General features: G+C 66.0%; 98 protein-coding genes (2 of these 98 cut by a window edge). 65 read left to right on the top strand and 33 right to left on the bottom strand.

All coding sequences use genetic code 11. The annotated features are described in order from the left end of the window. From IB274_RS15260 to IB274_RS15240, 5 genes are all read left to right on the top strand, one after another. A protein-coding gene (locus IB274_RS15260; protein ID WP_081516844.1) for a 3-keto-5-aminohexanoate cleavage protein crosses the window boundary here: on the top strand, positions 1 to 160 show its final stretch. 893 nt of this gene lie to the left of the window's left edge; the window shows 160 of its 1053 coding nt (coding positions 894-1053); the start codon falls outside the window, past its left edge; the stop codon is at positions 158 to 160. A gap of 90 nt (positions 161 to 250) precedes the next feature. Beyond that, positions 251 to 1540: an MFS transporter gene (locus IB274_RS15255; RefSeq protein WP_081516845.1), complete on the top strand. Its 1290-nt coding sequence runs from the start codon at positions 251 to 253 to the stop codon at positions 1538 to 1540. After that, complete coding sequence (locus tag IB274_RS15250) at positions 1540 to 2205, top strand: DsbA family protein (RefSeq protein ID WP_192432769.1); 666 nt, start codon at positions 1540 to 1542, stop codon at positions 2203 to 2205. Before IB274_RS15255 ends, IB274_RS15250 begins: the two co-directional genes overlap by 1 nt. Continuing rightward, positions 2202 to 2528: a Rieske (2Fe-2S) protein gene (locus IB274_RS15245; RefSeq protein ID WP_192432768.1), complete on the top strand. Its 327-nt coding sequence runs from the start codon at positions 2202 to 2204 to the stop codon at positions 2526 to 2528. The genes IB274_RS15250 and IB274_RS15245 overlap by 4 nt, the downstream gene beginning before the upstream one ends. Beyond that, positions 2525 to 3535 (top strand): YeiH family protein, encoded by a 1011-nt coding sequence (locus IB274_RS15240; protein ID WP_192432767.1) that lies wholly within the window; start codon positions 2525 to 2527, stop codon positions 3533 to 3535. Before IB274_RS15245 ends, IB274_RS15240 begins: the two co-directional genes overlap by 4 nt. 1009 nt (positions 3536 to 4544) lie before the next feature. On the opposite strand, the gene IB274_RS15235 is transcribed toward IB274_RS15240, so the two are convergent. Beyond that, entirely contained in the window at positions 4545 to 5549 is a 1005-nt protein-coding gene (locus tag IB274_RS15235) for an AraC family transcriptional regulator (RefSeq protein ID WP_192432800.1), read from the bottom strand. 344 nt (positions 5550 to 5893) lie between these two features. On the opposite strand from IB274_RS15235, the gene IB274_RS15230 reads away from it, so the two are divergent. From IB274_RS15230 to IB274_RS15210, 5 genes are all read left to right on the top strand, one after another. Beyond that, positions 5894 to 6460, top strand: a complete 567-nt coding sequence (locus tag IB274_RS15230) for an RBBP9/YdeN family alpha/beta hydrolase (protein ID WP_192432766.1) — start codon at positions 5894 to 5896, stop codon at positions 6458 to 6460. A gap of 128 nt (positions 6461 to 6588) precedes the next feature. Then, entirely contained in the window at positions 6589 to 8436 is a 1848-nt protein-coding gene (locus IB274_RS15225; RefSeq protein WP_192432765.1) for a DUF1302 domain-containing protein, read from the top strand. Between the two features lie 41 nt (positions 8437 to 8477). Beyond that, on the top strand, positions 8478 to 9836 hold the full coding sequence (locus IB274_RS15220; protein WP_192432764.1) for a DUF1329 domain-containing protein: 1359 nt from the start codon (positions 8478 to 8480) through the stop codon (positions 9834 to 9836). Between the two features lie 89 nt (positions 9837 to 9925). Then, complete coding sequence (locus tag IB274_RS15215; protein ID WP_192432763.1) at positions 9926 to 11002, top strand: WD40/YVTN/BNR-like repeat-containing protein; 1077 nt, start codon at positions 9926 to 9928, stop codon at positions 11000 to 11002. A 59-nt stretch (positions 11003 to 11061) separates the two neighbouring features. After that, positions 11062 to 13497 (top strand): efflux RND transporter permease subunit, encoded by a 2436-nt coding sequence (locus IB274_RS15210; protein WP_192432762.1) that lies wholly within the window; start codon positions 11062 to 11064, stop codon positions 13495 to 13497. A 598-nt stretch (positions 13498 to 14095) separates the two neighbouring features. Here IB274_RS15210 and IB274_RS15205 read toward each other — a convergent pair. After that, positions 14096 to 14989: a LysR substrate-binding domain-containing protein gene (locus tag IB274_RS15205; RefSeq protein ID WP_192432761.1), complete on the bottom strand. Its 894-nt coding sequence runs from the start codon at positions 14987 to 14989 to the stop codon at positions 14096 to 14098. A 131-nt stretch (positions 14990 to 15120) separates the two neighbouring features. Here IB274_RS15205 and IB274_RS15200 point away from each other — a divergent pair, with 131 nt between their 5' ends. The 6 genes from IB274_RS15200 to IB274_RS15175 all read left to right on the top strand — a co-directional run bounded on the left by IB274_RS15200 (position 15121) and on the right by IB274_RS15175 (position 21572). Continuing rightward, the gene (locus IB274_RS15200) at positions 15121 to 16200 is read left to right on the top strand and encodes an ABC transporter ATP-binding protein (protein WP_192432760.1); all 1080 of its coding nucleotides are present in this window, start codon (positions 15121 to 15123) and stop codon (positions 16198 to 16200) included. A gap of 39 nt (positions 16201 to 16239) precedes the next feature. After that, on the top strand, positions 16240 to 17373 hold the full coding sequence (locus tag IB274_RS15195) for an ABC transporter substrate-binding protein (protein WP_192432759.1): 1134 nt from the start codon (positions 16240 to 16242) through the stop codon (positions 17371 to 17373). Position 17374: 1 nt separating this feature from the next. Further along, on the top strand, positions 17375 to 18226 hold the full coding sequence (locus IB274_RS15190; protein ID WP_192432758.1) for an ABC transporter permease: 852 nt from the start codon (positions 17375 to 17377) through the stop codon (positions 18224 to 18226). Then, entirely contained in the window at positions 18223 to 19065 is an 843-nt protein-coding gene (locus IB274_RS15185; protein WP_318652878.1) for an ABC transporter permease, read from the top strand. Before IB274_RS15190 ends, IB274_RS15185 begins: the two co-directional genes overlap by 4 nt. Positions 19066 to 19150: 85 nt before the next feature. Then, positions 19151 to 20302 carry a M24 family metallopeptidase gene (locus IB274_RS15180; RefSeq protein ID WP_192432757.1) on the top strand — a complete coding sequence of 384 codons (1152 nt, stop codon included), beginning with the start codon at positions 19151 to 19153 and terminating at the stop codon, positions 20300 to 20302. Positions 20303 to 20477: 175 nt separating this feature from the next. Next, complete coding sequence (locus IB274_RS15175) at positions 20478 to 21572, top strand: hypothetical protein (protein ID WP_192432756.1); 1095 nt, start codon at positions 20478 to 20480, stop codon at positions 21570 to 21572. 150 nt (positions 21573 to 21722) lie between these two features. Here IB274_RS15175 and IB274_RS15170 read toward each other — a convergent pair whose 3' ends face one another. The 3 genes from IB274_RS15170 to IB274_RS15160 all read right to left on the bottom strand — a co-directional run bounded on the left by IB274_RS15170 (position 21723) and on the right by IB274_RS15160 (position 24593). Beyond that, complete coding sequence (locus IB274_RS15170; protein ID WP_192432755.1) at positions 21723 to 22547, bottom strand: lytic transglycosylase domain-containing protein; 825 nt, start codon at positions 22545 to 22547, stop codon at positions 21723 to 21725. A gap of 289 nt (positions 22548 to 22836) precedes the next feature. Beyond that, positions 22837 to 23196, bottom strand: coding sequence for a cupin domain-containing protein (locus IB274_RS15165; RefSeq protein ID WP_192432754.1), 360 nt, complete (start codon positions 23194 to 23196; stop codon positions 22837 to 22839). Between the two features lie 11 nt (positions 23197 to 23207). Then, a complete protein-coding gene (locus IB274_RS15160) occupies positions 23208 to 24593 on the bottom strand; it encodes an NAD(P)/FAD-dependent oxidoreductase (protein ID WP_192432753.1) in 1386 nt (461 codons plus the stop codon). A gap of 240 nt (positions 24594 to 24833) precedes the next feature. Between IB274_RS15160 and IB274_RS15155 the strand changes: the two genes are divergently transcribed. Beyond that, positions 24834 to 25571 carry a nuclear transport factor 2 family protein gene (locus IB274_RS15155; RefSeq protein ID WP_225614875.1) on the top strand — a complete coding sequence of 246 codons (738 nt, stop codon included), beginning with the start codon at positions 24834 to 24836 and terminating at the stop codon, positions 25569 to 25571. 398 nt (positions 25572 to 25969) lie between these two features. Further along, positions 25970 to 27442 carry an aldehyde dehydrogenase family protein gene (locus IB274_RS15150; RefSeq protein WP_192432751.1) on the top strand — a complete coding sequence of 491 codons (1473 nt, stop codon included), beginning with the start codon at positions 25970 to 25972 and terminating at the stop codon, positions 27440 to 27442. A 124-nt stretch (positions 27443 to 27566) separates the two neighbouring features. Here IB274_RS15150 and IB274_RS15145 read toward each other — a convergent pair whose 3' ends face one another. After that, positions 27567 to 28481, bottom strand: coding sequence for a LysR family transcriptional regulator (locus tag IB274_RS15145; RefSeq protein WP_192432750.1), 915 nt, complete (start codon positions 28479 to 28481; stop codon positions 27567 to 27569). Positions 28482 to 28587: 106 nt separating this feature from the next. Between IB274_RS15145 and IB274_RS15140 the strand changes: the two genes are divergently transcribed. The 3 genes from IB274_RS15140 (at position 28588) to IB274_RS15130 (ending at position 32983) form a co-directional block, all read left to right on the top strand. Continuing rightward, positions 28588 to 30324, top strand: coding sequence for an amidohydrolase (locus tag IB274_RS15140; RefSeq protein WP_192432749.1), 1737 nt, complete (start codon positions 28588 to 28590; stop codon positions 30322 to 30324). 60 nt (positions 30325 to 30384) lie between these two features. Beyond that, a complete protein-coding gene (locus IB274_RS15135; protein ID WP_192432748.1) occupies positions 30385 to 31464 on the top strand; it encodes a C45 family autoproteolytic acyltransferase/hydolase in 1080 nt (359 codons plus the stop codon). Between the two features lie 181 nt (positions 31465 to 31645). Continuing rightward, a complete protein-coding gene (locus IB274_RS15130; protein WP_192432747.1) occupies positions 31646 to 32983 on the top strand; it encodes an MFS transporter in 1338 nt (445 codons plus the stop codon). Here the strand turns inward: IB274_RS15130 and IB274_RS15125 are convergent. Next, positions 32976 to 33860, bottom strand: coding sequence for a DMT family transporter (locus tag IB274_RS15125; protein ID WP_192432746.1), 885 nt, complete (start codon positions 33858 to 33860; stop codon positions 32976 to 32978). The two genes, IB274_RS15130 and IB274_RS15125, sit on opposite strands and share 8 nt — an antisense overlap. Before the next feature lie 182 nt (positions 33861 to 34042). Then, positions 34043 to 35032 carry a D-2-hydroxyacid dehydrogenase family protein gene (locus tag IB274_RS15120; protein WP_192432745.1) on the bottom strand — a complete coding sequence of 330 codons (990 nt, stop codon included), beginning with the start codon at positions 35030 to 35032 and terminating at the stop codon, positions 34043 to 34045. A 635-nt stretch (positions 35033 to 35667) separates the two neighbouring features. On the opposite strand from IB274_RS15120, the gene IB274_RS15115 reads away from it, so the two are divergent. Genes IB274_RS15115 through IB274_RS29665 form a run of 4 tightly spaced genes read left to right on the top strand, consistent with a single transcriptional unit; the run spans position 35668 to position 39691 of the window. Continuing rightward, a complete protein-coding gene (locus IB274_RS15115) occupies positions 35668 to 35835 on the top strand; it encodes a hypothetical protein (protein ID WP_192432744.1) in 168 nt (55 codons plus the stop codon). A 20-nt stretch (positions 35836 to 35855) separates the two neighbouring features. Continuing rightward, complete coding sequence (locus IB274_RS29675) at positions 35856 to 37571, top strand: beta strand repeat-containing protein (protein WP_225614868.1); 1716 nt, start codon at positions 35856 to 35858, stop codon at positions 37569 to 37571. Between the two features lie 57 nt (positions 37572 to 37628). Beyond that, a complete protein-coding gene (locus IB274_RS29965) occupies positions 37629 to 38942 on the top strand; it encodes a hypothetical protein (RefSeq protein WP_318652877.1) in 1314 nt (437 codons plus the stop codon). After that, complete coding sequence (locus IB274_RS29665) at positions 38837 to 39691, top strand: autotransporter outer membrane beta-barrel domain-containing protein (protein ID WP_318652881.1); 855 nt, start codon at positions 38837 to 38839, stop codon at positions 39689 to 39691. The genes IB274_RS29965 and IB274_RS29665 overlap by 106 nt, the downstream gene beginning before the upstream one ends. Before the next feature lie 95 nt (positions 39692 to 39786). On the opposite strand, the gene IB274_RS15105 is transcribed toward IB274_RS29665, so the two are convergent. The 4 genes from IB274_RS15105 to IB274_RS15090 are packed head-to-tail and all read right to left on the bottom strand — an operon-like array spanning position 39787 to position 42154. After that, the gene (locus IB274_RS15105; protein ID WP_192432743.1) at positions 39787 to 40254 is read right to left on the bottom strand and encodes a DoxX family protein; all 468 of its coding nucleotides are present in this window, start codon (positions 40252 to 40254) and stop codon (positions 39787 to 39789) included. A 10-nt stretch (positions 40255 to 40264) separates the two neighbouring features. After that, positions 40265 to 41020, bottom strand: coding sequence for a DNA-binding domain-containing protein (locus tag IB274_RS15100; protein WP_192432742.1), 756 nt, complete (start codon positions 41018 to 41020; stop codon positions 40265 to 40267). Further along, the gene (locus IB274_RS15095) at positions 41017 to 41850 is read right to left on the bottom strand and encodes a DUF692 domain-containing protein (RefSeq protein ID WP_192432741.1); all 834 of its coding nucleotides are present in this window, start codon (positions 41848 to 41850) and stop codon (positions 41017 to 41019) included. Before IB274_RS15095 ends, IB274_RS15100 begins: the two co-directional genes overlap by 4 nt. Positions 41851 to 41866: 16 nt before the next feature. Next, positions 41867 to 42154, bottom strand: coding sequence for a DUF2282 domain-containing protein (locus IB274_RS15090; protein ID WP_192432740.1), 288 nt, complete (start codon positions 42152 to 42154; stop codon positions 41867 to 41869). Positions 42155 to 42384: 230 nt separating this feature from the next. On the opposite strand from IB274_RS15090, the gene IB274_RS15085 reads away from it, so the two are divergent. From IB274_RS15085 to IB274_RS15075, 3 genes are all read left to right on the top strand, one after another. Continuing rightward, the gene (locus IB274_RS15085; RefSeq protein WP_192432739.1) at positions 42385 to 42975 is read left to right on the top strand and encodes a sigma-70 family RNA polymerase sigma factor; all 591 of its coding nucleotides are present in this window, start codon (positions 42385 to 42387) and stop codon (positions 42973 to 42975) included. After that, complete coding sequence (locus IB274_RS15080) at positions 42962 to 43603, top strand: DUF1109 domain-containing protein (RefSeq protein WP_192432738.1); 642 nt, start codon at positions 42962 to 42964, stop codon at positions 43601 to 43603. Before IB274_RS15085 ends, IB274_RS15080 begins: the two co-directional genes overlap by 14 nt. A 213-nt stretch (positions 43604 to 43816) precedes the next feature. Then, on the top strand, positions 43817 to 45451 hold the full coding sequence (locus tag IB274_RS15075; RefSeq protein WP_225614867.1) for a mechanosensitive ion channel family protein: 1635 nt from the start codon (positions 43817 to 43819) through the stop codon (positions 45449 to 45451). Positions 45452 to 45677: 226 nt separating this feature from the next. Here the strand turns inward: IB274_RS15075 and IB274_RS15070 are convergent, their stop codons facing one another. After that, on the bottom strand, positions 45678 to 46199 hold the full coding sequence (locus tag IB274_RS15070; RefSeq protein ID WP_192432737.1) for a ProQ/FinO family protein: 522 nt from the start codon (positions 46197 to 46199) through the stop codon (positions 45678 to 45680). A gap of 277 nt (positions 46200 to 46476) precedes the next feature. On the opposite strand from IB274_RS15070, the gene IB274_RS15065 reads away from it, so the two are divergent. Both IB274_RS15065 and IB274_RS15060 read left to right on the top strand, forming a co-directional pair. Further along, positions 46477 to 47142 carry a TetR/AcrR family transcriptional regulator gene (locus tag IB274_RS15065; protein WP_192432736.1) on the top strand — a complete coding sequence of 222 codons (666 nt, stop codon included), beginning with the start codon at positions 46477 to 46479 and terminating at the stop codon, positions 47140 to 47142. 56 nt (positions 47143 to 47198) lie between these two features. Then, a complete protein-coding gene (locus IB274_RS15060) occupies positions 47199 to 48725 on the top strand; it encodes an MDR family MFS transporter (protein ID WP_192432735.1) in 1527 nt (508 codons plus the stop codon). 28 nt (positions 48726 to 48753) lie between these two features. Here IB274_RS15060 and IB274_RS15055 read toward each other — a convergent pair whose 3' ends face one another. Next, the gene (locus IB274_RS15055) at positions 48754 to 49185 is read right to left on the bottom strand and encodes a hypothetical protein (protein WP_192432734.1); all 432 of its coding nucleotides are present in this window, start codon (positions 49183 to 49185) and stop codon (positions 48754 to 48756) included. A 378-nt stretch (positions 49186 to 49563) separates the two neighbouring features. Here IB274_RS15055 and IB274_RS15050 point away from each other — a divergent pair, with 378 nt between their 5' ends. Beyond that, positions 49564 to 50490, top strand: coding sequence for a cation diffusion facilitator family transporter (locus tag IB274_RS15050; RefSeq protein WP_192432733.1), 927 nt, complete (start codon positions 49564 to 49566; stop codon positions 50488 to 50490). 31 nt (positions 50491 to 50521) lie between these two features. On the opposite strand, the gene IB274_RS15045 is transcribed toward IB274_RS15050, so the two are convergent. Both IB274_RS15045 and IB274_RS15040 read right to left on the bottom strand, forming a co-directional pair. Then, the gene (locus IB274_RS15045) at positions 50522 to 51562 is read right to left on the bottom strand and encodes an AraC family transcriptional regulator (RefSeq protein ID WP_192432732.1); all 1041 of its coding nucleotides are present in this window, start codon (positions 51560 to 51562) and stop codon (positions 50522 to 50524) included. A gap of 44 nt (positions 51563 to 51606) precedes the next feature. After that, positions 51607 to 52545 carry a LysR family transcriptional regulator gene (locus IB274_RS15040; protein WP_192432731.1) on the bottom strand — a complete coding sequence of 313 codons (939 nt, stop codon included), beginning with the start codon at positions 52543 to 52545 and terminating at the stop codon, positions 51607 to 51609. A 96-nt stretch (positions 52546 to 52641) separates the two neighbouring features. On the opposite strand from IB274_RS15040, the gene IB274_RS15035 reads away from it, so the two are divergent. The 5 genes from IB274_RS15035 to IB274_RS15015 all read left to right on the top strand — a co-directional run bounded on the left by IB274_RS15035 (position 52642) and on the right by IB274_RS15015 (position 59728). After that, positions 52642 to 53487: an AraC family transcriptional regulator ligand-binding domain-containing protein gene (locus IB274_RS15035; protein ID WP_192432730.1), complete on the top strand. Its 846-nt coding sequence runs from the start codon at positions 52642 to 52644 to the stop codon at positions 53485 to 53487. An 84-nt stretch (positions 53488 to 53571) separates the two neighbouring features. Then, the gene (locus IB274_RS15030) at positions 53572 to 55401 is read left to right on the top strand and encodes a DUF1302 domain-containing protein (protein WP_225614866.1); all 1830 of its coding nucleotides are present in this window, start codon (positions 53572 to 53574) and stop codon (positions 55399 to 55401) included. Positions 55402 to 55412: 11 nt separating this feature from the next. Continuing rightward, positions 55413 to 56750 (top strand): DUF1329 domain-containing protein, encoded by a 1338-nt coding sequence (locus IB274_RS15025; protein ID WP_192432729.1) that lies wholly within the window; start codon positions 55413 to 55415, stop codon positions 56748 to 56750. 224 nt (positions 56751 to 56974) lie between these two features. Then, positions 56975 to 58318, top strand: a complete 1344-nt coding sequence (locus IB274_RS15020) for a DUF1254 domain-containing protein (RefSeq protein WP_192432728.1) — start codon at positions 56975 to 56977, stop codon at positions 58316 to 58318. Positions 58319 to 58321: 3 nt separating this feature from the next. Next, the gene (locus IB274_RS15015) at positions 58322 to 59728 is read left to right on the top strand and encodes a DUF1254 domain-containing protein (RefSeq protein WP_192432727.1); all 1407 of its coding nucleotides are present in this window, start codon (positions 58322 to 58324) and stop codon (positions 59726 to 59728) included. A gap of 72 nt (positions 59729 to 59800) precedes the next feature. Here the strand turns inward: IB274_RS15015 and IB274_RS15010 are convergent, their stop codons facing one another. Further along, on the bottom strand, positions 59801 to 61087 hold the full coding sequence (locus IB274_RS15010; RefSeq protein WP_192432726.1) for a glycosyltransferase: 1287 nt from the start codon (positions 61085 to 61087) through the stop codon (positions 59801 to 59803). An 86-nt stretch (positions 61088 to 61173) separates the two neighbouring features. Then, complete coding sequence (locus IB274_RS15005; protein WP_192432725.1) at positions 61174 to 62106, bottom strand: GntR family transcriptional regulator; 933 nt, start codon at positions 62104 to 62106, stop codon at positions 61174 to 61176. Between the two features lie 199 nt (positions 62107 to 62305). On the opposite strand from IB274_RS15005, the gene IB274_RS15000 reads away from it, so the two are divergent. From IB274_RS15000 to IB274_RS14960, 9 genes are all read left to right on the top strand, one after another. After that, complete coding sequence (locus IB274_RS15000) at positions 62306 to 63355, top strand: spermidine/putrescine ABC transporter substrate-binding protein (RefSeq protein WP_138216993.1); 1050 nt, start codon at positions 62306 to 62308, stop codon at positions 63353 to 63355. A 91-nt stretch (positions 63356 to 63446) separates the two neighbouring features. Further along, the gene (locus tag IB274_RS14995) at positions 63447 to 64319 is read left to right on the top strand and encodes an ABC transporter permease (RefSeq protein ID WP_192432724.1); all 873 of its coding nucleotides are present in this window, start codon (positions 63447 to 63449) and stop codon (positions 64317 to 64319) included. Beyond that, positions 64312 to 65127 carry an ABC transporter permease gene (locus IB274_RS14990; RefSeq protein WP_192432723.1) on the top strand — a complete coding sequence of 272 codons (816 nt, stop codon included), beginning with the start codon at positions 64312 to 64314 and terminating at the stop codon, positions 65125 to 65127. Before IB274_RS14995 ends, IB274_RS14990 begins: the two co-directional genes overlap by 8 nt. Beyond that, positions 65120 to 66199 (top strand): ABC transporter ATP-binding protein, encoded by a 1080-nt coding sequence (locus IB274_RS14985; protein WP_192432722.1) that lies wholly within the window; start codon positions 65120 to 65122, stop codon positions 66197 to 66199. Before IB274_RS14990 ends, IB274_RS14985 begins: the two co-directional genes overlap by 8 nt. A gap of 45 nt (positions 66200 to 66244) precedes the next feature. Then, complete coding sequence (locus IB274_RS14980; RefSeq protein WP_192432721.1) at positions 66245 to 67549, top strand: nucleotide disphospho-sugar-binding domain-containing protein; 1305 nt, start codon at positions 66245 to 66247, stop codon at positions 67547 to 67549. Further along, a complete protein-coding gene (locus IB274_RS14975; protein ID WP_192432720.1) occupies positions 67542 to 67922 on the top strand; it encodes a cupin domain-containing protein in 381 nt (126 codons plus the stop codon). Before IB274_RS14980 ends, IB274_RS14975 begins: the two co-directional genes overlap by 8 nt. Before the next feature lie 65 nt (positions 67923 to 67987). After that, positions 67988 to 68332: a cupin domain-containing protein gene (locus tag IB274_RS14970; protein ID WP_081518261.1), complete on the top strand. Its 345-nt coding sequence runs from the start codon at positions 67988 to 67990 to the stop codon at positions 68330 to 68332. A gap of 4 nt (positions 68333 to 68336) precedes the next feature. Next, a complete protein-coding gene (locus IB274_RS14965; RefSeq protein ID WP_192432719.1) occupies positions 68337 to 69389 on the top strand; it encodes an aminoglycoside phosphotransferase family protein in 1053 nt (350 codons plus the stop codon). After that, a complete protein-coding gene (locus tag IB274_RS14960; protein ID WP_192432718.1) occupies positions 69386 to 70888 on the top strand; it encodes an aldehyde dehydrogenase family protein in 1503 nt (500 codons plus the stop codon). The genes IB274_RS14965 and IB274_RS14960 overlap by 4 nt, the downstream gene beginning before the upstream one ends. Positions 70889 to 70895: 7 nt before the next feature. On the opposite strand, the gene IB274_RS14955 is transcribed toward IB274_RS14960, so the two are convergent. From IB274_RS14955 to IB274_RS14940, 4 genes are all read right to left on the bottom strand, one after another. Further along, the gene (locus IB274_RS14955) at positions 70896 to 71492 is read right to left on the bottom strand and encodes a GNAT family N-acetyltransferase (RefSeq protein WP_192432717.1); all 597 of its coding nucleotides are present in this window, start codon (positions 71490 to 71492) and stop codon (positions 70896 to 70898) included. 101 nt (positions 71493 to 71593) lie between these two features. Continuing rightward, on the bottom strand, positions 71594 to 72268 hold the full coding sequence (locus tag IB274_RS14950; protein WP_192432716.1) for a polysaccharide lyase family 7 protein: 675 nt from the start codon (positions 72266 to 72268) through the stop codon (positions 71594 to 71596). 187 nt (positions 72269 to 72455) lie between these two features. Continuing rightward, the gene (locus IB274_RS14945) at positions 72456 to 73136 is read right to left on the bottom strand and encodes a response regulator (RefSeq protein ID WP_192432715.1); all 681 of its coding nucleotides are present in this window, start codon (positions 73134 to 73136) and stop codon (positions 72456 to 72458) included. 54 nt (positions 73137 to 73190) lie between these two features. Then, positions 73191 to 74513: a CapA family protein gene (locus IB274_RS14940; protein ID WP_192432714.1), complete on the bottom strand. Its 1323-nt coding sequence runs from the start codon at positions 74511 to 74513 to the stop codon at positions 73191 to 73193. Positions 74514 to 74795: 282 nt separating this feature from the next. Between IB274_RS14940 and IB274_RS14935 the strand changes: the two genes are divergently transcribed. The 4 genes from IB274_RS14935 to IB274_RS14920 all read left to right on the top strand — a co-directional run bounded on the left by IB274_RS14935 (position 74796) and on the right by IB274_RS14920 (position 80469). After that, a complete protein-coding gene (locus IB274_RS14935; protein WP_192432713.1) occupies positions 74796 to 76649 on the top strand; it encodes a DUF1302 domain-containing protein in 1854 nt (617 codons plus the stop codon). 27 nt (positions 76650 to 76676) lie between these two features. Then, positions 76677 to 78035, top strand: coding sequence for a DUF1329 domain-containing protein (locus tag IB274_RS14930; RefSeq protein WP_192432712.1), 1359 nt, complete (start codon positions 76677 to 76679; stop codon positions 78033 to 78035). A 271-nt stretch (positions 78036 to 78306) separates the two neighbouring features. Further along, positions 78307 to 80262, top strand: coding sequence for a PAS domain-containing sensor histidine kinase (locus tag IB274_RS14925; protein WP_192432711.1), 1956 nt, complete (start codon positions 78307 to 78309; stop codon positions 80260 to 80262). Positions 80263 to 80328: 66 nt separating this feature from the next. Next, on the top strand, positions 80329 to 80469 hold the full coding sequence (locus IB274_RS14920; RefSeq protein ID WP_192432710.1) for a hypothetical protein: 141 nt from the start codon (positions 80329 to 80331) through the stop codon (positions 80467 to 80469). A 42-nt stretch (positions 80470 to 80511) separates the two neighbouring features. Here the strand turns inward: IB274_RS14920 and IB274_RS14915 are convergent, their stop codons facing one another. Together IB274_RS14915 and IB274_RS14910 are read right to left on the bottom strand one after the other, a co-directional pair. Further along, positions 80512 to 81123, bottom strand: a complete 612-nt coding sequence (locus tag IB274_RS14915) for a Yip1 family protein (RefSeq protein ID WP_192432709.1) — start codon at positions 81121 to 81123, stop codon at positions 80512 to 80514. Positions 81124 to 81169: 46 nt separating this feature from the next. Continuing rightward, on the bottom strand, positions 81170 to 81514 hold the full coding sequence (locus IB274_RS14910) for a hypothetical protein (RefSeq protein WP_192432708.1): 345 nt from the start codon (positions 81512 to 81514) through the stop codon (positions 81170 to 81172). 265 nt (positions 81515 to 81779) lie between these two features. Between IB274_RS14910 and IB274_RS14905 the strand changes: the two genes are divergently transcribed. The 4 genes from IB274_RS14905 to IB274_RS14890 all read left to right on the top strand — a co-directional run bounded on the left by IB274_RS14905 (position 81780) and on the right by IB274_RS14890 (position 86208). After that, positions 81780 to 81992, top strand: coding sequence for a PLDc N-terminal domain-containing protein (locus IB274_RS14905; RefSeq protein ID WP_192432707.1), 213 nt, complete (start codon positions 81780 to 81782; stop codon positions 81990 to 81992). 125 nt (positions 81993 to 82117) lie between these two features. Continuing rightward, positions 82118 to 83665 (top strand): AMP-binding protein, encoded by a 1548-nt coding sequence (locus IB274_RS14900; RefSeq protein ID WP_192432706.1) that lies wholly within the window; start codon positions 82118 to 82120, stop codon positions 83663 to 83665. Between the two features lie 4 nt (positions 83666 to 83669). Further along, a complete protein-coding gene (locus tag IB274_RS14895; protein ID WP_192432705.1) occupies positions 83670 to 84872 on the top strand; it encodes an acyl-CoA dehydrogenase family protein in 1203 nt (400 codons plus the stop codon). Positions 84873 to 84921: 49 nt separating this feature from the next. Further along, positions 84922 to 86208 (top strand): MFS transporter, encoded by a 1287-nt coding sequence (locus tag IB274_RS14890; RefSeq protein ID WP_192432704.1) that lies wholly within the window; start codon positions 84922 to 84924, stop codon positions 86206 to 86208. Between the two features lie 21 nt (positions 86209 to 86229). Here IB274_RS14890 and IB274_RS14885 read toward each other — a convergent pair whose 3' ends face one another. After that, on the bottom strand, positions 86230 to 87177 hold the full coding sequence (locus IB274_RS14885; protein ID WP_192432703.1) for a LysR family transcriptional regulator: 948 nt from the start codon (positions 87175 to 87177) through the stop codon (positions 86230 to 86232). Between the two features lie 294 nt (positions 87178 to 87471). Between IB274_RS14885 and IB274_RS14880 the strand changes: the two genes are divergently transcribed. From IB274_RS14880 to IB274_RS29840, 5 genes are read left to right on the top strand one after another with little or no spacing between them, the layout of a single operon-like run. Continuing rightward, complete coding sequence (locus IB274_RS14880; RefSeq protein WP_192432702.1) at positions 87472 to 89322, top strand: DUF1302 domain-containing protein; 1851 nt, start codon at positions 87472 to 87474, stop codon at positions 89320 to 89322. 13 nt (positions 89323 to 89335) lie between these two features. Next, positions 89336 to 90688 carry a DUF1329 domain-containing protein gene (locus IB274_RS14875; protein ID WP_192432701.1) on the top strand — a complete coding sequence of 451 codons (1353 nt, stop codon included), beginning with the start codon at positions 89336 to 89338 and terminating at the stop codon, positions 90686 to 90688. 13 nt (positions 90689 to 90701) lie between these two features. Continuing rightward, on the top strand, positions 90702 to 91067 hold the full coding sequence (locus IB274_RS14870) for a YidH family protein (RefSeq protein WP_192432700.1): 366 nt from the start codon (positions 90702 to 90704) through the stop codon (positions 91065 to 91067). Then, positions 91064 to 91384: a DUF202 domain-containing protein gene (locus IB274_RS14865; protein WP_192432699.1), complete on the top strand. Its 321-nt coding sequence runs from the start codon at positions 91064 to 91066 to the stop codon at positions 91382 to 91384. Before IB274_RS14870 ends, IB274_RS14865 begins: the two co-directional genes overlap by 4 nt. A 2-nt stretch (positions 91385 to 91386) precedes the next feature. Beyond that, positions 91387 to 92283, top strand: a complete 897-nt coding sequence (locus tag IB274_RS29840) for a LysR family transcriptional regulator (RefSeq protein ID WP_192432698.1) — start codon at positions 91387 to 91389, stop codon at positions 92281 to 92283. On the opposite strand, the gene IB274_RS14855 is transcribed toward IB274_RS29840, so the two are convergent. The 4 genes from IB274_RS14855 to IB274_RS14840 form a co-directional block, all read right to left on the bottom strand. After that, on the bottom strand, positions 92280 to 93851 hold the full coding sequence (locus tag IB274_RS14855; protein ID WP_192432697.1) for a diguanylate cyclase: 1572 nt from the start codon (positions 93849 to 93851) through the stop codon (positions 92280 to 92282). The two genes, IB274_RS29840 and IB274_RS14855, sit on opposite strands and share 4 nt — an antisense overlap. 359 nt (positions 93852 to 94210) lie before the next feature. Further along, the gene (locus IB274_RS14850; RefSeq protein WP_192432696.1) at positions 94211 to 94543 is read right to left on the bottom strand and encodes a hypothetical protein; all 333 of its coding nucleotides are present in this window, start codon (positions 94541 to 94543) and stop codon (positions 94211 to 94213) included. A 148-nt stretch (positions 94544 to 94691) separates the two neighbouring features. Continuing rightward, positions 94692 to 95957 carry a carbohydrate porin gene (locus tag IB274_RS14845; RefSeq protein WP_192432695.1) on the bottom strand — a complete coding sequence of 422 codons (1266 nt, stop codon included), beginning with the start codon at positions 95955 to 95957 and terminating at the stop codon, positions 94692 to 94694. A 107-nt stretch (positions 95958 to 96064) separates the two neighbouring features. Then, the gene (locus IB274_RS14840) at positions 96065 to 98491 is read right to left on the bottom strand and encodes a glucose/quinate/shikimate family membrane-bound PQQ-dependent dehydrogenase (protein WP_192432694.1); all 2427 of its coding nucleotides are present in this window, start codon (positions 98489 to 98491) and stop codon (positions 96065 to 96067) included. Between the two features lie 352 nt (positions 98492 to 98843). On the opposite strand from IB274_RS14840, the gene IB274_RS14835 reads away from it, so the two are divergent. From IB274_RS14835 to IB274_RS14820, 4 genes are all read left to right on the top strand, one after another. Further along, positions 98844 to 100841, top strand: a complete 1998-nt coding sequence (locus IB274_RS14835) for a TonB-dependent receptor family protein (protein ID WP_192432796.1) — start codon at positions 98844 to 98846, stop codon at positions 100839 to 100841. A gap of 198 nt (positions 100842 to 101039) precedes the next feature. Continuing rightward, the gene (locus IB274_RS14830; protein ID WP_192432693.1) at positions 101040 to 101663 is read left to right on the top strand and encodes a hypothetical protein; all 624 of its coding nucleotides are present in this window, start codon (positions 101040 to 101042) and stop codon (positions 101661 to 101663) included. A gap of 134 nt (positions 101664 to 101797) precedes the next feature. Further along, complete coding sequence (locus tag IB274_RS14825; protein WP_192432692.1) at positions 101798 to 103183, top strand: NAD(P)/FAD-dependent oxidoreductase; 1386 nt, start codon at positions 101798 to 101800, stop codon at positions 103181 to 103183. A 10-nt stretch (positions 103184 to 103193) separates the two neighbouring features. Next, positions 103194 to 103538, top strand: coding sequence for a cupin domain-containing protein (locus tag IB274_RS14820; protein WP_192432691.1), 345 nt, complete (start codon positions 103194 to 103196; stop codon positions 103536 to 103538). Here IB274_RS14820 and IB274_RS14815 read toward each other — a convergent pair. After that, positions 103528 to 105003, bottom strand: a complete 1476-nt coding sequence (locus tag IB274_RS14815; protein WP_192432690.1) for a PucR family transcriptional regulator — start codon at positions 105001 to 105003, stop codon at positions 103528 to 103530. The genes IB274_RS14820 and IB274_RS14815 overlap by 11 nt on opposite strands. Before the next feature lie 262 nt (positions 105004 to 105265). Here IB274_RS14815 and IB274_RS14810 point away from each other — a divergent pair, with 262 nt between their 5' ends. Then, entirely contained in the window at positions 105266 to 106306 is a 1041-nt protein-coding gene (locus IB274_RS14810; protein WP_192432689.1) for an ABC transporter substrate-binding protein, read from the top strand. A gap of 171 nt (positions 106307 to 106477) precedes the next feature. Here IB274_RS14810 and IB274_RS14805 read toward each other — a convergent pair whose 3' ends face one another. From IB274_RS14805 to IB274_RS14795, 3 genes are all read right to left on the bottom strand, one after another. Then, complete coding sequence (locus IB274_RS14805) at positions 106478 to 109051, bottom strand: PAS domain-containing protein (RefSeq protein WP_192432688.1); 2574 nt, start codon at positions 109049 to 109051, stop codon at positions 106478 to 106480. Positions 109052 to 109195: 144 nt separating this feature from the next. Then, a complete protein-coding gene (locus tag IB274_RS14800) occupies positions 109196 to 109459 on the bottom strand; it encodes a DUF2892 domain-containing protein (protein WP_192432687.1) in 264 nt (87 codons plus the stop codon). Positions 109460 to 109550: 91 nt separating this feature from the next. Beyond that, entirely contained in the window at positions 109551 to 111290 is a 1740-nt protein-coding gene (locus IB274_RS14795; RefSeq protein ID WP_192432686.1) for a response regulator, read from the bottom strand. Between the two features lie 149 nt (positions 111291 to 111439). Between IB274_RS14795 and IB274_RS14790 the strand changes: the two genes are divergently transcribed. Then, positions 111440 to 114298, top strand: a complete 2859-nt coding sequence (locus IB274_RS14790) for an autotransporter outer membrane beta-barrel domain-containing protein (protein ID WP_192432685.1) — start codon at positions 111440 to 111442, stop codon at positions 114296 to 114298. Positions 114299 to 114347: 49 nt separating this feature from the next. Further along, positions 114348 to 115343 carry the 5' portion of an EAL domain-containing protein gene (locus tag IB274_RS14785; RefSeq protein WP_192432684.1) on the top strand. Its footprint extends 561 nt past the window's final position, so the window shows 996 of its 1557 coding nt (coding positions 1-996); it begins with the start codon at positions 114348 to 114350; the stop codon falls past the right edge of the window.

The raw sequence follows: 115343 nt of genomic DNA, 5'->3' as shown, positions 1-115343 counted from the left end.
CGTCGCCCATGAACTGGGCCGCGAGGTCGCCAGTGGCAAGGAAGCACGCGCCATCTACAAGATCGGCGTGCAGTACGACAGCGTGGAAGAAACCCTGCGCATGAACGGCATGGCGCCCAATCGCCAGCCGGGCCAGAAGTCCGTCCCGCTTCGCGCGTGACAGGCTCCGGCGCGGGTTCTGCCAGTAACCCGCGTCGGCTTTTATCCCAGAACAACAAGAATCCATTGACCCACCTGGAGAGCTAGCACCATGGCCATCCACTCCGTCGCCCTGGGCGACATCCCTGCCACCGTGCCCAGCGTGCCGCGCCGCTATGCCTGGGTGGTGTTCGCTCTGACCTTCGGCCTGCTGATCTCCGATTACATGTCGCGTCAGGTGCTCAATGCCGTCTTCCCGCTGCTCAAGGTCGAATGGGCCCTGAGCGATGCGCAGCTGGGCCTGCTCAGCGGTATCGTCGCGGTGATGGTCGGCCTGCTGACTTTCCCGCTCTCGCTGCTCGCCGACCGCTGGGGGCGCGTACGCAGCCTGGCGCTGATGGCCATGCTGTGGAGCCTCGCAACGCTTGGCTGCGCCGTGGCTGAGACCTTCCCGCAGATGTTCGCCGCGCGCTTCTTCGTCGGCGTCGGCGAGGCCGCCTACGGCAGCGTCGGTATCGCCGTGGTCATCTCGGTATTCCCGGCGCACCTGCGCGCCACCCTGACCGGCGCCTTCATGGCCGGCGGCATGTTCGGCTCGGTGCTCGGCATGGGCTTGGGCGGCGTGCTCGCCGCACACCTGGGCTGGCGCTGGGCATTCGCCGGCATGGCGCTGTTCGGCCTGCTGCTGGCGCTGCTCTACCCGCTGGTGGTGAGCGAGAAGCGCATTGCCCCGGTGGCCGCTGCCGAAGCGCCGCGCCAGGCCGGCGGGCGCTCGCTGCGCAGCCTGTTCGGCAGCCGATCAGTGATCGCCGCCTACCTGGGCAGCGGCCTGCAGCTGTTCGTTGCCGCCGCCGTGATGGTGTGGATTCCCAGCTACCTGAACCGCTATTACCACCTGGACACCGGCAAGGCCGGGATGATCTCGGCGGTGATCGTGCTGGTCGGCGGCAGCGGCATGGTGCTCTGCGGCATCCTCTGCGACCGCCTGGGCCGCAGCAACCCGCCGCGCAAGATCATCCTCGCCATCGGCTTCTGCCTGGCCAGCTGCCTGCTGCTGTTGGTGGCCTTCCACCTGCCGCCGGGCACTGCGCAACTGAGCCTGATCGCCCTTGGCATGCTGGTCGCCGCCGGTACTTCCGGGCCGTCCGGCGCCATGGTCGCCAACCTCACCGCGCCGGCCGTGCATGGCACCGCCTTCGCCACCCTGACCCTGGCCAACAACCTGCTGGGCCTGGCGCCCGGCCCGCTGCTCACCGGTGTGCTGGCCGACCGCATCGGCCTGGACCGTGCCTTCCAGCTCATACCCTTGCTGAGCATTCTCGCCGCGCTGGTCTTCCTCTACGCCCGGCGCCACTACCACAGTGATATCCGCCGCCTGCGCGGCGAAGAGGAGGGCGCCTGATGCCGACTCTCAATCTGGACATGACCTTCGACTTCATCTGCCCCTGGTGCCTGATCGGCAAGCGCAACCTCGATGTCGCGCTTCGCCTGCTGGCGCGCCAACGTCCGGAACTGGACGTGCGGGTGAACTGGCTCGGCCTGCAACTGCTGCCGCAGATTTCCATGGAAGGCGAACCCTTCGCCGAGTTCTACCAGCGCCGCCTGGGCGGCAAGCGCGCCGTGCGTGCGCGGATGGGTGAAGTGCGTCGCGCGGCAGAGGGCGCCAGGGTCGACCTGGACCTCGAGCGCATCCTCACTATGCCCAACACCACCTATGCGCACCGAGTATTCCAGCGCGCCGTGCATGTGGGCAGCGAGAACCAGAAGGAGCAGTTGCTGGAGATGATCTTCCGCGCGCACTTCCAGCTGGGCCAGGACATCGGCAACCGCGAAACCCTCTGCCGCCTGCTGCGTGCCTGTGATTTCAACGTGGCCGACTTCGACGACGCGCTGGCCGACGGCGCGCGCCAGTTCATCGGCCGCCGCGTGGCCCTGGCCGATTCCAGCGTGCCGATGTTCCTCCTCGAAGGCCGTGCCTTCGCACTTGGGGGGCAGAGTCCGGAGCAACTGCTGGCGGCGCTTTACCGCGCGCTGGAACGGCAGTTCCCGGAGGCGATCCCGGCATGAGCTGCTCGATCCGTATCCCCGCCGATCGCCTGCCGCCGCGCGGCGGCCGCAGTCTGCTGCACCATGAGAAGGGCATCATCCTGCTCTTCGACGTCGATGGCGAACTGCATGCCATTGACGACCGCTGCCCCCATGCCGGCGCCTCGCTGTTCAGCGGTCGCCTGGACGGCCGCTGGCTGCAGTGCCCGGCCCACGGCCTGCGCTTCGACCTGGCCACGGGCTGCCCGGCGGGTATCAAGGGCTTCGGCCTGCAGCGCTACGAGGTCGAATGGCGCGCCGACGAATGCTACGTGGTGCTGGCCCGGCAGGAGGTGCCGGCATGACCACGCTGACCCTCACGGCCCTCGGCTCGCGCAGCCGAACCCTGCTGCCCGGCCTGCTGGTCAGCGCCATGGTGGCGGCGGCCGCGACCTTCCTCTCCGAGCACTACGGCGCCCCGGTGATGCTCTTCGCGCTGCTGCTGGGCCTGGCGATGAACTTCCTCTCCGCCGACAGCGTGTGCAAGGCCGGCATCGAGTTCACTGCCCGCGAAATCCTCCGCCTGGGCGTGGCGCTGCTGGGCATCCGCATCACCTTCGGGCAGATCGCCGAGCTGGGCTGGCAGCCGGTGATCATGGTGGTGGTGCTGGTGACGGTGACCATCCTGGTCTCTATCGCGGCGGCCCGCGCCATGGGCTTCAATTTCCTCTTCGGCCTGCTCACCGGCGGCGCCACGGCCATCTGCGGCGCCTCGGCGGCGCTGGCCCTGGCGGCGGCATTGCCGGCGCACACGCAGAAGGAAAAGGCCACGCTGTTCACCGTGCTCGGCGTCTCGGCGCTGTCGACCCTGGCAATGATCCTCTACCCGATGATCGTCAAGTCGCTGGGCCTGCCGCCGTTGCAGGCGGGCATCTTCCTCGGTGGCACCATCCACGACGTGGCCCAGGTGGTCGGCGCCGGCTACAGCATCTCCAAGGAAGTCGGTGACAGCGCCACGGTGGTCAAGCTGATGCGCGTGGCGATGCTGCTGCCGGTGATCCTCTGCGCGGCGATGATCACCCGCGCCCGTGGCGTGGAACCGGGCGACAAGCGCCCGCCGCTGTTGCCGTGGTTCGCCGTGGGCTTCGTGCTGCTGGCGGCGGTGAACAGCACCGGCTGGCTGCCGCCGATGGTGCAGCAGGCGGGCGGCAAGCTGTCCCAGTGGTGCCTGGTGATTGCCATCGCGGCGCTGGGCATGAAGACCCAGCTGCGGGCGCTGGCGACGGTGGGGATCAAGCCGATCCTGCTGATGCTGGGGGAGACGGCGTTCCTGGCGGTGCTGGTGCTGGGGATGTTGCGGTTCGCCGGTTGATTCGGGTGACGATCACACCGGAATGGCGGTGAAGCACGAACGTAGGTTGGCGTGGAGCGCAGCGATACCCATCCATAGCCGTGGGCCCACGGCGGGGGCGTAGGGCGAATAACGCCTAAGCGTTATCCGCCATTGTGGCTATCGGCGGATAACCCGTTCCGGGTTATGCGCCCTACGTACAGGCACCGGCTCTGGCTCTGGCTCTGGCTCTGGCTCTGGCTCTGGCTCTGGCTCTGGCTCTGGATTTTGAGGTCTTCCAGAGAGATATCCGCACGCTCCGGAGTGCCCCTTTCAGGAGGCCGAAGGTGATCGGAGTTTCAGGGGTTGAGCGACATGGATGTCGCGAGAGCGTTGTCGGGCCAGGGATGGCCCGTCAACGCGGGCCCCTGAAACTCCGGGGAACCGAGGGTACTTTTCGCGAAGCGAAAAGCCGGATGTAGGGGCGAGACTTTTTGGTTCCTTTTGTGGCGTTTGACAAAAGGGACTCGCCCGAAGGGGCGAAATACAATGCTCGCGCGCATGCCGAAGCGGCGTGTACTCGCCGAACTGGAAGCAGGGAGCTTTCGCAGGAAGGATAAAACTCCAGATGCCTGGGCTTCGAGGCCAGTGTTCAGCGCCGCCTTGGTGCGCGCGCGGATTCCGTGTTTCGCCCCCTCGGGCGACCTACTTTGGCAAACGCCCCAAAGTAGGCAAAGGTCTTGCCCCGGACATCCGGTTTTTCGCCTAGGCGAAAAATTCCCTCGTTGAACCGAAGTTTCAGGGGCACGCCGCGAAGGGCCATCCCTGGCCCATCGCGGCTCTCGCGACATCCATGTCGCTCAACCCCTGAAACTCCGCTTCAACGAGGCCTCCTGAACGGGGCCGTTCGGAGTGCGCGGTTGTTTCTCTGGAAACCTTTCAGAGCCAAAGCCAAAGCCAAAGCCAAAGCCAAAGCCAAAGCGGCGCACGGGCTTTTCGTAGGAGCGAGCTTGCTCGCGAACCGCACGCCACCATTCCCCTCAGGAAAAACTCACTCCGTCTCCCGCCCCAGATGCTCCTTGCGCCACGCCGCCGGCGACACCCCGAATTGCACCGCGAACCAGCGGGTGAAGGAGCTGGGCATCGAATACCCCAGCAGGTCGGCAATACGCCCCAGCGAATAGCGCGGGTTCTCCATGTAGCGCAGCACCAGCTCGCGGCGGACTTCGTTGATCAGGTCGGAGAAGGTCACGCCGTTGTCTTCCAGCCGCCGTTGCAGCGTGCGCACGTTCAGCCCCAGCGACTGCGCAATCTGTTCGATGGTCGCGCGGCCCATGGGCAGCAGCAGGTAGATGGACTTGCGCACCTCGTTCAGCGTGCTGCCGTCGGTGGCGCCGGGCAGGGAGTCGACGAAGCTGCGCGCATGCCGCGCCATGGCCGGGTCGGCCATGGGGTTAGCGGCGTCGAGGTCGGCGGCGGGGATGACGATGCCGTTGAACTCGCTGCCGAATTCGATCTTGCAGCCGAACAGCCGGCGATGCACCTGCAGGTCCGCCGGGGCGTCGTGGCTGAAGTTCACGCTGACCGGCCGCCAGTGCGGGCCGAGGAGGGCGGCGCAGAGGCGATAGAGGGTGCCCAGGGCCAGTTCCAGGCCCTGGCGCATGGGCATCGGCGGTACGGTGAGAAGCTCTTCCCGCAGGATCGCCAGCTTGCCTTCCTGGTCGATGTACAGGGCCAGGGATTCGTTGAGCAGGTGGCGGTAGCGAATGATGGTGTCGATGGCCTCGCGCAGCGTCGCCTGGTGCGAGAGCAGCAGGCTGATCACACCGAAGTCGGCAAGTTGGCGTGATTCGGCCATGCGCAGGCCGAAGGTCTCGCAGCCGCTGATGCGCGCCGATTCCTCCAGCAGGCTCACCGCCGCGGACACGGGGATGCGCTGCTCCGGATGCTCGAGCATGGACTGGGACAGGCCCACGGCGCTTAGCTGCTGCTGCGGGTTGAGGCCCAGGTGGCGGGCCACTTCCAGGTAGTTGGTGAGGGCCGCAATGCGAACCATGGGGGTCATGCGTGTATCGCCTTCTTGTTCTTGTGGTCGCTCCGTGCCGCCGGGGTCCGTGGACGCCCGGTGGCCAGAGTGCACGCTGGCTGGGTCGATGACGTCAGATTCTAGCGACTGCTGTAACCAATCGTGTACGAAAGTTCTCACTTCGGCCAGTGCCTGCGGCGCTCTGGAATGCACCGTACGTCCCGGTACGCCCGCTACGCGTGGAGTCGGCGGGACAGCAGGCTGGCCGGGGCCTGTCATCAAATGCGAAGTGCCTGACGCTCAATGCAAAGCACCTTCACCGGTGCACCTCTACTGTCTGTCCAACAAGTTCGAAATCACCCAAAGGTGAACCGGTGAGCAACCACAAGACTTCCACCACCGTCCTCCTGGTCCCCGGCTTGCGCGACCACGTCGCCGAGCATTGGCAGACCCTGCTCCAGCAGCGCCTGCCCCATGTCCGCAGCGTACCGCCGCTGACCGAGAACAAGCTGGACCTGAATACCCGCGTCGAAGCCATCCAGCGCGAGCTGGAAAGCATCGACGGCGAGGTGATCCTGGTCGCCCACAGCGCTGGTGTGCTGATGGTCGCTCACTGGGCGGCACGCTACAGCCGGCCGATCAAGGGCGCGCTGCTGGCGACCCCGCCTGATCTCGACGGCGACTGGCCGGCGCACTACCCCAAGCCGGCGGTCCTGGCGGAGATGGGCTGGGCGCCGCTGCCGCTGGAGCCGCTGCCGTTCCCCACGCTGGTGGCCTGCAGCGACAACGACCCGCTGGCAAGCCCCGAGGCAGTCCAGCGCATGGCCCGCCACTGGCGCGCCAGCGTGGTGGAGCTGGGCCGTGTCGGCCACCTCAACCCGGCATCCGGATACGGCGACTGGCCCCAGGCCGATGAGCTGATTCAGCTGCTGGACACCTGATCCAACCGAGCAACCTCCGGCTCCGGCGTTCGCGCCGGGGCGGGCCCTCGTGCGCTCCGGCGCAGGGGGATGGGCCGCGGGACGGGCCCGGAAAGCGTCCCGACCACAACAAGAAACGGAGCACGAGCATGCATCATCAGAGCAACCCGCACCGCCCCCTGCAACGCTGCCTGCTGGCGAGCGCAGTCCTCGCCGCTATGGCCGGCCAGCCGCTGCAGGCCTTCGAGCTGGACACCGGCAATCCGGATCTGTCGATCCGCTTCGACAACACCGTCAAGCTCAGCTACGGGCAGCGCGTCGAGTCGCCCAACAGCAAGATCGCCGGCACCGCCAACACCAACGACGGCGACCGCAATTTCTCCTCCGGCAGCCCGGTGACCCAGCGCTTTGACCTGCTCAGCGAACTGGACTTCGTCTACCGCGAGAGCATGGGCTTCCGCCTGTCCGCCGCCGGCTGGTACGACCATGCCTACGATGATGTCGGCGCAAGCAACCCATTCCCCGGCCAGAAGGGCAACGCCGGCCACCTGGTCACCCGTAACGGCGCGGTGGTTGCCCCGCGCGGCGCACAGCCGGCCACCCACGGCCTGAGCAACTTCGCCGACCGCTACTACAACGGCCCGTCCGGCGAGTTGCTCGACGCCTTCGTTTTCGCCAGCCACCAGGTCGGCGACGATATGCAGCTCAGCGGCAAGCTCGGTCGCCACACCATCTACTGGGGCGAGACCCTGTTCAGCGCGGCCAACGGCATCAACTACGGCCAGTCGGCCCTCGACCTGGGCAAGCTGTACAACGTCCCCGGCACCGAGGCGAAAGAGCTGTTCATGCCGCGCAATCAGCTGTCCGCCTCGCTGACGGTGAACCCCGAGCTGACCCTGGCCGCGCAGTACTTCCTCGAGTTCGAGAACTCGCGCTTCCCCGAAGGCGGCACCTACATGGGCCCCTACGACATGCTCAACGATGGCGGCAATGTCTTCTGGCTGCCGCTGCCGGCGCAGAACGCCTTCTACGGTGCGGCGCGCGGCCATGACCGCAAGCCCGACAACACCGGCGACTTCGGCCTGATGGCCAAGTGGAGCCCGGAATGGCTCGACGGCACCCTGGGCTTCTACTACCGCAAGACCTCTGACACCCTGCCGGCGGTACTGGTGGATGCACCGAACCTGCACAAGCCGGGCCTCGCCGGCCTGCCGGGGATGAACTACTTCACCGCCTACGCCGACGACATCGACATCTACGGCATCAGCCTGTCCAAGGAAGTCGGCGGCGTCAGCGTCGGCATGGACCTGAACTACCGCGAGAACATGCCGCTGGCGAGCAACTTCACCACGGTCAACCCGACGCTCTATGCGGCGGCCCAGCGCGGCCTGATCAACGGCGCCAACCTGATCGGCGAGCTGCCCAGCGACGGCGATACCGGCCTTGCCCGCGGCAAGACCTTCCACGTCGTGCTCAACGGCCTGGTGACCTTCGGCGCCACCCCGCTTTGGGACGCCTCGTCGCTGGCGGTGGAAGGCACCCTGACGCACCTGATCGACGTCACCGAAGGCCAGCAGACCTTCAAGGGCGACTCCAGCTACCACGGCGTCGACAAGGTCACCACCAACGCCTACGCCATGTCCGCCAACTTCACCCCGACCTGGTACCAGGCCTTCCCCGGCGTCGACCTGTCCATGCCCATGTCCTACAACGTCGGCCTGCACGGCAACTCGGCGGTGCAGCTGGGCGGCAACGAAGATGCCGGCAGCTACTCGGTCGGCGTGGCCGCGGACTTCCACCAGAAATACCGCCTGGACCTGAAATACGTCGACGCCTTCGGCCCCTTCGATACCTGCGAGAGCGGCCGCGACAACAACACTCCCGGCGCCAACGGCCAGTACCAGTGCATCCCCGGCCAGATCACCTCGCAGGCGGGCCTTGCACCCCTGCTGAAGGACCGCGGCATGGTCACCGCATCCCTGAAGGCCACTTTCTGATTTCACCCCAGGCTTCGCTCTCGAAGCAGGAGAAACACAGCATGAACTTCAAACCCACCCTGATCGCCACCGCCCTCGGCCTGACCCTCTGCGGTCTGGCCCAGGCCGCCGTTTCCCCGCAGGACGCCGCCCAGCTGGGCAGCACCCTGACCCTGGTCGGCGCCGAGAAAGCCGCCAGCAGCGATGGCTCGATTCCCGCCTATGCCGGTGGCCTGACTACCGCTCCGGCCAGCTTCAAGAGCGGCGACAGCATGCGTCCGGACCCGTTCGCCAGCGACAAGCCGCTGCTGGTGATCGACGGCAAGAACGTCGACCAGTACAAGAGCGAGCTGTCGGCCACCACCGTCGAGCTGGCCAAGCGTTATCCGAGCTTCCGCGTCGATGTCTACCCGACCCACCGCAGCGCCGCGCTGCCGGACACCGTGCTGGAGAACAGCAAGAAGAACGCCGTCACCGCGCAGTCCCTGGAAGGCGGCACCGCCATCGACAACGCGCTGCCCGGCGTGCCGTTCCCGATTCCGCAGACCGGCGCCGAGGCGATGTGGAACTTCCTGCTGCGCTACCAGGGCGTGAACATCAAGGCCAAGTACGACTCCTGGAACGTCGATGCCTCCGGCAGCGCCAACCTTGCCACCACCGGCCAGGCCTTCATCAACTACCCGGTGTACGAAGACCTCACCCAGCCGGTGAAGGGCTCCGAGGTCTACTACCAGATGAAGCTCTACTACAGCGGCCCGGCCCGCCGCGCCGGCGAGGCGATGATGCTCAAGGACGCCGCCAACCCGCTGCAGCAGCCGCGTCGCGCCTGGCAGTACCTGCCCGGCCAGCGCCGCGTGAAGCTGGCACCGAACCTGGCCTACGACACCCCGAACCCCGGCATGGCCGGCGCCGGCACCTACGACGACGTGTTCGTCTTCAACGGTGCGCTGGACCGCTATGACTGGAAGCTGGTGGGCAAGCAGGAAATGATCGTGCCCTACAACACCTACCGCCTGACCTACGCCAGCGACATCAAGCCGGTGGTCACGCCCAACCACCTGTCGCCCGACTACGTGCGCTGGGAGAAGCACCGCGTGTGGGTCGTCGAAGGCACCCTGAAGTCCGGCGCGCGGCACATCTACGCCAAGCGTCGCTTCTACCTCGACGAAGACAGCTGGGTGGCCCTGGCCTCCGACCAGTACGACGCCCGCGGCCAGCTCTATCGCGGCTCGTTCGCCTTCCTCAGCCAGAGCTACGACAAGCGCATCCCGGACGCCACGCCGTTCATGATCTACGACCTGACTGCCGGCTCCTACAACATCAACGGCGTCGTCGGCCCGTACGGCGGCATCAGCTACATCGACCCGCTGGCCAAGACCCAGTGGTCCCCCGAGGCGCTGGCCGGTAGCGGCATTCGCTGACGCACGATGCGGCGGCCTCTCCTGATGAGGGAGCAGGCCGTCGTTGCCGTTGCGAAGAAAGCTGCGAAAAGAGTTGCGAGGAAAGCTTCATGCAGATCCCCTTCAAGCGCCTGTTGCTCCTGGGTGCCTTGTTTCTGGCGGGCGGCGCTCAAGCCGGTGAAACGGTCGCAGAGTTCGTCGATGTACTCGACCAGCCGGCGCCCCACAGTGCCGTTCCCTGCCGCGCGCCGCTGCTGGCCGTCACCCGCGTCGACAAGCGCCTGGTGAGTGTCGGCCAGCGCGGCCACATTCTCTATTCCGATGACGGCGGCACCAGCTGGCTGCAGGCCGAGGTGCCGGTCAGCTCCGACCTCACCGCCGTGCGCTTCCCCACGCCGCAGGACGGCTGGGCGGTGGGCCACGACGGCGTGGTGCTGCACAGCGCCGACGGTGGCAAGCACTGGGAGCGCCAGCTCGACGGCCGGCAGATAGGCCAACTGATGCTCGACTACTATGCCGCCCACCCGCAGCCGGACAACGCCACCTGGCTGGACCAGGCGCGCCGCTACCAGCAGGAGGGCGCCGACAAGCCGTTCCTCGACCTGTGGTTCCGCGATGCCAACGAAGGCTTCGTGGTCGGCGCCTTCAACCTGATCCTGCACACCCGCGACGGCGGGCGCACCTGGGAGCCCTGGAACCACCGCATCGACAACCCGCAGGCACTGCACCTGACCGCCATGGCGGCCAGCGGCGATGACCTGTTCGTCGTCGGCGAGCAGGGCCTGCTGTTGCGTCTGGATTCTCATCAGGAGAGCCAACAACAGCGCTTCGTCGCCCTGCAGTCGCCCTATGCCGGCAGCTTCTTCGGCGTTGTTGCGCGCCCTGGGCTGGTGTTCGCCTACGGCCTGCGCGGCCACGCGATCCGCAGCCTCGACGGTGGCGAAAGCTGGAGCGCCGTGGACACCGGCCTGCCGGTCAGCCTGACCGCCGCCAGTTTCGACGCCAACGGCCGGCTGTACCTGTTCAGCCAGGCCGGCCAGGGCCTGGTCAGCGACGACAGCGGCGCCAGCTTCAAGGCCCTGGACCTGGCCGAGCGCCTGCCCGTCAGCGGCGCTGTGGCCGGCCCCGGCCGCCTGCTACTGGTTGGCGCCCGCGGCGTACGCGAGAACGCGATGCCGGTGCGCTGAGCGCACCGGTGTTTCACCGGTTCAAGAACCATAAGAACAAGAGATAGAGAGACAGCCTCATGGTCGACCTGAAGCAAGGCGAGATGCCTGTAGTCCGCGAACTGCGGGACTTTGACACCCACAGCGGCAACCTGCTGGAGCGCCTGGTGTTCAACCACCGCGCGCTGTTCATCGCCCTGATCGCGCTGGTCACTGTGGTGCTGGGCTACATGGCCGTGACCCGTCTGGAGATGCGTCCGGCCTTCGAGAAGATGATCCCGCACAGCGATCCCTACATCCGCAACTACCTGGACAACCGCGCCGCGCTGCGCGGCCTGGGTAACTCGGTGCGGGTCGTGGTGGAGAACCCCAACGGCGATATATTCGACCCGGCCTATATCGACAGCCTGCGGCAGATAAGCGACCAGCTGTTCCTCAGCCACGGCGTCGACCGTGCCTGGATGAAGTCGCTGTGGTCGCCGGCGGTGCGCTGGACCGAGGTCACCGAGGAAGGCTTCCAGGGCGGCCCGGTGATGCCCGACGGCTACGACGGTAAGCCCGAGTCCATCGGGCAATTGCGTCAGAACATCGCCCGAGCCGGCATCGTCGGCAGCCTGGTGGGTAACGACTTCCGCTCCAGCATGCTGGTGGTGCCGCTGCTGGACCGCGACTCGGCCACCGGCAAGGGCATCGACTACCGCGAATTCTCCCGCGCGCTCGACGACCTGCGCCTGAAGTACGAATACCTGGGCGACGCCCGTGCCTTCGCTGCCGGCGAGGAGGGCAAGGGCCCGGTACGCCTGCACGTGATCGGCTTCGCCAAGCTGGTGGGCGACCTGATCGACGGCCTGGTGCGGGTCATGCTGTTCTTCGGCCTGGCGGTGGTCACCGCCTTCGTCATCATCTTCTTCTATACCCGCTGCCTGCGCAGCAGCCTGTTGGTGATCGGCTGCTCGCTGCTGGCAGTGGTCTGGCAGCTCGGGCTGGTGGCCTGGCTGGGCTACGCGCTGGACCCGTACTCGATCCTGGTGCCGTTCCTGATCTTCGCCATCGGCGTGTCCCACGCCACCCAGAAGATGAACGGCATCATGCAGGACATCGGCCGTGGCACCCACAAGCAGGTGGCCGCGCGCAACACCTTCCGCCGCCTGTTCCTGGCCGGCGTCACCGCGCTGCTGTCGGACGCCGTGGGCTTCGCCGTGCTGATGCTGATCGATATCCCGGTCATTCAGGACCTGGCCATCGCCGCCAGCATCGGCGTGGCGGTGCTGATCTTCACCTCGCTGCTGATGATGCCGGTGGCGCTGTCCTACGTCGGCGTCAGCCCAAAGGCCGCCGCCCGAGCCCTGCGCGAGGACCGCCAGGTGGACCAGCATGCCGGCCTGGGTAAGCTGTGGGACCTGCTGGACCGCTTCACCCAGCGCCGCTGGGCCAGCGTGGCTGTGATCATCGCGGCGCTGCTGGGTGCCGGTGGCCTGCTGGTCAGCCAGCACCTGCAGATCGGCGACCTCGACGCCGGCGCTCCGGAGCTGCGCGCCGACTCGCGCTACAACCGCGACAACGCCTACATCACCAGCCACTACGCGCTCTCCAGCGACCTCTTCGCGGTGATGGTGAAGACCGCCCCCGAAGGCTGCCTGAACTACCGCACGCTGATCCTCGCCGACCGCCTGGGCTGGGCCCTGCAACAGCACGAAGGCGTGCAGGCCACCACCTCGCTGGTCACCGCGGTGCGGCAGATCACCGCCGGCACCTACGAGGGCAACCCCAAGTTCGCCAGCCTGCAACGCAACCAGGACGTGCTCAACTACGCCGCCCAGCAGGCCTCGGTGAATACGCCGGAGCTGTTCAACACCGAATGCTCGCTGATGCCGGTGATCGCCTTCCTCAAGGACCACAAGGCGCAGACCCTCGATGAAGTGGCCGGCATCGCCGAGAACTTCGCCCGCGCCAACAGCACGCCGGAGCGCCAGTTCCTGCTGGCCGCCGGCAGCGCCGGGATCGAGGCAGCGACCAACCGCGTGGTGCGCGAGGCCAACCACCGCATGCTGTTCTACGTCTACGCGGCGGTGGGCATCTTCTGCCTGATCACCTTCCGCAGCTGGCGCGCGACCCTGGTGGCGTTGTTGCCGCTGGTGCTTACCTCGATCCTCTGCGAAGCGCTGATGGTGATGATGGGCATCGGCGTGAAGGTCGCCACGCTGCCGGTGATCGCGCTGGGCGTGGGTATCGGGGTGGATTACGCGTTGTACCTGCTCAGCGTGCAGCTGCAGATGCAACGGGCCGGGTTGCCCTTGTCGGTGGCTTACAAACAGGCCGTGGCTTTCACCGGCAAGGTGGTTGCGCTGGTTGGCGTGACCCTGGCAGCGGGCGTCATCACCTGGGCCTGGTCGCCGATCAAGTTCCAGGCGGACATGGGGATCCTGCTGACCTTCATGTTCCTGTGGAACATGCTTGGGGCGCTGATCCTGATTCCGGCGCTGTCGCATTTCCTGCTGGGTGGGAAGAAGCTCTGAACCGGCTCTGAGCGCGCCATAGGGCGCGTTCCTGCAGGCCGAAATCGCATTCGACCCGTAGGAGCGGACTCCGTCCGCGATCCGCCGGCAGGGCCGGCGCTTCCTTCTGTTCTGGTGTTGCCGGTTTGCTGCGTTGACTTGGGTGTTCCAGCGCCGCTTCGGCGTGCGCGCGGACTTCCTGTTTCGCCCCCTCGGGCGACCTTCTTTGGCAAACGCCCCAAAGAAGGCAAAGGTCTTGCCCCAATCATCCGGTTTTTCGCTTGGGGCGAAAAATACCCTCGTTGAAGCGAAGTTTCAGGGGCACGCGTTGACGGGCCATCCCTGGCCCGACAACGCTCTCGCGACATCCATGTCGCTCAACCCCTGAAACTCCGCTTCAACGAGGCCTCCTGAACGGGGCGTTCGGCGCGTGCGGACATTTCTCTGGAAGTCTTTAAGAGCCAAAGCCAGGGCAGGAATGGAGTGGTTGTCGAGCTTTTCGTAGGAGCGAGCTTGCTCGCGAACCGCTCAACGCCGACGTTTGACTGTAGGAGCGGGCCTGACCCGTAAGAGCGCACTTCGTCCGCGATAGCGTCCAGAGCGCAGAAGACTCCCGACTTCAATCAAACGCGGGAATCGCCTCCAGCTCATGCAGCAGCCAGTCGGCGAACTCCCGCGCCAGGGCCTGGTTGCCGTGGGGTGGGATGATCAGGAAGTAGGGGTGAGGCGCCGGGAAGTCGATGTCGAACAGGCGTACCAACCGTCCCTGGTGCAACTCTTCGCCAGCCAGGATGTGGTCGCTGATGGTCACGCCGCCGCCGGCCAGGGCGGCGCGGATGGTCAGGTAGGCGTCGGGCAGGAAGACGTTCTGCCGTGCCTGCAGGCCGGGCACTCCGGCGGCAAGAAAGTAACGGCTCCAGTCGAAGCCGTCGTCCTCGTGCAGCAGTACCTGGCGCGCCAGGTCGCGGGGTTTGCGCAGGTGTTCCTGGGTGTTGAGCAGGCGCGGGCTGCACACCGGGAAGTAGCGGATATCGCCCAGCGCGGCGAAGCGCTGGCCTTCGATGTGCGTCTCGCCGAAGGAAATCACCATGTCTACCTGGCCCAGGTCGCTGCTCATTGGCAGCAGGTGCAGGGCGACTTCCTGATAGTTGCGCAGGAATTTCTCCAGCAGCGATGACACCCGTGCCAATAGCGCCGGAGCGCAGGCGATGCGCAGTTCGCCGGCGGGCTCCTCGGTGGGCAGGGCGCGGCGGATGTCGCGCAACTGGTCGAAGGCACTGCTGATCTGTTGGCTCAGCTGGCGCCCGGCCGGGGTCAGCTTCACGCCCTTTCCCTGGCGCTCCACCAGCGCCATGCCCAGTTCCTCCTCCAGCTTCTTCACCTGGTGGCTGACCGCCCCGTGGGTGACGTGCAGCTCCAGCGCCGCGCGGCTGATGCTGCCCTGGCGAACCAGCGCCTCGAAAGCGCGCAGAGCGATGAGCGAGGGCATGCGAAGCGCACTGTTCTGACGCATGAAGGACCTTCTTTGGTGAATTTGACTAACGATTCAGGTGGAAATCTATTGAATTGTCGTTAGTTAAATTTGCACAGAAGATGAGCCCACGCCAACACCGATCAACAAGAAAAAACGGCTGGAGATCCGCCATGCAGCATTTCGTCGACTTGCTCGGCCTGGGCAAGCGCTACGGCAACCTGCAGGTCCTGAGCGACCTCAGCCTGAGCATCCGCCAGGGCGAATTCCTCACGCTGCTGGGGCCGTCTGGCTCCGGTAAAAGCACCACGCTGATGATGCTCGCCGGCTTCGTCGAACCCAGCGAAGGGCGCATCGAGCAGGACGGCCGCGACATCACCCACCTGTCGCCGGACCAGCGCGAGTTCGGCGTGGTGTTCCAGGGCTACGCGCTCTTCCCGCACATGAGCGTGGCGCAGAACGTCGCCTACCCGCTGCGCATCCGCAAGGTGCCGGGCGCGGAGATCGAGCGCCGGGTCACCGAGGTGCTGGAGCGCGTCGGCCTCGCCGGCATGGGCGAGCGCGGCATCAGCCAGCTGTCCGGCGGCCAGCAACAGCGCGTGGCGCTGGCCCGCGCGCTGGTGTTCAAGCCGAAATTGCTGCTGCTCGACGAGCCGCTGTCTGCCCTCGATCGCCGCCTGCGCCAGGAGATGCAGGGCGAGCTGGCGCGCATGCACAAGGACTTCGGCACCACCTTCGTCTTCGTTACCCACGACCAGGAAGAAGCCCTGGCGTTGTCCGACCGTATCGCCGTGTTCAACAAGGGCCGCCTGGAACAGGTCGGCACCCCGCGCGAGGTCTACGAGCGCCCGGCCAGCCGTTTCGTCGCCAACTTCCTCGGCGACACCAACCTGCTGGAGGTCGGCGTGGTCGGTCGCGAAGCCGAGGCCACGCTCTGCGATTTCCGGGGCCAGCACCTGCGCGTGGCCAATACGCCCAATGCCGGCCAGGGCGGCAAGAGCTGGCTGGCGGTGCGCCCGGAACACATCGACCTGCGCCCGCTGCAGGACGCCGGCCGCGACAACGGCCTCTGCGCCACCGCAGGCCCCGCGACCTACCAGGGTGCCCACGTCAATCTCGAACTGACCCTGGAGCAGGGCGATCGCCTCGACCTGCGCCTGCCGGTGTCGCACCCGCTGCTGGGCAGCCTGCGCAGCGGCCAGCGCTACTGGTGCAGCTGGTCGCCGCAGCACTGCCACCTGTTGTCCGCCTGACTAACCCATAACGAAAACAAACGATCGGGGAGCAATCACATGAGCGACTCTGTAAAAGCAGGCCAAGGCTTCATCGAAGACGCCATCGAAATCGCCGCCCAGAAGGGCGAGCGCGCCGGCATCAGCCGCCGCGATTTCAACCGCAGCCTCCTGCTGCTCGCCGCCGCCAGTGCGCTGCCGTTCGGCGCCGGCGGCCGGGCCTTCGCAGCCGGCGGCAACCTGGTGCTGGCCAACTGGGGCGGTGATGCGGTGCCGGCCTTCGAGAAGAGCTTCGGCGGCTTCGACCAGGCTTCCGGGCTGACCCTGAAGGTCGACGGCAGCGGCCCCACCGAGGGCGCGCTGAAGACCCAGGTGAGCAGCGGCGCGGTGCGCTGGGACGTGTGCGATGGCGAGATGTATTCGTCCTACCGGCTGGGCAAGGACAAGTTCCTCACTCCCATCGACTACGGCATCGTCAACAAGTCGCTGATCGGCTACGGCGACGTGCATGACTTCGGTCTCGCCAACTACACCTACAGCTACGTGATCGGCTACGACCACGAGCAGTTCGGCAAGAACCCGCCAAAGTCCTGGGCCGACTTCTGGGACGTGAAGAAGTACCCGGGCAAGCGCACCCTCTACAAGTGGATGAGCGCCAACCTCGAATGCGCGTTGCTGGCCGACGGCGTGCCGCCCGAACAGCTCTACCCACTGGATGTCGACCGCGCCCTGCGCAAGATTGAAGAGTTACTGCCGCACATCGCCACCCACTGGTCCACCGGCGCCGAGTCGCAGCAGCTGATCCGCGACGGCGAGGTGAGCATGGCGCAGATGTGGCACACCCGCGCGGAGCTGGTGAAGAACGACACCGCCGGCAAGATCGACTGGAGCTTCGACGGCGGCATCGTCTCGCCCTCGGTGTGGATGGTGCCCAAGGGCAACCCGGCCGGCGCCAAGGCGGCCATGGACTTCATCGCCTACGCGCTGCGCCCGGAGGTGCAGGCCAAGCTCATGGAGGTCTACAACATGGGCCCGGTGAACCTGAAGGCCAACGACCTGCTCAGCGCCCAGCTGCAGGCGATCAACCCCACTGCGCCGGACAACCTGAAGAAGCAGGTGTCGCTGAACAACAAGTGGCACGCCGAACACTACGGTGAAACCCTGGAGCGCTACCTCGCGCTGATCGGTGGCTGAGATGCGACGTTTCGCACCGGGCGTGCTGCCGGTCTACGGCCTGCTGATCCTGCCCCTGCCTGTGCTCGTCGTGGTCGGCTACCTGCTGCCGACCCTCGGCGTGCTGGGCTGGAGCTTCAGCCTGCCGGAGTGGGGCACGCAGAACTACGCGGCCATCGCCGACAACGCCAACCTGCAGGCGGTGATCTGGCGCACCCTGCGCATCTGCCTGCTGACCACCGCGATCAGCGTCGCCATCGCCTACCTGATCGCCTACCGCTGGCGCTTCGCGACGCCGCGCGGCCGGCAGCTGATCGAGCTGTTCGTGCTGCTGCCGTTCTGGCTGTCGATGCTGATCCGTGCCTTCGCCTGGCTGGTGCTGCTGCGCAATGGTGGACTGGTCAGCCAGGGGCTGATGGCCACCGGCTGGCTCGACGCGCCGCCGCCGCTGGTGCGCAACGAACTGGGCGCGCTGATCGGCATGGTGCACTTCATGGTGCCTTACGCGGTGCTGCCGCTGCTGTCTTCGCTGAAGCAGGTGGACGACAGCCTGCTGCGCGCTTCCAGCAGCCTGGGTGCGAGCCACTGGCAGACGCTCAAGGACATCTTCATCCCGCTGACCCTACCGGGCGTGGTCGCCGCGTCCGCCATCGTCTTCGTGTTCAGCCTCGGCTGCTTCGTCACCCCGGCGCTGCTGGGCGGCGGCAAGGCCGCGATGCTCGCCGAGTACATCTACGTGCAGATGTTCCAGCTGTCCAACTGGGGGCTGGGCGCGGCGCTGAGCATCGTGCTGATGCTGCTGGTGGTGGGCTGCGCACTGCTGTTCGGACAACTCATCGGCTACCGCCGCCTGCTCGGGAGGAATGAGCTGTGACCCCGCAGGGAACCTATCTCTCCGCCATGCCCAAGGGCGTGAAAAAGTCGCAACTGCCGCGTCCGCCGCTGGGGCGCTGGCTATCCTGGGCCGCGCTGGTGCTGTCCGCACTGTTCCTGCTGCTGCCGATCCTGGTGATCGTGCCACTGTCGTTCGGCAACCAGCGTTACCTGGCCTTCCCGGAGGGCGGCTGGTCGCTGCGCCACTACGCGACGTTGTTCGATGGCGCGTGGCTGGTGTCAATCCTGCAGAGCCTGGGCCTGGCGCTGGTGGTCGGAGCGCTGTCCACCGCGCTGGCCTTCCTGTTCGCCACCGGCATCTGGCTGCAGCGGCGCTTCCGCACTGTGCTGACACTGATCGTGCTGCTTCCGATGATCGTCCCGCAGGTGGTCTCGGCCATGTCGATCTACTACCTCGACGCGCGCCTGGGCATTCTCGACAACCTGCTGGGCGTCGGCTTCGGCCACCTGCTGATGGCGCTGCCGTACTCGGTGATCGCCATGCTGGTGGCCTACGCGCGGCTCGACCAGAGCCTGTACAAGGCCTCGCGCTCGCTCGGCGCGGGGCTCTGGCCGACGCTCAGGCACGTGCTGTTGCCCAACGTGCGCGGCGGCATCCTCGGCGGCTTCTTCATGGGCTTCGTGATGAGCTGGGAAGAAGTGGTGGTGACCCTGTTCACCAGCGGCCTGAACGTGGTGACGCTGCCCAAGCGCATCTGGGACGGCCTGCGCTACAACCTCGACCCGGCGATCGCTGCCGTGTCCACCCTGATGATCGCCCTCACCCTGGCGGTGATGCTGCTGCGCATGTACCTCGAACGGCATCGACCGCCTTCCTGATCGCCCTGATTTACATCCGGTCGCCACGCTGGCGACCAGCCAATCTGCCTGTCGCTTGCACCTTGTCCCTGAGGAGGGAACCCCCATGCTTACCGCTTTTCCCGCGCGCACCTACCGTCAACGCGTCGAAGCCGTCAAACGGCGCATGGCCGATCGTGGCCTGGATGCCCTGGTGGTCAACTACCCGGACAACATCAACTACCTGACCGGCTTCGACAGCCTGGGCTTCCTCTGGTACCAGGCGCTGATCATCTCGCCGAAGCTGGCCGAGCCGGTGTTCCTCACCCGCACCAGCGAAGAGCCCTGCACCTGGGAGCTGTCGTGCATCAACGAGGCGATCTTCTACGACATCGCCAAACAGGACCCGCTGAAAATCGTCGCCGACGTGCTCGCCCAGGCCGGCCTGTCCCAGGCGCGCATCGGCCTGGAAATGACCGCCTCGACCTTCTCCCCGGCGCAGTACAACGCGCTGCTGGGCTATATGCCCGAAGCGCGTTTCGAGGACGCCGGCCCGCTGGTCGCCGAGAACCGCCTGATCAAGACCGCCGAGGAAATCGAGTACCAGCGCAGCGCCGCGCGCATGGCCGACCAGGGCATGCTGGCCGCCTTCGAAGCGCTGCGTCCGGGCATCTCGGAAGTGGAAGTGGCCGGCATCGTCGCCAACGCCCTGGGCCGCGCCGGCAGCGAGTACTCGGCGATCAGCCCGATGTGCGCCACCGGCCGCCGCAGCACCATGACCCACGCCATGCCGCACCGCCAGACCATCAGCCACGGCGACGTGGTGATCCTCGAGCACGCCGGCGTGTGCAACCGCTACCACGCGATCCTCATGCGCACCGCGGTGATCGGCAAACCCAGTCCGCGGGTGAAGGAAGTGGCGACCCTGCTCACCGAGGCCTTCAACGCGGCCATCGACATCGCCAAGCCGGGCACCCCGGTGGGCGAGGCCAACCGCGTGTGCAACCAGATCCTCGACCGCATCGACCTCTCGCGCACCCGCGTCCACCGCATCGGCTACAGCCTCGGCCTGGCCTACCCGCCGACCTGGCTGGAAGCGATGATGGTGGACGAGGCCGACGACCACGTGTTCCAGCCGAACATGTCGTTCTCCATCGAGCCCAACCTGTCCTTGTACAGCGAAGGCTTCGGCATCAAGCTCGGCGACACCGTGCTGTGTGGTGAGAAGGGCTCGGCGAGCCTGTCGGAGATACCGCCGGAACTCACCATCATCGACTGATACGGGCTCGCCTTCAGCCGTATAACGTCGTTGGGCGGCCTTGCCGTGCTAAAGCACTGTCTTCGGCCGCCCGCCTGGTTCTCCAGCTGAATGCAAACCCGTATGAACCTGATTGAAGCGTGTCTGCGCCTGCGGGCACAGTGATGAAGTCCGAGGGTTTCCGATGAGTCACACGATGGATATTTTCTGGCACGACGACGTGCTGCGCCACGACACCGCCGCTGGTGTGTTCGAGGCGCCGCCCAGCGACCTGTTGGCCGAGCAGCTGCTGCACCCGGAGAGCAATCCCCGGCTGCTCAACATGCGCGCCATCCTCCAGCGCGGGCCGGTTGCCTCTTCGCTGCGGTGGCACGAAGGTCGCCATGCCAGCGAAGAAGAACTGCTGCGCTTCCACGATGCCGACTACCTGCGCGGCATCTTCGCGGCGGACGCCCAGGGCAAGCGCTTCAGCAGCACGACGCTGATGTCTGCCGGCAGTCTCGCCGGCCTGCTGGCCGCCGCCGGCACCAGCCTGCTGGCACTGGAAAGCGTGCTGGCGACCGGCAACCCGGCCATGGCCCTGGTACGCCCGCCGGGCCACCACGCCGCGCCGGCCATGGCCGACGGCTACTGCTTCTTCAACAACGTCGGGGTTGCCGCGCGCGCCGCGCAGGCGGCGGGGCTGGAGCGGGTGGCCATCGTCGACTGGGACGTGCACCACGGCAACGGCACCCAGGAAGGTTTCTACGACGATCCTTCGGTATTCACCGTGTCCCTGCACATGGACCACGGCGCCTGGGGGCCGAGCCACCCGCAGAGTGGTGCGGCCGACGAGCGCGGCTACGGCGCGGGACTGGGCAGCAACCTCAACCTGCCGCTGCCCATGGGCTCGGGCGACCAGTTCTACGAGATGGTCTTCAGCCGCTTCGTCGAGCCGGCGCTGCGGGCTTTCAAACCGGACCTGCTGGTCATCGCCAACGGTCTGGACGCCTCGCAGTTCGACCCTAACGGCCGCCAGCTGGTGACCATGCAGGGCTTCAATCGCCTGGCCCGCCGCGCCCGCGCGCTGGCCGACGAACTCTGCCAGGGACGCCTGCTGGTAGTGCAGGAAGGCGGCTACAACCCGGCCTACAGCGCGTACTGCCTGCATGCCGCAACGGAAGGCTTCCTCGGCCAGCCGTCGACGCTGCCTGATCCGCTGGCCTACATGCCGGAACCGGCGGCGCGAGTGGAAGCCGATCTCGCCGCGCTGGACACGCGGCTGGCGACGGCGGGGTGGAAGTTCGGCTGAGCCTGCGGCGCGATCCGTTCGTGCCGGATTCATCGCTTGCGTAGGGCGCATGACGCGCCAGCGTTATCCGCCGTGGACGGCCCGGCGGATAACCTGTTCCAGGTGATGCGCCCTACGTTCCTTCAAATGCGGTTTGCCGCACCAGTAACTTCAGCGATGATCGCGATAGCGCTCGGTCAGCGACTGTACGCGGGCGACGTAGGTTTGCGTCTCGCTGTAGGGCGGTATCCCGTTGTACTTGTCGACGGTCATTTCACCGGCGTTGTAGCTCGCCAGCGCCAGCCGCTGATTGCCGTTGAAACGCTTGAGCAGCCAGGCCAGGTAGCGCACGCCGCCACGAATGTTCTGCCGCGCATCGAAGGGGTTGCTGACATTGAAGCGCTCGGCGGTGTCGGGCATCAACTGCATCAGCCCCTGGGCGCCGGCGATGGAAATCGCATTGGGCTGGAACGCCGATTCGGCATGGATCACCGCGCGGACCAATGCCTGGTCGACGCCGTAACGGGTCGAGGCCGACTCGATTTCCCGTCGGTAGGAGCGAGTGTCCAGGCGCAGATTGGCGACGTTGAAGTCCTTCGGTGCCATGCACAAATAGCAGCCCTTGATGTAATACACATCGATCACATCGACCCGCGCCGAGATCCCGACCGGGCGGCGGCTCACATACTGCCGAACACCCTTGTGGACGAAGGTGTACACCCGAACCCGCCCTGCGCCCGGCTTGTCCCCGCGCTCGGAGGCTGGCGCGGCCTTCGACCTGGCGCCGGCAGTCGCGCCCGACTTGCTGGTCTGGCTTGTCTTGCCGTTCTGAAGCGTGCAGTGGGCACCGGCGATGGCATGGCTGCTGTGGCTGACGGTGCCGTCCCGGGCCTGGCAACGGTAAAGGGCATTGGAGTAAAGCGGTGCGACCAGCAGTGCCAGTCCGATGCAGCCAGGAAGGCTCCTGCGAGCCCATCGCCAGGTTCTGGAACTCATCAAACCGCTCCGCGCCGCGGGCGCCGATCAGGCTGGGGAAGCCTGATCCGGGTAAAGGGAAAGGGCCATCAGGGGCTGTCGTCACAGGGTTGATCCTGGGCGACCTGCCGTTTCGTTTCGCTAGTTATAGCCCTTTCAAGCGGTTGTGGAGCTTGGGGGGACGTACGGCTTACCGGCGTTCCAGGTCAGGGTGCAGGTCCGCAGATTCGCGAGCAAGCTCGCTCCTACGCAGAGCGTGTGGCACCCCTTGTGGGAGCGAGCTTGCTCGCGAACACCTGCAACGCCGAACTCAACCGAGAATGAAATACACCTTGCGCACCGGCGTGAGGTTTTCCCAGGTTCCCTTGAAACCCGCCGCGACCACGAAGGAATCCCCCGGCCCGAAGGTCTTCGCCACGCCATCGGCGTCGGTCAGGCGCACAGTGCCTTCGAGGATGTGGCACAGCTCGTCGTAGTCGCACTCGCAGCGCTCCAGGTGCACGCCGGCTTCCCAGATGCCGGCAATGGCGTTCTTTTCCGGAGCGCTGAAGTGCCGCCAGCTGCGGCTCTGGTACGGCGCATCGACGATCGCCGGATCGTTGATCTCGCGCTCCTGCGGGGCGAGTTCGGGGTTGGCGAAGTCGATGACGTGGCGGGGCAGGGTGGACATGAGGTTCTCCATCAGGAATCGAAACCGACGCCGAAGGCATCGAAGGTCTTGAGCAGCAGGTCGCGGCGGCCGGTGCGGTCTTCCTTGGCCAGCGAGCGCTGGGCCAGGCGTACTCCGAGGTAGCGCAGCGGCTCGGGCGGGAAGGGGAAGGGCTTCTGCGAGGTCATGCGCAGTTGGGTGCGCTCAGTGCTTTCGCCGCCCAGTTGGTCGAGCATGTTCAGCGCAGCGAAGCGGCTGGCCGCCACGCCCTGGCCGGTGAAGCCCAGCGCATAGGCGACGCGCCCGCCGAGCACGCAGCCGGTGAACAGCGTGGTGCGCGCCGAGGTGTCGATAATGCCGCCCCAGGCATGGCTGAACTCGACCGGACCGAGCTGCGGGAAGGCCTCGCGGAACTGCTCGGCCAGGCGCTGGAAGCTTTCCGGGCGCTGGGTCAGGGCCTCGTCGCGGCGGCTGCCGAAGTGATAGATGGCGTCGAAGCCGGCCCAGAGGATGCGGTTGTCGGCGGTCTTGCGCAGGTAGTGAAACTGGTTGCCGGCATCGGCGATGCCGTAGCGGTCGACCCAGCCGATGGCGCTCAGCTGGTCTTCGGTGAGCGGCTGGGTGACCAGCGAGTAGTCGTACACGGGGATCACGCTGGAGTTCAGGTGGCCGAGCAGCGGCGGGGCGATGTTGGTGGCCAGGGCGATCTGACCGGCCTCCAGCTCGCCACGATCGCAGCGCAGCATCAGGCGGTCGCCGCGCTGGTGCAGCTCGTGCACCGGGGTGTTCTCGAACAGCTCGATGCCTTGGTCCAGGCATACCCGGCGCAGCTCGGCGGCCATCTTCGCCGGGTTGAGCAGTGCGTAGTTGGGTTCGAAAACGCCGGCCTTGTACATCGGCGAGTCGAGTTTCTGCGCCAGTTCCGCGCCTTCGAGCCACTCGCAGTCGATGCCGAAACGCTGGTAGTTGCTCTGCATGCCGCGCAGGCCTTCGACCTGCCAGGGCTGCATGGCGACGCTGAGCTTGCCGCGACGCTCGAACTCCACGTTCATGCCGAAGCGCTTCAGGTCCGCCTCGAACTCGTCGAGGTTCTGACGGCCCAGGCGTACCAGGGTTTCGGCTTCTTCCGGCCAGCGGCGCAGGGCATTGCCTACGCCGTGGGAAATACTCGGCGCGCAGAAGCCACCGTTGCGCCCGCTCGCCTCGCCACCGCAGCGACGCGCCTCGACCACCGCGATGCTCGCGCCGGGCCAGCGCAGGCGGGCGTGCAGGGCGGTCCAGAGACCGGTGAAGCCGCCGCCGACCACCACCAGGTCGAAGCGGCGATCCGCTTCCAGCGCCGGTGCGGCGGGAGCGGGATCGAGAGTGTCGAGCCAGAAAGGTCGGGGAGTGGCGTGCGCAAGAAGGGCGGATGTCATCGGAAAACTCCGGCAGAATGTCGGAAGAAAAAGTGGTCTTCGGGCCGTGTCCGAGTTTTGTAATCGCTCCGGGGTGCCCAGGCATACGGCTAGCCGCTCTTTGCGGGCACGCCCGGAGCAGTAGAAGCCGGCCAAGACCGGCAGGGGAAAGCGATGAGTGAACAACAGGGCTGGAGCGCCACGCTCGAAGACACGACCTACCAGCCCGACCCGGCGAGCGCCGTTACCCACGCGGTGGTCATGAATTATCACCAGGCCTGGCGTCGTCGTGACATCGAGGCGCTGATGGCGCTGTTCGACCCGCAGGTGGAGTACAACGATTTCTTCCAAGGCCGTCGGATCGCGCCGCACGAACTGCGCGATTACCTGCAGACCAGCATGCCCGCAGCAGGGGATGAGTCGCAGGTCTACGCCGACCGCCTGCGGGTGGACGGCGACACCGCCTTCCTGCAGTACCAGGTGACCCTGCGTGGCACCCAGGGGCTGGTGTCCTTCCGCGCCACCGAGGCCTACACCGTGCGTGACGGGCGGATCATCCGCGTCAACGAGCACGCCGCGCTGGTCGGCCAGCCGGAAAAAGTCGCCAGCGAGCCGCAACCACGCATGGCCGACAGCCGCCTGGGGCTTTCCGCGCGGCAATTGAGCCTGCTCGGCGGCGATATCCAGCAGTACTTTCAGCAGACCCGGCCCTTCCTCAACCCCGACCTGGACATGCCCCAGGTCGCGGCGGCCACCGGCTACACGCGGAACCAGATTTCCTATTTCCTCAACCAGGTGCTGGGGCTGAGCTTCTACCAGTACCTGAACCAGCTGCGCCTGCGCCACCTGCTCGGCCAGCTCGACGGCGCCACCAGCGTCACGCGCATTGATGAACTGGCGCGGGCAGCGGGGTTCCGTTCGCTGTCGACCTTCTACCGCTGCTTCCGCGAAGAGACGGGGTTGTCGCCGAAGGCTTATCTGGAACAGCAGCGGGCGTGATGTTTTCGTAGGACCGAGGGGGACGCCTAGTCCTTGCTCGCGAACGTGTTTCCGGCGACTCCAGTGCCGGGCGGTTCGCGAGCAAGCTCGCTCCTGCATGAAACTTCTGCGCTCGGATCGGCCCTCGGCCTAGCCCTGGCTGCGCGCCCCGCTCCAAAGGGAGAGGGGACCGACCGGCCAGGTGGAGTCTTTGCTATCAGCCGGCATGATTTTCCCCCTCTCCCTGAGGGAGAGGGCTGGGGTGAGGGGCAGCACAACGCCGAATTTTCCAGAGAGGCCAGTTGCTCCAGCGAGGAGTTCCGCGCGTGCCCGCATGCACGGCGCGCGCGTTATCAACCCCGTGCCCATTTCCCTATGCTCGGCCGACAAGCATTCAAACAAGCTCAGGAGACCTTCGCATGCGCGACCAGCTCTATATCGACGGCCAGTGGCAGGCACCCGCACAAGGCGGCCGCTTCGAGGTGTACGAACCCTCCAGCGAAGCCATACTGACCGTAGTCGCCGCTGCCACCGGCGAGGACGTGGACCGCGCCGTGCTGGCCGCGCGTCGGGCTTTCGATGAGGGGGAGTGGGGTCGCAGCAGCGGCAAGGAACGCGCCGGCTACCTGCGCGCCATCGCCGACAACCTGCGTGGCCGCCGCGAAGACCTGGCCCGCCTGGAAGTGCAGGACAACGGCAAGCCGCTGCCCGAGGCGCAGTGGGATATCGACGACGCCATCGGCTGTTTCGACTACTACGCCGAGCTGGCCGAAGGGCTGAATGACGAGGGCGAAGTGGTCGCGCTGCCCGACGAGCGTTTCGCCTGCCGCGTGCTGCGCGAGCCGGTCGGCGTGGCGGGGCAGATCATCCCCTGGAACTACCCGCTGCTGATGGCTTCGTGGAAGGTCGCGCCGGCGCTGGCCGCCGGTTGTACCGCCGTGCTCAAGCCTTCGGAGCTGACCCCGCTGACTTCCCTGGAGCTGGCGGCAGCCGCCGATGCCGTGGGCCTGCCCAAGGGCGTGCTCAACGTGGTCACCGGCCTGGGCCGTGACGCCGGTTCGCCGCTCTCGGCGCATCCGGGCGTGGACAAGCTGGCCTTCACCGGCAGCGTGCCGACCGGGCGCGCGATCATGCAGGCGGCGGCCCAGGACATCAAGAACGTCAGCCTGGAGCTGGGCGGCAAATCGGCGTTCATCGTCTTCGATGACGCGGATGTCGAGGCAGCCGTGGAGTGGATCCTGTTCGGCATCTTCTGGAACCAGGGCCAGGTGTGCAGCGCCACGTCGCGCCTGCTGGTGCAGGACGGGCTGCATGACCGGCTGATCGAGCGCCTGGTGGAAGAAACCCGCCGCATCACCATCGGCAACGGCCTTGAGCCGGGCGTGCTGCTCGGCCCGCTGGTCAGCGCCGGCCAGCACGCCAAGGTGTTGCAGGCCATCGAGGCCGGTGTGCGCGATGGGGCGAAGCTGGTCACTGGCGGCAAGCGTCCGGCCCATCGAGAGAAAGGCTGGTTCGTCGAGCCGACCGTGTTCATCGACGCGCCGCTGGAGAGCGCTGTGTGGCGCGAGGAAATCTTCGGCCCAGTGCTTGCCGTGCGTCGTTTCAAGGACGAAGCCGAGGCGCTGCGCCTGGCCAACGACAGCCAGTTCGGCCTGGCGGCAGCGGTGATGTCTGCCGATCCGTCGCGTTGCCAGCGCGTGAGCCGCGGCCTGCGCGCCGGTATCGTCTGGGTCAACTGCTCCCAGCCGACCTTCACCCAGGCGCCCTGGGGCGGCTACAAGCAGAGCGGCATCGGCCGTGAGCTGGGCGTATGGGGGCTGGACAACTACCTGGAGACCAAGCAGGTCACCGAGTACCTCAGCGACCAGCCGTGGGGTTGGTACATCAAGTGATGTGAGGGGGGCGAATAACCCGTTCCGGGTTATTCGCCCTACGCCGGCATTCCCTTGTAGGAGCGCGCCATGCCCGCGATCGCGCGCAGGGCGCGCTCCTACAGGGGAATGCCGTCGCTCCGGCTCAGACCAACCCCTTCCCCTGCAAATGCTCGCGCAGGTAGTCGATGAACACCCGCACCTTGCGCGTGCTACGCCGGTGCGGCAGGTAGAGCACATGCACCCAGGGACCGAACGCGCTCTGGTCGCGCCAGCAGTCGGGGAGCTGTTCCACCAGTTCGCCGCTTTCCAGGTAGGGCAGTGCGCTCCATTGCGGGAGGAACTGCAGCCCCTGGCCGTCGAGCAGGCACGAGAGCAGGAAGTCGTAGTTGTCGCTGGCGATGCGCGGCACCGGCTGGCGGATGCGGATGCGTTCGCCGTCCCTCTGCACCCACCAGAAATTCCGGTTCAGCAGCGGGTGGCGGAAGATCAGCCAGTCGTGCTGCTCGTAGTTCTCCAGCATCACGTCCAGGCCCTTTTCCGCGAGGTATTTGGGGCTGGCGCAGAGCATCAGGCGGTTTTCGAGCAGCGGCTGGGCGATCACGTCCGGCAGGTCGATGGGGCCGTCGCGCAGGGCGATGTCGTAGCCGCCTTCCACCAGGTCGACGAACTCGTCCAGCAGGTCTACCTCCAGGCGCACCTGCGGGTGCTCGCGGAGGAAGCGGCAGCACACCGCGTTGAAAAAGGCCGGGGCGAAGGAGGGTGGCGAGACGATGCGCAGGCTGCCGCGCAGCTCGGTCTGCAATTGCTCGACTTCCTCGCTGGCGCGCTGCAGTTGCATCAGCGCCGAGCGCGCGCCTTCCAGGTAGATGTGCCCGGCTTCGGTCAGCGCCATGCGCCTTGTGGTGCGCTCGAACAGGCGCTGGCCCAGGTCGGCCTCCAACTGCGCCACGCCCTTGGTGATCGCTGATGGCGTCTTGCCCAGTTGTTCGGCGGCGCGGCTGAACCCGCCGTGGTCGGCGGTGGCGACGAACATGGTGAGGGCGGTCATCTTGTCCATGGATTGCTTCCTGGCAGGAACAGAAGTTGTGCGGGAAGTCAGTGTTAAAGCCGCCGTGGCTTTTGCTTAACCTTCGTCACAGATCAACAATAACGAAGGCTCTGCGATGAAACTACTGATTCCGGCGCTGGTGTCGGCGGCTTGCGCTTTTTCCTCGATGGAAACTATGGCCGCCACCGACCTCATCTTCCACGGCGGCAAGATCTACACCGCCGAACCCGGCCAGGCGCTGCAGCAGGCGGTGGCGGTGGAGAACGGTCGCATCCTCGCCGTCGGCACCGACGCGCAGATCCTCAAGCTCCAGCAGCCGGCAACGAAAGTCATCGACCTGCACGGCCAGGTGCTGATGCCCGGTTTCATCGACGCCCACACCCATCTAGTCAAGGGCGGCCTGCAGATGCTCCAGGCCAACCTGGACAACCAGGACCTGCCCCTCGCCGAATTCGAGGGCAAGCTGCGCCAGTGGCGTGACGAAGGCCGTGCGCGGCGCGGGCGATTCCTCTATGTCGGTGGCGTGCCCACGGCTTACTGGGACGAGCTCGGCGAATTGCAGCAGCGCTTCAACCAGGGAGAATGGGCGAAGCAGCCGATCCTCCTGGCCGGCGGCGACTACCACACCGGCTGGGCCAATCAGGCGATGCTCGACCTCGCCGGGATCGACGCCGCCAAGGTCAAATCGCTGCAGGGCGAGGAGCAGGCCACCATCGGCCATGACGCCGACGGCAAGCCTAACGGCTTCCTGGTGGATGCCGGCCTCTATCCGGTGCAGGCGCTGCTGCCGCTGGCGAGCAACGACGAACTGCTCAAGGCCCTGAAGGGTGCGCAGAGCTACTATCACGAGCTGGGCATCACCGCGTGGATGGAGCCCCTGGCGAACGAGAACCCCGGCGGCGACATCCACAACGATTCCGTCGGCGTGCTGCCCGCCTACAAGATGCTGGCGGAAGAGGGCGGGCTGACCGCTCACGTCGCGGCCCTGCTGATGGCCGACTCCAAGGCGACCCCTGCCGACCTCGACGAACTGGACAAGGTGCGCCAGCAGTTCATCGGCGTGGAGAACCTGACCCTGCCGGGCATCAAGGTCTTCGCCGACGGCGTGGCCGAAGTGCCGGCGCAGAGCGCAGCGATGCTGGAGCCCTACAGCAACTCGAAGAAGTACGGCGAACTGCTGATCGACCCGAAGCATTTCGGCGAGCTGGTCAGCGCCGCCGACGCCCGCGGCTGGCTGGTGCACATCCACGCCATCGGCGACCGTGCGGTGCGCGAATCGCTCAACGGCATCGAGCAGGCGCGCAAGGATCGCCACAGCGGCATCCCGCATTCGATCACCCACCTGCAGATGGTCAACCCCAGGGACTTCCCGCGCTTCAAGGCGCTCGACGTGATTGCCGCCATGCAGCTGTACTGGGCTGCGGCCGACGAGAACAGCGTCGACCTGGTCAAGCCCTACGTCAGTGCCATGGCCTTCCTGCACATGTACCCGGCGCGCTCGCTGCTGAAGAACGGCGCGACCCTTTCCGGCGCCAGCGACTGGCCAATCACCACGCCCGATCCGTGGAAGGCCATCTACCAGGCGATCCAGCGCGTCGGCCCTAAGGGCGTGCTCAACGCCGCGGAGGACATCGATCGGCAGACCATGTTCCAGGCCTACACCCTCAATGCCGCGCGCACCCTGCGCCTGGAACAGAGCATCGGTTCGCTCAAGCCGGGCAAGCAGGCCGACCTGATCCTGCTCGACCGCGACGTGTTCACGGTCAAGCCCGAAGCACTGCGTGATACCCGGGTTCTCAAGACCTGGTTCGCCGGCCGCGAAGTCTATAGTCGACCAAGCGATAAACTCTGATTCACCCGGAGCGCTCCGGCGCTCCGGCCTCGTTCAAAAAGCAATTGCAGGAGCCTTGCCGTGATTCTTCACACCTTCACCACCGACATCCGCGACCCGCTGCAGCGTGGCCGGCAGATCGGCGAAACCTTCGCCGAGCAGATCCGCCAGACCGTGGCGCTGTACCTAGACTTCTTCCCGCGCGTCGGCGTGGAGAGCGACAAGGCGCGCGCCATCGGCGAAGCCAGCCTCGCGGCGCTGGCCGACTGGTGTCCGGCCCTGGCGAAGGAAGTCGAAGGCCTGGCCCTGGGCGTCGGCCTGCCGCTGTGGCAGCTGGCGGCGCTGAACGCGCGCACCGAAGTTCTCGCGGTCATGCCCGAGCAACCGGTGGAAGGCGAATGCTCCACCTCCGTCTACGCTCCGGCGGGTGCGGCCGCTCCGCGCAGCCTGCAGACCTGGGACTGGCACGACAGCCTGGTGCCCCACGGCCTGCTGCTGGGCTTCACCGGCAGCACCGGCCTGACCGCCAAGCTGTTCACCGAGTTCGGCATGCTCGGCAAGATCGGCGTGAACAGCGCAGGGCTTGGCGTGCACTTCAACATCCTGCACCACGCCAGTGACGACGGCAGCGCCGGCGTGCCGGTGCATGCCATCGCCCGCCGCGTGCTGGAAGAAGCCACCAGCGTTACCGAAGCCATCGACATGGCGCGCTCGGCGCGGGTCAGTGCGTCCACCGTGCTGACCGTCTTCACCCGCAATGACGTGCGTGCCCGTGCCGCCAGCATCGAGATGAGCCCGGCGCACACCGCCGTGGTGGTGCCGCGCGAGGATGGCTGGCTGCTGCACACCAACCACTTCCTCGACGGCGAACTGAGCTGGGGTGAGCGCACGGCCGACGTGTCCACCACCTACGCGCGCCTGGAGCACCTCAAGGCCGGCACTGCCGGCATGACTGGCAAGGCCCTGCGCGAGTGCGCCGATGCCTTCTGCGGCGCAGACGGCGACCAGGCGGTGGTGTGCTTCCACCCGGACATGTCCGAACCGGACACCGAACGCTGGGAAACCTTGCTGAGCATCGGCCTGGATACCACTGGCTGCGCGCTGGAGTACGTGGCCGGCACGCCGAAGAAGCTGGCGGATGAGGGGTTCCTGCGGTTCTGACGCTCCTCCTCCCGTCGTAGGGCGCATAACGCGCCAGCGTTATCCGCCGCCGAGCTACCGGCGGATAACCCGTTTTGGATTGTGCGCCCTACGTATCACCACTTGCCAAACCAACGCCCCGTGACGGCCCGCCGGCCGCCGCGCGGGTTTCGTGTTGCCACAAAAACAAGAGTGAACCGCCATGATCGACCACACGCCCGCAGCTCCCGGCTCGCGCTCGGCCTTTCGCACCTTCTGCGTCTCCGGCATGGGCACCGCGCTGGAGTTCTACGATTTCGTCATCTACGGCTACGCCGCCGCACTGATCTTCCCGCAGCTGTTCTTCCCCGGCATGGATCGCCTGACCGCCGTGCTGGTCGCCTTCGCGGCGTTCGGCGCCGGCTTCTTCGCCCGCCCGCTGGGCGGCGTTGTGTTCGGCCACCTGGGGGACCGCTACGGTCGGCAGAAGGCGCTGGTCGCCACCCTCGTGCTGATGGGCCTGAGCACCCTGCTGATCGGCTTCCTGCCGACCCACGCCAGCATCGGCGCGGCCGCGCCCGTTCTGCTGGTGCTGCTGCGCCTGGTGCAGGGTTTCGCCGCCGGCGGCGAGTGGGGCGGGGCAGCGCTGTTCGGCATCGAGGTCGCGCCCAAGGGGCGCCGTGGCCTGTGGGGCAGCTTCACGAGCATGGGCATCGGCATCGGCGGGATCTTCGGTTCGGCGGTGTTCGCCATCGTCAGCTTCGCCTTCGACGACGACCTCTCCGGCATCGCCTGGCGCATCCCGTTCTGGCTCGGCGGCCTGCTGGTGCTGGTTGGCCTCTATGCGCGCCTGCAGAACACTACGCCGCAGCCCAAGGTCGCGCCGCAAGCCGAGGCGCGCATGCCGCTGATGGAGGCCTTTCGCCGTCGCCCGCGCGAGCTGTTGCTGTGCATCGGCATCGCCTTCGGCTACGTCACCATTGCCTATATCGGCAGCACCTTCTTCCTCGCCTACGCGACCGATATCGGCTACAGCAGCAGCCATGCCTTGCTGTTCGACTTCTCGCTGTCGGTGGCCATCGTCGCCTCCGCGCCGTTCTTCGGGCACCTGTCGGACCGTTTCGGCCGGCGCGTGGTGATGATCTTCGGGGCGGCCATCATGGCGCTCGGGCTGTTCGCCTTCTTCCCGCTGATCGGCCTGCACAACCTGCCGCTGGCGCTGCTGGCCTATGTCGCCGTGGGCTTCTTCATGGGCGCGACCCAGGGGCCGATCCCGGCCTTCCTCGCCGAGCAGTTCCCGCGGGAAATGCGCTACTCGGGCATCTCGTTCAGCTACCAGATCGGCGCGGCACTGGGCGGCGGCACGGCGTCGAGCATCGCCACCGCCATTCTCATCGCCACCGAGCGCAACCCGTTCGGCGTGGCGCTCTACGGCGCGGCGGCGCTCTTGTTGGTGGCGGTGTGCTCCTGGCTGCTGCGGGAAACCTCGCGCCTGCCCATGGAAGTGATCGACCGCGACGACGCCGCGCCAGACGCCGTCCCGGTGCAGGCGGTCAACTGACCGCGCGTGCCCTGGTGCCCGGCACGAGGCCGAGCACCAGGGCGCAGCCGAGCAGGATGATCAGCGCGCCTACGCCCTGCATCAGCGACAGGCTTTCGCTCAGCACCAGCGCACCCACCAGCACGGCGACCACGGTGACGACGAATTCCACGCTGATGGTTTTCGTGGCGCCGATACGCGCGACGAGCTGGAAGTACACGACATAGTTCACTGCGCTGAGCACGCAGCCGCACAGCAGCAGGAAGAGGAAGTCGACGGGCTGTGGCGTGCCCGGCACCGGCACCCAGATCAACAGCGGCAGGGTTATCAGCCCGCCGATCAGGAAGGCGCCGCAGGTCACTTCCCAGGGGCCGGCGGTGCGCAGTTTGAGGCTCGCGTAGTTGCTGCCGAAGGCCGCGCACACCGCGCCGAACACCGAGGCCGCGCTGCCGAGGATGAACTCGTGGGTGATCGGCACCGCCGGAAAGCCCACCAGCAGCACCATCCCGCAGAAGCCCAGCACCAGCCCGCCAAGGCCGCTCCAGGTGATGCGCTCCAAGCCCCAGAGGCGGCCGATGAGCATGGAGAACAGCGGAATGCCGGCGACGAAGATCGCCGCCATGGCCGTGCCGATGCGCGGGGTGGCGTAGGTCATGCCGATCAGTTGGCCGGCCACCGTGGTGGCGCCGACCACGCAGAGTGGCTTCCACAGCCCTTCGAAATTCAGCCGGCGCCCGGATAGTTTGGCCACCGCGAACAACGTGAAGCTGGCGATCAGCGCGCGGAAGCTGACTGCGCCAACCCAGCCGAACCCGGCGATGGCCTTGAGCAGCACGAGAAAGGACAGCCCCCAGCCGATCGCAAGGAACAGATAGGCGGCAAGGTCGCGCGGTTGCATTCGACTCCGGTGGCACAAGGCAGAAGAGGGCCACCGAAAATCGGCGGCGAATGCGTCTATCTTGCCGGGTGCCCGTGGCGCTTGGGAAGGCGGCGCACCGACGTTTTTCCATCTGTCAGCGGCGCCTTTCAGCTGCCTGCATTGCTACCTGGCACTGCAGTGCGCGGGCGAAACAGTCTTCGCTAGGAGTTGTCCGCCCGCCTGTTCGCCAGGGCCTGCGGATTCGCCACGTTCTTCGGTGCTCCGCCGAAGAACGCCACCACGTTGTCGAAGGCATCGCCGAAGTACAGCTCGTAGCCGTTCTTCTCCACGTACCCCAGGTGCGGGGTGCAGAGCGCGCGGGGATGCTTCAGCAGGTCATTATCGTCGGCGAGCAGCGGCTCCTGCTCGAAGACGTCCACGGCCGCGTAGCCTGGCCGACCGGCGTCCAGGGCCTGCAACAGCGCGCCGGGGGCGATGAGCTCGGCGCGGCTGATGTTCACCAGCAGGGCGCTGGGCTTCATGCCCGCGAGGTCCGCGAAGGTGACGCCATGGCGAGTGCTTTCGGACAGGCGCAGGTTGAGGCTGAGGATATCCGCCTCGGCGAAGAGGGCCGCGCGCGAAGCTGCCGCCTGATGACCGTCGGCGATGGCGGCGGCCCGGCTGTTGTCGCTGCCCCAGACCAGCACCGGCATGTCGAACGCCTGGGCATAGCGCGCCAGGCGCTGGCCGATCTTGCCGTAGCCCCAGATGCCCAGCGTTTGCCCGGCCAGCGCGTGGCCCAGGTTGACCTGCCATTGCCCGGCCTTGAAGGCTTCGATGGCAGGAACGAGTTGCCGGCGTGCCGTGAGAATAAGTGCCCAGGCCAGTTCGGCGGGCGCCACGGGCGAGCCCCGGCCCTCGGTCACCACGATGCCGCGCTCGGTGCAGGCGTCCAGGTCGAGGTGGCCGGACACCTTGCCGGTCTGGCTGATCAGCTTGAGCCGGGGCAGCCTGTCGAGCAGCGCAGCGTTGATGCGGGTGCGCTCGCGGGTGAGCACCAGCGCGTCGGCATCGGCAAAGCGCGCTGCCAACTCGTCCGCCGAAGCGGGCCCCAGGTCATGCAGCACGCGCACATTGTGCCCGGCCAGCTGGCTGTAGCAATCGAGTGTCCGGATCGCGTTCTGGTAGTCATCGGGGATGACGATGTTCATGGGGAGTCCGCCTCTGCGGTCGTTTGGATTACCGGAGGACGATATCCGATCTTCGGGGGGCTTTCGATCCATAGCGGACTTCAGGAGACCTGGGCTATGCACGGCCAGTGCGTGCGGCGGCTTGCACAACCGTTGCGCCCCAGCATTGTCCGACCGGGATCGCCTGTGTGATGAGCTCTCCGCGCCTCAGTTCCTGCTGGGCGATTGCTTCCAGATCGATCAGCGAATCGAGATCGCTGTTCGTGGATAGCCGCACCGGTGATGTGCAGTCATTGTGGCACTGGAACATGGACTGGAATTGGCCAGCGTAACCGTCTGCCCGACGTCCCGCGCACAACGGCTCTACTGGACTGAACGGCATCGTGGTGCAGGCGTACAGGGAACGCAGTCGCTTGTCGACTGCAACTGCCGGCTCATAGCGTACATTTCGACGAATCTCAGTGTGGCCGCTCAGTACCTTTCGGCAGAGCCCACTATCTCTTGGAAGAGTCGTTCTGGTCGGCATGGGTAAAGAGCACTCGACGCCTCAATGGTACGACAACTGAGTATTTTCAGAGGCCAGAGGTGGTCAGGGCGCTTGCTGAGTCTCTGCCTCTGGCCGCTTGCCGCCGCTGAGGAGGGGCAGGTGCCGAGCCATGGCAGTCGTCGTGCGCTGCAATTCGAGCCTCCAATATCTGCGCTTCATCGATAGCGATTTTGACGCCATGAACTACATTTCGCATACAAGTGTCAGCCGGCAGAAGTTCACGACGAGGGAAGGAGTACGGCGTGCCGCCGAGGCAAAGAAACTGCCACGGATGTAACTGCAACAAGGAGGTTCGCCATGCTCCCGCCATTCACGCGGCGCTCCAAGCCCGCTTCAACCAGATCCGCGCTGGGCGTTGCCATAGCCAACACGTTTGCCCTGGTGATGCTGCCGGAGACTGCCCATGCGGTCTGTGGGCAGCAAAGCGGCACGTATACGACAACCCAGACTTGTACTCCGGCGAGCGGAGTCGCGGCCGACATCACGACGCTGGCCGGCACCCAGGTGACTACGACAGCAGGCAACGCACTGCTAGTCCGATCCACAAACGCGAGCTCGAGCATCCTGCTCAACAGCACCAGAGTGCAAAGCACGCCGCCCACCGCGGTAAGTGCCGTACAGGCTCAGATCCTGGGCGGCGTCTCAGGGCCTGGTGCAGCCCTCATCAACTTCCAGAGTGGTAGCAACCTCATCCAGTCGGGAGGCAGCGGCCTGGACGCTGTAGCCGCCATCAATACCAACGCTGGAGCATCGACAGTGCTGGTCGGTGCCGGTACCGAGGTGAACATCAATAATCGCGCGGTTGTTACGGAGCGCGACGGTATTGACGTGAATGCCTCTGGCGGTGGAGACATCGTGTTCCAGCATGCTGGTACTGGCAGCATCCTCACTTACGGCGGCAACAACATCTGGCTCAAGGGAGCCCTTGGTGGGAACGTAACCGCCACAGTGGGTGCGGGGGTAAGTTTGACGGTCGATAACAACGATCCCTTGTCCGGCGGCGACCCGAACATCGATGACGAGAACGATCCCCAAGCTGGCACTGGCAACCATGCGGGGCTGCATACCCGAGCCATCAGCGGCAACACAACAGTGAGCAACGCTGCGACTATTCGTGGCATGGGGTTGAACGCTTTCGGCATATTCACCGAGGGCGGCACGGGCACGACCAATCTCACCAACACCGGCAGCATTACCACCGATGGACAGAACGGCTTCGGCATCCGCCCCATCTCCACCACCGGCAGCATTCATATCGTCAACAGCGGCGATATCACGACGACTGGTGATAACGCCCACGCTATCTACGTGAACGACAACATCGGGGCGACCGGGGACATCAGCATCCAGAACTATGGCGACTTGGTGGTCGGCAATGCCACCGACCCGGTGGGTTCGCGCGGGATCTACGTGATCAAGCGCGGCACGGGCAATTTCAGCCTGACCGGCAGCGGCAACATCACCGTCAGAAACGGGCCGGATTCCACGCGGGCCAATGGCATCATCATCACCGCGGCGCAGAACGGAACGGTGGACTACAGCGGGGACATCGTCACGAGCGGACCCGGAGCGAGCGCCATTCGTCTCGACTCAGCCGATGGTGATGCGACGGTGAACTACACCGGCAACAAACTGGAAACCCTCAGCACACAAGCCCACGGCATCTACGTAACCTCGCTGGCAGGGAAGGCAACGGTTAGCTCCGGCGGGACCATCAACACACATTCCGAAGGCGCTGGTGGGGAAGGGACGGGGATCGATGCCTACGGATTACGCGCCGAGACCGGAGGACAGGACGTCAGCATCACCTACACGGGCCCGCGCATTGATGTGAATGGTACCGGTGCGGCAATCCTCGCCAATACCACCTACAAGTCCGGTACGGGCGCAGGCGGCGCGACGATCGACAACAGTGGCGAGCTGGTCGCCAGAGGCAACCGGCAGCGCGGAATCCGCGCCCTGACTGTGACGGCCAACCAGACGATCATCAACCGCGGGGCGATCACTACCTAGGGCGATACTAACAGCCAGGGGATCCTGGCGCAGGCCTCCGGTGCAGCCAGGATCATTGTGCAGAACAGCGGCAACATCACGACCCATGGCAGCATCGCCTCGGGCATCGACGCGCTTACCGTCGGAGGGTCAGTCAGTGTCAGCAACAGCGCGGCCATCCTTGGCGGCTGGGGCCAGAGCACCGGTGTCTCCCTGGCTGGCGAGACCCAGGCGCTGAGCAATACCGGCACCATCGGCGCACTGAGCGACCACGCTGTCCTGGGCGATGCCAGTGGGCCGGATGCCACCGTGACCATCGATAACGGCGGCGAGATCGTCGGCTCGATCAATGCAGGAACCTCCCAGGTCAGCATCGCCAACCAAGGCAGCTGGATCGTGCGCAACTTCGCCGACAGCAATGGCGATGGCGTCCGCGATAGCTGGGCGGTGGCCGTCAGCAATCTCGGCATCGCCAGCGGCAACCGCATCGACAACAGCGGCACCCTCACGCTGGCGGCCCAGCCGGGCAGCGGCATCCAGAGTTTCGACGCGACGGGCGCCTATCTGCCCCTGGGGCAGAGCGCCAACGCCCCGGTGCAGGACGGGGCGGTGCAAGGCCAACTGCTGGGCGTCGGCACCTTTACCCATAGCGGGCTGATCGACCTGACCGGCGGCGGCAGTGTGGTGGGCAACGTGCTGCTCATCAGCAACGCGCAGGTTGCCGGCAGCAACGGAGGCGGTGTGTTCGTCTCCAACGGTGGCCGCCTGCTGCTCAATAGCGAGCTCAACGAAGGGGGCGCCAATAGCCGCTCGGACATGCTGGTGGTGGACTCCACCGCCACGGGCAGCGGTGGTGCCACCGGCCTACTGGTGAACAATGTCGGAGGCCAGGGCGCCCTCACCGAGGGCAACGGCATCGCCGTGGTGAATCTGCTCGATACCGCCGTGGCCGCCAGCGACGCCAACGCCTTCAGCCTGGCCCGGCGGGTCGTGGCCGGCCCCTATGAATACCAGCTCTACCGCGGCGCGCCCGATGGCAGCGGAACGCAGACGTGGTACCTGCGCTCGGATATCGAGCCCACGCCGCCGGCCCCGCCCGGTCCACCGGGGCCGCCGCTTCCGCCGGAACCGCGCACACCGAACTTCCGTCCCGAGGTGTCGCTTTATGGCGCGCTCCCTGCACTGGCCCTGGTCTATAACCGCACCCTGGTCGATACCCTCCACGAGCGCGTGGGCGAGGAGCGGCCGACTGCGTGGCAACAACCGCCCGCCGAGGATGAAAGCACCTGGGGCCGTCCCTGGGGTGGGGGCGCGTCATCTACCGCAGCGGCAAGCAGGACGGCGACCGCAAGGACGCAGTCGGCAACACCCCGGAGTACAACTACGACCTGACTGCCTTCCAGGTGGGCGCCGACCTGTACCGGAAGGAGCGGGCCGATGGCAGTCACGATCAGGCCGGTTTCTCCCTGGGCATCGGCAGCATGGACGCTGGCGTCAGCCACTACACCGGCCGCAATGCCGGCGACGACACGCTACGGGCGTACAGCCTGGGCGGCTACTGGACCCACTTCGGTCAGGAAGGTTGGTACCTGGACGGCGTCCTGCAGGTCAGCCGGTACGACATCGAGGCACGCCCCAATGAACTGTCCAAGCTCAAGACCAAGGGTTGGGGCTACACCGGGTCGCTGGAGGGCGGCTACCCCTACGAGGCGGACAAGGATCTGTGGATCGAGCCCCAGGCCCAGGTGATCTACAGCTACGTGGACCTCGACGACAGCGACGACATCGGCGCCGACGTGCGCTTCCGCGACGTGGAATCTTTGATCGGCCGGCTCGGCGTGCGCGTAGCCAAGGACTGGGAAGCCGAGGGAAGCGACAAGAGCCGCCGCCGCACCCAGGGCTGGGTCCGCCCCAGCGTCTGGCATGAGTTCAAGGGCCAGCCGAAGACCGAATTCTCGTCGCAGTCAGGCTACATCCCGTTCGAGGCGGACATTGATGGCACCTGGGGCGAGATCAACCTGGGCATCGACCATCAGGCCAGCGAGAAGGTGACCTTAACCGTCTCTGCCGGCTACCGCGAAGCCTTCGACGGCGATAGCCACGGCTACGATGCGATGGTCGGGTTCAAGTATCTGTTCTAGAGAGGGAGCGTTAGCCGTCAATTTGATGGCTTGGCGGCGACAGGCTTTTGCTCAGGTAATCAAATGTCTGCGTCTGGCTGCTAATGGAGGCTGCATCACCTTATTCCCAGAGCACGATCCAGCGACCAACTGCCTGCGCCTCGCCCGATCAGCAATAGCAGCACGCCTGCCCACACCAGATGGGTGGGCCAGGCGTCTGGATAAACGAAGACCTCGATCACCGTGGTCATTCCCAACAATGCCAGGGCCGAAAGGCGGGTACACAGGCCCACGACCAGTAGCAGCGGGAAGAGGTGCTCCGCATAGGTCGCCAGGTGGGCGGCGATCTGCGGCGGCACCAGGGGCAGCATGTACTCGGTACGGAACAGCTCATAGGTGCTCGGGGTGATGGTCAGAAGACCCTCGACCTTGGTTCGTCCGGAGAGGAAGAAGGTTGCGGCAATCCCGACTCGCGCTACCAGGCAGAGAGCAGTGTCGCCGAGTAGTTGCTGCAGGCGGTCGGCAATGCGGTTCCAGCCTTGGCGCAGGCTGCCGCGGAGGAGAGTAGTGCGAGCGATGTCCATGATGACCTCCTTACGCGAGATTGATGGGGCGGAAAACACCGGCCCCAAGGAGTCGGCCGAGCAGGTCGTGGAAGTCGAGATCCGGCTGCACCTGGAGTGCCAGGGCCGAGGCCCGATCGAGGTTGTTGCCGGCCGCGCAAGCATCGAGGAAGGCGCACCCTCCAGCTTCCAGCGCATGCCAGGCGACGCCCTCGGCATGGCCGACCAGCAGTGCGCCTTCACCTTGCCAGGGCAGTTCCTCCGGAATCGGCAGGGTCTCGTGGTTGTACCGCCAGATGCTGTAGATCGGCTGCTCGGAGAACCAGCACCAGCGCACACAGGCGCGTGGTTCCAGGTGGCCGGCGGCAAGATCCGAGGCGGTCATGCCGGCGAGGCTGGCGAGGTCGAGCTGCGTTTCCTGAGGAGCAACGAAGGCCTCTGTCCATAACCGGTCCAGGCGCGCCACGGCGCCAAGGTAGGGCAGTCCCCGTGCGGGTTCGAAAGCATCGAGGAAATCGGCAAAGCCCTCGCCGTAGAGAATCAGGCGTGTGTCGTCTGGCGGCATCTCGCGAGCGTGAATGGCCGCCGCCGAGCGAATCCAGTCCGTCCCGACCAGGCGCTCGACGGTTGGGAAGTTGTCGCACAATGCGTCGACACAACCCTTGAGCACGGTGTTGCGATACACCTCGAAGGCCGCCTGTGTGGTCATGCCTCGCAGCGTCGGAGCAGGGCGCCGGTAGAGGGCATCGACGAAGGCATCCTGGAATGTGCCGAGTGAGGTCTTCATGGCTTTATCTCCGCCAGGTTGAGGATCGCTTGCGCGAGCTCGCGCTCGGCCAGCAACTCGTCGAAGGCAGGCAGATGGTCGTCGCGCTCGATCAGTGTCGGCCTTGGGCCGATACGCTGGATCAGGTGCTCATAGAGCGCCCACACCGGTTCGGCGACCGGAGCATCGTGAGAGTCGATCAGCAGTTCGCCGCCCTCGTCGCAGCTGTGGCCGGCCAGGTGGATCTCCAGGATGGCCGCCGCCGGGAAGCGGTCTAGGTAGCGCCTGGCATCGAAGCCGAGGTTGTGGGCGCTGACGTGCACGTTGTTGACATCGAGCAGCAGGCCGCAGCCGGTGCGCAGCGCGAGCTCCGTGAGGAATTCGATTTCGTCCCAGTCGTGACCCTCCAGGCGCAGATAGTGGCTGGGGTTCTCGATGGCGATGCGCCGGCCCAGGGCTTCCTGAGTGCGCTGGATGTTGTCGCCGATGCGCGCCAGGGCGGCATGGCTGCGCGGGAAGGGCAGCAGATCCGGCAGGTACTGGCCGCGCCAGGTCGACCAGGCCAGGTGCTCGGAGATCAACTGCGGTTGCACGTGCTCGACCAGCGCGCGCAGTTGCCGAAGGTGCGTCTCGTCAGGTTCAGCATCGGCCGCCAGGGACAGCGCGACCCCGTGCAGCGATAGCGGATGCCGTTCGGCGATCCGCTCCAGCCAGGCAAGGCGGGGGCCGCCGACCATGTAGTTCTCCGGATGTACCTCGAACCAGAGCCCTTGGGCGGAGCAGGCCAGGGCTTGGGCGTAGTGGTCGCCCTTCAGCCCCAGCCCGGCGCCCGATTGGTGGAGTGCGTTCATGGTCGGCGGCCTTGGCTCAGGCTTTGCTCGGGGTCAGCGAGCCCATGCCATGGGGCGTCTTGATCGTGGTGCAGGTGCCGGCCGGAACGTTCTTCCAGTGCATGCCGTCATAGTCTTTCTTGGCGCTGCCTGCGCAGGTGGTGCCCGCGCCGGCCTTGCAGTCGTTCTTGCCGGCCATGGCGACGCCGTAGCATTTTTCCATGGCCGCGCCATTGCTGGCCTTGGTGTTCATGTCGTCGGCCAGGGCGCTACCAGTGATCGCGGCAAGGGCGAGGGCGGCGGTGGCGAGGGTCAGGGTTTTCATGGTGTGGTCTCCCGTTCGATTGAAGGGCCGTGGAAGGCTTTCCGGCGGCTCGATGAGTAGTTCGCCGGAGGAGACGGTCCGGTTACAACGCCGCGAAATTTTTTTGAGAATTTCTCGACGTGGCCCTAACGTATTGAACGAAGGCCTGTTTTCTCCGCGGGCCGGCGGCACGCCAGCAGGCTGGGGCGGGATCGGCAAAGAATTCACCTTCGCTGTAACCAGGACGGTCGATGCAACGAACTACCAGCCAGGAAGCGTTGATCGCGCGTGAGGCGCAGCTGCAGGCACTCCTGCTGCGTGGCATGGACGGTGACGACAGGGCCTATCGCGAATTCCTCAGCGCACTCGGTACGCACCTGCGGGCCTTCCTGGGCCGGCGCCTGAGCCAGCGCCCCGGCGAGGTCGAAGACCTGCTGCAGGAAGTGCTGCTGGCGGTCCACAATGCCCGCCACACCTACCGTGCCGAGCAGCCTCTGACCGTCTGGGTGCAGGCAATCGCGCGCTACAAGCTGGCCGACCACTTCCGCGCTTTTGCGCGCCGGGAGGCGCTCCACGATCCGCTGGCGGATGACGAGGGAGAACTGTTCGCCGTCGAGGATGGCGAACCCGCGCAGGCCAGCCGCGACCTCGGCAAGCTGCTGCAGCGACTGCCCGACAAGCAGCGCTTGCCGATTGTTCATGTGAAGCTGGAAGGGCTGTCGGTGGAGGAAACCGCCAGCCTCACCGGGCTTTCCAGTTCCGCCGTTAAGGTCGGCATCCACCGCGGGCTCAAGGCCCTGGCGAATATCATCCGAGGGTTGCGAAGCGATGAAGACCAATGAACTGATCGACCTGCTGAGCGCTGGCGAGGGCGCAGTCGACCGTCACGCCCTGGGCAAGCGCTTCGCCATCGCCCTGCTGGCCGGCGCCCTGGGCGCATTGCTGCTGATGGCGGCAATCTTCGGCGTACGCCCTGACCTGGGCGAGGTGGCGCGCACGCCGCTGTTCTGGGCCAAGGTCGCGCTGCCCGGTAGTCTGGCTCCCCTTGCCTTGTGGCTGAGCAGTCGCCTAGCGCGGCCAGGAGTGAGCGGAGGCGTGGCCTGGGCGCTGCTGGTGTTGCCCGTGCTTCTGGTGTGGATTGGCGGAGCGGTTGAGCTGGCCGGAGTACCCGCCGAAGCTCGCGCCGGCCTGATTCTGGGCAAGACCTGGCGCACCTGTCCGCTGAACATTGCGCTGCTCTCGGTGCCGACCTTCATCGGGGTGTTCTGGGCGCTACGCGGCCTCGCTCCGACCCGCTTGCGTATTGCTGGAGCGGCTGGCGGGCTGTTGGCGGGAGCCACTGCGACATTGGCGTACTGCCTGCACTGCCCCGAGAGGGGCATTCCGTTCTGGGGCGTCTGGTATCTGCTCGGCATGCTTCTCCCCACGCTGCTGGGAGCGGTGCTCGGGCCACGCCTGTTGCGTTGGTAACCGAACGCCAAGAACCCGGGAAATGCGTTGGACATGCCGGAACTGGATGGCCCTCGCCGCATTTGAGTGTCTTCGGGCCGTCACCTCCGCTGGGCGAACTCTACCGAATCAGAGCGCCCTTCCTGGGATGTCCTGCTCCGGACCTCCAGAAGCTGGCTACGCTTGATTCAGTTTGTGATTGGTGGGTTGGCGGTACTTCCAGGGAGAAATGGAATGGGGCGTTGGATCGGCGCAAGGCTCAGCTTGATGCTTGTCGTGTTGGGGGTGGCCTACGCGTCTGTGGTTTGCGCTGAGGCTACTTCAGTTACCGAGGTAGCCGAGGGCGTCGCCGCCGACCCTGTGGAGTTGAAGATCGCCAACCGCAGCATCGTTGTGTTCCGCGCGACCTTGCTGGGTGAGACGCCGATCGGCCGGCAGCAACGGGCCAAGGCCGTGATCGAGGAGGTGCTGCAGGGGACCGACGACCTGCAAGTCAGTACCGCCCCCATCCTCCACAGCTACATGGTGCTGCTGGGTGGCCGACGCGCCTTCATCGTTTCGCCACAGGACGTCGAGTCGCCAGAGGGTTCTGTACAGGAGGCCGCAGCGAGGGCTGCCGCGAACCTCAAGGTGGTGGTCGAAGAGACCGGCCAGGCGCGCAGCCTTCGATTCCTGCTCAAGGCCGTGGGGTACTCCGCTGTTGCCACCGTCCTGTACGTGTTGTTGCTGAGGCTGGTGCATTTCCTCAGGCGCAAGCTGCGCGGACGGCTGCCGCAAGTGATGCGCGAGCGGGCCCGGCAGATCAAGGTGGGGCAACTTCAGCTGTTCGACATGCAGTACCTGTACTACCTGGCGGATCGGGTGATCTGGCTCTTCTGCTGGGCTGTCGTGTTTCTGCTGAGCTACGAATGGCTCAGCTATGTGCTGTCCCAGTTCCCCTATACCCGGCCCTGGGGTGAAAGCCTCGACGTCTATCTGTTCCGACTGGCGGATTACCTGCTCAGCGGGATCGTCAGCGCGATACCGGGCATTGCCGTCGCCGTGATGATCTTCTTCATCGCCCGGGGCATCAGCGGATTCAGCAAAAGGCTGCTGGAGCGCCTGTCACGGCCTGGCACCATTCGCTGGCTGACCGAAGAAACCCTCCAGCCCACTACGCGCCTGACCTCGCTCGCTATCTGGCTGTTCGCCGTGGTGATGGCCTATCCCTACTTGCCCGGTTCGGGCACCGAGGCATTCAAGGGACTGTCGGTGCTCGTGGGCCTGATGATCTCGCTGGGGGCTTCCAGCGTGGTGGGGCAGGCTGCTTCCGGCCTGATCCTGACCTACTCGCGGACGCTGCGTGCCGGGGAGTTCGTGCGCATCGGTGATCACGAGGGCACGGTGACGGAGGTCGGCATGTTCAACACCACTATCCGCACCGGCCTAGGAGAGGTCCTGACATTGCCGAACTCGATGATCACCGGTTCGGTCACCAAGAATTACTCGCGGATAGTGCAGGGGCAGGGGTACGTCGTCGACACCGTGGTCACCATTGGCTATGACACTCCCTGGCGCCAGGTTGAAGCGATGCTCATCGAGGCCGCCCGGCGTACGGATGGCATCTTGCAGGTTCCACCGCCTTACGTGTTCCAGACAGCCCTGTCGGACTTCTATCCCGAATACCGGCTGGTCGCCCAGGCCATTCCCAGCGAGCCGCGTCCACGGGCCCAACTGCTGAGCATGCTGCATGCCCACATCCAGGACGTGTTCAACGAATACGGCGTGCAGATCATGTCGCCGCATTACCTGGGCGATCCCGGCGTGGAAAAGGTGGTGTCGCGTGAAAACTGGTACGCAGCGCCTGCAAGTCCCCCTGAGGCGGACTAGAGGCGCGCTTTCTTCCTAGCCAGTTTTCTATCGTCAACGGTCGTCGTTGCGCAGACCGGGGGAGTGTGAGCGATTGCCGCAATGGCGGCCATCCTCTGCGTATACCAAGCCAATGCTCGCTCCTGGCCGAAGGCAAATAGTCAGCAGCATCTGGGCGGAAGCGGGCTGCCGCATCGGACAGTCACCCAGTGGGTGATGGCCGATGCGATGCAGTACGCGGCCACGTTCACTCCGAAGACTGAGCTTCAGTGGCAGCGGCGCCAGTGGTGGTATCGGCGGCGGGAGTGCGGTTTTTCAGCTTCTCGCGATTACGGCGCTCCTGGCTGCGTTGCCGGGAAGCTTGCTGCTTCGCGTGCAGTGCCTGGGCGGCGGTTACGGTGCCGACGGGCTGGCCGTTCAAGTCCAGGCGCGGCGCGTTCTCCACCATGCTGGCCCAGTAACGGGCGCCCTTGCACCAGGCCGCGACGCCCAATTTGAGTTGCTCGCTGGTAATCCCGAGTTGCGCCAGGTGTTGCTCGGCATCCTTGAGAATCCCCTCCTTGAGCGGAACCTTGGGCGCCGGATTCACCGGGAAGGCCAACGGAAAATGCCGCTGCAAGCGCCAGATCGCTTCCAGCGCAGGATCCTGCTCACGAGGTTTCTCCTGCGATGAGGACTTCGGCTTGCGGCGCTTCTCATTAGCGGCCTTGGCCTGCTCTTTTTCTGCCCGCAGGCGGTCACGTAGCCCAGCTAGTTGTTCAAAACCCATCGTTCAATTCACAGCTTCGAGGTTGATTGCGTGGTGCAAGGTTATTCCATACAGCTCTCCGGATCACCTGTATCAGCACAAATCGTCGCTGTTTTCGTCGGCAAAGGATGAATCCAAGGCTGACAGAGGCTCTGCGCAAAGCGCTCCGGCGGGCTTAGGTGGCTGATTCCGAAGCCGTCGCTGGGGCGCAGTTCGTCGCGAATATTAAATTTAAATTGAATTTAGATTTCCCCTGCGGCAGGCTGGCCCCCATCTTTTCTTGTGCCCAGGAGTAGCCATGGCCTCCCGCGAATCCCGTAAAGACGGTGAAGCGACCCGCATCCGCATCCTCGAGGCTGCCGGTGAGCTGCTCGCGACCCTCGGCTTCGCTGAAACCAGCAACAAGGCGGTGGCCGCGAAGGCAGAAGTGGACTTGGCTTCGATCAACTACCACTTCGGCAGCCGCAGCGGTCTTTACCAGGCGGTGCTGGGGGAGGCCCGGCGGCGCTTTCTCGACATCGCCGACCTGCAGCGGATCATCCAGGCCGAGCAGCCGGCGCCGGACAAGTTGCTCGCGCTGACCGAGCTGGTCGTGCGCAAGGCGTCGCGCGGTCGGGAGAGCTGGCACCTGCGAGTGCTCGCCGCCGAAGCCCTGGCGCCCAGCAGCCATGGCCAGGAAGTGCTGCATCCGCAGAAGACGCTGAAGCTGACACTGCTCAAGCAGCTGTTCAGCGAGATTACCGGGATACCGCCGGATGAGCCCACGCTGGTCCCCTGCATCCTCAGCGTGACCGCGCCCTGGGCGATGCTGCTGATCGGCCCCCGCGGCGGCCGGGGCGCCCTTCGCGACATCCTCGACATGCCCGGTGAAGTGGTCACCGCGCAGCTTTACGGTTTTGCTCTGGCGGGCCTGCGGGAGGTGGGCCGGCAGTACCAACTGAGGGCCACCTCGGCGGACTCCTGAGTCCGCACGCAACTGCATTCCCGCGCAACGACGTTCCCTCTTTTCAGGTCTGCTCCATGCAACCGGCTTCCGATCAAACCCTGGCCAGCCACGCGAGTCCGGCAACCGACGCCGGGGCTGTACGCCCCTCCATTCCCCTGTTGCTGGCAGCGCTGCTGCTGGTGATGTTCCTCGCGGCGTTGGACCAGACCATCGTCTCCACCGCCTTGCCGACCATCGTCGGTGAGTTGGGTGGCCTGCACCTGCTGTCCTGGGTGGTGACCGCCTACCTGCTGGCGTCCACCGTCGTAGTGCCGTTGTATGGCAAGTTCGGCGACCTGTACGGGCGCAAGCTGGTGCTGCAGACCGCCATCGTTCTGTTCCTGGTGGGGTCGGCGCTCTGCGGGATGGCGCAGAACATGACGCAGTTGATTCTCCTGCGCGCGCTTCAGGGCCTGGGCGGGGGAGGCCTGATGGTGGTGGCGATGGCGGCCATCGGCGATGTCATCCCTCCGGCCGAACGCGGTCGCTACCAGGGGCTGTTCGGCGGTGTGTTCGGCCTCGCCACCGTGGTTGGCCCTCTGGTGGGCGGCTTTCTGGTCGAGCAACTGTCCTGGCGCTGGATCTTCTACATCAACCTGCCGCTGGGACTGCTCGCCCTGCTGGTGATCGGCAGCGCGTTCCGCCCTCATGTGGCGCGGGTCAAGCACGTCATCGACTACTTCGGTGCCTTCTTCCTGACTCTGGCGCTGGCCTCGCTGGTGCTGATCACCAGCCTGGGCGGCAGCACCCTGAAATGGACCTCGATCGACATCATGGTCCTGGCGCTCTTCGCCGTCGTCGGGTTGATCGGTTTCGTCCACGAGCAGCGCATCGCCGCCGAACCGATCATGCCGCTGCATCTGTTCCGCCACCGCACCTTCGTGTTGGCGGGGCTGATCAGCTTCACTGTCGGTGTTTCGCTGTTCGGCTCGGTGACTTTCCTGCCGCTGTACATGCAGGTGGTCAAGGACGCCACGCCGACCAGCGCGGGCCTGCAGATGCTGCCGCTGATGGGCGCGATGCTGGTGGTCTCGGCGGTCACCGGCCGGCTGATCAGCCGCTGGGGGCGCTACCGGGTCTTCCCGATCCTCGGCACCCTGCTGCAGGTGATCGCCCTGGCGCTGCTCAGCCGTCTCGACCTGCAGTCGTCGATGCTGCAGATGAATCTCTACATGGCTCTGCTGGGCGCGGGGCTGGGCATGGTCATGCAGGTGCTGATCCTGGCGGTGCAGAACAGCGTCGAGTTCCGTCACATGGGGGTGGCCACCTCTGGCGCCACCTTGTTCCGCTCCATCGGCGGCTCCATCGGCGTCTCGGTATTCGGTGCGCTGTTCTCGCACGAACTGATGAGCCGGCTCGCCAGCAACTTCCCGGCTGGCGCCGGCTCCCCGGCCAACCTGTCGCCGGCCGATGTGCATGCCTTGCCGGTGGCCATGCAGCAGGCCTACCTGAAGGCGTTCTCCGGGTCGATGCACTGGGTGTTCCTGGTGGCGTGCCTGGTCAGCGCGGTGGCCTTCGCGCTGTCGTGGTTGCTGCAGGAGGTGCCGCTGCGCAAGGCCTGAGTTTGCTCGGAAGAGGCAGATCTGCTGACTACTGACCCGCATTCAGGCGAGGGGCTGCACTCTGCCGGCGCACGTAGACAATTGCCAGGACGTAGGGGGCCACGGCAAGGAAGGCGCAAGCCAGGAAGGGGAGCGAAAGGCGGTTCAACGCCGGGGCGAGGCTCAAAGCCATGCTTTGCATGATGTAGGGGAGCGTACCGAGGATGCCGCATGCGGTGGTCCCGGAGACGGCGCTGATCGCATAAAGCAGAAGAATCAGCCATTGCCCTGGACTGCCTTTCTCGGCGGGTTTCAGCAGCAGGAGTGCGTAGGCGAACGAGATCAGCGAAAGGCCCACGAGCAGCACCGTCAAGGGCAAGCTGTTGGGGTAGTGCTTGACCCCGTTCAGCAGATTGAACGCACCCGACAGTGCGCTGATGACGGAAACCGTAAACATGACCAGGAGATTGACGCTACGCATGACGCTTCCTTGTGTGTGGCGATAAGCCTGTGCAACGAACGGGTTGTGCAAGACGTTCGTGCCGGGTATTGCTGCGATTCCTTGAGCAATCCTTCCCAGTACGGCCCTGTTGACAATCCAAGGGGCTCGGCCGGGTTGCGCGAAGCTTACGTTGCCAGTGGCAGCATTGTCATGGCACGGCCAATGCTGGCTCGCTGCATGCAAGTGGCCAGCATTTGCCGTCCGCCCCCTTGCGAAAGTGCACGGCGACTTTGCCCGGGCGCCAATAGCCTTGGTGCCGGCGCTGGCATATAGTCGCGCCCCCCAGCGAAGCCGCCAGCGCCCATCGGGTCTGCCTCCGGCTGCGCAACCACTCAAGGCGCGAGGAGCACGCCAGTCATGAAAACAGAACAGGGCATCCTGCAGCTTTCCATCATCGTCACCGTCCTGCTGGCCGGTTTCGGGATCATCGTCGGCCTGCTTTCGGGATCCTTCTCCATCGTCTTCGACGGTGTCTATTCCCTGGCCGATGCCAGCATGAGCGGCCTGGCGCTGATGGTTGCCACCCTGATCCGCCGCCATACCACCGAGGGCGATGCCAGCCGGCGCCTGGCCGAGCGCTTCAACATGGGCTTCTGGCATCTGGAACCCATGGTGCTGGCGCTCAACGGCACACTGCTGTCAGGCGTCACGCTTTACGCGCTGATCAACGCCATTGGCCGGCTGCTCACGGGCGGCCATGCGCTGGAGTTCGGCTTCGCCATCCTCTATGCGTCGGTTGCCACGCTGGTCTGTTTCTCCCTGGCGGCGGTGCAGTTCCGCGCCAACAAGCGCATCGCCTCGGACTTCGTCGCCCTGGACGCGAAGTCCTGGGTGATGTCCGGCAGCATTTCCCTGGCCTTGCTGATCGCCTTCCTGGTGGGTGACGTGGCCACCGTGAGCGGCTACGCGCACATCGGCCCCTATGTCGACCCGGCGGTGCTGGCGCTGATCTGCCTGGTGATCCTGCCGATTCCCTTCCTGACCATCCGCCAGGCCTTCAAGGACATCCTGCTGGTCACCCCGCCGGAGCTCAAGGAGCACGTCGACGAGGTGGCCGCGGCCACCGTCTCGCAGCACGGCTTCGTGGCGTACCAGGCCTATGTCGCCAAGGTCGGACGGGCGCAGCAGATCGAGCTGTACTTCATCGTCCCGCCGAGTTGGCCGGCACAGACCCTCGCCGAGTGGGACAAGCTGCGCGACGAGATCGGCGAGGCCATCGGCGGCGAAGGCCCCAATCGCTGGCTGACCATCGCCTTTACCACCGATCCGCTCTGGACCCGCTGAGCGCTTTACACCACGCCGATCATGGCCGCGCTCATCCTTCGCGCAAGCGCGCCTCGCGCCAGGCTCCCGGGCTGCTGTCGTACCAGCGGCCGAAGGCCCGGGAGAAGCTCTGCAGGTCACTGTAGCCGAGCAGGTCGGTGATCTGCGCGAGTGACAGCGTCGCATCATCCAGCAGATCCAGCGCCCTGTAGCGGCGCTGCTCATCAAGCAGCTCGCTGTAGCGCCAGCCGTGGCTGAGCAGTCGTCGTGCGGCGGTGCGCTCAGTCAGGTGGCGCGTCCTGCAGAAGGACTGGAAACTCGCACCCTCTGTCAGGGTGCTGGCGATATGATCGGCGGCTTCGTCCAGCAGGGTTCTCTGGGTCTGCCCGCGCGCCTGCTCGACGATGCCGACCAGGGTGGCCTCCAGTTCGGAGTTCCAAGGAGACAGCGGGTGGCGGAATAGCGCGGGCTGCAGTTGCAGCACAATCTCCGAGGCATCGCTGCGCCAATGCAGGGGCGCGCGCAGTGTCTGCTCATAGAGCTCTGCGTTTGCTGGTGCGTGGCCGGGCAACTGGATGCTGAGCAGCGGGTCCTGGGCGAGGCCGCTGGCCAGCAGCTTGCGCCGCAGCAAGCTGCAGATGCCGACCAGGGTGTAGTCGCGGCTCTGCCGGCCGGACAGCAGCGCGCCGCACTCGGAGAGCACCAGGGCGATGTGGTCACCCTCCGTGCGCAGTTCGATGTGCAGCGATCCGTTGAAGTAGGGGAAGTAACGGGCGAAGTAGGTGCAGGCCGCTTCCAGGGTTGGTGCCACATCGAACAGGTAGGTCAGCCCGTTGGTCAGGGTCGACACGAAGCGCTTGCCCGCCAGCAGGCCGATGGCAACATCGCCGCTGGCTCGCTCGGCCAGGTCCCAGAAGCGTCGGGAGAGGAACAGTGGCACGCGCACCAGCGGCGTGCGCAGCTCCAGCAGCGTGCGGCGCATGCAGGCCTCCAACTCCACGGCGGAAACACCGCGTGCGAGCAACTCCTCCACGGCCGGCAGTAGCGTCGGCGCGTAGAAGGCGTTGGAGGAATGGGCGGAATCTGGGCTCATGGCGTGAGATGACTCGACGAACCGGTGGGGACGGGCGGACGACCTTACGCATTGCGCTTGGTAACGACAAGCCCGCGCGGCAGGCGCTCGTCCGCCGCGAAGATTGCCTCGACCATCGCCTGCGCAGCCGGTGAAAGACTGAAGCCGGCGCGGCTGACGATGCCGTAGTGCAGGCGCAGTTCGGGGCGGTCCTGCGGAATGTCGGTGATCTTCAGCAGAGCCACCTCGCCACGCTGCACTGGGTCGTGCAGCGCCTCCACCGCCGCCAGGCCGACCGCGTCGGAGCGTGCGACGATGTGTAGGATCGCCGCGAACTGCGCGCACTCGATGTTCATGTGGAAGTCGCGCTCGCCGATCACCTCGGCCAGCACCTTGCGCAGCGGCGGCGGAATTCGAGTGCCGACGCGCGGGTAGTCGAGCAGGTCGGCCAGCTTCAATTTTGCCTCGTCTGCCAGCGGATGGCCGGAGCGGCAGAAGAAGCGGCCGGGGCGGAACTCCATCCAGCGCACTTGATACGCAGGATCGTCGGCGAACTCGCGGGCATCGCCGACAAAGAATTCGACCTGTTCCTCCCTGAGCAACTGCGCCATCTGTTCCCAGTCGCCCATCAGAAAGCCGACATTGATTGCGGGGTGTGCGCGGATGAAGTCGGCCATCGCCTCGGGCACGAGCAGTTGCGCCGGATAAGGGCCGCAGCCGAAGCGCAGCTCGCCGGCGTCGAGGCCGTTGTACTGCTGCAGTTCGTTGCGTAGCGAACGGGTGCCGGCGAGCAGGCGCCGCGCGTGCTGTAGCACCAGCTCGCCCTGGCCGGTCAGGCGGAAGTCGCGGCTCTGGCGGTCCACCAGCAAGCAGTCCAGGTCGCGCTCAAGGGATTGGATGCTGCGACTTAGCGCCGACTGGCTGAGGCCGATGGCGTCGGCGGCGCGCTGGTAGTTCTGGAAATCGGCGAGGGCGGACAGGTGGCGGAGCTGTCTGAGTTCCATTATGCATCCTGCGCATAAAAGCGTTGAGTCGAATGAATTTGATGGATAGCAGACTCAGCTGGTCTAGTAAAGCGCCTGCCGTACCGGAGCCGCCTCATGTCGCCTTTGCTGTTCGCCTCCAGCGCCTTCGCCAGCACTATCCTCCTGCATGCCGCCCGCCTGGGATTGTGCGCGGCAGAGCTGCGCCTTCGGGCAGGGATCGCCGAGGCGCAGTTGGCGGATCATCGCGCACGCATCCCGGCAGATCAGGTGGAGCGCCTGTGGATCGAGTGCGAGCGCGCCAGCGGCAATCCGCAGTTCGGTTGCGAACTGCTCAACAGCATGGCCACCCATTGCCTGCAGGGGCTGAACATCCTGCTGGATTCAGCCCCGGACCTGGGCACCAGCCTCGCCGCCTTCTGCCAGTACCTGCCGACGGTGACCAACTGCGTGCAGGCGCGCCTGGAAGAGGAGGGCGAGGTCACCCGCCTGGTCTTGGAGCTGGTGCGCGACGACCTGCACCACTTCGGTCTGGATGCCGCCGTGCTGACCCTGATCCGCAACATTGCCCGCCGTGTCGGACTACCGGCGGCGCAGGCGTGCCGGGAAGCTGGCATCGCAGCGCAACAGCGCTGCGCCTCGACGCTCGGCGAATGGGGCGTGCCCTGCCGAGTGGCGCCTTCGCCATTCCTGCTTCTACCCACGGAGCTGCTGGCGACTCCGCTGACGGGCGCCAACGAATTCCTCTACCAGAGCCTGCGTCGCCAATGGGGCAATGCGAGGGAATCCGGGGAGGGCGACGGCCTGAGCCTGGCGCGTATCTGGCTGCGCTCATCCGACCAGCCCATCGAGCGGATCGCCGAGCGCATCGGCTACCGGCAGAGCGGCAACTTCATCCGCGCCTTCCGCAAGCGCTTCGGTGTCACGCCCAAGCAGTTCCGTCTCGGCCAGTGCCCGGCATGATCGGAATTTGTCGGCCCCGGCTTGTGGTTGCCGCGCCCGCGCCCCTCATGGTTGGCCGGCGGTACCACCCATCCGGAGCCCATAATGACAAGAATCCATCCGGCCCCTGTCCCCCTCGCATTTGTGGGGCAGCGCCAGCACTGCATTGCCAGACCTCTACTGCTTGCCCTGGCGGTCAGTAGCGCCTTTGGCGCACAGGCCACCACCTTCGAGCTGAACGATGACTGGAACCTGTCCACCAAGACCACCCTGAGCCTGGGGGCGAGCTGGTCGGCGCAGGACCCCGATCGCCACCTGATGACCCACGCCAACGCCATCCAGGCCCAGCACATCACCAATGCCGACGGCACCAGCGTGAGCGCCGACGACAACCGCCTGAACTTCAAGAAGGGCGACCCCATCTCGCAGATGTTCAAGGGCCTTACCGACTTCAGCCTGGAGGGCGACGGGCAGGGCGCCTTCGTGCGCTTCAAGTACTGGTACGACCACGCCTACGAGACTGGCGACGGCCGCTTCAAGGACTTCGACGACAGCGGCTGGCCGACCCTGGCGCGCTACCACGGCTTCGACGCCCTCGACGCCTACGTGTGGAAGGACTTCGACGTCGACGAGCACCCGCTGAACCTCAAGCTCGGCAAGCAGGTGCTGTCCTGGGGCGAGTCGATCCTGATCCAGAACGGCATCAACGTGATCAACCCGCTGGACTACAGCGCCTTCAACAAGCCCGGCGTGGACATCAAGGAAGGCCAGCTGCCGGTGGAGATGCTCTCGTTCAACCTCGGTCTGACCGACAAGGTCAACCTGGAAGGCTTCTACCAGTACAACTGGCGGCCCAGCGTGCTCGACGGCTGCGGCACCTTCTTCGCTACCAGCGACGCCATCCAGCCCGGTTGCGGCCCGCTGTACCTGAGCCAGACGCTGACCGATACACAGATGCAGGCCAGCGGCCTGTACGCCTCCCACGGCGACGACCAGGACCCGTCCGACCAGGGCCAGTGGGGCGTTGCCCTGCGCACCCTGATCAGTTCGCTGAACGATGCCGAGGCGGCCTTCTACTACGTCAACTATCACGCGCGCCTGCCGTACCTGCAGCTCACCGCGCGCGACGTCAGCAAACCGGGCAGCTTTCCCATCGGCCACGTTCAGGGACCGGTCTACGCCGCTGCCTTCCCGGAGGACATCCATCTCTACGGCCTGAGCATCAACGGCGCTCTGCCCGGTTGGGGCACCTCGCTGGCGGCGGAGCTGAGCTACCGGCCGAACATGCCGGTGGCGCTCAACGGCCCGGACATGAACGTGGCAATGATCACCGGCCCCGGCGGCAGCTCGTCGATCACTGACGTGCCGGCCAACGCCTCCACCACCGGCCAGACCCTGGACGGCTGGGAGCGCAAGCCGGTGTGGCAGATGACCGCCTCGGCCACCCAGATCGTCGACAACGTGCTCGGCGCCACCCGCCTGACCCTGCTCGGCGAAGCCGGCGTGGTGCATGTGGGCGATGTCGGCGACGAACGCCTGGGGCGCAACTCCGCCTTCGGCCGCAGCGCGCCGCTCAATGGCAGCAAGTGCAACACCGCGGCCAGTGGCGTGACCAACCGCTACTGCACCGACGACGGCTTCACCACGCCCTGGTCGTGGGGTTACCGCCTGCGCGCCGGCCTGGAATACAGCGACGTGCTGCCGGGGGTGAACATGCTGCCCAGCCTGAACTTCCGCCACGACGTCGAGGGCTACTCCTACGATCCGGGCGGCCCGTTCCAGGAAGGGCAGATGGCCGCCGGCCTGTCGCTGGCCTTCAACTACCTGAACGATTACAGCCTGGAGTTCGGCTACAACAGCTTCTTCGGCTCCAACAAGTACAGCACGCTCGACGACCGCGACTTCTACAGCGTCAGCGCCAAGGTCGACTTCTGAGGAACTGCCCCATGCACCTTTCGAAAATTTCCGCCCTGGCGCTGGCCATGGGCCTGGCGTTCTGCGCCCATGCCGCCACTTCCGCCGACCTCGGCAACAGCCTGACCCCGGTCGGCGCCGAGAAGGCAGCCAACGCCGACGGCAGCATTCCCGCCTGGGATGGCGGCCTGAAACCCGACGCCGGGCAGGTCGACGCCAAGGGCGGCTATGCCAACCCCTACGCCGCCGAGCAGCCGCTGTTCACCATCACCCCGGCCAACGCCGGGCAGTACAGCCAGTGGCTCAGCCCTGGCGAACAGGCGATGCTCAAGCGCTATCCCAACACCTACAAGATCAACGTCTACCCCAGCCACCGCAGCGCGCGGCTGCCCGACGAGATCAACGCCGCGACGCGAGACAATGCTGCCAATGCCAAGCTCGCCGACGGCGGCAACGGCGTGCTGAACTACCAGCGCGGCGTACCCTTCCCGCTGCCCAAGGAGGGTGTCGAGGCGATCTGGAACCACATCACCCGCTACCGCGGCGGCAGCATCGAGCGCACCTTCAGCTCGGCCAACGTCAAGGAGAACGGCGTCTACAGCCTGGTCCGCTCGCAGACCGACATGAACTATGCCGAGACCGTGGACGACCTGCCGCAGGGCGCCAACCTGCTGTACCTGTTCAAGACCCGCGTGCTGGAGCCGGCGCGACTCTCCGGCGAAGCGGTGCTGACCCACGAACCGATGGACCAGCTCGCCGAACCACGCGCCGCCTGGCAGTACATCCCCGGTCAGCGCCGGGTTCGTCGCGCCCCGCTTATCGCTTACGACAACAGCGCGCGCTACAGCGATGGAATGGTTACCGCCGACAGCCTCGACGGCTTCAACGGCGCGCCTGATCGCTACGACTGGAAGCTGCTGGGCAAGCAGGAACTGTTCGTGCCTTACAACAGCTTCCGCCTATACGACCGCTCGGTGAAATACGCGGACATCCTCAAGACCGGCCATCTGAACCCCGACCTCGCGCGCTTCGAGAAGCACCGCGTCTGGGTTGTCGAGGCGACCCTCAAGCCGGGGGCGCGCCACGTCTACAGCAAGCGCCGCTACTACCTCGACGAAGACAGCTGGAACATCCTCCTCGGCGAGCTCTACGACAGCCGTGGCGAGCTGTGGCGCAACTATCAGTCCCACGCCATGCCGTACTACGACAAACAGTTCACCTTCGAGGCCCTGGCTGCCGCCTATGACCTGATCAGCGGACGCTACTTCGTCAACGGCCTGATGAACGAGGAGAACAGCGGCCTGAAGACCGGCCAGCACGCGAAGATGAGCGACTACACTCCGTCCGATCTGCGCCGCTGGGCGAAGTAACGTTGTGTTCCTTTCCCCGGCCGGGCGTGGCCGGGGTTCTTGCGCCATCCCGGCAATCTGGGGATGGCGTCGTTGTTCCCGCAGCGCTCTACCGAAGGGGCGCCATGATCGCTTTTTGTCCGCTGGTGCTGGCCGCCGCCTGCCGGGGATGCCGCACTCTGGCCCGACACCCGCCGTCGGTGCCGCATGGCCGGGCGGTCCAACAAGAAGAATGAGGAACCCCCATGCGTCATTGGCTGCCCGTACTCGCCATCCTGCCCCTGTTCGCCGGCCATGCGTGGGCTGCCGCGCCCACCGCGCAGCAGGCCCGCGACCTGGCCGAGCAGGCCTACCTGTTCAGCTTCGCCACCGCCGAGCACGGCAAGATCCTGCAGGCCATCGCCGCCAAGCTGCCGGTCAACTACCTGTACAACCGCACGACGTTGCTCGGCCCGGAAGACCGAACCGTGGTCTCGCCGAACAATGACACGCTGTATTCCTACGCGCTGCTCGACCTGCGCGAACACCCTGTGATCCTCGATGTGCCGGCGGTGCCGCAGCGTTACTACAGCTTCCAGCTGATCGACATGCGCACCAACAACCTCGACTACATCGGCACCCGCGCCACCGGCCGGGAGGCCGGCAGCTTCCTGATCGCAGGTCCCGATTGGGATGGCCGACAACCCGAAGGCTTCGGTGGCAAGGTGATCCGTTCGCCCAGCCGCATCGTCTTCCTGCTCGGCCGCACGGCCGTGGATGGCGAGGCCGATCTCGACGCGGCCAAGGCCGTGATGGACGGCTACAAGTTGCGTAGCACCCGACCGACGCTGCTGCCGCACAAGATGGATGTGCCCGAGCACCTGCCGACCAAGGAAGGCCCGGCGGAAAACGTTTTCATCGACTTCAACGGGCTGTCCGCCTGGCACGCCTGGAGCGCCGACGAGCAACAGCGCCTGGCACAGTTCGCACAGATCGGCGTTGGAACCGGGAAGCCATTCGACGCGACACAACTGCCGGCAGATGTCGCCCAGGCAGTGCAGCAAGGTGCTGAGGCCGGGCGCGAAAAGGTTCGCACCGCCAGCGAGAGCTTCGCCGCGCCGGTCAATGGCTGGCAGAGCTCTCCTACGAACATCGGGCACTACGGCAATGACGATCTGACGCGGGCGGCGGTCGCCTGGAAATACATCTACGCCAACGACCCGGCGGAGGCGATTTACCCGCTCACCAGCGTCGACGCTGCCGGCCAGGCACTCGATGGCAGCCGTGCCTACACGCTGCACTTCGCCCCTGGGCAGTTGCCTCCGGTCGATGCGTTCTGGTCCGTCACGCTATACGACGGCAAGACCCAGATGCTCTCGGCGAACCCGCTCAACCGCTACACGCTCAACAGCGAAGGCGGACTGAAGATGGATGCCGATGGCGGCCTGACTCTGAGCATCCAGAATGCTCAGCCAGCCAGCACCGACAACTGGTTGCCGGCGCCAAAAGGTCCGTTCAACCTGATCCTGCGCATGTACCTGCCGCAGGAAAAGGCACTCAAGGGCGACTACCAGGCGCCGGCCCTGCAGCCGGTCAACCGCCAGGAGTAAGCCATGAACCCGATTCTGACCCGCCGCCGTTTCCTCGGTGCCAGCGGAGCGCTCGGCTTCGGCCTGGGCTGCGTGCCGAGCTGGCTTCTGGCCGCTCCCGTCGAGCTGGAAAGTGACCCCGCCGTGTTCCAGGACATCATTCGCCAGGCGTGGATCTACGCCTACCCGATGCTGATGCACTATCAGACGATGCAGAAGCAAGCGCTGAACCCGGCATCGCCCGAGTACGTCGGCGGCTTCGGCGTGTTCCGTCACTACAGCGAACTCTTCACGCCGAAGAACCGCGACATTGTCACGCCGAACAACGATACGCCTTACTCCTGGGCCTGGCTTGACCTGCGCGCCGAACCCTGGGTGCTCAGCGTGCCCGACGTGGCAGAAGATCGTTACTACGTGCACCAGTTGGTGGACCAGTACACCTTCAACTTCGGCTATGTCGGGGTCCTCAGCACCGGCCGCGAAGCGGGCGACTACCTGATCGCCGGGCCAGACTGGAAAGGCGCTACACCGCCCGGAATCCGTCAGGTGCTGCGCAGCGAGACGCAGATCGCCATGATCCTGGGGCGTACCGGCCTGCACAATAGTGACGACCTTCCGGCGGTACGCGAACTCCAGCAGCAATACCGTCTGAGGCCGCTGCATGGCTTTGTCGGTGGCTCGGCGCCAGCTGTCGCACCGGCGGTGCAATGGCTGCCCTGGGAGCTGCCGCGTGATCTTGGCGCGGGATTCATTCCGCACCTGAACCAGATCCTCGCTTTCTGCCCAGTGGACCCCAGCGAGGTCGAATTGCGCCAGCGTTTCGCTCGCGCAGGCATTGGTGCGGGGCTGGCGTTCAACCCTGTCGCGCTGAGCCCCGCCCAGCGCCAGGCATTGGCCGCCGGTATCCAGCAGGGTGTCGAGGAATTGAAGGCCAAGGGCGCAACGCTGCGCTCATCGGCTGGACTGTTCGGTACCCGCGCGGTGATGCACAACGACTACCTGAGCCGCGCGGTAGCGGCCGCCAGCGGCATCTATGGCAACAGCGTGGAGGAGGCGATCTACCTGGGCAGCCGCCAGGACAGCACGCAGCAGCCGCTGCAGGGCGGGCAGCGCTATCGACTGCATTTCGCTCCGGGGCAGTTGCCGCCAGCCAGGGAATTCTGGTCGTTGACGCTCTACGATCTGCCCGACCGCCAACTGGTCGACAACCCGATCCAGCGCTATTGCCTGAGTAGCCGCGATCCCTTGGTGCGCGACGCTGACGGCGGGGTAACGCTGTACATCCAGGCTGACTCGCCCGGTGAGAACCATCAGCTGAACTGGCTGCCGTCGACCCGGCAGGGGCCGTTCAACCTGATCCTGCGCATCTACGGGCCGGAGCAGTCGGTGGTAGCCGGGCAGTGGACCCTGCCGGGCATCGAGCGGGTCTGACCTTGGAGTGTGCCTCGCCCCAAGGGGCGAGGCTAGCGGGTGAAGCGTCCTGGAGCGGTTCCCGTGGCGGGCTCAGTCTGCGCAGACGCCGAGGATCGCCAGCGCCGCCGCCTCGGTGCCGCGCGACGCCTGCATCTGTTCGCGCACGGCGTTCAGGCGTTTCTCCATGGCCGTGTCCGCGAGCAGTTCGGCGAGGGCTGTGGGCAGCGCCGCCAGCGGGTTCTCGAAGCGCGGCAGGTAGCGCGCCACACCCACTTCATCAGCGCGCCGGGCGTTGTCGTGGCCGTCCCAGCAGTAGGGGATGATCACCGACGGCAGTCCGAAATACAGCGCCTCGCAGAAGCTGTTGTTGCCGCCGTGGTGGATGAACAGCTGGCACTCGCGCAGCACCGCCGGTTGCGGATACCAGCTGTCGAGGTAGACGTTGTCCGGCACCGTGTCGTAGTGCTCGCGGTAGGCGCCAACGTTGATCAGGAAGCGATAGGGCAACTGCGCCACGGCGTCGATCAGCCGGCGCATCATCGCCACGTCGGCGGCGCCGAGGCTACCGAAACTCACGTAGATCAGCGGTGCGTCGTCATGCCGGGGAAACTGCGGTGGGATGTACGGCGCTTCGCTGCGGACGCAGCCGTCGAGGTACAGGTAGCGCTCGGCCGGCAGCGGCTTCTTGCGCTCGTAGCGTACCGGTGTCGGCGACAACAGCAGGTTGAGCCAGGGCGAGTCCTCGAGGAACTGGCCGGCGGGCAGGGCGGGGTGGCCGCACTCGGCGAGAAAACGGGCGAAGCGCTCGTGTGCCGGTTTCGTGGCCTGCAGATAGTGCTCGCGGTAGATGGCGCAGGCCTGCTCATCGCTGCTGCTGGCGCCGGACAGATAGGGCGGCACGGCGGCGTCGGGCAGCTCGGTTTCCGCGCAGGAGACCATGCGCACCCAGGGGCAGCCGGCCGCGGCGATGGCCGGGAAGCTGACGACGTTGTCCAGTACGATGGCGTCCGGCTTGAGCCGGGCGAGCAGTTGCTGCAGCGGCTTTTCCGATTCGATGGCGGTGTCGATGATGGCTTCCCAGGCCGGCGCCACGTAGCTGTCGATCTGCGCCATGGGCGGCTGGTCGAAGTAGGGCACATTGCGCTCGATGAAGCGCTCCCAGTAGTGCTGGTGGTCGGCCGCGGAGAGCGGCGAGTCCAACTGCAGCGGGTACTCGGCGAACCCGTACTCGGCGAAGATGCCCTGGAAGTGCGCATGGCAGATGAACACCGGGCGGGCGCCGAGATCGCGCAGGGCCTGGGCGATGCCGATGCAGTTCAGCGCGGCGCCGAAACTGGCCTCGGGGAAGAAGGCTATGGTTCTGGTTCTTTGCGTCATGGGCACATCCGGGTGTTGCTCACGGGCACTGCGTGAAACTGATACTGCATTTTTTCGTTAAAAAAAACACCGTGAGTGAAAAATACTTAGCGGCGTGCGCTGGCGAATGACTGCGGAATCCCGCGGTTGGCGGTCTGCGGGCGCTGCGCGAAGGACAGCCGCAGGTGCAGGCGCATCAGGTCGGCGGCGACCTCCAGCTGGCCGCGCTCGATCTGTTCGATGATCCGCAGGTGCTCGCGCAGCGCTTCCTGCAGGCGGTGCACGCTGACCATCGGCAGCAGGTTGGGCAGGCGGCGCAGGCGCTGGTGTTGCAGCAACGAATCGCCGATGAAACGGTTGCCGCACCCTTGGGCGATCAATTCGTGGAAGCCAATGTCCAGCTCGCGGAACTGCGCCACGTCGAAGCGCTCAATGGGCGCGCCGAGCAGATCTTCCATGGCGCCGCGCAGCAGGGCGAGGCGCGCGAGGTCGGGGTCGAAGCCGGGCGCCAGCAGCGCTTCGGGCTCGAGGATCAGCCGGTAGCGCAGGCTGTCTTCCAGCGCCGCGAGGTTGTTCAGCAGCGGGCGGAAAGACCAGCTCTGCCCGGCGCCGCGTTCCAGCACCTGGTCTTCGCTGAGCTGCGCCAGCACCTTCTGCGCGGCGGCGCGGCCGATGTCGTAGCGGCGCATCAGCTCGCTGGCGCTGAGGCTGTTGCCCAGCCGCCCGGCCATGCGGTCGCGCAGCACCGAGGCGGCCAGCGCCTGTTCCTCGGCCTGGGGCAGGGCGGGGCCGAGGATCTGGGCGGAAGGGTCGGCGGCGAGACGATAGCCCTTGCCCGGCTCGTGGGCCACCAGTTGCTGCTCCAGCAGCAGGTCCAGCCCTGCGCGGATCAGCGTGCGCGACACGCCGAAAGTGCGCGCCAGTTGCTGCTCGGACAGGCCGTCGCCGTCTCCCAGTCCGGTGTCCTGGGCGTGCTCGATGATCCGCCGGGCCAGTTCCAGGTGGTTGGTGCGCGGTCTTTTCTCGGTGTCCTTGCTCAAGCGGCTTCTCTCCAGCAGGCCCCGGCAGGCGTGTCGCCGCGGGGCGACCCCTTATGCCACAGCGTGGGTGGTCCAACAAGAATGCAAGAAATGGTTGACTTCGCCAGTGGTTCGGTTTTTATTTTGAAAAAAAGACATGTAGTACGCTTTTCGTTCCGCTGCCGTCGACACAACAACAACCAATCGTCAGGTGCGCAAGATGAAGCTGAAGACCATGCTCTACGCAGGGGCAACCCTCGCGCTCACGCTGTCCGCCACCACGGCCAGTGCCAAGGATCTGGTGATCTCCATCTGGGACGGCTACATGGCCCCGGACAACCTGGAGAAGTTCCAGAAAGCCACTGGCCTCGAAGCCGACAAATCTCTCCACGCCACCAACGAAGAGATCATGGGCAAGCTCATGGCCTCCGGCGGTGAAGGCTATGACGTGGTGTTCGTTTCCTCGCCCTTTGCCGAGATCCTGCACAAGCAGGGCCTGCTCGCCGAGATCGATCCGGCCAAGGTACCGAACCTGAAGAATCTCTACCCCGAAGCGCAGAAGCTCGAGTACGACGTCGGCAACCACTTCTCCGTGCCTTACACCTGGGGCACCACCGGCATCTGCTACCGCTCGGACAAGGTCAGCCCGGCGCCTTCGAGCTGGAGCGACCTGCTCAAGCCCTCCGACGCCCTCAAGGGCAAGACCACCATGCTCGCCACCGACCGCTGGCTGCTGGGCGCCGGCTTCCTCGCCAACGGCTGGTCGGTGAACGACGGCAACCCGGAGCAGATCAACGCGGTGCGCGACCAGCTGATCGCCACCAAGAAACGCCTGCTGTCCTTCGACGACACCACCTTCTACTCCAAGCTGGCCTCGGGCGAGGCGCTGATGGCCCACGCCTGGGACGGCTGGTGCAACTACGGCACCCAGGCCAACGAGTCGATCAAGTTCGTCGTGCCCAAGGAAGGTTCCGACCTCTGGGTGGACACCATGGTCGTGCTGAAAAGCTCGAAGAACCCCGACGCCGCCTACCGCTTCATCAACTACATGCTGGAGCCGGCGAACCACGCCTGGGTCGCCGAGAACATCCTCTACAAGGTGCCCAACCAGGCGGCGATGGCGACGCTCAAGCCGGACCTGCTGGCCAAGTACCCGAACCTCACCACCACGCCGGCAGAGCTGGTCAAGCAGCAGCAGTTGCGTGACGTCGGCGGTTCGACGCAGAAGGCCTACACCCGCGCTGTGACCGAGATCATGGCGGCCCAGTAAGGCTGCGCAGGGGCGCCGCGCCGGTGCCCCGTAACGCTCTTCGGAATAACCCTGAAGCACCCCGCCTGGCGTGGGGTTGGGGGAACTACGCATGACCGCTTTATCCGCCGACCGCAAATTGTCGGCCTGGCTGCTCGCGCCCGGTCTGGGCTGGCTGGCCCTGTTCCTGCTGCTGCCGTGCCTGCTGGTGCTGGTCTACAGCTTCCTCGAGCGCGGTGCCTACGGCGGCATCGACTACGTGTTCACCTGGGAAAACTATCGCCGCGCGGTGGACCCCCTGTACCTCGACATCCTCCTGCGTTCGGCGAAGATCGCCGGCCTCGCCACGCTGTTCGCGGTGCTCATCGGCTACCCGGCGGCCTACGCCATCACCCGCAGCACGCCACGCCGGCAGGCGGTGTTCCTGTTCCTGGTGATGCTGCCGTTCTGGAGCAATTACCTGATCCGCACCTACGCCTGGATCGTCCTGCTCAACCGCGAGGGCTTGCTCAATCGCCTGTTCAGCCTGCTGGGCTACAGCGGCGAGCCGATCAGCATGCTCTACACCGATTCCACCGTGGTGCTCGGGCTGGTCTACAACTACATCCCCTTCGTCATCCTCGCCATCTACAGCTCGCTGTCGCGTATCGACAACGAACTCTGGGAAGCCTCGCGGGACCTTGGCGCTTCCGGCTGGACCACCTTCCGCCGCGTGATTCTGCCGCTGTCGGTGCCGGGCGTGGCCGCCGGCGCGGTGTTCGTCTTCGTGCTGTCGATCGGCAACTTCATCACCGCCGACCTGCTGGGCGGCAAGCAGGTGCAGATGGTCGGCAACCTGATTTACGCGCAGTTCCTCACCGCGCGGGACTGGCCGTTCGGCGCGGCGCTGAGCTTCTTCCTGATCGGCATCATGATGTTGCTGCTGTTCATCCAGGCCATGGTCTCGCGCCGGGCCCAGGGTGCGGAGGGCGAACGCCATGCGTAACTCCAGTAACGTCTCCGTGATCGCCCTCGGCGCGCACCTGTGGCTGGTGTACGCCTTCCTCTATGTACCGATCCTGGTGCTGATCCTGCTGTCGTTCAACGCCAGCGGCCTGCCCACCGCCTGGGGCGGCGCGTCGCTGAAGTGGTACGCCAAGCTGCTGGCCAACGCCTCGATCCAGCACGCGGCGCTGAACACACTGATCGTCGCGCTGACTTCCACCTTCATCGCCTGCGTGCTCGGCACGCTGCTCGCCCTCGGAGTGGAGATGCGCGCACGCAACAACCCCGGCAAGAAGGGTGCGAACCTCGCCGACACGCTGCTGATGGCGCCGATGATCATCCCCGACATCGTCCTGGCCATCGCGCTGCTGAGCTTCTTCAACCTGCTGAAGATGAGCCTGGGGCTGCACTCGATCATCCTCAGCCACGTGGTCTTCAACATTGCCTTCGTCTGCGCGGTGGTGCGCACACGGCTCAAGCACTTCGACTACTCGATCCTCGAAGCCTCCATCGACCTGGGCGCCGGCTGGTTCACCACCGCGCGCCGCGTGCTGCTGCCGGCGATCTTCCCCGGCGTGCTGGCCGGCGGGTTGCTGGCGTTCACCCTGTCGGTGGACGAATTCATCATCGCCTTCTTCAACTCCGGTTCCGGCAGCGCCTCCACCACACTGCCGATGCAGATCTACTCGATGATCCGCTTCGGCGTGACCCCGGAAATCAACGCCCTCGCCACCCTGGTGATGCTGGTCAGCTTCACCGCGCTGTTTGCCTCCCAACGTCTGAACAAGGTGCCCAAAGCCCATGACTAAGTCATCCGACCTGCTCGTGTTGGAGCAGGTGAGCAAATCCTACGGCGAGGGCCTGACGGCGGTGGACCAGGTGTCCCTGGCGATCCGCGAGAACGAGTTCTTCGCGCTGCTGGGCCCCTCCGGCTGCGGCAAGACCACCCTGATGCGGATGATCGCAGGCTTCGAGACGCCCAGCTCCGGCGCCATCTACCTCAATGGCCAGGACATCTCGCCGCTGCCGCCGAACAAGCGCCCGCTGAACCTGATGTTCCAGTCCTATGCGCTGTTCCCCAACATGACCGTGCGCGGCAACATCGCCTACGGCCTGGAGATGGAGAAGTTGCCGGCCGCTGAAATCCGCCAGCGCGTCGATGCGGTGCTGGAAACCGCGCAGCTCGGGCCGCTGGCCAACCGCCGACCGGACCAGCTCTCCGGCGGCCAGCGCCAGCGCGTCGCCCTGGCCCGTGCGCTGGTCAAGCGCCCGCGAGTGCTGCTGCTGGATGAACCGCTCGGTGCGCTGGACAAGAAGCTGCGCGAGAAGATGCAGCTGGAACTCAAGCGCCTGCAGCACGAGAGCGGCATCACTTTCATCATGGTCACCCACGACCAGGAAGAAGCCCTGGTCATGTCCGACCGCATGGCCGTGCTGCGCGACGGCAAGGTCTGCCAGTGCGGCAGCCCCAGCGAGCTGTACGAGAACCCGGGCAGCCGCTTCGTCGCCGACTTCATCGGCGTCAGCAATCTGATCGAGGGACGCCGCGTGGGAACCAACCGCCTGCAGGCCGGCGACCAGGTGCTGAGCATCGAGACCACCGCCGAGTCCAGCCCGGAGAGCGTCACCCTGGCGCTGCGCCCGGAGCGTCTGCGCGTGCTCACCGATGCCACGCCGGCCACCGACAACCAGGTCCATGGCGAGGTGGCCGAAGTGGCCTACCACGGCCTGGACACCAACCTGCACGTGAACACGGCGCTGTCCAGCAAGCCGCTGATCGTCCGCGTGCCGTCCTCGGACTACGACTTCTTGCGCCTTGCCGCCGGCATGCCGGTGCGCCTGGGCTGGGATGCGCGGCACGGCCGCGTGCTGACTCACTGACTCTTTAAGAACTGATTTCAAGAACAAGACTTACAGGAGAGCACCATGAGTAGTGAACGCAAGGTCATCGCATTCTTCCCCGAGGCCGCCTACGGCCCGGCCCTCAACTCGGTAGGGATCGCCCAGGCCTGCGAGGCGCTGGGGCACAAGGCGGTGTTCCTCACCGATCCGGGGATGACCGGGGTGTACTCGGCCTACGGCTTCGAGGAGCACTACGTGAACATGTCCGAGCCGATGCCGGCCGAGGAGATGGCGCGCTACTGGACCGACTTCATCAACGGCCACATCCCCAACTTCCGCAAGGCGCCGATCGACCAGCTCGACAACTACGTGAAGGAATGCTGGGAGGCCATCGTCTCCACCTCCAAGTGGGCGCAGAAGGAGCTGCCGGCGATCCTCGACCGGATCAAACCGGACCTGATCTGCGTCGACAACGTGATCCTCTTCCCGGCCATCAAGCATTACGGCAAGCCCTGGGTGCGGATCATCTCCTGCTCGGAAAACGAAGTGCACGACCCGGACATCCCACCGTACCTGTCGGGCATGAGCGTCGACGACAAGGACGGCCATGCGCGCTTCCAGAAGCGCTTCGAGGAAGTGATCGCGCCGATCCACGCCGACTTCAACGACTTCCTCGCCGAGTGTGGCGAGCGGCCGTATCCGCTGGGCACCTTCTTCGAAGAGTCGCCCTACATGAACCTGCTGCTCTACCCGGACCCGGTGAAGTTCCAGCGCCGCCATCCGCTGCCGGCACGGCAGTTCCATTATCTGCAAGGCTGCGTACGCACCGACAAGCCCTACGAGATCCCGCAGTTCAAGGCGCACAACGACAAGCCGCTGTTGTACGTGAGCTTCGGCAGCCTGGGCTCGGGCGATGTCGAGCTGCTCAAGCGCCTGGTCGTCACCATCGGCAAGCTGCCGTACCGCGCGCTGTTCAACGTCGGCGAGCACGTGGAGAAGTACACCGACCTGCCGGACAACGTGATCGTTTCCAACTGGTATCCGCAGCCCTCGGTGATCGCCCAGGTCGACGGGGTGATCCACCACGGCGGCAACAACAGCTTCACCGAGTGCCTGTTCTTCGGTAAACCGGCCATCGTCATGCCCTACGTCTGGGACGGCCACGACAACGCCATGCGCGCCCAGGAAAGCGGCCACGGCCTGCGCATGGACCGCTACGACTGGAGCGAGGAAGACTTGGCGCGCAACATCGCCCAACTGCTGGGCGATGAGCTGATGAAGGAGCGCCTGGCCCGCACCAGCGACTACATGCGCTCGCGCAAGGGCCCGGAAGACGCCGCGCGCATCCTCGACCAGTTGGTGCAGGGCAAGGCGGTGAACCATGCCTGAGTTCAAGGCCGCTTCCTTTAATGGAGAGAGCACTGCGCCACACATCCTCGGCGCCCGCGACTACGACGACCTGGTGGACTGGGGTGTGCAATCTGACGCGCTGGAGGGCGTCTCGCACTCCAGTGGGCGTCTGCTGTTCAAAGGCCCGAACAACAGCCCGGAAACCGGCCTGTGGGTCTGCAGCCCCGGCCGCTGGCGGCTGTCGATCCCGCGCGATGAGCTCTGCCACTTCGTTGCAGGCCGCGCCACCTACCGCTCCGACGAGGGCGAGGTGATCGAGATCGAACCCGATACCCTGGTGCTGTTCCCGGCCGGCTGGACCGGCGAATGCACCGTGCACAGCACCCTGCGAAACCTCTACATGCTGGCCTGATTTCCGAACCCACCGGCTACGCCTTACCCGGCCGTCCGTGCGGACGGCCATCGAAGGAGATGTACATGAAGACCCCCGTTATCTACCGCCCGCTGCAGGTCACCGAACTCAAGGACTGGGGCGTGATCCCGACCATGCTAGAGGGCGAATCCCATGTCAGCGGCGTGGTCCTGCACAAGGGGCCTGAAGGCCAGTCCGAATGCGGCATCTGGCATTGCACGCCGGGCAAGTGGTTTTGCCACGTAACCAGCGACGAGTTCTGCCACTTCCTTGAGGGCCGTTGCACCTACGTGCACGAGTCCGGTGAGGTGATCGAGATCGAGCCGGACACCGCGGCCTTCTTCCCCAAGGACTGGAAGGGCGTGTGCACCGTGCACGAGACCATCAAGAAGGTCTACATGATCCGGTGATGCCATGAACCTGCCTTGCGAAACCACCCGTGCCGCCGCCCGCGAGACCTTCCTCGCCGGCAGCGGCCTGGCCGGCGCTGCGATCACCGCGCTGCCGGCGGACGCCTCGGCGCGGCGCTACTTCCGCCTCGACGGCAAGGGACTACTGCTGATGGATTCGCCACCCAGTGCCGAGCCGCTGGCCCCGTACCTGCGGGTGGCGCAGTTGCTGCGCGATTGCGGTCTGTCGGCGCCCAGCGTACTGGCCGCCGACCGTGAGCTGGGCCTGGCGCTCGTGGAAGACTTCGGCGACGCCACCTATACCCGGCTGCTCGCCGACAGCCATGACGAGGTGGTGCTATACCGCCTGGCTGTTGAAGCGCTGGTGCGCCTGCACCGCGCGGGCCCCCAGGCCGCCGAAGGCGTACCGGCCTACGACGGGCAGAAGCTGGAGGACGAAGCGGCGCTGTTCATTGACTGGTATGCGCCGCTGCTGGTGGGCGAGAAGGCCGCTGCGCAGATCCGCGAACGCTATCTTGCGGAGTTCGCCGCGCTCTGGCGCGATGTCTCGCTGCGCCGGGAAGTGCTGGTGCTGCGCGACTACCACGTTGACAACCTGATGCTGCTGGAGGGCAGGGCGGGCGTGGCGGCTTGCGGGCTGCTGGACTTCCAGGATGCGCTTTTCGGCGCGCCGGCCTACGACCTCATGTCCCTGCTCGAAGACGCGCGCCGCGACATTCCCGAAACCCTGCGCGTGACCCTGCTCACCCAGTATCTCAGCCAGCGCCCGGAAGTGGACGGCCGGCGTTTCATGGCCGATTTCCAGGTGCTCGCCGCTCAGCGCCACGCCAAGGTACTTGGCATCTTCGTGCGTTTGGCCAGGCGCGATGGCAAGCACGGCTACCTCAAGCATCTGCCGCGCGTGCTGCGGCTGTTCCAGCGCGCGCTCGACAGCGAACAGCTGCGCCCGTTGGCAGCGCTGCTCGACGCCCATCTGCCGAACTGGCGCCAGCCGCTGGAGAGCGACGTGATCGCCCAGCGCCTGGCTTCATCCGAATCCCTGCGGAGCATTCCATGACCGACTTTCACGTTGATCGGCCCCTGCGTTTCATCGGCCCGCATTACCAGGGCGTGGCGACGCAGCGCCTGCGCGACATCATCAACCCCGCCGACCTCACCCCGGTCGGACGCATCGCCCTGTGCGACGCGGAAGACGTGGACGCCGCCATCGACGCGGCCAACGCGGCCCAGCGCGAGTGGAAGCTCGTGGACGCGAAGTCCCGCGCGGCGATCCTTCACCAGTTGGCCAACACCATCGAAACGGACCAGGTGACCCAGCGCGAAGTGGCGCGATTGATGACCCTGGAAATGGGCAAGCCGTTCCCCGAAGCCATGGGCGAACTGGCGAACTGCGCACCGATCTTCCGCTACTACGCCGAAATGGCCCGCGATGAGGCCGGCAAGGTCGCCGGTACCACGCAGCTCGGCTCGTTCCAGCATGTGCGCTACGAGCCCTACGGCGTCAGCGTGCACATCATGCCGTTCAACTTCCCCATCCTGCTGATGTGCTGGACTCTGGCCGCCTCGCTGGCGGCGGGCAACGCCTGCATCGTCAAGCCGGCGGAAAGCACCACATTGTGCACGCTGAAATTCATGCAGCACTTCAAGGTGCTGCCGGCTGGGATGGTCAGCTGCGTTCCGGGTGATGCCAGCACCGCGCAGCGCCTGGTGCAGTCCGAGCGTACCCACGCCGTGGCCTTCACCGGCAGCGTCGCCGCCGGCAAGGCGGTGGCGGTGGCCTGCGCCGAGCGGATGAAACCGGCGGTGATCGAGGCCGGCGGCAGCGACCCGATGATCATTTCCCGCCATGCACCGCTGGAGGTCGCGGCGGCCGGTGCGGTGACTGCGGCCTTCCACCTGAGCGGACAGATCTGCACCTCGGCGGAGCGCTTCTATGTGGTCGATGAAGTGCACGACAAGTTCGTCGCGCGCTTCGCCGAGCGCACCCGCGCGTTGCGCATCGGCCATGGCCTGGAGCATTCCGAGATCGGCCCGATGGTCAGCGAGGCGGCCCGCGCCAAGGTCATGCGCCTGGTGGATGACGCCATCGCCAAGGGCGCCACACTGGTCTGCGGCGGGCGCATTCCCGAGCAGTTCCCGGTGGGCTGGTACTACGAGCCGACCATCCTCACCGACGTCACCCCGGCCATGGCGATCTTCCACGAGGAGTGCTTTGGCCCGGTGGCCGCGATCTGCAAGGTGAAGGACTTCGACGAGGCGGTGCGGCTGGCCAACGACTCGCCCTTCGGCCTCGGCGCCTCGCTGTTCTCCACCGACCTGGCCGAAGCCATGGAAGCGGCGGATCGCCTGGAAGCGGGCATGGTCTGGGTGAACAACCCGCTGATCGACAACGATGCGCTGCCGTTCGGCGGCTGGAAGATGTCCGGCATGGGCCGCGAGCTGGGCCGCCAGGGGCTGGATGCGTTCCGCCGCTCGAAGATGGTGATCATCGACCACCAGCCGCAGATCCACTCCTGGTGGTATCCGTACAGCGACGAGGTGTTCTACCAGGGCTGAGCGGCTCTCAGGTCGGGGCGCGGCCGAGCCTTTCCAGCAGCCGCGCCTTCACCTCGGGCCACTCGTTGTCGACGATGCTGAAGCGCACCGAGTTGCGCTTACGGCCGTCGGGCATGATGCGCTCGTGGCGGACGATGCCTTCCTGCACCGCGCCCAGGCGCAGGATGGCGGCGCGGGACTTCTCGTTCAACTCGTCGGTGGTGAACTGCACGCGCACGCAGTCGAGTTCCTCGAAGGCGTAGGTCAGCAGCAGGAGCTTGGCCTCGCTGTTGATCGGCGTGCGCTGGGCCGACAGGGCTAGCCAGGTGTGGCCGATCTCCAGCTTGCGGTTGGCGCGGTCGACCTTCCAGAAGCGGGTGCTGCCGACGATCCTGCCGGTGCGCCGGTCGAGGATGGAGAAGGGCAGGACGCTGCCTTCCTCCAGGCCCTTTTCGGCCTTGGCAATATAACTCGCGACGGTATCCGGACCGGGCACCACCGTGACCTTGAGGTTCCACAGTTCGCCATCGGCGGCTGCTTCGAGCAGCGCCTGCGCATGTTCCGCGCGCAGGGGCAGGAGTTCGACGTGATTGCCGTTCAGGTGGGGGCAGGTGAGGGCGGGCATGCGGATAGGCTCTGAATGGGACGCCCTCACAGCCTACCGGAAGCCGACGCTTTTCTGTAGAAGTGCGCCACGCCCGCGAACAGCGCCTGTAAGGCGCGCGCTCACGCGTGCCTGATCTGTAGGTCCTTGATCACGCACACCGAAGCATCGCTCGCCAGGGTCGTGTCGGTGAAGTCGATCTGGTTATAGACCCCGCCATGGAAGTCGAACACCCGCGCTGCCCAGCTGGCATCCAGCGGCATCGACGGCACCGCCGAATTGCGCCCGTTGCAACTGGCCTGCACGGTCAGCATCAGGCTGGAAGTGGCGAGGATCAGGATGTCGAACTCCGCCCCCAGAGGCACGTTGTCCAGCACTGTGCTGTTCACCGGCGTGGTCTGATTGAAGTTCTGGCGGAAACCCATGGTCAGCTTGCCCTTCTGCCAGAACACCTTGAGCAGCGGGCTGTCGTCGTCCTTCACGTGCATCTGCGCCACCACCACCTTCTGCGCCGAGTTCACCTGGGTGACCTTCATCAGCTGGTGGTTCACATGCTCGGTGGCGCCGCTCAGGGCCCAATAGATCGGTTCCTTCCACTCGCAGCGGGTGCGGTGGACGCTCTTGCTCGCTACGCCCTTGGTCGGCGCGGTGAGCTGCAGGCTGCCGTCGGGCAGGCGGGTGACCAGTTGGGGATATTGCGCCAGCGCCTGCGGACCGGGGATTTCGATAGAGACGGTATCGGTCGGCGTCTTTCCTACGGGCAGGGCGATGTTGAGGTTGTCGATGTTGACGGTCATGCCGGGCACTCCTGCGGCGGTGAGGATGCCTGGTTTGACTGGACGGGGTTCCCCGCGCGACGAATTTTCGGCCAGGCGGTCATGGCGGCACTTTTGCAGGAGCGAGCTTGCTCGCGAACAGAATCACCGGCAGCGCCAATGCTGGGCAGGTTCGCGAGCAAGCGCGCTTCAACAAAGGGGATTCCTGCTAACCGGTGAAGCGATAGCCCTTGCCGCGCACCGTGACGATCAGCGGCCGCAGCGGGTCTTCGTCGAGCTTGGCGCGCAGGTGGGCGACGCGCACGTCCACCGAGCGGTCCATGCCGTCCCAGGTGATGCCACGCAAGGTCAGGAGCAGCTCATCGCGACTGAGAGTCTGGCCAGCGTGGGCGACGAGTTGCCAGAGCAGGTCGAACTCGGCGCCGGTCAGGTCGATGCGCGAGCCGTTGCGCCGCACTTCGCGCTGGCGGGCGTCGAGGATCAGTCCCGAATGCTCCAGCCGTTCCGCCGGCTCGGCCGCGCTTCGGGGGCGGCGCAGCAGGGTCCGCACGCGAGCCAGCAGCAGGCTGGGGCGCACCGGCTTGCAGACGTAATCGTCGGCGCCGTTCTCCAGGCCGTCGATCTGCTCGGTGTCTTCGGAGCGCGCGCTGAGCATGAGGATTGCGCCCTGATAGCGCGGGCGGATGCGTCGGCAGATGGACAGACCGTCCTCGCCAGGCAGCATGCGGTCGAGGATCACCAGGTCTGGGCGTTCGTCCAGCACGCGCTCGGCGGCGCGCGCGCCGTCAGGCTCGATGGCGGCGCGGAGGCCGTGCTGTGCGAGGAAATCGCGGGTGAGGGCGGCGAGGCGCTGGTCGTCCTCGACGATGAGAATGCGGGCTGTGGTCATGGGTATGGGAAGAAGAGGGCGCCGGGCAGCTTGTGGCTGCCCGGCGCTGCGGCATCAGAGTGTGACGCGCGCAATCGAACCGTCCACCGACAGCCGAGTACCGTAAGGTTCCGACAACGCGGCGAAGCGCTGCAGGATCGCTTGTGCGTGTTCGCCTTCGGCCAGGCGCGGGCGGCCACGGCGGTGCACCGCTTCGCCTAGGCCCAGGCTCACCGGGTGCAGCTCGATGCCGGTGAGGCGGCGGCCGTCGAATTGGCAGACCGGCACCAGGCTCTCCCAGAAGCGCGCATCGGAGGGGAAGCTGCGGGTGTCGTTCTGGGTGCGCTGCAGGAACACCTTCGAAGGCGTCTGGTTGCGGTCCACGCGGAATTGCTCGTAGCTGTCCGCCGGCAGGCGCTCCACCAGCTCGTTCTGGCCGATGAAGTTGCCCAGGCTGTAGAAGATCGGCTTGCCGTTGTATATCTCCATGCCGCGCAGCAGGTGCGGGCCGTGGCCAACCACGATATCGACGCCGGCGTCGATCATGCGCCGGGCTACCGGCTGGATGAATTCGGCAGCCACTTCCAGGTCCCACTCACCCTTGGCGTCGTGGCCCAGTTCGTGGGCGTGGATGCTCAGCACCACCACGTCGGATAACGTTCGCGCTTCCTCGACCCAGCGCAGGATGTCGTCCATGTCCTTCTTGCGCGGCAGGGTGCGCAGGCGCGAGGTTTCGCCCTGGCGGAACAGCAGCGGGGTGAAGGGGCCGAATACCGCCAGCGACGGATCGGGAATCGGGTGGGCGAAGCCCAGGTCCACCGCACCCTGGTAGAGGCGGTCCAGGCCGAGGCTGGCGATGATGCCGCGCATGGCTTCCATCTGCGTGGCGTCGAGCTGGTGCACGGTGTCGTAGCGCAGCGGGTTGAGGCCGGGGCGGCCGGGCATGTCGCGGGCCTGCTCGCTGGCTTCCTGGCCCTTGCCGAAGGTGGAGGTGCAGGCCAGCAGCGAGACGGTGCCGGCAGGCTTGGTGCAGTACACCGGGCGGCGGGCCTCCTCGAGGTTGCGGCCGGTGCCGGCGAACAGCAGCTCGCGCTTGTCCAGCTGCGCGTGGGCGGCCTGCAGGCCGGCGATGCCGTAGTCCAGGCTGTGGTTGTTGGCGGTGGAGAACAGGTCGAAGCCGCCGTCCACCAGTTCGTCGAGAACCCAGGAGGGCGCGCCGAAGTGCGAGCCGCCGCTTTCCAGCACGGCGTCGCCCTGGAAGTCGTTGGGCAGCACTTCCAGGTTGGTGAAGCTGACGTCGGCGCCGCGCAGCAGGTCGAACAGCGGGAGCAGGGTTTGGTCTTCGCGGCTGTTCAGGCGGCGCTGCAGGATGCTGTCGCCGGTCAACGCAATCTTCATGGTCCACCTCAGGGTCGGGAGTCGCTGATGGCGGCGGACTTTAGGGCAATGCGCGCCCCGGGTCGGCTGAATCCTGGGTATCGCGATAGCCGTCGGTTATCACCCGAAATGCCTCACGCGCAGCGAGGTGCCGGCGGTTTCATTCTGGCTATGGGCATCACTTTTTTTCAGAAGTCAGGGGTGTGACAGCGCTCTTACCATGCGACCGCCTCCCGGCCCAAGAGCCGCGGAGCAGGGGTGGCACGGCTTGCCGTGACCAGCACGATCCAGGCGGAGAGCAGCATGAAAAAAACAATAACCGGCGCCGCAGGCTTCAAGCCGCACGCGCTGGCGCTGGCTACCAGCATGGCCCTTGGCGGGGCATCTTCGGCTCAGGCAGTGAGCTTCAACGTGGGGGAAATCGAGGGTCGCTTCGACTCGACCCTGTCCATCGGCGCGAGCTGGGCGATGGACAGCCCGGACAAGAAATTCATCGGCACCCGCAACGGCGGCACGGCATCCAGCCAGACCTCCGATGACGGTCGGCTGAACTTCAAGCGCGGCGAGACCTTCTCCAAGATCTTCAAGGGCCTGCACGACCTGGAGCTGAAGTACGGCGACAGTGGCCTGTTCCTGCGTGGCAAGTACTGGTACGACTTCGAACTGAAGGACGAACACCGTCCGCTCTATGACATCGACGACAGCGGTCGCGATACCGCCGCCCAGTCCTCCGGCGCCGAGCTGCTCGACGCCTTCCTCTACCACAACTACGAACTGCAGGACCGGCCGGGTACCGTGCGCGTGGGCCGCCAGGTGGTGAGCTGGGGCGAGAGCACCTTCATCCAGAACGGCATCAACTCGATCAACCCGGCGGACGTCGCCGCGCTGCGCCGCCCCGGTTCCGAGGTGAAGGAAGCGCTGATCCCGGTGAGCATGCTGTATTTCAACCAGGGGCTCACCGACACCCTGTCCATGGAGGCCTTCTACCAGCTGGAGTGGGAGAAGACCGTGCCGGACAACTGCGGCACCTTCTTCGGCAGCGACGTGGCGGCCAAGGGCTGCGACATCAACATGGCGGTGAACGGCAGCGACTTCGACCGTGACATCGACGGCACCGGTATCAAGGGTGGCTATGGCTACGTACCGCGTGGCAAGGACCACGACGCCCGCGACGGCGGCCAGTTCGGCGTGGCGCTGCGCTGGATGTACAACGACACCGAGTTCTCCGCCTATGCGATGAACTACCACAGCCGCACGCCGACCAGTAACTGGGTGGTGGGCAAGGGCGCGCTGGCCGACCCGGTCGGCGGGCTGATCGGGCAGGGCGGCGTGAGCACCGCGCGCTGGTACCTGGACTACCCCGAGGACATCCGCCTTTACGGCCTGGGCTTCAACACCACCTGGGGCAGCACCGCGGTACAGGGCGAGATCAGCTACCGGCCGAACATGCCGCTGGGCATCAATTCCAGCGACGTCTCCGGCGCCGCCACCCTCGGCTCCGCGGCGACCAGCCCGCTGGTCAACGGCGGCCTGCCGATCTTCTCCAGCGGCTGGGCCGACTCGGCCTACGGCTCGCTGATCCAGGGTTACGAGCGCAAGCCGTTCACCCAGGCGCAGATGACCTTCACCAACACCTTCGACCAGATCGAACTAATCGGCGCCGAGCGACTGACGCTGGTGGGCGAGATCGGATTCAGCCATATCGCCGACCTGGGCTCCACCGACGGCTCCGACCTGCGCTTCGGACGCAGCAGCGTGTACGGCAACGGCGAGCTGGCCAGTGCCGGCTCTTCGGCGCTGCTGGGGCTGTCGGGCAACGCGATCTGCCAGAGGGTGGTGAACACCGCCAACCCCGGCCAGTGCGACGACAAGGGCTTCTATACCCAGAACTCCTGGGGCTACCGCGTGCGCGCGGGCCTGGAATACAACGATCTGATCGGCGGCGTCTCGCTGCGTCCGAACCTGGCGTTCTCTCACGACGTGCAGGGCTACGGCCCGACCTTCAACGAGGGTGACAAGTCAGTCAGCGTCGGCCTCGATGCCGAATACCTGACCCGCTACACCGCCAGCATCAGTTACACCGACTACTTCGGCGGTGATTACAACGTCAACACCGACCGCGATTTCCTCGCCGTCAGCCTGGGCGTCAGCTTCTGACGCTCGCCAGTCCCCTGAGGTAAAAGCATGAACAACAAGCAATGGTTGCAGGCTGGCTGCCTGACACTGAGCCTGCTCGCCGGGCAGGTGATGGCCGCGGTCGGTGCCGACCAGGCCGCGCGCCTGGGCAACGAACTCACCCCGATTGGCGCCGAGAAAGCGGGTAATGCCGACGGTAGCATCCCGGCCTGGACCGGCGGCCTGGCGTTGAACGCCGGCAAGGCCGACGCCGGCGGCTTCCTCGCCGACCCCTATGCCGCGGACAAGCCGCTGATCACCATCACCGCGCAGAACGCTCAGCAGTACCAGGACAAGCTCACCCCGGGGCAACTGGCGATGTTCCAGCGCTTCCCCGAGACCTATCGCATCCCGGTCTACCCCAGCCATCGCAGCGCCAGCTACCCGCAGGCGGTGATCGACGCGGCGAAGAAGAACGCCACCGCCACGTCGCTGGCCGAAGGTGGCAACGGGCTGACCAATTTCAGCATGACTGTGCCATTCCCGATCCCGCAGAACGGCCTGGAAGTGATCTGGAACCACGTCACCCGCTACCGTGGCAATGCGATGCTGCGCACCACCGCGCAGATGAACCCGCAGACCAATGGCGCCTACACCATCAGCTACATGAAGGAACAATTCGCCTTCCCGTTCGGGCTCAAGGACTACGACCCGGCGAAGATGGACAACATCCTCTACTACTTCCGCCAGGAAATTCTCTCGCCGCCGCGTCGCGCGGGCAGCGTGATGCTGGTGCTGGAGACCATCGACCAGGTCAAGGAACCGCGCATGGCGTGGATGTACAACGCCGGCCAGCGCCGCGTGCGCCGCGCTCCGCAGGTGGGCTACGACAGCCCCGGCGCGGAAGGCATGCGTACTTACGACGACTTCGACATGTTCAACGGCGCGCCGGATCGCTACGACTGGAAACTGGTGGGCAAGAAGGAGCTGTACATCCCCTACAACAGCTTCGCGCTCGACTCGCCATCGCTGAAATACGACGACATCGTCAAGCCCGGCCACCTGAACCCGGACCACACCCGCTATGAGCTGCATCGCGTGTGGCACGTCGTGGCGACCCTGAAGCCGGGCCAGCGGCACATCTACAGCAAGCGTGACCTTTACATCGACGAGGACAGCTGGCAGATCGCCGAGGCGGACGCCTACGACGGCCGTGGCAGCCTCTGGCGCGTATCCGAGGGCCATGCGCGGCCGTTCTACGACCAGCAGTTCACCTGGCTGACGGCGGAAACCCACTATGACGTGCTGTCCGGCCGCTACACGGTGTCCGGCCTGCGCAACGAGGAGAAGAGCAGCTACGACTTCGCGGTGCAGTCCAGCAGCAACGACTTCACCCCCAACGCCTTGCGCGCCACCGGCATCCGCTGACGGCGGGCTTGACTGGCGCTCACCGGCGCTCCGATGTGTTTATCAGCGGCCTTCGGGCCGCTTTTTTTTGCGACTGTCACCATGAGCGCAAGCCTTGAGCCGGTTTCGCGGGGACAGTACGCCGCACCGGTGAGCAGCCTGAGTCCACGCTGGCGGACGGGCACAAGCGCGCAGGGGGCAGAGATTCTTTCCTGCGGCGCCATCCGGCGGCAGCCGGGGTAGGATGGCTGAGCCTGTGCTTTGCTCAATGAGCCGAGGGAGCCCCTAATCCATGCCCGATAAGATCGCCAGCACCGCCCAACTCGTCGAAGATGCACGCTACCGCCTGCTGGTCGAGGCGGTGACCGACTACGCCATCTACATGCTCGACCCCGATGGCCGCGTCAGCAGCTGGAGCTCCGGGGCGCAGCGCCTCAAAGGCTATGCCGCTGATGAGATCCTCGGCGAGCACTTCTCGCGTTTCTACACCCCCGCTGACCGCGAAGCCGGGTTGCCCGAGCTGGCACTGGGCGAGGCCGCTCGGGTCGGGCGCTTCGAGAGCGAGGGCTGGCGCCTGCACCGCGATGGCAGATCGTTCTGGGCACACGTGGTGATCGACGCCATCCGTGATTCCTCCGGCGAGCTGCTGGGCTTCGCCAAGATCACCCGCGACCGCACCGAGCAGCACGAAACCGAGCAGGCTCTGCGCCGCAGCGAGCAGCAGTTCCGCCTGCTGGTCAACGGCGTTACCGATTACGCGCTGTACATGCTCGATCCCGAGGGGCACGTCACCAGCTGGAACTCCGGTGCCCAGCGGATCAAGGGCTACCATCCCGAGGAAGTGATCGGCCGTCACTTCGACAGTTTCTACAGCGACGAGGATCGCCAGGATGGCGTTCCCGAGGCCAGCCTGAGCACCGCGCTGGCTGAAGGGCGCTACGAGGAAGAGCGCCTACAGATGCGCAAGGACGGCTCGCGCTTCTGGGCCAACATCGTCATCGACCCGGTGTTCGACGACAGTGGCAAGCTGCTGGGCTTTGCCAAGATCACCCGCGACATCACCGACAAGCGCCGCGTCCAGGAAGAGCTGGAGCGCGCCCGCGACGAGCTGATTCAGTCGCAGAAGATGGAGTCCCTCGGCCAGCTCACCGGCGGCGTTGCCCACGACTTCAACAACCTGCTGACGGTGATTCTCGGCGGCCTGCAGTTGCTTGAACGGCAGCTGCCGAAGGACAACGAGAAGGTCCAGGCCATCTGGCGCAATGCGCTGGAGGCTACCCGGCGCGGCGCCCAGTTGACCCAGCGGATGCTGGCCTTCGCCCGCAAGCAACGGCTGTTCCCGCAGCCGATCCAGCTGCCGGCGCTGCTGCAGGACATGAGCGAGCTGCTGGTCAGCTCCCTGGGCCCGACCATAAGCCTGGAGACGCGCTTTCCGCTTCAGCTGGACTGCGTGATGAGTGACCAGAACCAGCTGGAGCTGGCGATCATCAACCTCGCCACCAACGCCCGCGACGCCATGCCTGGCGGTGGCAGCATCACCTTCTCGGCGCGCAATGCCCAGGTCGGGCCGCGCCAGAGCGGCAAGCTGGCGGCGGGGGACTACGTGTGCCTGGCCGTCACCGACTCAGGGCAGGGCATGGACGAGGACACCCTGCGCCGCGCCGCCGAGCCGTTCTTCACCACCAAACCGACCGGCAAGGGCACCGGCTTGGGCCTGTCCATCGTCCACGGCCTCGCCCAGCAGCAGGGTGGGGCGCTGCTGCTGCGCAGCACACCGGGGCAGGGGACCACGGCGGAAGTCTGGTTACCGGCGGTCAAGGTGACGGCCGAGGCGGAACCTGGCGTGAGCGATGAAGTGCCGGCGGATGGTGCCTCGGTCGAACTGACCGAGCCGCTGGGACTGCGGGTGCTGGTGGTGGACGACGATGCCCTGGTGCTGACCGGCACCAGTGCGTTGCTGGCGGACCTCGGTTGCCAGCCTGCGCGGGCCGACTCGGCGCGGGCGGCGCTGCACCTGCTGGAGCAGTCGGAGTTCGACTTGATGATCACCGACTTTGCCATGCCGGACATGGACGGCATGCTGCTGATCCAGCAGGTGCGCCAGTCTTACCCTGCGTTGACCTGTGTACTTACCACCGGTTACGCCGGACGGCTGGACAGTGTGGCCGACGCGGTGCTGCGTTTGCCCAAACCGTTCGACCGCGAGCAATTGCTGGCATTGTTGCAGCAGGTGACGCGCGCCGGGTAGAAAAAGCGAACCTCCGTGACGCTGGTGCAGCCCAATGGTGACTGCCATCTGTCCGGAGGACTCGCCATGTACGCCCATCACCAAGCCCAGCGCCCGGAACCCCAGGAAGCTCCGCCGGACCGTGAGAGCCAGATTCCCGAGGATTTCCCCGAGGAAGTACCGATGCAGCAACCCCCGGAAGAACCTGTGCCGCGGCCGGAGCAATGACCGAACCCGGACGCGAGCGAGTCACTCTGCAGGAGTGCTGGCCTACTCCTGCAGATATTCCCCGGCCCCCGCCATTGTCTGCCCCCACATCTCCAGGAAGGCGAATGCCGTCGTCAGCAATGCCAGTAAGCCGAGGCCGAGGATGCAGCCGGCATAGAACGCCGCGCTGCGCTGGGTCAGGCGCATGTAGATCGGCAGGCCGATGAACAGCAGCCAGCCGGAATAGGCCGCGGCTGCCCCGGCAGCGAGGATCAGCAGCCAGCGTGAGGGCAGCAGCGCGGCGATGCCGGCGAGCATCAGCGGCAGGGCCACGGCGGTGGAGAAGCCCATGCTGTGGTTGACGTTGGGCCGCACCTCGGTGCGGAACAGCACCCAGCGCGTGAGGTAGGCGATGATGACGATCCCGGCGACCAGGCCGACATAGCACCAGAAGCCAAGCAGCGCGCCGCTGGACAAACTGAGGTACTGGGTCTGCTCGTTGCCGGGCAGGCGCCAGCCGACCTGGGTGGTGCCTATGAACAGGCACACCGCCGGGATCAGCGGCATCAGCAACCAGAACGGCAGGTAGCTGGCCGGATGCCGCTCGGTGTTCTCACGCAGTTCGTGCCAGGCCTGCTCCGGGTGGGAAAAGAAATGGGTCAGGGGAAAGCTCATGTCGTCCTCCTCGGGCCTGTGGTTTGGATGTTCACCCTGTCCGGGCTCAATCGCGGCTGGAGCGGTGCCCTGGGCGCAGGCCCTCGGCGACTTCCACTTCGATGAGGGAGCCGGGGTCTTCGTTGCCAGGATCGTTGATGGGCGGATCGGCGATGGCCGGGTCGAGGTCGCCCTGGGGCATCAGCCCTTCGCTGCGGTCTCGGCGATTGAGTAGCGGGAGAAGTTCATCGTGGAATTCCTGTTGCTGTGCCTCGGACAGCGCCGCGAAGCCGTGGTTGAGGATGTAGCGGGCAAGTATTTCCTGGCGGCTGTCGGCTTCCAGGGCACCTTCTTCGAGCAGCCGGCGCAGGGCCTCCGAGCGCTCGACATCCTGATGATCGTTCCAGCCCATCGGGGGCACCTCGCGTGTCTGGTCAAGCGTGAGTGGTCAACGTGAACGGCTGGCCATGAACGCTGGCAGCGGGCGACATCTGTTGTTGTGTCGCCTATGCGGATGACCGGTGTAACAGGTCCGGTGTTCGCTGCCAGGGACGAACGGTCTGTGCACACGTCTCGTCCGGCGGAATGAACCTTTGCGCAAGGCACGCGGCCAGTCGTAGGACAGGGCAGCCATTGCCTGTCATAGGCCATTGCCCGTCATAGAAAGGAGACCTGCCATGTCCACGCTCGCTTCGTGGTTCTGGATCGCCGTGGCGATCATCATCGTGCTGTTGGGCCTGTGGGCCATCGTCAGCATCTTCCGCAGCGACAAGGACGTGAATGCCAAGGCCTTGTGGTCGCTGCTGATCGTGATCTTCCCGATGGTCGGGCTGGTTATCTGGGGAATTGCCGGGCCCCGTGGCCTCGCCCAGGAGCCGCCGCTGGACTAGCTCACCGGCTCCATTGGCATGACCCATCGCATTCCGGCATGGCCGGCATCGACCTATGGTATTGGCCGGGTCCGGCACCCGGCTCTTAGCATCTCGTTCGTCTCCCCTGACAACGAGAACAACAAGTGGACCTGGGTAAAATCCTGCGCCGTAGCGCGCTTTACTGGCCTGACCGCGAAGCCGTGGTCGACTCCCGCCAACGCATCACCTTCGCCGACCTCGAACGCCGCACCAACCGCCTGGCCTCCGGCCTGCTCGCGCTGGGGCTGGAGCAGGGCGCCCACGTGGCGATCCTGGCGCTCAACCGCGTCGAACTGGTGGAGGCGGAAGTCGCGCTCTACAAGAACGCCATGGTCAAGGTGCCGATCAATGCGCGCCTGGCTCCCGATGAAGTGTTGAGCGTACTGAAGGATTCACGGAGCCAGGCGGTGATCGCCGATGCGGCCTTCGCTCAACTGATCGACCAGCATCGCGCCGAACTGCCGGACCTGAAAATGATCGTCCCTCTGGCTGACGCGGGCGCTGACGTGCCTTACATGCAAGTGCTTGAGCGTGGCTCGGAGGCGCACATCAGTTGCGACCCGGCGGATGACGCACTGGCCGTGCTGCACTACACCTCCGGCAGCTCCGGCGTGCTCAAGGCCGCCATGCTCAGCGTCGGCAACCGCAAGGCGCTGGTGCGCAAGAGCATCGCCAGCCCCACGGGCCGTTCCGGCCCCGGCGATGTGATGGCCCACGTCGGCCCCATTACTCATGCCAGTGGCATGCAGGTCATGCCGTTGCTCGCCGCTGGTGCCTGCAACCTGCTGGTGGAGCGCTACGACGACCGCCTGCTGCTGGAGACCATCCAGCGCGAGCGCGTTACGCGGTTGTTCCTGGTGCCGGCGATGATCAATCGCCTGGTGAACTTCCCCGGCGTGGAAACCTACGACCTGAGCAGCCTGCGCCTGGTGATGTACGGCGCCGCTCCAATGGCTCCGGCGCTGGTGCGGCGGGCCATGCAGGTGTTCGGGCCGATACTCGCCCAGGGTTACGGCGCCGGCGAGACCTGTTCGCTGGTCACCGTGCTCACCGAGCAGGACCACATTGCCGCCCTGGAAGACCCCAGGCGCCTGGCCTCCTGCGGGCGCTGCTACTTCGACACCGACCTGCGGGTGGTCAACGAAGACTTCGAGGACGTGAAGGCCGGCGAGATCGGCGAGATCGTCGTGCGCGGGCCGGACATCATGCAGGGCTACTGGCAGGCGCCGGAGCTGACCGCCGAGGTCATGCGCGATGGCTACTACCTCACCGGCGACCTCGCCACGGTGGATGAGCACGGCTACGTGTTCATCGTCGACCGCAAGAAGGAAATGATCATTTCCGGCGGCTTCAACATCTACCCGACCGAGGTGGAGCAAGTGCTCTACAGCCTGCCGGAAATCTTCGAGGCGGCGGTGGTCGGCGTGCCCGACGAGCAGTGGGGCGAGGCGATCAAGGCAGTGGTGGTGCTCAAGCCCGGCATGCAGTTGGACGAGGCGCGGATCATCGAGCTGTGCGCCGCACAGTTGGCCGGCTTCAAGAAGCCGCGCAGTGTGGATTTCGTCCGCGAACTGCCCAAGAACCCCAACGGCAAGGTCGTGCGCCGCCTGGTGCGCGAGCCCTACTGGCAGAACCAGGATCGGCGGATCTGAGGACATGAGCATGCAATCGAACCCTGTGCAATCGAGCTATCCGGGCATCCAGCCCAGCGCCAAGGCGCAAGCGATCATCGACGACCTGCGCGGCTTCCTGCGTGAGGAGCTGCTGCCGCTGGAGCAGCGCGAGGGCATCCGCTTCGGCGAGAAGCACCCGCGCGAGCTGCTGCGCAACCTGTGGAAGCGTTCCTGCGAGCGCGGCTTCTACAACATCATGCTGCCCGAGGAACTGGGCGGCGCCGGCTTGGGCATCGCCGACCTGTGCGCAGTGAAGGAAGCCGCCGCCAGCAGCGGTGCGGTGTTGGCCGCCCACGTGCTGGGCGAGCTGAGCGGCCCGCCGCGCGTCGGCCACCTGTTCCGCGTGGCTAGCGAAGAGCAGATCGAGCATTTCCTGCGCCCGGTGTGCCGCGCCGAGAAGGCCGTGTGCTTCGCGCTGACCGAGGCCGAGGCCGGCTCCGACGCCACGGCGATCAAGACCAGCGCGCGCCTGGAGGGCGACCACTACGTGCTGGACGGTGCCAAGCGCTACATCTCCGGCGCGCCCTACGCGGACTTCGCCGTGCTGCTGGCGGTGACCGGGCCGGGCAAGGGCGCGGAAGGCATCTCGGCGTTCTTCGTCGATCTCGCCGCTCCCGGCGCCAGGGTGGTCTCCGACTACCAGGCCATGTCCGGCCCCGGCACCCACGGCGACATCATCCTCGAAGGGGTGAAAGTGCCGCTGGCGCACCGCATCGGCGAGGAGGGCAAGGGCTTCAAGCTGGCCATGGGGCGCATCACCCTGAATCGCCTGCTGCATTGCGCGACCATGCTCGGCATGGCCGAGCTGGCGCTGAACCTGTCGGTGGATTACGCCCGCACGCGGGTGCAGTTCGGCCGGCCTATCGGCATGTTCCAGGCGGTCAGCCACATGATCGCCGACATGGCCACCGAGCTGTATGCCGCGCGCAGCATGATGTACGCCACCGCGGCCAGCTATGACGGGGGCGGCGACATACGCACCCAGTCGTCGATGTGCAAGGTGTTCAGCTCGGAGACCGCCTTCCGCATCGCCGACCGCGCGGTGCAGGTGCACGGCGGCGCCGGATTGATCAACGGACATCCGGTGGAGTGGCTGTTCCGCGCGACCCGTATGATGCGCATCCTCACCGGGACCAGCGAAATCCAGCGCAACACCATCGCCAAGGGCATCCTGATGCCCGATTGAGCGGGTGGCTGCGAGCGCGCTCGACAATAACAAGAGAGAGACAAGCGACATGCACGACTCTTACGCCCCAAATCATGCCTACCAGCCTCGCCAGGCCTGGACGGTCGCCTTCCTGCTGGCGGCGATGATGCTGGTGAACTTCCTCGACAAGGTGGTCACCGGACTGGTCGCGGTGCCGATGATGAAGGAGTTGAACCTGACCCCGGCCGAATTCGGTCTGGTCGGTGGCAGCCTGCACTGGCTGTTCTCCATCTCCGCGGTGGTCGGCGGCTTCCTCGCCAATCGCCGCTCCACCCGCTGGATGCTGCTGGGCATGGGCGCCTTCTGGGCGCTGGTGCAGTTGCCGATGCTCTATGCCACTTCGCTATGGACGCTGGTAGCCTGCCGGATGCTGCTGGGCGTGGGCGAGGGGCCGGCTTCGCCGGTCGCCACCCACGCGCTGTACAAGTGGTTCCCCGACGAGCGCCGTAGCCTGCCGGTGGCGCTGCTGCACTCGGGCAGCGCGATGGGTCTGCTGATCGCCGGGCTGATGATCCCCTGGGTCAGCACCCACTACGGCTGGCGCAGCAACTTCGCCATCCTGGCGATTCTCGGTGCGGTCTGGTGCGCGGCCTGGTTCTTCTTCGGCCAGGAAGGCCGGCTGGGCGAGGTTCGCCAGGGCCAGCCGGGTGGCGAGCGCCTGCCGTATCGCCGCCTGCTGGGCGACAGCACGGTGCTGGCCAACTACTTCTGCCACTTCGCCGCCAACTGGTCGCTGGCGCTGACCCTGACCTGGGTGCCGGCCTACCTGGAAAGCGGCCTGGGCCTGAGCGGGATGAACGCCGGGCGGCTGTTCGGCCTGTTCGTGCTGGTGACCATGCCGCTGAGCCTGTTCATGGCATGGCTGTCGCAACGCATGCTGCGCGCCGGCCTGTCATCGCGGGTGGCGCGGGGGGTGTTCGTCTCCGCCTGCCTGATGACCAGCGGCGTGTTATCGATCAGCCTGCTGGCGGACTTGCCGGTGGTCCTGCGCATGACCTACATGACCCTCAGCGGCGGCCTCGCGCTGGTGATGTACTCGGTAGGCCCGGCGATGCTGGCGGAAGTCACGCCCACCGCCCAGCGCGGCAGCATCCTTGCCATCGGCAACGCCTTCTCCTCACTGGCGGGGCTGAGCGCACCCATCGTCACCGGTTTCCTGGTGCAACGCTCCGGCGGGCTGGACGGCGCCGGCTACGCTCATGGCTTCGCGGTCAGTGGCGTGCTGCTGGTGGTGGCGGGGCTGGTCGGTCTGGCCTGGCTGCGCCCGCAGCGATCGCGGGCCCAACTGTCCGCTGAGCTGGCCACGGCCAGCTGATAGGCAGCGTTGAGAAAGCGGTCAATCGACGAGATTGACCGCCGGCAGAGGCGAGCGCTCGATCAGCTCGCCTTTCCACGTTCCGTTGCCCACCACTTCCACCAGCAGCTCGCGCACCAGATCGTGCACACAGGATGCCGCGAAGCTCAGCGGCTTGTGCGCCGAGTGGGCGATGGAAATGGTGCGTTCGATCTGCGGCTCGACGATGCGCCGCGCCAGGGATTGCGAACCGACCTCGATGGGCGGCCAGTTGCTGATGGACGCCGCCAGCCCGCTGACCACCAGGCCGGTAATGCCATAGGCGGACTGCTGCTCGTACTTCACGTTCAGTTCCAGGCCGGCCGCCATGGCCGCCTGCTCGATACGCCGGCGCAGATGCATGCCTCGTGGCGGCATCACCAGCGGCTGGCTGAGCGCCTCGGCCAGGGTGATGGTGTCCCCCGTGCTGGCCAGTTGCATCTGTCCGACCCAGTAGAGCTGTTCGACGAAGATCGGCTCGGCGATCACACCTTCCAGCTCCTCGGCATTGGGCACGATGCCGAAATCCACCTTGCCCAGCTCGATGGCCTCGCCGCCTTCCTTGCTCAGGCCGTCGCGCACCACCAGGTCGATGCCGGGGAAACGCTCCTGCACGCGCTGGATGATCGCCGGCAGCAGCAGGGCGGAGGTGGTCACCGGGATTGCCACGGATACCCTTCCGCGCGGATCGCCCCGGCTGGAAACCAACTCGTCCTTCACCGAATCGATCTTCTGCACCACCGAGCGCGCCACTTCGTAGAGGCGACGGCCGGCGTCGGTGAGGTCCACGCCGTCGTGCTGGCGCAGCAGCAGTTGCACCTCCAGTTCGCTCTCCAGCATGCCGATCTGCCGGCTCAGCGCCGGCTGGGCGATATAGGCCTTGCGGGCGGCGGCGGAGAAGCTGCCGGCCTCGGCGATGGCGATCAGGTAACGCAACTGCTTGAGGGTCATCGTCGTGCCTTTCCGGCCATGCCGGTTTGTTATGGGGCCCATCTGAAGACGATATTTGTTCGTCCAGAAAGGGCTATTTAGTATCGGCCTGTCCACGCAAATCAAGGGCCGGTAACGATAAGTCAACAATCTGCCAAGTCTTCTGGAAGTTCATCGGAAGAGCAATTTATAGATTAAAAATATTCATTAAATTCAGATGCATATGCTCGAAACTTCACGTCACTTAAAGTGATTTCGAGGAAGGCTCGCTATTGCCTGAAGATCGCTCGAACAAGAATAAAGAGGATAAGAGTGATGACGCCGAAAGTTCGCATCATGGTGCGAGGCTCATGGCTATTGGTCGCAACTTGCGCCTGCCATTCCGCCTGGGGTTACAACTTCGAGATCGGGGAAATCCAGGGTCAGCTCGACTCTGCGCTGTCGCTGGGTGCCAGCATGTCGACCCACAACCCGGAACAGCGCCTTATGCGCAGCGCCTCGGGCGATGACGGCCGGCGCAACTATCGAACCGGCGACGTCTTCTCGAAAATCTTCAAGGGTCGCCACGACCTGGAGCTGAAGTACAACGACAGTGGCGTATTCCTGCGCGGCAGCTACTGGTACGACTACGCCCTGCGCGACGAGAGCCAGCGCTTCAAGGACGTCGAGGACAACGGCCGCAAGAACGCCAACAAGTCCGCCGGCTTCGAGCTGCTCGACGCCTTCGTCTACCACAACTTCCAGATCGCCGATGAGCCGGGCTCCGTGCGCCTGGGCAAGCAGGTGGTGAACTGGGGCGAGAGCACCTTCATCCAGGGCGGCCTGAACGTGGTCAACCCGACCAACCTGTCGGCCATCCGCCGGCCGGGCTCGGAGGTGAAGGACGCGCTGGTGCCGGTGAACCTGTTCTACGTCACCCAGAACCTCAGCGAGAACCTCTCGACGGACTTTTTCTACCAGCTGGACTGGGAACAGACCAACCTGGACAACTGCGGCACCTTCTTTTCCAGCAACGACTATATCCCCGAAGGCTGCTCCGGCCTGGATGTCGGCAGGAACCTGCAGGGCAACGCCGCTGCCGTGCGCGCGCTGTCGCCGTTCGGCGTCGACCTGACCAGCGAAGGCATCCGCCTGCAGCGCGCCGCCGACCAGGACGCGCGCAACAGCGGCCAGTGGGGCCTGTCGCTGCACTGGTTCGTGCCGGCTTTGGACACCGAGTTCGGCGCCTATGCGGCCAACTACCACAGCCGCCTGCCGTACACTGGCTCGATCAGCAGCCCGTACCTGACCAATACCAGTTTCGTCCCGCAACTGTGCGGCAACCTCGGTCTGTCCGGGGCGGCCTGCAACGGCTTGATGAGCAGCAGTGCCGGCAAGACGCTGACCGACGCGCTGCGCATGGGCACTTCCAGCTATTTCGTCGAGTACCCCGAAGACATCCGCCTGTACGGCCTGACCTTCGCCACCACGCTGGCCAGCGGCACCGCTCTGCAGGGCGAGATCAGCTACCGGCCGAACCTGCCGCTGCAGTTCAACGGCCCGGACCTGATCCAGTCCGGCCTGGGCGATCCGTCACGCACGCCCTTGTACGACAGTGGCGTCGTGGCCTACGCCGACAGCAACGCCACCGACGGCTACCGCCGCAAGGAAGTGACTCAGGCGCAGATGACCGCCACCCAGACGATCAGCCAGGTCATGGGCGCGGACCAATTGGTGCTGGTGGGCGAGGTGGGCGCCACCTTCGTTGGCGGCCTGGAGGGCAACGGCGGCCCGCGCTACGGGCGCAACAGCACCTTCGGTTCGGGCGAGTTGGCCAACAACGCGGTGTGCATCGCCAACTCGGCCACGCCGGAAAACTGCAACAACGAAGGCTTCGTTACGTCCTTCTCCTGGGGCTACCGCGCCCGGGCGATCTGGAGCTACGCCAACGCCATCGCCGGTATCGACCTCAAGCCCGGCCTCTCCTGGTCCCACGATGTGAAGGGCTACGCCCCGGCGGAGGTCTCGGGTTTCAACGAGGGCTCCAAGGCGGTCGGCGTCTCGCTGGATGCGGACTTCAACAGCACCTACACCGCCGGCATTTCCTACACCAACTATTTCGATGGCGACTACGGCAACCGCGGCGACCGCGATTTCGTCTCGCTGTCGGTCGGCATCAACTTCTGACGGAGCCTGCCCCTTGAAACGCATTTACTGCCTGTTCTCCGCGATCCTCCTCGCCCACGGCGCGCATGCCGCCGTGCCGGCCGGGGAGGCTGCCAAGCTGCAAGACAGCCTGACCCCCATGGGCGCCGAACGCGCCGCCAGCGCCGACGGCAAGGTCCCGGCCTGGCAGGGCGGGCTGTCCGGCGATGGCTTGAAGATCCAGCGCAACGGTACGCCGGCCGACCCTTACGCCGGTGACCAGCCGCTGTTCACCATCGATTCGGGCAACTACCAGCAATACCAGGCCAACCTCACGGCGGGCCAGATTGCGCTGCTCAAGCGCTACCCCGGCCAGTACAGGCTGCCGGTGTACCCGAGCCACCGCAGCGTGGGCGTCTCCGAGCAGGTGAAGGGCTGGGTGGCGCAGAACGCCACCGGCGCGAAACTGGTCAACGAAGGCAACGGCATCGAGGGCTTCCACGGCGCGGTGGCCTTCCCGATCCCGCAGAACGGCCTGGAAGCGATCTGGAACCACATCACCCGCTACCGCGGCGGCAGCCTGCTGTCGGTCAACGACAGCGCGGCGCCCCAGGCCGGCGGCGACTACGTGATCACCACCACCGAACAGCGCTTCACCATGGCCGACCAGGTGAGCAACTATGAGCCGGGCAAGGTGGACAACATGTTGTTCTATTACAGCCACCGCATCACCGCGCCCTCGCGTCAGGTGGGCGAGGTGGTGCTGGTCCATGAGACGCTGGACCAGGTGAAGCAGCCGCGCCTGTCCTGGGTCTACAGCTCCGGCCAGCGCCGCGTACGCCGCGCCCCGGACAACGCCTACGACGCTGCCGGGCCGACGACCGCCGGCCTGCGCACCGCCGACAGCCGCGACATGTACAACGGCGCGCCGGATCGCTACGACTGGAAGCTGATCGGCAAGAAGGAGTTGTACATCCCCTACAACAGCTACCGCCTGGCCTCGCCGAGCCTGAAGTACGCGGACTTCCTCAAGCCCGGCGTGATCGACGCTGCGCCGACCCGCTACGAGCTGCACCGCGTCTGGGAAGTGGAGGCAACCCTGAAGCCCGGCGCACGGCACATCTACTCCAAGCGCCGCTTCTACCTCGACGAGGACAGCTGGACGGTGGTCGAGAACGACCAGTACGACAGCCGTGGCGAGCTCTGGCGGATCGGCGAGAACCACACCTTCTACCGCCCGGATGCCCAGGTGCTGCTGTCCGCCGCGCAGGTGTTCTATGACCTGCAGGCCGGCCGCTACATCGCTTCGAACATGAGCAACGAGCAGCCGCGCGGCTATGACTTCGGCTTCCGTGCTACCACGTCGGACTACTCGCCGGGCGCCCTGCGCGGCCTGGGTATCCGCTGATGGGGCAGCGGCAATGAGCAGCGGCCGCAGCCGCCTGGCCGACCGCCTGCTGGGCGGCGGTCAGGAGCCGGACCCGCGTTTCACCCTGGCCAACGAGCGCACCTTTCTAGCCTGGATTCGCACCTCCATGGCGCTGTTGGCCGGCGCCATCGCCGTGGATGCCTTCGCAGACTCAGCGCTGGCGGGTGCCGCACGGACCTTCCTCGCGCTGGTGCTGGCCGGCCTCGGCCTGTTCACGGCGGGAACAGCCGGGTTGCGCTGGCTTAGCGTGGAGCGCGCGCTGCGCCAGGGGCGGCCCTTGCCGGTGCCTTTGTTGGTGCCGCTGTTGGCGCTGGCCTGCGTGGTGCTGGCTGCCGGGCTGATCGGCTACCAGCGATGAGCCGCGACAAGGGATTGCAGGCCGAGCGCACCACGCTGGCCTGGACGCGGACCCTGCTGGTGCTGCTGGTGTTGGCGGCGCTGGTGCTGCGGCGGATCGGCGAATTGTCTGCGCTGGCGCTGATACCCGCGGCGCTGCTGGTGAGTTGCGCGCTGGTCTGCCTGGTCGGGCAGGGCGGCCACTACCGGCGCAGTTGCCTGGCGCTCGCTGGTGTGTGCCGTGGCGGTAATGGTCGCGCCGTGGCCTGCCTGTGCCTGGCGCTGATGCTGACCGCCGGCTTGCTGCTCGGCCTGATCCTGCTGCACGACGACTTCTGAACATGCACGACCTGTACGACCTCGACCTGAACCTGCTGTCGGTGTTTGACGCCATCTACCAGAAGCGCAGCATCACCCGCGCCGCGCGCTTGATGGGGCTCAGCCAGCCGGCAGTGAGCAACGCCCTGAGCCGCCTGCGCAAGCACTGCGGCGACCCGCTGTTCATCAAGAGCCACCTGGGCGTGACGCCCACCGTGGCAGCGCACCGCCTGGCCGATCACGTGCGCCTGGCCTTCGAGAGCCTGCGCGAAGGCTGGCGCCACGTGCCGGGACGTGAGCCGTCCGCGCCGGAACTGCGGGTCAGCTGCATCGACTGCCTGCTGCCGCTGTTCCTCGACACGGCCTTGACGCGGCTCGGCGAAGGCTGGCGGGTGACTTTCTACCAGCCACAACGCCGCGTGGCCTTCGACGAACTGCGCGGCGGCCAATTGGACATCCTGCTGGACATCGATCAGGTGGTGCCGTTCGGTTATGGCATCGAGCGCATCACGGTCCCGGCGGATCACTACGTCTTCGCGCATGGCGGGGCGCTGGAGCAAGTGCCGGAAACCCTCGCCGAGTACCTGCAGCAACCGCAGATCCAGGTCTCGGCGCGTCGCGGCGGCCTCTGTCCGGTCGACCTGCAGTTGGGATTGCGCGGGCTGCGACGGAACATTGCCTGTCGCGTACAGAGCGCCCTGGCTGCGCGACTGATGCTTGATCGTCATCCGCTGGGGGTGACGTTGCCGGCGCGCATGGCCCGCCTGCTCGGCCTGAGCAGCCAGGCGTTGCCGCTGGGCGAGCCGGTGGCATTTCCGGTGGCCCTCTACATCGCCCCCGGTCTGGGCGATGGCGGGCGCATCAACGCTCTGGCACGTGCGCTGGTCGACACCTTGACGAGCCGGGATCCAGTCGCCTAGGGCTGGTCGCTGCTGATCACGCGGTTACGGCCGCTTTGCTTGGCGCTGTAAAGACGCTTGTCAGCCAGCTTGAGCACCGCATCCGGGGTCTGCGCCAGCGGACCGAGTTCGGCTACGCCGACCGATAGGGTGAGCAGGCCCACCTCGGGAATCTGCGTCACGGCCACCGTTGCGCGAATGCGCTCGGCGATGCCGGCGGCGGTTTCCAGGGAAGCCTGCGGCAGCAGCAGGACGAACTCTTCGCCGCCGGCGCGGCAGGCCAGGTCGCCGGCGCGGGAATAATCGCGCAACACCGCTGCGATACGGCGAAGGGCTTCGTCGCCGGCATCGTGGCCCCAAGTGTCGTTGACCCGCTTGAAATGGTCGATGTCCACCGCCAGCACCGAGTAGGCCAGCCCGGACTGCTCCAGCGCATCTAGCGCCACGCCCAGCGCGCGGCGATTGGCCAGGCCGGTGAGGGCGTCGCTCTGCGCCTCCTGGCTCAGTTGGCCAAGCTTCTGCTGCATCAGCCCGACGCCGGTCAGCAGCGCCTTACGGATCGCCGCGGCCTCACGGTACCAGGTGTTGATACCCTGCAGTTCGCGGGGAGTTTCCGGATTCGACAGCTGTTCGGCGCTCTGCGCCAGCTGACGCAGCGGCCGCGTGATCAGCAGGGTGCCGGCCCAGATCGCCAGCACGCCGAGCAGGCTGGCGGGGATCAGGCCGAGGAACATGTCCTTCATCAGCAGGTGCAATGGAGACAGGCTGAGGTCGCGTGGCTGTTGGGCGACTACCGCCCAGTTGGCGTCGGGTACCGGGGCGAATCCGGCGAGCATGGGGACGCCCTTGTAGTTGGTCACCTCCAAGGCGCCGCTCTCGCCGCGCAGGGCGGCTTCGATCGTGGTGCTGCGTTTGACGATCTCGCCGACCCTCTGGCGGTCCGGGTGGTGCAGCAGGCGGCGGTTGGCGTCGGCAACGAAGGCGAAGGTGCCTTCCTGCTGGAAGTGGCTGCCGATGATGCTGTGCAGCACGCTGGGCTTCAAGATGTACACCGAACCACCGATCAGCCCCAGATACTCGCCGCTGGGGCTGGTGATCGGCTGTGAAATGAGCACCACCAGGTTGCCGGCGATGGATTCATAGGCCTGGCTGATTGTCGGCCGTTTCAGGCGCAGGGCTTCCTGGACCGCCTCCGAGCGTAGCGTGGTGCCGACTATCTGCAGCGAATCGGGGTAGGCCTGCAGGACCTTGCCGCTGGCGTCGACGATGACGATGGAGTTGAAGAAGGTATCCTGCGCCTGCAGGCGCATTGCCTCTGCATGCAGTACCGGTGGCTCGTGAAAATGGTTGGCGAGTATCCCGGAGCTGTAGGCCAGGTTGCGCCGCGCGGAGCCGAGGAATTCGCTGATGCTCGACGCCACCTTGGCGGCGTAGGCGCGGTTGGCCTCCAGCGTCGAGTGGATCAGCGCGGTGCGTTGCACGTTGTAGGCGACCACCAGGCTATTACCGAGGGTGGCCAGCGCGGCGAGCAGCACGAAGACCAGTATCAGCATCCGCAGGGTCAGCGGTTTGCGGCTCCAGCGCTTCATGGGCTGGCCTGCGGAGTAGGGCGTGTTCGTAGGGGCGGGGTCTGAGCCATGTAAGCGCCGGCGCTGGTGAAAGACGTGCAGCCTACCCGCCGATCCGCGACGGGGCGAGGTTAAGGATAGGCAGGCTTGCGGCCCGCGTCACATCGAAGGTGGTGCGGCAGGCGGGCGCCGGCCGTGTTGATGCCGTTGCATGAGCCATGTCCGTAGGGCGGATAACGCCTTGGGGGTTATGCGCCCTACGATGAGGTAGTCCTGCATCGGGCGAGTTCGCGAGCAAGCTGCCAAACCAACCGGCGAACAGATCGAGCGGCCATAAAAAAAGCCCCGCATTGCGCGGGGCTCTTTCATTCACTCGTCACTCAAGCGTGCTTGCGCAGCTCGGTGCTGAGGCCGGCCTGGGCGATCGTTGCGATCGCCTGTTCGCGCGTTGCCTCGGAGTCGTACAGCTTGCTGGTCAGCAGTTCTGCACCGGTGTTATCGCGGATCACGAAGAAATTCTTGCCGCCGGGGGACATCTGGCGCTTGTAGCGCTCGACGGCCGCACAGGAGCTGCGGAGGCTGTTGATGGCCTGCTCGGCTGCCTCCTGTGTCGGGTAAGCGAGAGTTTCCAGCAGAGTACCGTGGGCAGTGTTCTTGAGCAGAACGCGACGGTTGCCGCTGCTGAGTTCCTTGATTTCATACCAACCGGGCATGTGTAGCTCCATATAACCGGTGTCAACGTCCTGCGGGTGTTCCCGCAGGGTGACAGATCAGTTTAGGAGTACGGGCGTTCTATTTGTATAGGAAAAGTCCTATGAATCATGGGGTTACTGTATCAATTTGTCTCAGGCGTGGCCTTTCTCAGAACGTTGCCTTGACCTGCAGGCCGAGCAGCAGGCTGTTGTCGATGTCCTGGCCGGAGAATGCGCCCGGCTCGATGACGTATTGCAGGTCCGGGCGCAGGATGAGCCAGGGCGTGGCCTGGTAGCCGTAGCTCAATTCGATGAGTTGCTCGCCGCTGTCCAGATTCGGATAGTCCTGGCCGTTGGCAAGGGCGTTGTTTTCCTGCACTTCGCGGCTGCGCGGGTTGGGCACGGCGCGGCCGTAACCCAGCGCGAGGCTGTCCTTCGGTCGGCCTTCAAAGGGTTTGTAGAGCACGACGCCGGCGCCATACCACTTGGTGAAGGGCGAGGCGGCGCTGCTGGCGGCCGAGGCCTGGCCGAAGACGTGCAGGCTGCGCCCCATGGAGGTCGGGTCGTTCCACACAGCCTGGTCAACCAGCAGGTAATGACCGCTGCGGCCGGACTCCTGCTTGTCGCTGCCGATGCGCTGCACGTCGGAGCTGTCGTAGTACCAGCCCAGTTTGTACTCGCCGGGCAGCTCGCCCTGAGGTTTGTAGATCAGCTCGATGGGTACCACGGTGCCGGTGGTGTGCTTGGGGGTGAGGTGCCAGGCGCGGCTGGAGTTGCCGTTGCTTTCCGGGTCGACGTTGAAGGCGGCGATGCGCAGTTGCCAGTCCGGCGCGAAGCTGTACTTCACCCGTGCGCCCAGATGCGCGTTGGGATAGTTGGTCCAGCCGCTGCCGCCGGACATGTTCAGCGGGTGGCCGCAGAAGCCGGCGTTCATGAAGTTGCAGAGGATGCCGCTGTCCAGTCCGCCGACGTCGTTGCCCATGGCCATGTAGCCGAGCTTGAGGTTCAGCGCCTGGCTCAGGTCGCGCTCGTAGCTCAGCTCGGTCAGACGGGTGTAGAGGCCGCCGTAGTTTTCCTGCACCGGCAGGCGGTTGCCCACCAGGTCTTCCGAGGCGCTGTTGCCGCGACGGTCGTTGATGGTCAGCTGGACCTTGCCGCCGTTGTCCAGGCCATAGAGTTTCGACAGGTCGAACTGCACGCCCAGCTTGATGTTCTGCGAATAGCGCGCCGAGCGATGCAGGCCGCCGTGGGCGTTGTAGGCGGTCTCGCCGCTGTAGTCGCCGGTGAACTTGACGCCGTCCTGTTCCAGCTGGTGGCGCAGGCCGCCCCAGTCGCCGGTCATGGTCGGTCTTTCGAGCAGGCCTTCTTCGGCCAGCGCGGGCAGCGAGGCGATGCACAGCAGCAGGCCGGGCGTGAGGCGAAGGGAAGTGCGCATGGGATTTCCTGAACGTGAAGCGAATAAAAAAAGGCGCGGTGGTAGTGCCGCGCCGGAAGGAGGCGCCCGCACGAGGCGGGCGCGATGGGATCGTCAGGCCTGGCCGCTCACTGCTTGTCGGGCAGCGCGTAGGCCATTACGTAGTCGCCGCGGTCGGTGGACTGGCGTGCGCCGCCGGCGGTGATGACGATGAACTGTTTGCCGGTCTTCGGCGACACATAGGTCATCGGGCCGCCCTGGCTGCCGACGGGCAGGCGGGCTTTCCAGATTTCCTTGCCGTTGCCGCTGTCGTAGGCGCGCAGGTAGAAGTCCTGGGTGCCGGCGATGAACACCAGGCCGCCCTGGGTGGACAGCGTGCCGCCGAGGGTCGGCAGGCCGATGGGGATCGGCAGGTGCATGCGGATGCCCAGCGGGCCGGTGTCTTCCACGGTGCCCACCGGAACCTGCCAGGCTACCTGGCGGGTCTTCATGTCGATGGCGGTGAGGGTGCCGAACGGCGGTGCCTGGCACGGGATGCCGGCCACCGAGAGGAAGCGGTTCTTGTTCACCGCGTAGGGCGTGCCTTTGAGCGGCACGGCGCCCATGCCGGTGTTCAGCGCCTCGCCGCCGCCGGCTGCCGCGCCCTTGTTGGCCGAGGGGATCATCTGGATCCACAGGCCCAGGCGCATGTCGTTGACGAAGATGAAGCCGTGCACCGGGTCGGTGGAGAGACTGCCCCAGTTCATGCCGCCCAGGGAGCCGGGGAAGCTCAGCGACAGGTCGGTGCCGGGCGCGGTGTAGAGGCCGTCGTAGCGCATCTTCTTGAAGTCGATGCGGCACAGTAGCTGGTCATACGGCGTGGCGCCCCACATGTCCGACTCGGTGAGGGTCTGCGCGCCGATCTGCGGCATGCCAACGGATTTCGGCTGGGTCGGCGAGTAGGGCTCGTTAGGGATGTTGCCCGGCTTGACCGGTACGTCCTTCACTTCGGTGAGCGGCTTGCCGGTGGCGCGGTCGAGGACGTAGATCTGCCCGGCCTTGGTGCCGATCACCACGGCTGGAACGGTCTTGCCATCGGCCACCGGGAAGTCGATCAGGCTCGGCTGCATCGGCAGGTCGAAGTCCCAGAGGTCGTTGTGCACGGTCTGGTAGACCCACTTCTGCGCACCGGTGGTGGCGTCCAGGGCGAGGACTGACGCGCCGTAGGTGTGGTCGAGCCTGGTGCGCTCCACGCCATAGATGTCGGTGGAGGAGCTGCCCATGGGCAGGAAGACGGTGTTCATCGCCGGGTCATAGGACATCGGCGCCCAGCTGTTGGGAGTGCTGCGCACATAGGTCTTGCCGTCCGCCGGGGCCTGCCTGTCTTCCGGGTTGCCCGGATCGAAGGCCCAGCGCATGGCGCCGGTGATGACATCGAAGCCACGGATCACGCCGCCGGGCATGTCGGTCTGGACGTTGTCCGCGACGCGCCCGCCGACTACCACGGTGGTGCCGGCGATGAGCGGCGCGGAGGAGAGCTGGTAGTAGGAATCGGGCACGTCACCCAGGCCGGCCTTCAGGTCGACCTGGCCGTTGTTGCCGAAGCCCTGGCAGAACTCGCCGGTGTCGGCGTCCACCGCGATCAGGCGCGCGTCGATGGTGTTGGTCAGCAGGCGACGCTGGCAGTTGGCGCCGGCCGGAACGCTCGCGACGATGACCTGCGAGCTGTTCGGCTGGGTCGGCTGGGCGATCTGCTTGGTGGCATCGAAATAGGCCATGCCACGGCAGCGCTGCCAGACCTTGGACTGGGCGTTGATCTCGTTCTTCCAGAGTTCCTTGCCGGTGTCCGCGTCGAGGGCAATCAGGTTGTTGTGCGGGGTGCAGATGAACACCTTGTCGCCGACCTGCAGCGGGGTGAGCTGGTCTTCCGCGCCGTTGCCGTCGCTGATCGCCACGTCGCCGGTGTGGTAGGCCCAGGCCACCTTGAGCTTGTCGACGTTGCCACGGTTGATCTGGTCCAGCGCGGCAAAGCGGCTGCCGCCCTCGGTGTTGCCGTAATGGGCCCAGTCCTTCTGCGCGTGGGCCGGGTCGACTGGTGTCAGCCCAGGGCCCTTGCCTGTGGGGGCAACGCTGGGATGGGCGACGAACATGTTGCCGGCGGCGATCACCACCAGCACTGCCAGCACGCCAGCGATGCCGTATGCACCACGGCCAGCCTCGCGACCGGCGGAACGCGCCAGCAGCGGGTAGACCAGAGCAACTACCACGCCGATCGCGCTGAACATGAACAGGCGCGAGAACAGCGGCCAGAACACCAGGCCGGTATCGGCCACGGCCCAGACCGCGGTTGCCACCAGGAAGGCGGCGAACAGCCAGGCGCCGGCCGGCTTGCGCAGGGCGATCAGCAGGCCGGAAAGGGCCATGGCCAGACCGCCGATGAGGAAGTACCAGGAACCGCCGAGGCTGACCAGGCGGAAGCCGCCGGCGGCCAGGGCGAGGCCGAGGAGGGCGATGACCACACCCAGGCCGAGGAGGATGAAAGTGCTCACGCGGGAGGCGCGCTGTACTGATTTCATACAGAAGGTTCTCACTGTTGGATTCGCCGATTATACTCTTAGCAAGCTAATTAACTAGATAGTACAAACGTCGAAGATGCGCCTTTTGTCAAAAAAAACCGGGACGAATGAGATAGCCTCCTCCGGCTTTTGCCCCGAACATCCAGACCCACAATGGCCCTGTGCAGAGACTGCCGAGACTGGCAGCATCGCTGTTCGGTCCTACAGAAGAATCCTAGCCGCCGTGCCTGTTTCCCGCTCCGTTGTGCCCGCCCGCCTCAAACTGCTGCCGCTGCTGATCTGCGGTGTCGCCCACGGCCAACTGGCCCGCGCCGCCGACGCGCAGAGCGCCGAGCAAGCCCTGGCCGAACCCATGGTGGTGACGGGCGCCTACGCACCGGTATCGAGCTTCGACCTGCCGTTTTCCATCGACACCGTGCAGCAGCCGCAGCTCAGCGACGGCCAGCTCGGCGTCAATGCCTCCGAAGTGCTGCAGCGGGTGCCCGGCCTGGTGGTGCAGAACCGCCAGAACTACGCGCAGGACCTGCAGATTTCCTCCCGTGGCTACGGTGCGCGCTCGGCCTTCGGCATTCGCGGACTGAAGCTGCTCAGCGACGGCATCCCCGCCAGCACACCGGACGGCCAGGGCCAGGCAGCCACGCTGAACCTCGACGTCGCTGACCGCATCGAAGTGCTGCGCGGCCCGGCCTCGACGCTTTACGGCAGCAACAGCGGCGGGGTGATCCAGATGTTCTCCCGAGACGGCTATGGCCCGCCGAAGGTCGGCGCGGAAACTACCTTCGGCAGCGACGGTTTCAACAAGAACCACCTCTATGCCGAGGGTGGCAACGACCAGGCCGGCTTCCTGCTCGATGCCTCGCGCATGGATACCGACGGCTACCGCGACCAAAGCGCCGCGCGCCGCGACCAGACCTTCGCCAAGCTCAACTTCAAGCCCGACGAAGACAGCCGGATGGCGCTGATCTTCAGCAGCCTGGAGCAGAACAATACACAGGACCCGCTGGGCCAGACCTGGGACGCCTATAAGCACGACCCGCGCTCCGTCGCCCCGGCTGCCGAGCTGTACAACACGCGCAAAAGCATCGACCACCAGCAGCTGGGCATGAACTACGAGCGCTATTTCGGCGATGCGACCCTGCAGTTCAACCTCTACGCCGGCCAGCGCAGCGTGGTGCAGTACCTGTCGATCCCCCGGACCGTGGCCTCCAACTCCCAGCGTGGCGGCGGCGTGGTGGACTTCGACCGCGAATTCCATGGCGGTACCCTGCGCTGGATTCAGCCGGTGCACGGCGTGCCGGGCGAGCTGACGGTCACCACCGGGGTGGACTACGACCGCAGCGAGGATGACCGCAAGGGCTTCCAGAACTTCAGCGGAGACCAGTTGGGCGTGAAGGGCGAGATGCGGCGCAACGAGAACGACATCGCCACCAGCCTCGATCCTTACGTGCAGGCACGCTGGGAACTGGGTAACTGGACCTTCGACGCCGGTCTTCGGCACAGCACCATGAAGATGGAAGTGGATGATCGCTACCTGGCCAACGGCGACTCCAGCGGCTCGAAGAAGTACCAGCAGAACAACCCGTCGCTCTCCGTGATGTACGCCTTCACGCCCGAGCTCCATGGCTATGTCAGCGTCGGCAAGGGATTCGAGACCCCGACCCAGGCGGAGATGGCCTACGCGCCGGGCCTCGCCGAGAGCTTCAACTTCGGCCTCGATCCGGCCACCAGTACCCAGTATGAGATCGGCCTGAAGGCCAAGATTGCCGGCAGTACACGGGTCAACGCGGCGATCTTCGAGATACGCACCGACGACGAGATCGTCGTCGCCAGCTCCAGCGGAGGCCGCACCAGCTACCAGAACGCCGGCAATACCTTGCGCCGCGGTTTCGAGCTGGGCGTGCAGAGCGACCTATCCGAACACTGGCAGGCCAACCTGGCGTACACCCGCCTGGACGCCACCTACGACGAGGACTTCATCGAGAGTGGCAACACCGTCGAGAAGGGTAACCACCTGCCCGGTGTGCCCGGCAGCAGCCTGTTCGGCGAGCTGGTATGGAAACCGCAGGATGGCATCAGCATGGGCTTCGAAGGCCAGTACCGCAGCAAGGTCTATGTCGAGGACAGCAACGAGGACAAGCCTGCGCCCAGCTACGCGGTGTTCAACTGGCGCACCCGCTTCGAACAGCATCTCGGGCCCTGGACCTTCCACCAGTTGGTGCGCCTGGACAACCTGCTGGATCGGCAGTACGTCGGCTCGGTGATCGTCGGCGACAGCAACGGGCGTTACTACGAGGCGGCGCCGGGGCGGTCGTGGTATGCGGGGGCGGGGCTGGAGTACCGGTTCGATTGAGGGGGCGGTGCCGTGTGGTTCACGAGCAAGGACTAGGCGTCCCCTCGCTCCTACAGGCAAGCGCCGGAGCTTTCGTTGTAGGAGCGAGCTTGCTCGCGAACCCGCATGTCTCTGTGGCCGATCATCGGCATCGGGGGACCATAAAGGCTGCGAATCCTCTATCCTCGCGTCCTTTGCATTTCCTGAGACGAGTTGGTAATGGGCAGATGGGCAATGGGCGCACTGTTGATGTGCGTGGCGGGCATGGCGTCGGCGGCTGATCCGCTGTTCGGCAAGTACAACTACGGTGCGGCGCAGAAAGGCTTCGGCAAGCAGCAGGGTTTCGTCGAATGCCTGCAGCCGATGGGCGTCACCGCACGCTGCAAGGATGGCGTGGACTACGCTGGCACGCGCTTCCGCCTGGCGCTGACCTTCGACAAGCAGAAACTGGTCGAAGCGGTGCTGTACAGCGAATACAACGACGCCGCCTACCGGCGCGTGCTGCAGGAGGTGGCCAAGCGCTTCATGCTGGTGGCCATCGCCGACGACAAGAACGTGGTCGACGTCCTGGCGCACACCCTCAACCCGAACCGCACCGAGGCCGACGCCAAGGCCATCGGCGACTTCGAGACCCATGCGCTGCGCAATGGGATGATCAGCTACCGCCTCTACGAACAGCTCGACAAGTACATCAAGCCGGGCCTCGACGCCCGCCAGGTACTGGCCACCGTGCCGGCCAGCATTCGCGTGGCCGAAGTCACGGTGAAACACGGCAAGTCGGAGAACTGGCTGATCGTGAAGTTCGCCAAGCCGGGGCTGGCGCCGAAGAAGCCCAAGGCCTGATTTCCCCGGCAGGAGCGCACCGGCTTCATATCTTCGTATGAGGCCTTTCCCCGGATTGCATGGAACGGACGATTGTTCGCCACTGGCCTGACGCAGGACAGTGGCGCCACTACCGTTCAACCTGGAATCCGCACATGAAACGTTCCCTGTGGCTGGAGGAAATCGCCTCCGAGCTCACTCCGCTGCCTGCACTGGAAGGCCCGCTCGACGTCGACGTGGCCATCGTCGGCGGCGGCTTCGTCGGCCTCTGGACTGCGCTGCGCCTGCTCGAGCTCAAGCCTGACTGCCGTATCGCCATCATCGAGCGCGATATCTGCGGCGGCGGCGCCTCTGGGCGCAATGGCGGCTTCGTCATGTCGTGGTGGCCGAAGATCAGTTCGCTGGCCGCCCAGTGCGGCAAGGACGAGGCACTGCGCCTGGCCCGTGCCTCGGCGGCGGCCATCGGTGAGATCGAGGATTTCTGCAAGGCCCACGACATCGACGCGCACTTCCGCCGTGCCGGCTGGTTGTGGACTGCCACCACCGACGCCCAGCGCGGTGCCTGGAAGGGCGTGCAGCAGACCTGCGAGCGCCTCGGCGAGCCGGTGTTCCAGTCGCTCTCCAACAGCGAAGTGGCGCGCCGCGCGGGCTCCGCGAAGCACCTCGAAGGCGTGCTCGAAGCTAGCAACGCCACCGTACAGCCGGCCCGCCTGGTGCGCGGCCTGCGTCGGGTGGCGCTGGAGAAGGGCGTGCGCATCTTCGAGAACACTCCGATGGTCAGCCTGGATCGCGGCCGGCCAGCGGTGATCCGTACCCCCGGCGGCGAGCTGCGCGCACCGAAGGTGGTGATGGCGACCAACGCCTGGGCAGCGGCGATTCCCGAACTGCGCCGTACCATCCTGCCGGTGACCAGCACCGTGGTCGCCACCGCGCCGATCCCCGAGCGCCTGGAGCAGATCGGCTGGACCGGTGGCGAAGCCATCACCGATTCGCAGCTGATGGTCGACTACTACCGCACCACGCAGGACGGCCGCATTGCCTTCGGCAAGGGCACCGGGATGATCAGCTTCGCCAGTCGTATCGACGAGAACTACGACCACAACCCGCAGCTCAGCGAAGACACCGAGCAGGACCTGCGCCGCACCTACCCGCAACTGGACGACGTGCCGGTGACCCACAGCTGGTCCGGGCCCATCGACCGTACCTACGACAGCCTGCCGGTGTTCGGCCACCTGGAGGACGCGCCGCACATCGTCTACGGCATCGGCTGGAGCGGCAACGGCGTCGGCCCGAGCCGCCTGGGCGGGCGCATCCTCGCCAGCCTGGCGCTGGGCTTCGATGACGAATGGAGCCGTTGCGGCCTGGTCGGCCGGCAGCCCAAGCGCTTCCCGCTCGAACCGGTGCGCTACGTCGGCGGCCTGATGGTTCGCGGCGCGGTGCAACGCAAGGAACAGGCCGAGGCGCAGAGCCGCAAAGGCAGTTGGTTCGACCGTACCCTGGCCGGCTTCGCCCCGGCGGGGCTTGAAGACAAGGACCTCTAGGAGAAAAACCATGCCCCAACCGATCCTGCTCACCGGCACCGCCGGACTCGAACTGCCGGTGCCGCAACCGGTGAAGGAACCCCTGGGCACTCCGGTATCCAGCGCCGCGACCCACGCCGAGGAAGGCGAGGGCGGTCTGCTCACCGGCGTCTGGGAATGCACGCCCGGCCGCTGGCGGCGCCAGGTGCTGTCGCGGGAATTCAGCCACTTCGTCAGCGGCCACTGCCTGTTCATTCCGGACGACGGCGAGCCAATCGAACTGCGCGCCGGCGACGCCGTGCTGTTCCCGGCGAACTGTCAGGGCACCTGGGACATCCGCGAAACCGTGCGCAAGAGCTTCGTGATCATTCCTTGATCCCTGCTATGTCGGCCGAGCGCAGCGCGATCCAGAGGACGGCCACGTCCTCGGTGCAATCCAGCGAGCGCTCGGTGATTTCCTCGATGCGGCGGATGCGATAGACCAGCGTCTGCTTGTGCACGTTGAGCAGTTGCGCGGCCTTCTGCCAGGAACGGTTCTGCTCGAGGAAGACGCGCAGGGTGTGCTGCAACTGGCCACCCTGTTGCGCGTCGTAATCCGCCAGCGCACCGAGCACCCGGCGATGCACGCGCCGTGCTTCCTCCAGGCTTGCCGGCAGCCAGGACTGCTCGCCCTGGGCATCGGCATAGGCCACCAGTGGCCGCTGACGGTTGGCATGGGCAAGCGCGAGGCGCGCCTCGCGCAGGGCTTCCACCGCCCGTAATGCATGGCCCAATGGATTGCTGTGACCCAGGGTGCAGTCCAGCTCGGCCTGCAGCGTTTCGGCTTGCGCCGGATTGCTCAGCAGCAGGATCAATTCATTGCCCTGATGGCGCACCAGCAGGCCCATTCCCAGTCGTTGAAGACGCTGCTGCCAGTGTTGCGGCAACTCGCCGGCAGCGCGTGCCAGCGCCAGGCAGGCGGCATCCCCCGGGCAGTTCAGCTGCGTCAGACGCTCCTGCGCGGCGCGCTCGGTGAGGCGCTGCTGCAGCAGGTCGTCCAGCAATTCAGAACCCAGGCGCAGCATGCGCTCGTGCTCGACCTGGGCGCGCTCCAGCTCGATACCCAGCACCGCCACGATGTGATGCAGCAGGCCGTAGTCGAGCAGCTCGCCGCCCGTGGCAAGAATTTCGCAGGTGGTCAGCGACGGCAGCGGCATCACCAGCGCTTCCTGTTCGCCATTGCTGCAGCGGGTCACGGTGTCCGGCACCGAGCGGCGCTGGGTGAGGGTTGCCCGCCAGCTGGCCGGCAGCGGCGGCAGGCCATCCTGCCAGGGTCGCAGGGTGGCCGAGTCGAACAGATAGAGCTGCGCGCGCACGTCGCTGCACAGCCGGCGCAACAGCCCGGCGAGGCCGAGACCGCGCAGGCCGATGCGGGCGCTTTCATAGATACGCGTCACTGCGCTGCGGCGTTCGTGTTCTTCCTGCTTGCTGGCGTCGACGATGGCGCGGGTCACGGCGGAGAAGGGCACCGCGTAATCGGTCATCAGCAGCGGGAAACCCAGTTGGCAGGCTTCGTCCTGCAGGGCCTGGATATCCGCCGGGGCTTGCATGTTCTCGCCGATCATCAGCCCCGAGATGCGTGCCCCGGCCAACCGTCGCAGGTAATCCCGCTGCGCCTGGGCCTGGGCGGGAATGCCGATGCCGGTGGTCATCAGCAGGTCGCCTTCGCCCAGCCACTCGGTCGGGTCCGCCAGTTCGCAGACGTGCGCCCAGCGAAGGCGCCGTCCGACGCCTTCGCTGCCGCCGAGCAGGCGGGTGCGCAGGGAGGCGTTGTCGAGGATGTCCTGGATATGGAAAGGCATGGCGAGTTCGCGGGCATGAGTGGCTATCGATCGGGCGGCAAGCATGCCACCAAGCGCGAGGGCCTGTCGCGCCTGGCCTGAGCGAACCTTGCGGGCTTCGTACCGGGATACGAGCAGGGCCTTCAGAATTGTAGTTCCGTCTGATTGTGGAGCTCGGCGGCGGCCCCAAGACTAGCTGGCAGTGCGCCATGCGAGCCCTTGGAGGCCTCGGATGGCGCCGTCTGCCGCGAGGCGGGCCGTCTACTCACCGGAGACCATAACAATGAACAATATCCTGAGTTCCTCCATCGCCTGCGCCCTGGGTTGCGCGGCGACTTTCCCTGCCTTCGCCGACCTCACCGTGGTCTCCCACGGCGGCGCCAACAAGGCTGCCCAGGTCAAGGCCTTCTACCAACCTTACATGCAGCAGAGTGGCAGCCGCCTGATCGCCGACGAGTTCAACGGCGAGATGGCCAAGGTCAAGGTGCAGGTCGATACCGGTAGCGTCTCCTGGGACGTGGTGGAGATGGAAATGCCGGAACTGGCGCGGGCCTGCGACGAGGGCCTGCTGCAGGAAATCGGCGAGCAGCCGGGCATCGCCAAGCTTGCCCCGGAGCTGCTGGACGGCGCGGTACAGCCGTGCGGCGTGGGCTTCTTCGTCTGGTCCACGGTGCTGGCCTACAACGCCGACAAGCTTAAGAGCGCGCCAACCGGCTGGGCGGATTTCTGGGACACGCAGAAATTCCCCGGCAAACGCGGCTTGCGCAAGGGCGCGATGTACACCCTGGAGTTCGCCCTGATGGCCGACGGCGTGGCGCCGAAGGATGTCTACGCCGTGCTCGGGACGAAGGAAGGCCAGGATCGCGCCTTCAGGAAGCTCGACCAGATCAAGCCGAGCATCCAGTGGTGGGAAGCCGGCGCCCAGCCGCCGCAGTACCTGGCTTCCGGCGACGTGGTGATGAGCTCTGCCTACAACGGCCGGATCGCCGCCGTGCAGGATGAAAGCCAGCTGCGCGTGGTGTGGAACGGCGGCATCTACGACATGGACGCCTTCGCCATTCCCAAGGGCGCAAAGAACACCGAGGAAGGCCTGCGCTTCATCCAGTACGTGCTGCAGACCGAGCAGCAGAAGAACTACGCGCAGCAGATCGCCTACGGCCCGGTGAACCGCGCCGCGGTTCCGCTGGTGGATGCCGCCCGCCGCCCCAACATGCCCACCGACGAGGCCAACCTGGCCGGTCAGGTGGCGATGAACGCAGCCTTCTGGGCCGACCATGGCGAGCAGCTGGAGCAGCGCTTCAACGCCTGGGCCGCCAAGCAGTAAGGCTTCACAGTGTGCGGCGTCGCCGCACTTTCAGGCCGCCTTCGGGCGGCCTTTTTTATGGGCGCGGCAGCAGCGGCTCCCTGCAGGAGTGGGCGATGCCCGCGAACGGCGCGGCCCTGTGCGCCGCGGGGCCGCATCACGGCGCTGGAAGGGGTCGCCTGCCGCGCATTCTCAGCCAGCGCTCACCAGTTGCAGCAGGCGCGCGGCGAGTTCTGCTCGGCGGAAGGGCTTGGACAGCACCTCGTAGCCACGGATCTGGCTCGGGGTCAGGTTGGCATAGCCGGTGATGATCAGCACCGGCAGTTCGGGGAAGCGCCGGCGCAGGTCCTGGGCCAGTTGCGCGCCGGTTCGGTCGGCCATGATGTGGTCGGTGACCAGCACATCCGGCAGCAGGCCGTTGTCGATCAGTGCCAGGGCCGCTGCGGCCGAGGGCGCGTCGGTGACCTGGTAGCCCAGGTCGCGCAATTGCAGGCGCGTGGTGTAGCGCACCATGTCCTCGTCATCCACCAGCAGTACATGGATCGGCCGGGGTGCCACCGGGGCATCGAAGGCATCGACATTTTCGCTGCCGATCAGTTCGTCGGTGATCGGCAGCCACACCGTCACCTGGGTTCCGCTGCCTTCCCGCGAGGCAATGGCCAGGCCGCCGCCGGATTGCGCTGCCAGCCCCTGCACCATTGAAAGCCCCAGCCCCGTGCCCTTGCCGACACCCTTGGTGGAGAAGAACGGTTCCAGGCAGCGTGCCAGCGTCTGCGCGCTCATGCCGTTGCCGTTGTCACTAACGACCAGGCCGACGTAGCGCCCGGCGCAAAGGCCTTCGACCTGGCCCTCGGCAATGTCGCTGAGCTTGCCGCCGATCTTCAGTTGGCCGCCCTCGCTCATGGCGTCGCGCGCGTTCACTGCCAGGTTGAGGATCGCCAGCTCCAGTTGGTGCGGGTCGACTATCACGGCCGGCAGGCCCTCGGGTACGGCGATGACCACTTCGATCATGCTGCCCAGCGAGCGGGCGATCAGGTCCTGCATGTCACTGACCAGTTCCCGCAGCGATACCGCCTGGGGCTTGAGGGTCTGCCTGCGAGCGAAGGTCAACAGGCGGCCGACGAGGATGCGCGCGCGGTCGGCGGCCTGCAGCGCACCATCGATCAGGGTGGTGGAGCGCTCGTCATCCAGGCGCCGGCGCACCAGTTCCAGGGAGGCCATGATCGGTGTCAGCAGGTTGTTGAAGTCATGGGCGATGCCGCCGGTGAGCTGGCCGATCATTTCCATCTTGCGCGCTTCGTGCAGTTGCGCGAGGGCCGACTCACGCTGGGCGACCATCGAGGCCACGCGCTCTTCCAGGCCTTCATTGAGCCGACGCAGCTCGTTTTCGGCATGGATGCGCGCACTGATATCGACGCAGACGCAGAGCATCCCGGTAACCGCCAACTGTTCGTCGAGCAGCGGCGTCAGCTGGTCCTGCACCCAGACTTCGCTACCGTCGGGGCGCAGGTGGCGGTGGACCTTCTCCTTTGGCGCGGGTGTTCCGGTCAGCACTTCAGCCAGCGACAGCTCGCCAATCTCCTCCAGGTTGGTGCGCAACAGGTCCTCGCGGGAGCGCCCGACGATCTCGCAGTAGCGCTCGTTGGCGCGGGTGAAATAGCCGTCCCGATCGCACAGCGCGATACCGGCGCTGGCCTGCTCGAACATCGCCGAGAGTTGCGCGGAGCTTTGGTGTAGCGCAGTTTCCGCGCGGGCATGGAGGATGGCGGTCCAGGCCTGCTTGGCAGTTTCCTCGGCCAGGCGCAGCTCGAACTCGGCATAGCTGTGCGGGCGCTCGTGATGGATCGCCAGTACCGCCTCCAGCACGCCGTGGCGGATCACCGGCACATGCAGCGTTGCGGCAAGGCAGAGGTCGCGGCAGGCCTGCGCTTCACTGGCGGGGAGGTTGTCGTCCTGGTTGCGATAGTGCCGGGCAACCGGAAGACCGGCCTGCAGCGAGCGCAACAGCTCGCCACCGAAGTCGCGGTAACGGTGGCGGCCCACGGCGCTTTGGGTCGCATGGAGATATTCGCGGGTGACATCGAAGGTGACGCCATCGCCGTTGTCCTCGCCGAAGAACACCCGTGCAGCGCCCAGCACCTCACCCAGCTTGCGCACGGCGAGGGCTTCGATCTGCTCGGGCTCGGCAATGGCCGGCAGGGTGCGGCCAAGCTCCAGCAGTAAGGCCTGTCGACGTTCGAACTGCACGCGCTCGGTGGTTTCGGTGACGATGCACAACACGCCGCCGATGGAGCCGTCGTCGTCTTGCACCGCGGAGTAGGAAACATCGAAGTACACGGTTTCACCGGTACCGAAGCGCTCTATATAGAAAGGCCGGTCCTTCGCCGAGAAGGTCTCGCCGGTCTCACGCACGCCGCGCAGCAGCGGTTCGAGGTCGTCCCACAGCTCGGTCCAGTTCTCGATAGCGGGGCGGCCAAGGGCGCGGGGATGTTTGTCGCCGATGCTGGGTGCATAGGCGTCGTTGTACAGAGCGACATAGTGTGGACCCCAGAACAGCACAATCTGTGCCTTCACCGGCAGCACCGTGCTCATCAGGGTCTTGAGGCTGGCGGACCAGCCGTCAGGGTCGCCCAGCGGCGAGTCGCTCCAATCGCGCAGGCGGATCAGCGTGGCGACGTCCTGATGAGGCTGGCCGCCGTTGCGTGCGAAGGCACCGGTGACTTCGAGAGCCGCCGGTTCGGCGGCGATTTCGGAGAGCTGTTCCATGTCGTCGTAGGCCGCAAGGGTCGGGCGAAGGGCAGTTGTGATTATGAACACAGGATCCGTCGCCGCGTTCCGTTTGAATGAACAGTTCTTGTGCGACGGAGCCCCTGAATATAGCCGGCCGGCGAATGGCGTGGTGACGCTCCGTCAACGTCTTGTGGGCCGGGCAGGGCGCCGGCGCGGGGACGGCTCGGGCAACGGATGCACCTCGGAAACGGCAGCCTGCCCCAGGCCGCTGAAGACTTCTTTGACATTGCAGTGCCCGGTCAGCCCGCGCTTTACCACCAGCACGGCCGCCGCGACTTCCAGCCAGCCGGTCAGGCCGCCACGGCGCACGCCTTTGCCAATCGCGGCAAGGCCGATGGCGACCGACAATGCGCGCACCCAGTTGCCGACATTCTGCTGATTCATTTCAGGTCTCCCAATCCGGTTGTGCGGAACGGGCGCACAGGCCACGCCCTGAAGCTGGGAGCCAGCGGAGCGCGCGCAGGTTCAGTCGAAGCTACGAATGGTCGCCCTGGCGCGAAAGCAGCAGATGCACGGTGGCGCAGCAACCTTGCCCCGGCAGGTGGGTAACCTGCAGCTCGCCGCCGATGCTGTTGATCAGGTGTTGGGCGATGTTCAGGCTCAGGCTGTTGCGGGCCGGGTTGCGCGCGGGGTAGTCGCGGGTCAGTTCGGAGAGGGAATAGGCGCGCATTTCGCGGCGCTTGCTGCCCGGCAGGCCTTCGACTGTGATGCGCACACCCATCTGCTGCTGCTTCGGGCTGGCGGCGATGCGCAGCTGGACGCTGCCTTCGTCGGTCAGGTCGATCACGTACAGACCCAGGTGGCGCAAGGCTTCGCGCAGAGACTTGGCGTCGACCAGCAGGGACTTGCGCGAGCGACTGTCGGCCTCAAGTTTCAGCGGCAGCTGTTTCTGGTCGGCCGGTGCGTGCAGAACGTCGAGGACCTCGGCGGCAAGCTCGTCCAGCCGCGTCGGCAGCAGGGGGACTTCGTCCTGGGCGATGAGCGCGCGCTTGAGCGAGGCGCCGTGAACCTGCAGCTCTTCGAGTATCGCCAGGGCCTGGTCAAGGTCTGTGGCGCCGGGCTGCGCGAGGGTGTGGGCTAGCGCGTCGATACGCTCGTTGAGATGCGTCGTCGCGCTGGTGAACAGGTCGGTCAGTTGCTGGTGCGCCAGTTCGCTGGCTTCGGCGCGGCTGCGCTGTTCGTTTAACTGGTCGTAGCGCTCGGTGATATCGGTGCTGCAGCAGATCATTCCGAGCAGGTTGCCGTCGCCGTCGCGGTAGGGCGTGCCCCAATGGTGCAATACGCGGCGCTGGCCATGGACGGTGAGTTCGATGTCCTTGTTGAAGGACTGTTCCTCGCTGATGGCTCTTTGCAGGAAGCGCAGCATGTTGCGTGCGTCGCCCGGCTGGTACCAGTCCACCTCGGTGGTGCGGGTGCCGAGTACGTCGTCCAGCTCTGCTTTGTACAGCTCCAGGTGCGCCGGGTTGGCGTACACCAGGCGTGCCTCGGTATCGCGGACGTAGAAAGCCGCCGGCAGGCTTTCCACCATGGAGCGCCACATGGGCGCTTCGCCTCCGTCGGCGCCCGCGTCATGGGTATGGCTTGCCGGTGCCGCAAGATGGTTGCGGCGCGCGAAGTCGATCAGCTCGAGCATGCTGGACAGGTTGAGCTTGCTGCGCATGCGTGCGCGATAGGTGCTGACGGACTTTTCGCTGATGGTCAGCTCGTGGGCGATTTCCTGGTTGCTGTAGCCGCTGGCCAGCAGGCTGAGCACGCTGAGTTCGCGGTTGGACAGCGAAGCGACGCGCTCGGCGTCATTCTCGTGCAGGCTGGCGCGGTGCACGCTGCCGAGCATTTCGGCTGGGAAATAGCTGTGCCCGCGCAGGACCACCGCCAGTGCTTCCTTGAGCCGGTCGATGTCCTGGTGCTTGCTGACGAAGCCCGAGGCGCCGACCTGCAGGAAACGGCCGACGTAGTGCTCCGAATCCTGCGTGCTGTAGCCCAGGATCGGCAGCGTCAGGCCGCGGCTGCGCAGGCGTGAGATGACGTCAAGGCCAGTGAGCTGCGACAGGTCGATGTCGATGATCAGCAGGTCCGGCGCGAGGCGGGTGGTCAGGCTCAGCGCCTCGAGGCCATTGCAAGCCTCGCCGACCACCGTGTGGCGCTCCGCCTGCAGCAGCATGCGCACCGCGTAGCGGGTCATCGGGTGTTCGTCCGCGATCAGTATCCGCGCCATCTGTTCCCCCTGGGTTGCCCTTCACTCTAGGGCATGGTGATCGCACTCGTGTAATCATTTTCCTACAAATCGTGACTGGTTTTCGCATCCTCACTTTGAGCGGGCACGCCAAGAATGGCCTCAACCGCTTCCCCTCAAGGTGACTCGCCATGGAACCCCTCACACGCAGTTCCAACCTTTCCCACACACCGCTGGCACTGTTCATTGCCATGCTCATCGCCTCTCCGGCGCTGGCTGTGGACTTCAACTCCCCGCAGGTCTTCACCGCCACCAACGCACTACCCCACGCGCTGGTGCAGTCGCGCGTCGATATCCCCGGCAACGGCCCAGCCGTCAACGTGCAGGGCACTGACTTTTCCCTGCGTGATGCGCTGCTGCGCAACGCCGGCAGCGGCGGAGCGCTGCAAGCGCTCGGCGGCGCGGTTCTGGACGCGACGGCGCTCGATGCGCAGACGCTGGGTGGCCGTAGCCCGGCCATCCGCGTCGACAGCAGCTCCCTGCGGCTGAGCGATTCGAGCCTGGTGACGCGCGGCATCCTCAGCTACGGCATACAGGTGTCGGGGGCCTCGGCCCTGCAGGTGGAGCACTCGCGCATCGAAACCTTCGAGACCAGCAGTACCGGCATCCTCGTGGAAAGTGACGCGCTCCCCGGTCTGGTCAGCCACTCGCAGATCCACACGCACAAGGCCGAGAGCGCAGGCGTCGGCCTGAGCGCCAGCGGCCCGCTGGAGCTGGTCGACACGCGGATTCTCACCGAGGGCAGTTCCAGCTATGGCGTTTCCGCGAACAACGGCAGCCAGGTGCTGCTGGGCCAGGGCAGTACGGTGAATACGCAGGGAGACTATGCTGCTGCGCTGAGCGCCCGGGACGGCTCGGCCATCGCCATGAGCGACGGCTCGGTGTTCACCCAGGGGCGCCAGTCCACCGCCGCCTTGGCCGGCCGGTCCAGCCAGATCGAGCTGCAAAATACCCAGTTGCTGAGCGCAGGCGCCCAGTCTTCCGCGCTGGAAATCAGCGGCGACAGCCGCATCGGCCTGTGGGACAGCCAGGCCGCCAACGTCGATGACAGCACCGTGCTGTTCTCCGGAGGGCCGGGTATCGGCCAGCTGGAACTGACCGACTCGGCGCTCACCGGCCAGCAGGACCTGATCGAAACCGCCAGCGGCAGCCAGGGCCACGTTGATGCCCGGGGCGCGCAGCTGCATGTCGTCGCCGGTAGTGCTTTCCTGGTTCGTCCGGGCAGCGTGCTGAGCGCGGCCGTGCAGGGGGCGACGGTCGAGGCTCCGACCCTTGCCAGCGTCGAGGACAACGGCCAGTTCGACCTGCTCTCGGAGGGCAGCAGCCTGCACGGCAACACGCAGCTGCTGGCTCCGTCCCGTGGCCGGCTGGACATGGACCTGGGCACCAGCACCTGGGAGTTTGCCGGTAACGCATCGCTGGGCAATCTCAAGCTGCGCGATTCCACGGTGTTCTTCAGCGGGCCGGGCTACCAGGTGCTGACGGTCAACGGCGACCTTACCGGCAATGGCCGCTTCCAGATGAAAACCGACCTTTCCACCTCCCAGGGTGACTTGTTGCAGGTGCTGGGGCAGGCCCAGGGCAGCCACGAACTGCTGGTGGCCGACAGCGGCCGGGACGCGCAGGGTGCGCCGCTGAAGCTGGTCGGCACCGCTGGCGGAGCCGGGCAGTTCAGCCTGCTGGGCGGCCACGTCGACGCCGGCGCCTTCCGCTATGGGCTGCAGCAGCAGGGCAACGACTGGTACCTGGTGCAGAACGGGCAGGTGGCGCCGATGACCGCGCTTGCCGCTTCGCTGCGTCCGCAACAGGTTCCGCAGCCCAATGGCAGCAGCGTGCCGATGATCCCGCTGAACCCTTCGATGCGGCCGCAATTCGTGCCGCAACCCAATGGTTCGAGCCTCCCCATGACCGGGCTTATCCCCTCGATGCGCCCTCAATTGGTGCCTCAACCCAAGGTCGATACGTTGCCGATGACGGCGCTTACGCCGGCGAAGCAACCCGCCATCGTGACCGGCGCTCCCGCCATCACCATGAGCACCCTGGCTCCGGCATCACGCCCGGCCGGCCAGGCCCAGCGCCTGTCCAAGGGCGCCAACGCCGCGCTGGGCATGCAGAGCGCCGCCGCAAACCTTTGGCAGAGCGAACTGGGTACGCTGACTCGCCGTCTCGGCGAGCTGCGCCAGGGTCATGACCAGGGCGGCCTCTGGACCCGCGCCACGGGCGCCAAGCTGAATGTCGATACTGACGACAGTCGCGCTTACGGCCAGCGCATGAGTGGCGCTGAGATCGGCGCCGACCGTGCCATCGAGCACAGCCAAGGCACGCTCTATGTTGGCGGCATGCTCGGGGTCGGCCATTCCGACCAGGATTTCGGCGAACACAGCTCCGGCGAGCTCGCCAGCCGCAGTGTCGGCCTCTACGCCACCTACGTACGCGAAGACGGTTGGTACCTGGACTCGGTGCTCAAGTACGACCATCTGCGCGGCGAAGTGAAGGTGCCGACCAATGTCGGCGTGCAGGTGCGCGGCCACTATGACTCCGACGCCTACGGTGCCAGCGTCGAACTGGGCCGAACCCTGCAACTGGGCCAGGGCTGGTTCGTCGAGCCGCAGATGCAACTGGCCGCGGCCCATCTGCAAGGCCCGCAGTACACCAGCAGCGACGATCTGCAGGTGGACGGCGACGCCGTGGACTCCGTGCAGGCCCGAGCCGGCGGCCGCGCCGGGCGCAACTGGCAGCTGGATTCCGGTGCGCAGGTGCAGGGCTACCTCAGCGCTTCGTGGATCGACGAACTGGCTGGCGACAGCACGGTGAAGGTCAACGGCCATTCACTGGACAACCAGCTTCCCGGCTCGCGCGCCGAGCTGGGTGCCGGTGGCTCGCTGCTGCTCAGCGCCCATCAGAAGCTGATAGTCGAGGCCCACTACGCCAACGGCCACGAGATCGAGCAACCGCTTTCCCTGACCCTCGGCTACCGCTACCTCTGGTAATCGATCTTCCCCGCTCGGGTGCACGTCGTGCGCCCTCTGGAGGCTCATCATGAGTCGAGCTCGCATCGTCAGGACAGGCATCGCCACCAGCGTGCTGGGGGTTGCCCTGATACTGGCCGGCACCAGCTACCTGGCTTGGAGGTTGGTCCTGCAGCACACCGCCGAACGCCTGGAAACCCTGGCCCGGTTGGCTTCGCAAAGGGCCGACGAAACCTTTGCCCAGGCTGCCTCGGCGCTGCGCGAACTGAACCGTTCGCCGCTGCCGCCGTGCTCCGTGGAGGGCATCGAAGAGATGCGCCTGGTAGCCATCGACACGCTGGCGGTGAAGGCGGTGGGTTATGTCGAGGAAGAGGTCTTCGTCTGCAGCTCGTGGGGGTTGACCGACCGCGGGATACAGCGCTGGCCTGCCGAGTTCCGCACACAGGGGGGGCTTGGCGTAGCAGTCAACGTGCCGCCCTTCGCGGCGCTGGCCAAGCCGATGTTGTCGCTGCAGGATGCGGCCTTCAACCTGCTGATCGACCCCGAGCACTTCCTCGAGACGTCGCTGGCGCCCGGCGTCAGCCTGGCCCTGGGTACGCCGACCGGGCAGTGGCTGGGCAAGCCAGCCGCCGGTTTCGCCCAGGTGCTTACGCGCATCCACGGCGAGCCGCAGACCGCGCTGCGCGATGGCTATATCTACACACGGGTTGCCCACGGCAACTGGCAGACGGTTGCGGCCGTCAGCCGCGAGGAAATGCTCCATGACCTCTGGCGCGAGCTGCTGATGCTCGCGCCACTCGGGTTGCTGCTCGCCGGGTTGTGGTGCTGGGCAGTCGAGCGCCGCGTACGCGCTAGCCTGTCGCCCCTGGCGGTGCTCACACGGGCGGTCGCCAACGGTGAGTTCAGCGCTTTCTACCAGCCAATCCTCGACCTGCGCGATGGCCGCTGCATCGGTGCCGAAGCCCTGGTGCGCTGGCGCCGCCAGGATGGCTCGGTCGTGATGCCAGACCGCTTCCTGCCACTGGCAGAAACCAGCGGGCTGATCGAGCCGATCACCTCCCAGGTG

This window comes from Pseudomonas sp. PDM18 (assembly GCF_014852585.1).
Lineage (GTDB): Bacteria > Pseudomonadota > Gammaproteobacteria > Pseudomonadales > Pseudomonadaceae > Pseudomonas.
This window is presented reverse-complemented; position numbering and strand designations above follow the sequence as displayed.

Bases quoted from the DNA above. Each gene is read 5' to 3' on its own strand.
- IB274_RS14820 (WP_192432691.1), top strand. From the start codon at position 103,194: ATGCCCCAACCGATCCTGCTCACCGGCACCGCCGGACTCGAACTGCCG.
- IB274_RS14930 (WP_192432712.1), top strand. From the start codon at position 76,677: ATGAACAACAAGCAATGGTTGCAGGCTGGCTGCCTGACACTGAGCCTG.
- IB274_RS15015 (WP_192432727.1), top strand. From the start codon at position 58,322: ATGAACCCGATTCTGACCCGCCGCCGTTTCCTCGGTGCCAGCGGAGCG.
- IB274_RS15020 (WP_192432728.1), top strand. From the start codon at position 56,975: ATGCGTCATTGGCTGCCCGTACTCGCCATCCTGCCCCTGTTCGCCGGC.
- IB274_RS15035 (WP_192432730.1), top strand. From the start codon at position 52,642: ATGTCGCCTTTGCTGTTCGCCTCCAGCGCCTTCGCCAGCACTATCCTC.
- IB274_RS15170 (WP_192432755.1), bottom strand. From the start codon at position 22,547: ATGAGTTCCAGAACCTGGCGATGGGCTCGCAGGAGCCTTCCTGGCTGC.
- IB274_RS14910 (WP_192432708.1), bottom strand. From the start codon at position 81,514: ATGGGCTGGAACGATCATCAGGATGTCGAGCGCTCGGAGGCCCTGCGC.
- IB274_RS15120 (WP_192432745.1), bottom strand. From the start codon at position 35,032: ATGAACATCGTCATCCCCGATGACTACCAGAACGCGATCCGGACACTC.
- IB274_RS14975 (WP_192432720.1), top strand. From the start codon at position 67,542: ATGCCTGAGTTCAAGGCCGCTTCCTTTAATGGAGAGAGCACTGCGCCA.
- IB274_RS14890 (WP_192432704.1), top strand. From the start codon at position 84,922: ATGCACGACTCTTACGCCCCAAATCATGCCTACCAGCCTCGCCAGGCC.
- IB274_RS14960 (WP_192432718.1), top strand. From the start codon at position 69,386: ATGACCGACTTTCACGTTGATCGGCCCCTGCGTTTCATCGGCCCGCAT.
- IB274_RS15080 (WP_192432738.1), top strand. From the start codon at position 42,962: ATGAAGACCAATGAACTGATCGACCTGCTGAGCGCTGGCGAGGGCGCA.
- IB274_RS14830 (WP_192432693.1), top strand. From the start codon at position 101,040: ATGGGCAGATGGGCAATGGGCGCACTGTTGATGTGCGTGGCGGGCATG.
- IB274_RS14885 (WP_192432703.1), bottom strand. From the start codon at position 87,177: ATGACCCTCAAGCAGTTGCGTTACCTGATCGCCATCGCCGAGGCCGGC.
- IB274_RS14790 (WP_192432685.1), top strand. From the start codon at position 111,440: ATGGAACCCCTCACACGCAGTTCCAACCTTTCCCACACACCGCTGGCA.
- IB274_RS14870 (WP_192432700.1), top strand. From the start codon at position 90,702: ATGAGCAGCGGCCGCAGCCGCCTGGCCGACCGCCTGCTGGGCGGCGGT.
- IB274_RS15050 (WP_192432733.1), top strand. From the start codon at position 49,564: ATGAAAACAGAACAGGGCATCCTGCAGCTTTCCATCATCGTCACCGTC.
- IB274_RS14950 (WP_192432716.1), bottom strand. From the start codon at position 72,268: ATGACCGTCAACATCGACAACCTCAACATCGCCCTGCCCGTAGGAAAG.
- IB274_RS14825 (WP_192432692.1), top strand. From the start codon at position 101,798: ATGAAACGTTCCCTGTGGCTGGAGGAAATCGCCTCCGAGCTCACTCCG.
- IB274_RS29675 (WP_225614868.1), top strand. From the start codon at position 35,856: ATGCTCCCGCCATTCACGCGGCGCTCCAAGCCCGCTTCAACCAGATCC.
- IB274_RS15075 (WP_225614867.1), top strand. From the start codon at position 43,817: ATGGGGCGTTGGATCGGCGCAAGGCTCAGCTTGATGCTTGTCGTGTTG.
- IB274_RS15025 (WP_192432729.1), top strand. From the start codon at position 55,413: ATGCACCTTTCGAAAATTTCCGCCCTGGCGCTGGCCATGGGCCTGGCG.
- IB274_RS14970 (WP_081518261.1), top strand. From the start codon at position 67,988: ATGAAGACCCCCGTTATCTACCGCCCGCTGCAGGTCACCGAACTCAAG.
- IB274_RS14905 (WP_192432707.1), top strand. From the start codon at position 81,780: ATGTCCACGCTCGCTTCGTGGTTCTGGATCGCCGTGGCGATCATCATC.
- IB274_RS14865 (WP_192432699.1), top strand. From the start codon at position 91,064: ATGAGCCGCGACAAGGGATTGCAGGCCGAGCGCACCACGCTGGCCTGG.
- IB274_RS15215 (WP_192432763.1), top strand. From the start codon at position 9,926: ATGCAGATCCCCTTCAAGCGCCTGTTGCTCCTGGGTGCCTTGTTTCTG.
- IB274_RS14945 (WP_192432715.1), bottom strand. From the start codon at position 73,136: ATGACCACAGCCCGCATTCTCATCGTCGAGGACGACCAGCGCCTCGCC.
- IB274_RS15055 (WP_192432734.1), bottom strand. From the start codon at position 49,185: ATGCGTAGCGTCAATCTCCTGGTCATGTTTACGGTTTCCGTCATCAGC.
- IB274_RS14895 (WP_192432705.1), top strand. From the start codon at position 83,670: ATGAGCATGCAATCGAACCCTGTGCAATCGAGCTATCCGGGCATCCAG.
- IB274_RS15180 (WP_192432757.1), top strand. From the start codon at position 19,151: ATGCTTACCGCTTTTCCCGCGCGCACCTACCGTCAACGCGTCGAAGCC.
- IB274_RS15220 (WP_192432764.1), top strand. From the start codon at position 8,478: ATGAACTTCAAACCCACCCTGATCGCCACCGCCCTCGGCCTGACCCTC.
- IB274_RS14850 (WP_192432696.1), bottom strand. From the start codon at position 94,543: ATGCCCGGTTGGTATGAAATCAAGGAACTCAGCAGCGGCAACCGTCGC.
- IB274_RS14940 (WP_192432714.1), bottom strand. From the start codon at position 74,513: ATGAAGATTGCGTTGACCGGCGACAGCATCCTGCAGCGCCGCCTGAAC.
- IB274_RS15225 (WP_192432765.1), top strand. From the start codon at position 6,589: ATGCATCATCAGAGCAACCCGCACCGCCCCCTGCAACGCTGCCTGCTG.
- IB274_RS15125 (WP_192432746.1), bottom strand. From the start codon at position 33,860: ATGCAACCGCGCGACCTTGCCGCCTATCTGTTCCTTGCGATCGGCTGG.
- IB274_RS15010 (WP_192432726.1), bottom strand. From the start codon at position 61,087: ATGACGCAAAGAACCAGAACCATAGCCTTCTTCCCCGAGGCCAGTTTC.
- IB274_RS14815 (WP_192432690.1), bottom strand. From the start codon at position 105,003: ATGCCTTTCCATATCCAGGACATCCTCGACAACGCCTCCCTGCGCACC.
- IB274_RS15130 (WP_192432747.1), top strand. From the start codon at position 31,646: ATGATCGACCACACGCCCGCAGCTCCCGGCTCGCGCTCGGCCTTTCGC.
- IB274_RS15040 (WP_192432731.1), bottom strand. From the start codon at position 52,545: ATGGAACTCAGACAGCTCCGCCACCTGTCCGCCCTCGCCGATTTCCAG.
- IB274_RS15165 (WP_192432754.1), bottom strand. From the start codon at position 23,196: ATGTCCACCCTGCCCCGCCACGTCATCGACTTCGCCAACCCCGAACTC.
- IB274_RS14985 (WP_192432722.1), top strand. From the start codon at position 65,120: ATGACTAAGTCATCCGACCTGCTCGTGTTGGAGCAGGTGAGCAAATCC.
- IB274_RS14935 (WP_192432713.1), top strand. From the start codon at position 74,796: ATGAAAAAAACAATAACCGGCGCCGCAGGCTTCAAGCCGCACGCGCTG.
- IB274_RS15200 (WP_192432760.1), top strand. From the start codon at position 15,121: ATGCAGCATTTCGTCGACTTGCTCGGCCTGGGCAAGCGCTACGGCAAC.
- IB274_RS15100 (WP_192432742.1), bottom strand. From the start codon at position 41,020: ATGAAGACCTCACTCGGCACATTCCAGGATGCCTTCGTCGATGCCCTC.
- IB274_RS15140 (WP_192432749.1), top strand. From the start codon at position 28,588: ATGAAACTACTGATTCCGGCGCTGGTGTCGGCGGCTTGCGCTTTTTCC.
- IB274_RS14845 (WP_192432695.1), bottom strand. From the start codon at position 95,957: ATGCGCACTTCCCTTCGCCTCACGCCCGGCCTGCTGCTGTGCATCGCC.
- IB274_RS15090 (WP_192432740.1), bottom strand. From the start codon at position 42,154: ATGAAAACCCTGACCCTCGCCACCGCCGCCCTCGCCCTTGCCGCGATC.
- IB274_RS14855 (WP_192432697.1), bottom strand. From the start codon at position 93,851: ATGAAGCGCTGGAGCCGCAAACCGCTGACCCTGCGGATGCTGATACTG.
- IB274_RS14925 (WP_192432711.1), top strand. From the start codon at position 78,307: ATGCCCGATAAGATCGCCAGCACCGCCCAACTCGTCGAAGATGCACGC.
- IB274_RS15255 (WP_081516845.1), top strand. From the start codon at position 251: ATGGCCATCCACTCCGTCGCCCTGGGCGACATCCCTGCCACCGTGCCC.
- IB274_RS15205 (WP_192432761.1), bottom strand. From the start codon at position 14,989: ATGCGTCAGAACAGTGCGCTTCGCATGCCCTCGCTCATCGCTCTGCGC.
- IB274_RS15155 (WP_225614875.1), top strand. From the start codon at position 24,834: ATGAATTATCACCAGGCCTGGCGTCGTCGTGACATCGAGGCGCTGATG.
- IB274_RS29840 (WP_192432698.1), top strand. From the start codon at position 91,387: ATGCACGACCTGTACGACCTCGACCTGAACCTGCTGTCGGTGTTTGAC.
- IB274_RS15175 (WP_192432756.1), top strand. From the start codon at position 20,478: ATGGATATTTTCTGGCACGACGACGTGCTGCGCCACGACACCGCCGCT.
- IB274_RS15210 (WP_192432762.1), top strand. From the start codon at position 11,062: ATGGTCGACCTGAAGCAAGGCGAGATGCCTGTAGTCCGCGAACTGCGG.
- IB274_RS14965 (WP_192432719.1), top strand. From the start codon at position 68,337: ATGAACCTGCCTTGCGAAACCACCCGTGCCGCCGCCCGCGAGACCTTC.
- IB274_RS14955 (WP_192432717.1), bottom strand. From the start codon at position 71,492: ATGCCCGCCCTCACCTGCCCCCACCTGAACGGCAATCACGTCGAACTC.
- IB274_RS15190 (WP_192432758.1), top strand. From the start codon at position 17,375: ATGCGACGTTTCGCACCGGGCGTGCTGCCGGTCTACGGCCTGCTGATC.
- IB274_RS14980 (WP_192432721.1), top strand. From the start codon at position 66,245: ATGAGTAGTGAACGCAAGGTCATCGCATTCTTCCCCGAGGCCGCCTAC.
- IB274_RS15150 (WP_192432751.1), top strand. From the start codon at position 25,970: ATGCGCGACCAGCTCTATATCGACGGCCAGTGGCAGGCACCCGCACAA.
- IB274_RS15030 (WP_225614866.1), top strand. From the start codon at position 53,572: ATGACAAGAATCCATCCGGCCCCTGTCCCCCTCGCATTTGTGGGGCAG.
- IB274_RS14880 (WP_192432702.1), top strand. From the start codon at position 87,472: ATGACGCCGAAAGTTCGCATCATGGTGCGAGGCTCATGGCTATTGGTC.
- IB274_RS15045 (WP_192432732.1), bottom strand. From the start codon at position 51,562: ATGAGCCCAGATTCCGCCCATTCCTCCAACGCCTTCTACGCGCCGACG.
- IB274_RS15160 (WP_192432753.1), bottom strand. From the start codon at position 24,593: ATGACATCCGCCCTTCTTGCGCACGCCACTCCCCGACCTTTCTGGCTC.
- IB274_RS14810 (WP_192432689.1), top strand. From the start codon at position 105,266: ATGAACAATATCCTGAGTTCCTCCATCGCCTGCGCCCTGGGTTGCGCG.
- IB274_RS15195 (WP_192432759.1), top strand. From the start codon at position 16,240: ATGAGCGACTCTGTAAAAGCAGGCCAAGGCTTCATCGAAGACGCCATC.
- IB274_RS15105 (WP_192432743.1), bottom strand. From the start codon at position 40,254: ATGGACATCGCTCGCACTACTCTCCTCCGCGGCAGCCTGCGCCAAGGC.
- IB274_RS14915 (WP_192432709.1), bottom strand. From the start codon at position 81,123: ATGAGCTTTCCCCTGACCCATTTCTTTTCCCACCCGGAGCAGGCCTGG.
- IB274_RS14805 (WP_192432688.1), bottom strand. From the start codon at position 109,051: ATGGAACAGCTCTCCGAAATCGCCGCCGAACCGGCGGCTCTCGAAGTC.
- IB274_RS15085 (WP_192432739.1), top strand. From the start codon at position 42,385: ATGCAACGAACTACCAGCCAGGAAGCGTTGATCGCGCGTGAGGCGCAG.
- IB274_RS14920 (WP_192432710.1), top strand. From the start codon at position 80,329: ATGTACGCCCATCACCAAGCCCAGCGCCCGGAACCCCAGGAAGCTCCG.
- IB274_RS14840 (WP_192432694.1), bottom strand. From the start codon at position 98,491: ATGAAATCAGTACAGCGCGCCTCCCGCGTGAGCACTTTCATCCTCCTC.
- IB274_RS15095 (WP_192432741.1), bottom strand. From the start codon at position 41,850: ATGAACGCACTCCACCAATCGGGCGCCGGGCTGGGGCTGAAGGGCGAC.
- IB274_RS15070 (WP_192432737.1), bottom strand. From the start codon at position 46,199: ATGGGTTTTGAACAACTAGCTGGGCTACGTGACCGCCTGCGGGCAGAA.
- IB274_RS14835 (WP_192432796.1), top strand. From the start codon at position 98,844: ATGGTGGTGACGGGCGCCTACGCACCGGTATCGAGCTTCGACCTGCCG.
- IB274_RS15115 (WP_192432744.1), top strand. From the start codon at position 35,668: ATGGCAGTCGTCGTGCGCTGCAATTCGAGCCTCCAATATCTGCGCTTC.
- IB274_RS15000 (WP_138216993.1), top strand. From the start codon at position 62,306: ATGAAGCTGAAGACCATGCTCTACGCAGGGGCAACCCTCGCGCTCACG.
- IB274_RS15065 (WP_192432736.1), top strand. From the start codon at position 46,477: ATGGCCTCCCGCGAATCCCGTAAAGACGGTGAAGCGACCCGCATCCGC.
- IB274_RS15235 (WP_192432800.1), bottom strand. From the start codon at position 5,549: ATGGTTCGCATTGCGGCCCTCACCAACTACCTGGAAGTGGCCCGCCAC.
- IB274_RS14795 (WP_192432686.1), bottom strand. From the start codon at position 111,290: ATGGCGCGGATACTGATCGCGGACGAACACCCGATGACCCGCTACGCG.
- IB274_RS15250 (WP_192432769.1), top strand. From the start codon at position 1,540: ATGCCGACTCTCAATCTGGACATGACCTTCGACTTCATCTGCCCCTGG.
- IB274_RS14995 (WP_192432724.1), top strand. From the start codon at position 63,447: ATGACCGCTTTATCCGCCGACCGCAAATTGTCGGCCTGGCTGCTCGCG.
- IB274_RS15060 (WP_192432735.1), top strand. From the start codon at position 47,199: ATGCAACCGGCTTCCGATCAAACCCTGGCCAGCCACGCGAGTCCGGCA.
- IB274_RS14800 (WP_192432687.1), bottom strand. From the start codon at position 109,459: ATGAATCAGCAGAATGTCGGCAACTGGGTGCGCGCATTGTCGGTCGCC.
- IB274_RS15240 (WP_192432767.1), top strand. From the start codon at position 2,525: ATGACCACGCTGACCCTCACGGCCCTCGGCTCGCGCAGCCGAACCCTG.
- IB274_RS15245 (WP_192432768.1), top strand. From the start codon at position 2,202: ATGAGCTGCTCGATCCGTATCCCCGCCGATCGCCTGCCGCCGCGCGGC.
- IB274_RS14990 (WP_192432723.1), top strand. From the start codon at position 64,312: ATGCGTAACTCCAGTAACGTCTCCGTGATCGCCCTCGGCGCGCACCTG.
- IB274_RS15145 (WP_192432750.1), bottom strand. From the start codon at position 28,481: ATGGACAAGATGACCGCCCTCACCATGTTCGTCGCCACCGCCGACCAC.